The organism is Streptomyces geranii (genome assembly GCF_002954775.1).
Lineage (GTDB): Bacteria > Actinomycetota > Actinomycetes > Streptomycetales > Streptomycetaceae > Streptomyces > Streptomyces geranii.
The window spans coordinates 115,344-230,686 of record NZ_PJME01000009.1 but is presented as its reverse complement, the minus strand read 5'-3'; the positions used below and the strand labels follow the sequence as shown (position 1 = coordinate 230,686).

Annotated in this window: 93 protein-coding genes and 5 tRNA genes (1 of these 98 only partly in view); 37 read left to right on the top strand and 61 right to left on the bottom strand. The window is 70.2% G+C overall.

Going from position 1 to position 115,343, the window contains the following annotated elements:
• The first annotated feature begins 193 nt into the window (after positions 1-193).
• A complete protein-coding gene (gene cofC / locus CW359_RS16180) occupies positions 194-832 on the top strand; it encodes a 2-phospho-L-lactate guanylyltransferase (protein ID WP_105970628.1) in 639 nt (212 codons plus the stop codon).
• Positions 833-841: 9 nt separating this feature from the next.
• Positions 842-1,081, top strand: a complete 240-nt coding sequence (locus tag CW359_RS16175) for a hypothetical protein (protein ID WP_105970627.1) — start codon at positions 842-844, stop codon at positions 1,079-1,081.
• A gap of 112 nt (positions 1,082-1,193) precedes the next feature.
• Here CW359_RS16175 and CW359_RS16170 read toward each other — a convergent pair whose 3' ends face one another.
• The 4 genes from CW359_RS16170 to leuC form a co-directional block, all read right to left on the bottom strand.
• The gene (locus tag CW359_RS16170; RefSeq protein ID WP_105970626.1) at positions 1,194-1,841 is read right to left on the bottom strand and encodes an HU family DNA-binding protein; all 648 of its coding nucleotides are present in this window, start codon (positions 1,839-1,841) and stop codon (positions 1,194-1,196) included.
• Positions 1,842-1,979: 138 nt separating this feature from the next.
• Positions 1,980-2,210, bottom strand: coding sequence for an SCO5555 family protein (locus tag CW359_RS16165; protein WP_105970625.1), 231 nt, complete (start codon positions 2,208-2,210; stop codon positions 1,980-1,982).
• A gap of 289 nt (positions 2,211-2,499) precedes the next feature.
• A complete protein-coding gene (gene leuD / locus CW359_RS16160; protein WP_105970624.1) occupies positions 2,500-3,093 on the bottom strand; it encodes a 3-isopropylmalate dehydratase small subunit in 594 nt (197 codons plus the stop codon).
• A gap of 6 nt (positions 3,094-3,099) precedes the next feature.
• Positions 3,100-4,530, bottom strand: coding sequence for a 3-isopropylmalate dehydratase large subunit (leuC, locus tag CW359_RS16155; protein ID WP_105970623.1), 1,431 nt, complete (start codon positions 4,528-4,530; stop codon positions 3,100-3,102).
• 195 nt (positions 4,531-4,725) lie between these two features.
• Between leuC and ndgR the strand changes: the two genes are divergently transcribed.
• Positions 4,726-5,442 carry an IclR family transcriptional regulator NdgR gene (gene ndgR, locus CW359_RS16150; protein WP_055524291.1) on the top strand — a complete coding sequence of 239 codons (717 nt, stop codon included), beginning with the start codon at positions 4,726-4,728 and terminating at the stop codon, positions 5,440-5,442.
• A gap of 146 nt (positions 5,443-5,588) precedes the next feature.
• Here the strand turns inward: ndgR and CW359_RS16145 are convergent, their stop codons facing one another.
• On the bottom strand, positions 5,589-6,089 hold the full coding sequence (locus tag CW359_RS16145) for a DUF4188 domain-containing protein (RefSeq protein ID WP_105970622.1): 501 nt from the start codon (positions 6,087-6,089) through the stop codon (positions 5,589-5,591).
• A 79-nt stretch (positions 6,090-6,168) separates the two neighbouring features.
• Between CW359_RS16145 and CW359_RS16140 the strand changes: the two genes are divergently transcribed.
• Entirely contained in the window at positions 6,169-6,810 is a 642-nt protein-coding gene (locus CW359_RS16140) for a MerR family transcriptional regulator (RefSeq protein ID WP_105970621.1), read from the top strand.
• A gap of 55 nt (positions 6,811-6,865) precedes the next feature.
• On the opposite strand, the gene CW359_RS16135 is transcribed toward CW359_RS16140, so the two are convergent.
• The 10 genes from CW359_RS16135 to CW359_RS16090 form a co-directional block, all read right to left on the bottom strand.
• A tRNA-Glu gene (locus CW359_RS16135) sits at positions 6,866-6,938 on the bottom strand.
• Positions 6,939-6,981: 43 nt separating this feature from the next.
• Positions 6,982-7,053 (bottom strand) — tRNA-Gln (locus CW359_RS16130).
• A gap of 20 nt (positions 7,054-7,073) precedes the next feature.
• Positions 7,074-7,146 (bottom strand) — tRNA-Glu (locus tag CW359_RS16125).
• A gap of 62 nt (positions 7,147-7,208) precedes the next feature.
• Positions 7,209-7,281, bottom strand: a tRNA-Glu gene (locus CW359_RS16120).
• Positions 7,282-7,331: 50 nt separating this feature from the next.
• Positions 7,332-7,403: transfer RNA gene (locus CW359_RS16115), tRNA-Gln, on the bottom strand.
• A gap of 91 nt (positions 7,404-7,494) precedes the next feature.
• Positions 7,495-8,226, bottom strand: coding sequence for an HAD family hydrolase (locus CW359_RS16110; RefSeq protein ID WP_105970620.1), 732 nt, complete (start codon positions 8,224-8,226; stop codon positions 7,495-7,497).
• 80 nt (positions 8,227-8,306) lie between these two features.
• Positions 8,307-10,538 carry a FlgD immunoglobulin-like domain containing protein gene (locus CW359_RS16105; protein ID WP_105970619.1) on the bottom strand — a complete coding sequence of 744 codons (2,232 nt, stop codon included), beginning with the start codon at positions 10,536-10,538 and terminating at the stop codon, positions 8,307-8,309.
• A 111-nt stretch (positions 10,539-10,649) separates the two neighbouring features.
• A complete protein-coding gene (gltX, locus tag CW359_RS16100) occupies positions 10,650-12,125 on the bottom strand; it encodes a glutamate--tRNA ligase (protein ID WP_408647486.1) in 1,476 nt (491 codons plus the stop codon).
• Positions 12,118-12,894: a fumarylacetoacetate hydrolase family protein gene (locus CW359_RS16095; RefSeq protein WP_105970617.1), complete on the bottom strand. Its 777-nt coding sequence runs from the start codon at positions 12,892-12,894 to the stop codon at positions 12,118-12,120. The genes gltX and CW359_RS16095 overlap by 8 nt, the downstream gene beginning before the upstream one ends.
• Positions 12,895-13,046: 152 nt before the next feature.
• Positions 13,047-13,235, bottom strand: a complete 189-nt coding sequence (locus CW359_RS16090; RefSeq protein ID WP_198655239.1) for a hypothetical protein — start codon at positions 13,233-13,235, stop codon at positions 13,047-13,049.
• Between the two features lie 609 nt (positions 13,236-13,844).
• Here CW359_RS16090 and CW359_RS16085 point away from each other — a divergent pair.
• The 8 genes from CW359_RS16085 to CW359_RS16050 all read left to right on the top strand — a co-directional run bounded on the left by CW359_RS16085 (position 13,845) and on the right by CW359_RS16050 (position 24,594).
• On the top strand, positions 13,845-17,708 hold the full coding sequence (locus CW359_RS16085) for a sensor histidine kinase (protein ID WP_105970616.1): 3,864 nt from the start codon (positions 13,845-13,847) through the stop codon (positions 17,706-17,708).
• A 9-nt stretch (positions 17,709-17,717) separates the two neighbouring features.
• Positions 17,718-18,131 carry a roadblock/LC7 domain-containing protein gene (locus CW359_RS16080; protein WP_010984127.1) on the top strand — a complete coding sequence of 138 codons (414 nt, stop codon included), beginning with the start codon at positions 17,718-17,720 and terminating at the stop codon, positions 18,129-18,131.
• 109 nt (positions 18,132-18,240) lie between these two features.
• On the top strand, positions 18,241-18,639 hold the full coding sequence (locus CW359_RS16075) for a DUF742 domain-containing protein (RefSeq protein ID WP_105970615.1): 399 nt from the start codon (positions 18,241-18,243) through the stop codon (positions 18,637-18,639).
• A complete protein-coding gene (locus CW359_RS16070; protein WP_006375318.1) occupies positions 18,620-19,195 on the top strand; it encodes a GTP-binding protein in 576 nt (191 codons plus the stop codon). Before CW359_RS16075 ends, CW359_RS16070 begins: the two co-directional genes overlap by 20 nt.
• Before the next feature lie 378 nt (positions 19,196-19,573).
• Positions 19,574-22,918 (top strand): sensor histidine kinase, encoded by a 3,345-nt coding sequence (locus CW359_RS16065; RefSeq protein WP_198655236.1) that lies wholly within the window; start codon positions 19,574-19,576, stop codon positions 22,916-22,918.
• A 10-nt stretch (positions 22,919-22,928) separates the two neighbouring features.
• Positions 22,929-23,342: a roadblock/LC7 domain-containing protein gene (locus CW359_RS16060; RefSeq protein WP_005479603.1), complete on the top strand. Its 414-nt coding sequence runs from the start codon at positions 22,929-22,931 to the stop codon at positions 23,340-23,342.
• 96 nt (positions 23,343-23,438) lie between these two features.
• Positions 23,439-24,032 (top strand): DUF742 domain-containing protein, encoded by a 594-nt coding sequence (locus tag CW359_RS16055; RefSeq protein ID WP_105970613.1) that lies wholly within the window; start codon positions 23,439-23,441, stop codon positions 24,030-24,032.
• Entirely contained in the window at positions 24,013-24,594 is a 582-nt protein-coding gene (locus CW359_RS16050) for a GTP-binding protein (protein ID WP_006375305.1), read from the top strand. The genes CW359_RS16055 and CW359_RS16050 overlap by 20 nt, the downstream gene beginning before the upstream one ends.
• Before the next feature lie 206 nt (positions 24,595-24,800).
• Here CW359_RS16050 and CW359_RS16045 read toward each other — a convergent pair whose 3' ends face one another.
• A complete protein-coding gene (locus tag CW359_RS16045) occupies positions 24,801-24,989 on the bottom strand; it encodes an acyl-CoA carboxylase subunit epsilon (protein WP_105970612.1) in 189 nt (62 codons plus the stop codon).
• Positions 24,990-25,060: 71 nt separating this feature from the next.
• A complete protein-coding gene (locus CW359_RS16040) occupies positions 25,061-26,668 on the bottom strand; it encodes an acyl-CoA carboxylase subunit beta (protein ID WP_105970611.1) in 1,608 nt (535 codons plus the stop codon).
• 313 nt (positions 26,669-26,981) lie between these two features.
• On the opposite strand from CW359_RS16040, the gene CW359_RS16035 reads away from it, so the two are divergent.
• Positions 26,982-27,590 (top strand): YceI family protein, encoded by a 609-nt coding sequence (locus CW359_RS16035; RefSeq protein WP_105970610.1) that lies wholly within the window; start codon positions 26,982-26,984, stop codon positions 27,588-27,590.
• Positions 27,591-27,739: 149 nt separating this feature from the next.
• Here CW359_RS16035 and CW359_RS16030 read toward each other — a convergent pair whose 3' ends face one another.
• Positions 27,740-28,360 (bottom strand): YdeI/OmpD-associated family protein, encoded by a 621-nt coding sequence (locus tag CW359_RS16030; protein ID WP_105970609.1) that lies wholly within the window; start codon positions 28,358-28,360, stop codon positions 27,740-27,742.
• Positions 28,361-28,469: 109 nt separating this feature from the next.
• On the bottom strand, positions 28,470-28,877 hold the full coding sequence (locus tag CW359_RS16025) for an ATP-binding protein (protein ID WP_105970608.1): 408 nt from the start codon (positions 28,875-28,877) through the stop codon (positions 28,470-28,472).
• A gap of 112 nt (positions 28,878-28,989) precedes the next feature.
• Here CW359_RS16025 and CW359_RS16020 point away from each other — a divergent pair, with 112 nt between their 5' ends.
• The 4 genes from CW359_RS16020 to CW359_RS16000 all read left to right on the top strand — a co-directional run bounded on the left by CW359_RS16020 (position 28,990) and on the right by CW359_RS16000 (position 31,860).
• Positions 28,990-29,811, top strand: coding sequence for a helix-turn-helix domain-containing protein (locus CW359_RS16020; protein ID WP_105970607.1), 822 nt, complete (start codon positions 28,990-28,992; stop codon positions 29,809-29,811).
• Positions 29,808-30,068 carry a DUF397 domain-containing protein gene (locus tag CW359_RS16015; protein WP_105970606.1) on the top strand — a complete coding sequence of 87 codons (261 nt, stop codon included), beginning with the start codon at positions 29,808-29,810 and terminating at the stop codon, positions 30,066-30,068. The genes CW359_RS16020 and CW359_RS16015 overlap by 4 nt, the downstream gene beginning before the upstream one ends.
• A 311-nt stretch (positions 30,069-30,379) precedes the next feature.
• A complete protein-coding gene (locus tag CW359_RS16005; RefSeq protein ID WP_105970604.1) occupies positions 30,380-30,865 on the top strand; it encodes a GNAT family N-acetyltransferase in 486 nt (161 codons plus the stop codon).
• Positions 30,866-31,074: 209 nt separating this feature from the next.
• A complete protein-coding gene (locus tag CW359_RS16000) occupies positions 31,075-31,860 on the top strand; it encodes a S1 family peptidase (RefSeq protein ID WP_105970603.1) in 786 nt (261 codons plus the stop codon).
• Positions 31,861-32,116: 256 nt separating this feature from the next.
• Here CW359_RS16000 and CW359_RS15990 read toward each other — a convergent pair whose 3' ends face one another.
• The 5 genes from CW359_RS15990 to CW359_RS15970 all read right to left on the bottom strand — a co-directional run bounded on the left by CW359_RS15990 (position 32,117) and on the right by CW359_RS15970 (position 39,317).
• Positions 32,117-33,445 carry a hypothetical protein gene (locus CW359_RS15990; protein ID WP_105970601.1) on the bottom strand — a complete coding sequence of 443 codons (1,329 nt, stop codon included), beginning with the start codon at positions 33,443-33,445 and terminating at the stop codon, positions 32,117-32,119.
• Between the two features lie 77 nt (positions 33,446-33,522).
• A complete protein-coding gene (gene cimA / locus CW359_RS15985) occupies positions 33,523-35,145 on the bottom strand; it encodes a citramalate synthase (protein ID WP_105970651.1) in 1,623 nt (540 codons plus the stop codon).
• Between the two features lie 322 nt (positions 35,146-35,467).
• A complete protein-coding gene (locus CW359_RS15980) occupies positions 35,468-36,730 on the bottom strand; it encodes a TolB family protein (RefSeq protein ID WP_105970600.1) in 1,263 nt (420 codons plus the stop codon).
• Between the two features lie 181 nt (positions 36,731-36,911).
• Entirely contained in the window at positions 36,912-38,000 is a 1,089-nt protein-coding gene (locus CW359_RS15975; RefSeq protein WP_105970599.1) for a branched-chain amino acid aminotransferase, read from the bottom strand.
• Between the two features lie 276 nt (positions 38,001-38,276).
• On the bottom strand, positions 38,277-39,317 hold the full coding sequence (locus CW359_RS15970) for a 3-isopropylmalate dehydrogenase (protein ID WP_105970598.1): 1,041 nt from the start codon (positions 39,315-39,317) through the stop codon (positions 38,277-38,279).
• Between the two features lie 143 nt (positions 39,318-39,460).
• Here CW359_RS15970 and CW359_RS15965 point away from each other — a divergent pair, with 143 nt between their 5' ends.
• Complete coding sequence (locus tag CW359_RS15965) at positions 39,461-41,017, top strand: purple acid phosphatase family protein (RefSeq protein WP_105970597.1); 1,557 nt, start codon at positions 39,461-39,463, stop codon at positions 41,015-41,017.
• Between the two features lie 10 nt (positions 41,018-41,027).
• On the opposite strand, the gene CW359_RS47105 is transcribed toward CW359_RS15965, so the two are convergent.
• Both CW359_RS47105 and CW359_RS15955 read right to left on the bottom strand, forming a co-directional pair.
• Entirely contained in the window at positions 41,028-41,159 is a 132-nt protein-coding gene (locus CW359_RS47105; protein WP_006374903.1) for a hypothetical protein, read from the bottom strand.
• Positions 41,160-41,420: 261 nt separating this feature from the next.
• A complete protein-coding gene (locus CW359_RS15955; RefSeq protein WP_105970596.1) occupies positions 41,421-41,963 on the bottom strand; it encodes a GNAT family N-acetyltransferase in 543 nt (180 codons plus the stop codon).
• A 124-nt stretch (positions 41,964-42,087) separates the two neighbouring features.
• Here CW359_RS15955 and CW359_RS15950 point away from each other — a divergent pair, with 124 nt between their 5' ends.
• Positions 42,088-44,010 (top strand): glycoside hydrolase family 97 catalytic domain-containing protein, encoded by a 1,923-nt coding sequence (locus CW359_RS15950; RefSeq protein ID WP_232838417.1) that lies wholly within the window; start codon positions 42,088-42,090, stop codon positions 44,008-44,010.
• Position 44,011: 1 nt separating this feature from the next.
• Here the strand turns inward: CW359_RS15950 and CW359_RS15945 are convergent, their stop codons facing one another.
• The 3 genes from CW359_RS15945 to CW359_RS15935 form a co-directional block, all read right to left on the bottom strand.
• Positions 44,012-44,872, bottom strand: coding sequence for an alpha/beta fold hydrolase (locus CW359_RS15945; RefSeq protein WP_105970594.1), 861 nt, complete (start codon positions 44,870-44,872; stop codon positions 44,012-44,014).
• Between the two features lie 56 nt (positions 44,873-44,928).
• The gene (gene pruA / locus CW359_RS15940; RefSeq protein WP_105970593.1) at positions 44,929-46,560 is read right to left on the bottom strand and encodes an L-glutamate gamma-semialdehyde dehydrogenase; all 1,632 of its coding nucleotides are present in this window, start codon (positions 46,558-46,560) and stop codon (positions 44,929-44,931) included.
• A gap of 62 nt (positions 46,561-46,622) precedes the next feature.
• Positions 46,623-47,549, bottom strand: a complete 927-nt coding sequence (locus CW359_RS15935) for a proline dehydrogenase family protein (protein WP_105970592.1) — start codon at positions 47,547-47,549, stop codon at positions 46,623-46,625.
• 111 nt (positions 47,550-47,660) lie between these two features.
• Between CW359_RS15935 and CW359_RS15930 the strand changes: the two genes are divergently transcribed.
• Positions 47,661-48,884 (top strand): PucR family transcriptional regulator, encoded by a 1,224-nt coding sequence (locus CW359_RS15930; RefSeq protein ID WP_105970591.1) that lies wholly within the window; start codon positions 47,661-47,663, stop codon positions 48,882-48,884.
• Between the two features lie 42 nt (positions 48,885-48,926).
• On the opposite strand, the gene CW359_RS15925 is transcribed toward CW359_RS15930, so the two are convergent.
• The 3 genes from CW359_RS15925 to CW359_RS15915 all read right to left on the bottom strand — a co-directional run bounded on the left by CW359_RS15925 (position 48,927) and on the right by CW359_RS15915 (position 59,253).
• Positions 48,927-49,337 carry an ankyrin repeat domain-containing protein gene (locus CW359_RS15925; RefSeq protein ID WP_105970590.1) on the bottom strand — a complete coding sequence of 137 codons (411 nt, stop codon included), beginning with the start codon at positions 49,335-49,337 and terminating at the stop codon, positions 48,927-48,929.
• Entirely contained in the window at positions 49,324-58,413 is a 9,090-nt protein-coding gene (locus CW359_RS15920) for a GH-E family nuclease (RefSeq protein ID WP_105970589.1), read from the bottom strand. The genes CW359_RS15925 and CW359_RS15920 overlap by 14 nt, the downstream gene beginning before the upstream one ends.
• Positions 58,414-58,662: 249 nt before the next feature.
• Positions 58,663-59,253, bottom strand: a complete 591-nt coding sequence (locus tag CW359_RS15915; RefSeq protein ID WP_105970588.1) for a TetR/AcrR family transcriptional regulator — start codon at positions 59,251-59,253, stop codon at positions 58,663-58,665.
• Positions 59,254-59,329: 76 nt separating this feature from the next.
• Between CW359_RS15915 and CW359_RS15910 the strand changes: the two genes are divergently transcribed.
• The gene (locus CW359_RS15910) at positions 59,330-60,856 is read left to right on the top strand and encodes an MFS transporter (protein ID WP_105970587.1); all 1,527 of its coding nucleotides are present in this window, start codon (positions 59,330-59,332) and stop codon (positions 60,854-60,856) included.
• Between the two features lie 111 nt (positions 60,857-60,967).
• On the opposite strand, the gene serA is transcribed toward CW359_RS15910, so the two are convergent.
• The 6 genes from serA to CW359_RS15875 all read right to left on the bottom strand — a co-directional run bounded on the left by serA (position 60,968) and on the right by CW359_RS15875 (position 71,101).
• Entirely contained in the window at positions 60,968-62,557 is a 1,590-nt protein-coding gene (gene serA / locus CW359_RS15905) for a phosphoglycerate dehydrogenase (protein WP_105970586.1), read from the bottom strand.
• A gap of 415 nt (positions 62,558-62,972) precedes the next feature.
• Positions 62,973-63,971, bottom strand: a complete 999-nt coding sequence (gene ilvC, locus CW359_RS15895; protein WP_105970584.1) for a ketol-acid reductoisomerase — start codon at positions 63,969-63,971, stop codon at positions 62,973-62,975.
• Between the two features lie 143 nt (positions 63,972-64,114).
• Complete coding sequence (gene ilvN / locus CW359_RS15890) at positions 64,115-64,642, bottom strand: acetolactate synthase small subunit (protein WP_105970583.1); 528 nt, start codon at positions 64,640-64,642, stop codon at positions 64,115-64,117.
• 21 nt (positions 64,643-64,663) lie between these two features.
• On the bottom strand, positions 64,664-66,517 hold the full coding sequence (locus CW359_RS15885) for an acetolactate synthase large subunit (RefSeq protein WP_105970582.1): 1,854 nt from the start codon (positions 66,515-66,517) through the stop codon (positions 64,664-64,666).
• A gap of 249 nt (positions 66,518-66,766) precedes the next feature.
• Positions 66,767-69,742, bottom strand: a complete 2,976-nt coding sequence (locus CW359_RS15880; protein WP_198655235.1) for a putative bifunctional diguanylate cyclase/phosphodiesterase — start codon at positions 69,740-69,742, stop codon at positions 66,767-66,769.
• Between the two features lie 408 nt (positions 69,743-70,150).
• Positions 70,151-71,101 carry a 2-hydroxyacid dehydrogenase gene (locus tag CW359_RS15875; RefSeq protein WP_105970650.1) on the bottom strand — a complete coding sequence of 317 codons (951 nt, stop codon included), beginning with the start codon at positions 71,099-71,101 and terminating at the stop codon, positions 70,151-70,153.
• 99 nt (positions 71,102-71,200) lie between these two features.
• On the opposite strand from CW359_RS15875, the gene CW359_RS15870 reads away from it, so the two are divergent.
• The gene (locus CW359_RS15870) at positions 71,201-72,199 is read left to right on the top strand and encodes an aldo/keto reductase (RefSeq protein WP_105970580.1); all 999 of its coding nucleotides are present in this window, start codon (positions 71,201-71,203) and stop codon (positions 72,197-72,199) included.
• A 112-nt stretch (positions 72,200-72,311) separates the two neighbouring features.
• The gene (locus tag CW359_RS15865; RefSeq protein ID WP_232838416.1) at positions 72,312-73,484 is read left to right on the top strand and encodes a PQQ-dependent sugar dehydrogenase; all 1,173 of its coding nucleotides are present in this window, start codon (positions 72,312-72,314) and stop codon (positions 73,482-73,484) included.
• On the opposite strand, the gene CW359_RS15860 is transcribed toward CW359_RS15865, so the two are convergent.
• The 7 genes from CW359_RS15860 to CW359_RS15830 all read right to left on the bottom strand — a co-directional run bounded on the left by CW359_RS15860 (position 73,472) and on the right by CW359_RS15830 (position 81,351).
• Positions 73,472-73,729 carry a DUF6191 domain-containing protein gene (locus CW359_RS15860; protein ID WP_105970578.1) on the bottom strand — a complete coding sequence of 86 codons (258 nt, stop codon included), beginning with the start codon at positions 73,727-73,729 and terminating at the stop codon, positions 73,472-73,474. The two genes, CW359_RS15865 and CW359_RS15860, sit on opposite strands and share 13 nt — an antisense overlap.
• Positions 73,730-73,774: 45 nt before the next feature.
• On the bottom strand, positions 73,775-76,819 hold the full coding sequence (locus tag CW359_RS15855; protein ID WP_105970648.1) for a helix-turn-helix transcriptional regulator: 3,045 nt from the start codon (positions 76,817-76,819) through the stop codon (positions 73,775-73,777).
• A gap of 107 nt (positions 76,820-76,926) precedes the next feature.
• Positions 76,927-77,151, bottom strand: a complete 225-nt coding sequence (locus CW359_RS15850) for a hypothetical protein (protein WP_408647485.1) — start codon at positions 77,149-77,151, stop codon at positions 76,927-76,929.
• Between the two features lie 175 nt (positions 77,152-77,326).
• Positions 77,327-77,959, bottom strand: a complete 633-nt coding sequence (locus CW359_RS15845; protein ID WP_105970577.1) for a hypothetical protein — start codon at positions 77,957-77,959, stop codon at positions 77,327-77,329.
• Between the two features lie 35 nt (positions 77,960-77,994).
• Entirely contained in the window at positions 77,995-78,570 is a 576-nt protein-coding gene (locus CW359_RS15840) for a GNAT family N-acetyltransferase (RefSeq protein ID WP_105970576.1), read from the bottom strand.
• Positions 78,548-80,833, bottom strand: a complete 2,286-nt coding sequence (locus tag CW359_RS15835; RefSeq protein ID WP_105970575.1) for an MMPL family transporter — start codon at positions 80,831-80,833, stop codon at positions 78,548-78,550. The genes CW359_RS15840 and CW359_RS15835 overlap by 23 nt, the downstream gene beginning before the upstream one ends.
• Positions 80,834-81,054: 221 nt before the next feature.
• The gene (locus tag CW359_RS15830) at positions 81,055-81,351 is read right to left on the bottom strand and encodes a hypothetical protein (protein WP_105970574.1); all 297 of its coding nucleotides are present in this window, start codon (positions 81,349-81,351) and stop codon (positions 81,055-81,057) included.
• Positions 81,352-81,542: 191 nt separating this feature from the next.
• On the opposite strand from CW359_RS15830, the gene CW359_RS15825 reads away from it, so the two are divergent.
• A complete protein-coding gene (locus CW359_RS15825; protein WP_105970573.1) occupies positions 81,543-82,328 on the top strand; it encodes an SAM-dependent methyltransferase in 786 nt (261 codons plus the stop codon).
• Between the two features lie 104 nt (positions 82,329-82,432).
• On the opposite strand, the gene gatB is transcribed toward CW359_RS15825, so the two are convergent.
• The 9 genes from gatB to CW359_RS15780 all read right to left on the bottom strand — a co-directional run bounded on the left by gatB (position 82,433) and on the right by CW359_RS15780 (position 93,386).
• Complete coding sequence (gene gatB, locus CW359_RS15820; RefSeq protein ID WP_105970572.1) at positions 82,433-83,950, bottom strand: Asp-tRNA(Asn)/Glu-tRNA(Gln) amidotransferase subunit GatB; 1,518 nt, start codon at positions 83,948-83,950, stop codon at positions 82,433-82,435.
• A 16-nt stretch (positions 83,951-83,966) separates the two neighbouring features.
• A complete protein-coding gene (locus CW359_RS15815) occupies positions 83,967-84,209 on the bottom strand; it encodes a hypothetical protein (RefSeq protein ID WP_105970571.1) in 243 nt (80 codons plus the stop codon).
• Positions 84,206-85,708, bottom strand: coding sequence for an Asp-tRNA(Asn)/Glu-tRNA(Gln) amidotransferase subunit GatA (gatA, locus tag CW359_RS15810; protein ID WP_105970570.1), 1,503 nt, complete (start codon positions 85,706-85,708; stop codon positions 84,206-84,208). The genes CW359_RS15815 and gatA overlap by 4 nt, the downstream gene beginning before the upstream one ends.
• A gap of 5 nt (positions 85,709-85,713) precedes the next feature.
• Positions 85,714-86,010: an Asp-tRNA(Asn)/Glu-tRNA(Gln) amidotransferase subunit GatC gene (gatC, locus tag CW359_RS15805; protein WP_003966094.1), complete on the bottom strand. Its 297-nt coding sequence runs from the start codon at positions 86,008-86,010 to the stop codon at positions 85,714-85,716.
• A gap of 117 nt (positions 86,011-86,127) precedes the next feature.
• Entirely contained in the window at positions 86,128-88,482 is a 2,355-nt protein-coding gene (locus CW359_RS15800; RefSeq protein ID WP_105970569.1) for a putative bifunctional diguanylate cyclase/phosphodiesterase, read from the bottom strand.
• 218 nt (positions 88,483-88,700) lie between these two features.
• A complete protein-coding gene (gene ligA / locus CW359_RS15795; protein WP_105970568.1) occupies positions 88,701-90,914 on the bottom strand; it encodes an NAD-dependent DNA ligase LigA in 2,214 nt (737 codons plus the stop codon).
• A gap of 15 nt (positions 90,915-90,929) precedes the next feature.
• Positions 90,930-91,931: a methionine synthase gene (locus tag CW359_RS15790; RefSeq protein WP_105970567.1), complete on the bottom strand. Its 1,002-nt coding sequence runs from the start codon at positions 91,929-91,931 to the stop codon at positions 90,930-90,932.
• A 178-nt stretch (positions 91,932-92,109) separates the two neighbouring features.
• Entirely contained in the window at positions 92,110-92,808 is a 699-nt protein-coding gene (locus CW359_RS15785) for an SDR family oxidoreductase (protein WP_105970566.1), read from the bottom strand.
• 38 nt (positions 92,809-92,846) lie between these two features.
• A complete protein-coding gene (locus CW359_RS15780) occupies positions 92,847-93,386 on the bottom strand; it encodes an LOG family protein (RefSeq protein WP_105970565.1) in 540 nt (179 codons plus the stop codon).
• A gap of 50 nt (positions 93,387-93,436) precedes the next feature.
• Here CW359_RS15780 and CW359_RS15775 point away from each other — a divergent pair, with 50 nt between their 5' ends.
• Positions 93,437-93,769, top strand: coding sequence for a DUF427 domain-containing protein (locus CW359_RS15775; protein ID WP_105970564.1), 333 nt, complete (start codon positions 93,437-93,439; stop codon positions 93,767-93,769).
• Between the two features lie 39 nt (positions 93,770-93,808).
• On the opposite strand, the gene CW359_RS15770 is transcribed toward CW359_RS15775, so the two are convergent.
• From CW359_RS15770 to CW359_RS15745, 6 genes are all read right to left on the bottom strand, one after another.
• On the bottom strand, positions 93,809-95,089 hold the full coding sequence (locus tag CW359_RS15770) for an ATP-grasp domain-containing protein (RefSeq protein ID WP_105970563.1): 1,281 nt from the start codon (positions 95,087-95,089) through the stop codon (positions 93,809-93,811).
• Positions 95,090-95,159: 70 nt separating this feature from the next.
• Entirely contained in the window at positions 95,160-96,125 is a 966-nt protein-coding gene (locus CW359_RS15765; RefSeq protein ID WP_105970562.1) for a quinone oxidoreductase family protein, read from the bottom strand.
• 21 nt (positions 96,126-96,146) lie between these two features.
• Entirely contained in the window at positions 96,147-97,544 is a 1,398-nt protein-coding gene (locus CW359_RS15760) for a methylaspartate mutase (protein ID WP_105970561.1), read from the bottom strand.
• Positions 97,541-98,035, bottom strand: a complete 495-nt coding sequence (locus CW359_RS15755; RefSeq protein WP_105970560.1) for a cobalamin-dependent protein — start codon at positions 98,033-98,035, stop codon at positions 97,541-97,543. Before CW359_RS15755 ends, CW359_RS15760 begins: the two co-directional genes overlap by 4 nt.
• 43 nt (positions 98,036-98,078) lie before the next feature.
• A complete protein-coding gene (locus CW359_RS15750; protein WP_105970559.1) occupies positions 98,079-99,293 on the bottom strand; it encodes a fatty acid desaturase in 1,215 nt (404 codons plus the stop codon).
• A gap of 192 nt (positions 99,294-99,485) precedes the next feature.
• The gene (locus tag CW359_RS15745) at positions 99,486-100,766 is read right to left on the bottom strand and encodes an MFS transporter (protein WP_105970558.1); all 1,281 of its coding nucleotides are present in this window, start codon (positions 100,764-100,766) and stop codon (positions 99,486-99,488) included.
• Between the two features lie 751 nt (positions 100,767-101,517).
• On the opposite strand from CW359_RS15745, the gene CW359_RS15740 reads away from it, so the two are divergent.
• From CW359_RS15740 to CW359_RS15700, 9 genes are read left to right on the top strand one after another with little or no spacing between them, the layout of a single operon-like run.
• On the top strand, positions 101,518-102,264 hold the full coding sequence (locus CW359_RS15740) for an SDR family oxidoreductase (protein WP_105970557.1): 747 nt from the start codon (positions 101,518-101,520) through the stop codon (positions 102,262-102,264).
• 48 nt (positions 102,265-102,312) lie between these two features.
• On the top strand, positions 102,313-102,606 hold the full coding sequence (locus CW359_RS15735) for a YciI family protein (protein WP_105970556.1): 294 nt from the start codon (positions 102,313-102,315) through the stop codon (positions 102,604-102,606).
• Between the two features lies 1 nt (position 102,607).
• A complete protein-coding gene (locus CW359_RS15730; protein ID WP_105970555.1) occupies positions 102,608-103,924 on the top strand; it encodes an aminotransferase-like domain-containing protein in 1,317 nt (438 codons plus the stop codon).
• 14 nt (positions 103,925-103,938) lie between these two features.
• Positions 103,939-105,258, top strand: coding sequence for an ATP-grasp domain-containing protein (locus CW359_RS15725; protein WP_198655233.1), 1,320 nt, complete (start codon positions 103,939-103,941; stop codon positions 105,256-105,258).
• Positions 105,259-105,285: 27 nt separating this feature from the next.
• Positions 105,286-106,395, top strand: coding sequence for an LLM class flavin-dependent oxidoreductase (locus CW359_RS15720; RefSeq protein ID WP_105970554.1), 1,110 nt, complete (start codon positions 105,286-105,288; stop codon positions 106,393-106,395).
• Positions 106,396-106,445: 50 nt separating this feature from the next.
• Entirely contained in the window at positions 106,446-108,128 is a 1,683-nt protein-coding gene (locus CW359_RS15715; protein WP_105970553.1) for a GH3 family acyl-acid amido synthetase, read from the top strand.
• Positions 108,125-109,009: an alpha/beta hydrolase gene (locus tag CW359_RS15710; RefSeq protein ID WP_105970552.1), complete on the top strand. Its 885-nt coding sequence runs from the start codon at positions 108,125-108,127 to the stop codon at positions 109,007-109,009. Before CW359_RS15715 ends, CW359_RS15710 begins: the two co-directional genes overlap by 4 nt.
• Complete coding sequence (locus CW359_RS15705; protein ID WP_198655232.1) at positions 108,999-110,249, top strand: mandelate racemase/muconate lactonizing enzyme family protein; 1,251 nt, start codon at positions 108,999-109,001, stop codon at positions 110,247-110,249. Before CW359_RS15710 ends, CW359_RS15705 begins: the two co-directional genes overlap by 11 nt.
• A 49-nt stretch (positions 110,250-110,298) precedes the next feature.
• Positions 110,299-111,153, top strand: coding sequence for an FAH family protein (locus CW359_RS15700; protein ID WP_105970551.1), 855 nt, complete (start codon positions 110,299-110,301; stop codon positions 111,151-111,153).
• Between the two features lie 13 nt (positions 111,154-111,166).
• Here the strand turns inward: CW359_RS15700 and mnmA are convergent, their stop codons facing one another.
• Positions 111,167-112,291 carry a tRNA 2-thiouridine(34) synthase MnmA gene (mnmA, locus tag CW359_RS15695; protein ID WP_105970645.1) on the bottom strand — a complete coding sequence of 375 codons (1,125 nt, stop codon included), beginning with the start codon at positions 112,289-112,291 and terminating at the stop codon, positions 111,167-111,169.
• Between the two features lie 74 nt (positions 112,292-112,365).
• On the opposite strand from mnmA, the gene CW359_RS15690 reads away from it, so the two are divergent.
• The 3 genes from CW359_RS15690 to CW359_RS15680 form a co-directional block, all read left to right on the top strand.
• Positions 112,366-113,118: an N-acetylmuramoyl-L-alanine amidase gene (locus CW359_RS15690; RefSeq protein WP_105970550.1), complete on the top strand. Its 753-nt coding sequence runs from the start codon at positions 112,366-112,368 to the stop codon at positions 113,116-113,118.
• A 211-nt stretch (positions 113,119-113,329) separates the two neighbouring features.
• Positions 113,330-114,922, top strand: coding sequence for a multicopper oxidase family protein (locus tag CW359_RS15685; RefSeq protein ID WP_105970549.1), 1,593 nt, complete (start codon positions 113,330-113,332; stop codon positions 114,920-114,922).
• 242 nt (positions 114,923-115,164) lie between these two features.
• A protein-coding gene (locus CW359_RS15680; protein ID WP_105970548.1) for an alpha/beta hydrolase crosses the window boundary here: on the top strand, positions 115,165-115,343 show its start. 1,420 nt of this gene lie beyond the right edge of the window; the window shows 179 of its 1,599 coding nt (coding positions 1-179); it begins with the start codon at positions 115,165-115,167; its stop codon lies off the right edge, out of view.

The following is a 115,343-nucleotide window of genomic DNA, read 5'->3' as shown; positions in this document are numbered from 1 at the left end:
GCCTGAACCAGGACGTCGGCCGGTTGACCTGGGGGCCGCACAAGTGTCGCCCCAGGCGTCCGGTCTGTCGAGAACACCGTACGCCCCGGTACCGACACCGCCGGATGGGCTTTGATGACAGCCAGGTGACAATGGTCGCGACCGGGAGAGCGCCGGTGGGCAGCCGGGACGGCGAGGGAGGTACGGGACGCTCGTGCAGTGGACAGTGGTCATACCCCTCAAGCCTCTGGCGCGGGCCAAGAGCAGGCTGGCGGACACCGCCCACGACGGGCTGCGGCCCGGTCTGGCCCTGGCCTTCGCGCAGGACACGGTGGCCGCGGTGCTCGCCTGCACGGCGGTCCGCGATGTGGCGGTGGTCACGGACGACGCCCTGGCCGCCCGCGAGCTGGCCGCGCTGGGGGCAGCGATCGTCCCCGACGAGCCCCTGGGCGGCCTGAACGCCGCTCTGGCGCACGGAGCGGCCACCGTACGAACAATCCGCCCCGACAGCCCCGTAGCGGCCCTGAACGCCGATCTGCCGGCCCTGCGGCCCCTGGAGCTGGCCCTGGTCCTGGACGCCGCCGCCGAATTCCCGCGCGCTTTCCTCGCGGACGCGGCCACGGTGGGCACCACTCTGCTGACCGCCCGGCCCGGCCAGGAACTGCTGCCGCGTTTCGGCCCGCGTTCCCGGACCCGGCACCGCGACTCGGGCGCCGTGGAAATCGGCCTCACGACGGTGAATTCCGTACGCCAGGACGTGGACACCGGCGACGATCTGCGGGCCGCGCTCGCCCTGGGCGTCGGGGCGCGGACGGCGACCGCGGTCGAGGGCCTGCTGATCGCGGGCCAGTAGGCTGCCGCCATGCAGGCGACCGCGTACACGTACGACGCCGGAACACGCAGCGGCAGTGTGCTGCTCGACGACGGCACCCCCGTCCCCTTCGACGCGCCGGCGTTCGACGCGGGCGGCCTGAGGCTGCTGCGGCCCGGGCAGCGGGTGCGCATCGAGGTGGCGGCGCCCGACGAGACCGACGGGGCCGGAGCCGGGGCCGGGGCCGGGGAGACTCCCCGGATCACGCTCGTCACCCTGCAGACCTTCTAGCGGCCCCTGGGGGTTCGGGGCCGCGGCGGAAAACGACCCGCACCCTCCCCGAACACGCCGCGGGCCGGACTCCCTCGGGGAGTCCGGCCCGGCGCGTGAGTGCCCTGCGCCCCTACTTGCTGCGAGCGGTGGCCTTCTTGGCGGTGGTGGTGCGAGCCGCCGACTTGCGGGCCGGGGCCTTGGTGGCCGTCGCCTTCTTGGCCGCCGGGGCCTTCTTGGCGGCGGTCTTCTTCGCCGTGGCCGTGGTCTTCTTGGCCGCCGCGGTCTTCGCGGTGGTCTTCTTGGCCGTGGCCTTCTTGGCGGTCGCCGTCGTCTTCTTGGCCGGCGCGGCCTTCTTGGCGACGGTCTTCTTCGCCGCCGTCGCCCGCTTGGCGGTGGTGGCCTTCTTCGCCGCGGCCTTCTTGACCGTCGCGGTCGCACCGCCGCCGGTCAGGCTGCCCTTGGGCGCCTTCTTGACCGCGACCTCGCCACCGCGGGGGAGCTTCTTCGAGCCGCTCACCAGGTCCTTGAAGCCCTGACCCGCGCGGAAGCGGGGGACGGAGGTCTTCTTGACCCGAACCCGCTCACCCGTCTGCGGGTTGCGGGCGTAACGGGCCGGACGGTCGACCTTCTCGAAGGAACCGAAGCCGGTGACCGACACCCGGTCCCCACTGACCGTCGCGCGGACGATGGCGTCCAGGACCGCGTCGACCGCCTCGGCGGCCTGCTGACGGCCACCGACCTTGTCCGCAATGGCTTCTACGAGCTGCGCCTTGTTCACGTCTTCCCCTTCGGAGACATTGCCAGAACGAAAGTGTTCAAGCTTTTTCGCACGTTAGGCAGATATATACCGCAAATCAAACACGAAACGGGCTAATCACCCTTGTGCCGCAACGAACTCGGGCTGTCACGGAGTTCCTCAGCGGTCCTCGTCGGGGAATCGACCCTCGTCGAGGTCCGCCGCGAAGCGTTCCAGCCGCCTTGTCGCGTCGGCGAGATCGTGCTTGGCCGCGGCCGTAATGACCAGCAGCTTCCGGGTCAGCGCCATCCGTACGCCCTCCGGGACTTGCAGTGCGCGCACTCTTGTGTGCGCTTCCTTGAGTTGGGCCGCGACCGCCGTGTAGAGCTTGAGTTGGCCGTCGTGTTCCATGCACAGATTGTGCCATCTGGGGCGAGTTGTCGCCTGCTCAGGGGGCAACTGCCGCCTCGAACCGCCTTCCGTGTCCACTCGCCGGTCGCGGTGTCAAGGCCCGGGTACCCAATCAACACCCTTTCTAACATGGGGAGTTGATGGGTCGCGTGACGGCGCACAACGGGGTCCGGAGGCAGAAACAGCTGTACCCCCAATCGTGGCGATCGGGGGTACAGACGGGGTGTTGTGGTGGCCGAAACTCGACTCGCGAGCGGCCTTCGGACGACGACCGTCCGCGAAAACGGCCTCAGACTTTGAGCGTCCACGGCTTGTGCGAGGGCCGCTTCGCCTCGTACGCGGCGATCTGGTCCTCGTTCTGCAGGGTGATGGAGATGTCGTCCAGCCCGTTCAGCAGCCGCCAACGGGCGTTCTCGTCGAGGTCGAAGGAGGCGGTGATGCCCTCGGCGCGCACCTCGCGGTCCTCCAGGTCGACCGTGATCTCGGCCTCGGGGTCGTTCTCCGTCAGCACCTGGAGCGCGTCCACGATCTTCTGCTCCAGAACCACCGTGAGCAGGCCGTTCTTGAGCGAGTTGCCACGGAAGATGTCGGCGAAGCGGGACGAGATGACGGTCTTGAAGCCGTAGTTCTGCAGCGCCCAGACCGCGTGCTCGCGCGAGGAGCCCGTACCGAAGTCGGGACCGGCGACCAGGACCGTCGCGCCCTTGCGCTCGGGGCGGTTGAGGACGAAGTTCTCGTCCTTGCGCCAGGCCTCGAACAGCCCGTCCTCGAACCCGTCCCGCGTGACCTTCTTGAGCCAGTGAGCAGGGATGATCTGGTCGGTGTCGACGTTGCTGCGGCGCAGCGGGACGGCCCGGCCGGTGTGCGTGGTGAATGCTTCCATGGCTGATCAGACTCCAGCGGGCGTACGGGTGTCGGCGTCGGACAGGTCGGCCGGGGAGGCCAGGTGGCCCAGCACGGCCGTCGCGGCGGCGACCTGCGGCGACACCAGGTGCGTACGGCCGCCCTTGCCCTGCCTGCCCTCGAAGTTGCGGTTGGAGGTGGACGCGGAGCGCTCACCGGGGGCCAGCTGGTCGGGGTTCATGCCCAGACACATCGAGCAGCCCGCGTGCCGCCACTCGGCGCCGGCCTCCTTGAAGACCACGTCCAGGCCCTCGGAGACGGCCTGCAGACCGACCCGCACCGAGCCGGGGACGACCAGCATCCGTACGCCGTCGGCGACTTTGCGGCCCTCGACGATCTCGGCGGCGGCGCGCAGGTCCTCGATGCGGCCGTTGGTGCACGAACCTACGAAGACGGTGTCCACCTTGATGGAGCGCAGCGACTGCCCGGCCTCCAACCCCATGTATTCCAGGGCCTTTTCGGCGGCGAGGCGCTCCGAGGCGTCTTCGTACGAAGCCGGGTCGGGGACGTCCGCCGAAAGCGGTGCGCCCTGACCGGGGTTGGTGCCCCAGGTGACGAACGGGGAGAGCGCGGCGCCGTCGATGACGACCTCGGCGTCGAAGACGGCGTCGTCATCCGTCCTCAGCGTCTTCCAGTACTCCACCGCCGCGTCCCACTCGGCGCCCTCGGGCGCGTGCGGGCGGCCCTTGAGGTACTCGAAGGTGGTCTCGTCGGGGGCGATCATGCCCGCGCGGGCGCCGGCCTCGATCGACATGTTGCAGATGGTCATCCGGGCCTCCATCGAGAGCTTCTCGATGGCGGGGCCGCGGTACTCCAGGATGTAGCCCTGGCCGCCGCCGGTGCCGATCTTCGCGATGATCGCGAGGATCAGGTCCTTGGCGGTGACACCGTCGGGCAGTTCGCCGTCGACCGTGATCGCCATGGTCTGGGGCCGGGCCAGCGGCAGCGTCTGGGTGGCCAGCACATGCTCGACCTGCGAGGTGCCGATACCGAAGGCCAGCGCGCCGAAGGCGCCGTGCGTGGAGGTGTGGGAGTCGCCGCAGACGACGGTGGTGCCGGGCTGGGTCAGCCCCAGCTGCGGCCCGACCACGTGGACGACGCCCTGCTCGACGTCGCCCAGCGGGTGCAGCCGTACGCCGAAGTCGGCGCAGTTCTTGCGCAGCGTCTCCAGCTGGACCCGGGAGACCGGGTCGGCGATGGGCTTGTCGATGTCGAGGGTCGGGGTGTTGTGGTCCTCGGTCGCGATGGTGAGGTCGAGGCGACGCACCTTACGGCCGTTCTGGCGCAGACCGTCGAAGGCCTGCGGGCTGGTCACCTCGTGCAGCAGGTGCAGATCAATGAAAAGGAGGTCGGGCTCGCCCTCTGCGCGCCGGACGACATGGTCGTCCCAGACCTTCTCCGCGAGTGTCCTACCCATCGCTTTCCCTCCAGGCCGGTCCGTACGGGCGCCGGCCCAACTAGATAGAGATCTTGTGGAGGCGATCGCCCATACCCCTAGTCCGGACATCCGCCACCGGGCCCGTTGGTCGGCGGGCCACTGTGTCTTCCAGAGTGGCGCGTTCCACCGGAAAATGAACTTGCGTTTCACAGAGTGAGACGCGAGTATCGTTTCATGGACAACAGTAGCGGCGTCGGCGTTCTGGACAAGGCAGCCCTTGTCCTGAGCGCTCTGGAGTCCGGTCCGGCCACCCTCGCGGGTCTGGTCGCGGCGACCGGACTCGCACGACCCACGGCACATCGCCTCGCCGTGGCCTTGGAACACCACCGGATGGTGGCGCGCGACATGCAGGGCCGTTTCATTCTCGGCCCCCGCCTCGCGGAACTGGCGGCGGCAGCGGGCGAGGACCGCCTCCTGGCGACCGCCGGCCCGGTGCTCACCCATGTCCGCGATCTGACGGGCGAGAGCGCGCAGCTCTACCGCCGCCAGGGCGACATGCGCATCTGCGTCGCCGCGGCCGAGCGCCTCTCGGGCCTCAGGGACACGGTCCCGGTCGGCTCGACGCTCACGATGAAGGCGGGCTCGTCGGCCCAGATCCTGATGGCGTGGGAGGAGCCGGAGCGCCTGCACCGCGGCCTCCAGGGCGCCCGCTTCACAGCGACAGCGCTGTCGGGCGTACGCCGCCGGGGCTGGGCCCAGTCGATCGGCGAGCGCGAACCGGGCGTCGCCTCGGTCTCGGCCCCCGTCCGCGGCCCCTCGAACCGCGTGGTGGCAGCGGTCTCGGTCTCGGGCCCGATCGAACGCCTGACCCGCCACCCCGGCCGCATGCACGCCCAGGCGGTCATCGACGCGGCAGCCCGCTTGTCGGAGGCCCTGCGCCGCACGGGCTGAGCAAGGGTACGAACGTCAGCGAGGGTCGGCCTCAACGCCGCGGCAGACCTTCACTGAAAAACCCTCCCGAGGGGCAGCCAACCCAGGGGCGCGGGGAACTGCGCGACCAGCCACAGCGGCCCCGCACCCGCCCCACGACAGACCCCCTACGACGCCGACCGATGAGCGAACCGCTCCTTACCGGAACGCCCCCGCCGCTCCACCGGCAACACCCCATGCGCCGCAGCCAGCCCAAAGGCCGGCATATCCGCGTAGATCGACTCGTAGGACCCCTCAGGCACGACATACGTCTCGTGCCACAGCCCCACATGCTGCCGAACCTTCCCCTCCCGCTCCTTGCGGTTGAGCGCACCCCACGCCTTGTGATGGAACATGTCCGACGCCGAGGCGTAGTCGTACAGCTTCTCCTTGGACTCCCAGTACTGGACGACGTAGTACGTCCGGGGTGAAGCCGTCAGCAGCACATGCTTCAGCAGCCCCCGCGAGGGATCCTTCGCCAGCTCCCGAAGCATCCGCGGCATCGCCGACAGCACCGGGAACCAGTGGTGCACGGCCCAGAAGTGGTTGATACGCATCCCGATGAGCAGGACGACGACATCCCCCTCGGCCGCCGCAGTCGTCCGACCCGCGTTGGGCTTCGCAAACATCTCGCCTCCCGTTGGCTAGCGGCACTATCCGACCACAAGGTGCTTGGATCGTGCCGTTGTCCGAGGAAAGGCGCAAGGCATGCGGCTGGCGGAGTTGAGCGAGCGCAGCGGTGTGTCCACCGCGACCATCAAGTACTACCTGCGCGAAGGCCTGTTGGCGCCGGGACGGCAGATCAACACGACGACCGCGGAGTACGACGAGGGGCATCTGCGCCGGCTCCGGCTGGTGCGCGCGCTGATCCAGGTCGGGCGTATCCCCGTGGCCACGGCCCGTGAGGTGCTCGGCCATGTCGACGACGACTCCCTGGGCCGGACGATCCGGCTGGGCGCGGCCCTGTGGGCGCTGCCGCAGGGCGCCGAGCCGGACGAGGCGGACCCGGCCGTGGTGGCCGCCCGCCGGGAGGTGGACCGGCTGCTGGCGGGCCTCGGCTGGGAGACCGCACGCGAGCTGAGCCCCCTGTCCCCCGTGCACCGTTCGCTGGTGGTGGCGGTGGCCGCGCTGATCCGGCTGGGCTATCCCTGGGACGCCGAACTGATGGCGCCGTACGCGGAGTTGATGCACCAGGTGGCGAGAAGGGACCTGGACTATCTGGAGACGCACGCGTCGGACGCGGAGCGGGTGGAGACGGCGGTCGCGGCGACGGTGCTGTTCGAGCCGGTGCTCACGGCACTGCACCGGCTGGCCCAGGAAGAGGAGTCCGCGCGGCGGTACGGGCTGTAGTCGGGGAAATGCAGAGTGGCCCCCCGCCGAAGCGGGAGGCCACTGTGCACTGACGTACCCCCGACCGGATTCGAACCGGCGCTACTGCCGTGAGAGGGCAGCGTGCTAGGCCGCTACACAACGGGGGCATGGATCTTGCGAGCGTTCAAACCGCGTCGCCGCAGATCCGAGCTGGTCTACCTGGACTCGAACCAAGAATGACGGTACCAGAAACCGTAGTGTTGCCAATTACACCATAGACCAAGGCAATTCAAGGTAAAGCGTACCCCCGACCGGATTCGAACCGGCGCTACTGCCGTGAGAGGGCAGCGTGCTAGGCCGCTACACAACGGGGGCCCTAGCGATCCTGCATGAGAGTCAGTGGGTGCGACCCTGTCTGACCCTCCGGGAAGGATCTGTACCCCCGACCGGATTCGAACCGGCGCTACTGCCGTGAGAGGGCAGCGTGCTAGGCCGCTACACAACGGGGGCTTGTGTGGATTCTGGATCTCCACGAGTGCAGATTTGAAGCAATCTGCGAGCTGGCCTACCTGGACTCGAACCAAGACTAACGGAACCAGAAACCGTCGTGCTGCCAATTACACCATAGGCCACTGGAACGCGAGCCCTTGCGGAGCTCCTGTTCTAGCTTGCGCCTCCGGTGCCTGGCCTTCCGGCCCGCTCTCCGGCGGCGCAGGAAGAACATTACCCGAAGGTGGACGGCGCTCCAAAACGGGTATCGGCGCCGAGGAGCGCGGGGAGTTCGGCGAGGGAGGCGATCCGGTGGGGGCCCGCGGGGGCCCGCTCCACGTCGGCGAGGCCGGTGCGGTCGATCCACACCGACAGCATTCCGGCGTCCACGGCGCCCCGTCCGTCGATCTCCGGGTGGTCGCCGACGTACGCCACCTGCTCCGGCGGCAGGTCCAGGGCGGCGCAGGCGGCGTGGAAGGCCTGGGCGTCCGGCTTGTGGACGCCCAGCTCGGCCGCGCACAGGACGGACTCGAAGCGGTCGCGGACGCCGAGGACGCGCAGTTTGCGGTCCTGTACGCGGATGCTGGAGTTGGAGAGCACCCCGTGCCGGTGGCTGGCGGCGAGGAGGTCGAGGACGGGCAGGACGTCCGGGAAGAGCGCCCAGGCGGCCTCGTAGTGCCCGATGTAGCGGTCGAACCAGGAGTCGGCCTCGGCGTCGGTCAGCTCCTGTCCCAGGAACAGCCGTACCCGCTCCCGCCGCTGCCCCTGAAAGTCGATCTCCCCGGCCGCGAACCGCGCCCACTGCCGGTCGGTGGCCTGCCGCCAGCGTTCGAGGGCCTGCTCGACGCTCGCGTACGCGTCGAGCAGGCCCTCGGCCGTGAGCTGTTCCCGCATGCCGGCGCGGTCGGCCGTGCTGTAGTCGAAGATCGTGTCGTCGATGTCCCAGACCACGGCTCGGATCGTCATGGCTCGACGGTAGCGCGGCCGGGCGACGGCGGAGCCCGATGGCCCCGCCGTCGCCGTGGAGGACCGCCTTCGCGGCGGGCTCAGCCGACCGTGGTCGTCCCCGTGAGGTTCAGGACCGGACCCTGGGTGTCGTCGGGTTCGGCGGTCAGTTTCCAGGTGTAGGTGCCGGTGGCGTAGCGGCCGTCGGACCACAGGCCGTCCCAGGAAGCGCGTACCGCAGCCGCCTTGGTGCTGCCGGTGAGTGTGCGGACCGTCGTTCCGGCGCTGTTGGCCAGGGTCAGGGTCCAGGTCGCGGGCTTGTTGAGCTGCCAGACGGGCCGCCAGGGGGACAAGGTGCTGGGGCCGCCCGGCTGGGGGTCCGTCTGGGCCTCCGTCTGGGCCAGCGACGAGGTCGGGACCCCGCTGTCGACGAGCGCCACCTGACCGTATGCGGAGGTGAGGTAGGCGATGTCGCCGCCGAACCGGTCGACCGCCCAACGGCCGTTGCTGCCACCGGTGTTCTGGTCCGCCGTGGGCAGTACGGCCACCGTGCGGGTGACCGCCGTACCGGTGTGGAAGTCGGTGAGCAGCAGTTCGTGGGTGGTGCGGTTCTCGCGCACGAGGTAGCCGTCGGCGAGGCGGGCCGGTGCCTGGTCGGACGGGACCGGGATGGTGCGGTTGGCCGCCCGGTCGTAGACGCCGGCGGGTCCCGCCGTGCCGCAGGTCCAGTACAGCCAGGTGTTCACGGCCTGGATGTCGGTGGGGGTGCAGGGCGCTCCGGTCGCGATGGTGGCCACGGTCTGCTGGGTCTTGAGGTGGGTGCCGACTACCGAGCCCTGGGTGCTGCCTGTCGTCCACAGGACCTGGCCCCAGACGGCCGCGGGGGTACGGGTGCGGCTCAGCGCGACCGTGCCGGCGGTGGCGGCGCGCGGGAAGTCGACGACCTTCTGTACGCCGGCGCTGCCGCCGTTGTAGAGGACGTAACGGCCGGTGGCACTCGGGATACGACCGCCGGCGTCTCCGGTGCCCGCGCTGACGATCGTGGTGGCGTCGAGGCCGACGGTGATCACGGACTCCTGACCGTTCGCGTTGGTCCACAGGTGTGCGACCCGGCCGTCGCCGAGGGCCTCCAACTGGGGGCAGGCGGCGTCGCCGGCCAGGCAGGTCGACGGGCTCAGGGCCGGGCCGCGCGGGGTCTGTCCGCCAACGGGCCTGGCCGCGGCGTCGAGTTGGAAGCTGCTGTACCTGTGGCCACTGCCCCCCGCGGTTGCGCCGTACAGCATCAACTCGCCGCCGGCCAGGGCGAGTCCGTCCACCCGGGTCGAGTAGGCCGGGATGTTGACGACCTTCTCGGTGGCCGTGCGGCCGTCAGCTGTGGGGGTGACGCGGTGGACGTTCCAGTCGAGACTCGACGGTCCGGCGGTGGCGAGCGCGCCGCCGTCCGGGGTCGGGGTGAAGTCGCCGGACGACTCGGCCAGGACGGTGTACGTCGAGCCGGTGACGAGCGACAGGGCGGCCAGCGCGGGCTTGGCGCCGCCGGTGACGAACTCCGGGTTGCCGATGAGGAGTTGGTCGCCGACGACGGCTTCCAGCTCGGCGCCCCAGCGGGTGAGGGCGGTGGGTTCGGTGCCGGGCGTGGCGTCTACGCGTATCGACCTCCAGTCGGCCACCAGCCAGCGGTCGTTGAAGCGGACCGGAGGGTTGGTCGCCACACCGGTGACATAGGTGCGGAAGGTGCCGTCCGCGAGGTCGACGAGGCCCACGGACGTCACACCGTCGAGGGTGTGGACGACCGCGAGTCGGCGGACCGAGCCGCCCTTGACGTAGGTGACGGGCTCGGCGCCCGCGGGAAACCCGGTGACCGGTGTGTCGGTGGTGGTGCCGTCGGCGGCGGCGCGCAGGACGTGCAGGGTGCCGGTGGTGTCGCGGGTCAGCACGCTCCAGCCGGAGGCGGCCTTGTAGCTCTGGCCGGCCGGCACGGTCACGGTGGCGGTGACGCCCGTGGAGCGGTGCTTCTGGGTGACCGTGGCGCCGCTGACGGTGCTCAGGACGTCGGTGCCGCTGGCGAGGTCGTCCGGGCCCGCGTGGTCGGGCGGGACGGCGCCCGGATAGTCGGCCGACAGGGCGGGACCGGTGCCGGTGGACGTGTACTCGAAGCCGGACGAGCCGGCCCACCGGTAGGTGACGGTGGCCGGCGTCTCCGTGGCCAGCCGGACCGTGCCGGCGGGCGGGTCGACGGCGGGTGCCGCCTGCGCCGGGGTGGTCATCGTGGTGCAGGACAGCGCCACGGTTGTGCCGAGGACGATGTTGGCGAGTCTTCGTGAACGGCTCATTCTTCTCCCCCTGAAACCCTTCGGCACTCCTTCGCCGGAGTGCGCACACACATCATGCGGCAACACGGAGGGCGGCGCCCGGATCGGACGCCGCCCTCCCAAGTGCCTTGACTAAGCGGCCAGTTTGGCCAGTGCCGCGTCGATGCGGGTCAGGGTCTTCGCCTTGCCCAGGATCTCCAGGGACTCGAAGAGGGGCAGGCCGATCGTGCGGCCGGTGACGGCCACGCGGACGGGGGCCTGGGCCTTGCCGAGCTTGAGGCCGTGGGCCTCGCCGGCGGCCAGGACGGCCTCCTTCAGAGACTCGGCGGAGGACCAGTCGGCGGCCTCCAGCTTCTCCCTCGCGGTGATCAGGAGGGCGTCGCTGCCCTCCTTCATCGCCTTCGTCCAGGACGCCTCGTCCGACGCCGGCTCCGCCAGGAACAGGAAGTCGACGTTGTCCGTGATCTCCGAGAGGACCTTCAGCCGGGTCTGGGCGTGCGGGGCGATCGCCTGCCACTTCGCCTCGTCGAAGTCCTCCGGCGACCAGGGCGCGAAGGGCGCCTGGAGCCAGGGGGCGCAGCGCTCCGTGAAGTCCTTCACGTCCAGGAGGCGGATGTGGTCGGCGTTGATCGCCTCGCACTTCTTCAGGTCGAAGCGGGCCGGGTTGGGGTTCACGTCCGACACGTCGAAGGCCGCGACCATCTCGTCGACCGTGAAGATGTCCTGGTCGGCCGAGAGCGACCAGCCAAGGAGGGAGAGGTAGTTGAGCAGGCCCTCCGGGAGGAAGCCGCGCTCCCGGTAGAGGTTCAGCGACGACTCCGGGTCGCGCTTCGAGAGCTTCTTGTTGCCCTCGCCCATCACGTACGGCAGGTGCCCGAAGGAGGGGGTCTGCTTGGCGATGCCCAGTTCCGTCAGCGCCTTGTACAGGGCGATCTGGCGGGGGGTCGAGGAGAGCAGGTCCTCGCCGCGCAGGACGTGGGTGATCTCCATCAGCGCGTCGTCGACCGGGTTCACGAGCGTGTAGAGCGGGGCTCCGTTGGCTCGTACGATCCCGTAGTCCGGGACGTTCTCCGGGAGGTACGTGATCTCGCCGCGGACCAGGTCCGTGAAGGTGATCGTCTCGTCGGGCATCCGGAAGCGGACGATCGGTGTGCGGCCCTCGGCGGTGTACGCGGAGACCTGCTCGTCGGTCAGGGCGCGGCAGTGGCCGTCGTAGCCGGAGGGCTTGCCTGCCGCGCGGGCGGCGTCGCGGCGGGCGTCCAGCTCCGCCGTGGAGCAGTAGCAGTAGTACGCGTGGCCCGCTTCGAGGAGCTTCGCCGCCACGTCCTTGTACGTGTCCATGCGCTGCGACTGGCGGTACGGGGCGTGCGGGCCGCCGATCTCGGGGCCCTCGTCCCAGTCGAAGCCCAGCCAGCGCAGCGAGGAGAGCAGCTGCTCGTACGACTCCTCGGAGTCGCGGGCCGCGTCGGTGTCCTCGATGCGGAAGACGAAGGTGCCGCCGGTGTGGCGGGCGTAGGCCCAGTTGAACAGGGCCGTACGGACCAGGCCCACGTGCGGGTTACCGGTCGGCGAGGGGCAGAAACGGACGCGTACAGGTGCGCTAGCCACGCTTGACAACCTTGTTGGTGAGAGTGCCGATGCCTTCGATGGTGACGGCGACCTCGTCGCCGACGGTGAGCGGTCCGACGCCTGCCGGGGTGCCCGTGAGGATCACGTCGCCGGGGAGCAGCGTCATGGCCTCGGTGATGTTGACGATCAGGTCCTCGATCGAGTGGATCATCTCGCTGGTGCGGCCCAGTTGGCGTTGTTCGCCGTTGACCGTCAGCTGGATCGTCAGGTCGGACGGGTCGAGGTCCGTCTCGATCCAGGGGCCGAGGGGGCAGCTGGTGTCGAAGCCCTTCGCTCGCGCCCACTGCTTCTCGCGCTTCTGGACGTCCCGCGCGGTGATGTCGTTGGCGCAGGTGTAGCCGAGGATCACGTCCTTGACGCGCTCGCGCGGGACCTCGCGGCACATCCGGCCGATGACCACGGCGAGTTCGGCCTCGTGGTGCAGTTCCTCGGTGAAGGAGGGGTACTGGATCTCGTCGCCCGAGCCGATCACCGAGGTGGACGGCTTGAAGAAGGCGAACGGCACGTCCGGCACCTCGTTACCCAACTCCCGCGCGTGCTCGGCGTAGTTGCGGCCGTAGGCGACGACCTTGTTGGGGAGCACCGGCGGGAGCAGCCGGACCTTGTCGAGGGGGACCTTCGTGCCGGAGAGTTCGAAGTCGGCGAACGGGATGCCCTTGATGATGTCCAGGACTAGTTCGTCCGGCCTGTCGCCCTCGACCGCGCCGAAGGCGACGTTCCCGTCGATGGAGAATCTGGCGATGCGCACGGGATTCCTGCGCCCCTCTGCTGGTCCGGCTGGAGTCTGACGGTCCAGGCTAACGCGACAAGGGCGGGCGCCCCGCGCAATAAGGCGAGGCGCCCTTGACACACAGGCATTCACAGGCGTCGCCCTGAACAACCGGGCGGTACCCGTGCGTACTACTCCGCGACGGAGGCCGCGACCGGGGCGTCCATGAGAATGGTGCGGCGGGGGTTGGCGGTCTGGGTGGGGAGGTCCACGGAGTGTTCCGGCTGCTCGACGGGCGTCAGTTCGTCGGCGTCCGTGAGGTGCGCCAGCGTCGTGCGCCGCGGGTTTGCGATGTTGTGGAACATCGTCGTCGTCTTCACTGTTGTAGTCCTCGACCCTGTCTTGTCCGGGCGCTCGGCGGGGCTGAGAGCCGCTCTCCGCGCGCGGGTTGTCGGATTTGCCATCCCTGTAAAGCGTCAGGCTAAACATGCGATTCCCGGGGGAAGCCACGGAGACCCCCCGAACAGCATGTGAGTTTGCTCACGAATCCATGGGCAAACCGGTCAATTCCGGCCTTCAGTCCCCCTCTACGAAACGGACATTGCTCTACTGAAGCCCTCATTCCGCTCCTGATCATGGCGACCTGGACACCACGACTATCCATGCGACTCGTGGAAATCCGTCCGATATATACCGGTTCGCTCTGTACGCCTCGTGACACATCGGTCACGAGGTGTCATCGTCGTCACACCGTGACCCATTGGCCTTGTTGGAGATCCGGCACTGTGCTGGAATTCCACGGACCGCCGCGGGATACGAGCCGGCGCACAGGGGGCGCGAAGCAGCGCCGAGCGGCGGCACGTGAGAGGGGAACCAGCGCCGGGTTACTCACGACCACCATGGGGGGCGTTTTTCAGGGCGCCCCCTATACGCCGACACCGTCCGTCCGTTCACGCGGAAGGGCGCCTGGTCCAGAGGTTGCGACGCTAGTGCAGGGACGTTTCAAGAGGGATGGCAGCGCTTCGGCGGAGCCGGAGCCACACAACGGAGCCGGTAACGGTTCCTCCCCCCAGCACGCCCAGAACCCGGGCCAGGCAGCTCTGACCGGCGACAACGGCGAGCGGTCGACGCGCCTCGGCAGTGGTGCGCCCGGTGGGCCAGGCAGCAAGGGCGCCGCCGGCGGCGCTCCCGCGGCCGGCGCTCCGCCCGTGAAGCCCCCCAAGGGCCCGAGCGGACCCGGTACCCGAATAGCGCTGCGCAACTGGCGCATCTCGACCCGTCTGGTGTCGCTGCTCGCGCTCCCCGTGGTCGCGGCGACCTCGCTCGGTGCCCTGCGCATCAGCGACAACATGGACGACATCCAGCAGCTCGACAACATGCGGCTGCTGACCGACATCACCAAGCAGGCCACCGAACTGTCCGCCGCGCTCCAGGAGGAGCGCGACCAGTCGGCGGGTCCGCTCGCGCACGGCGCCTCGGCGAACGACTACAGCGTCAAGGGCGTCCGCGAGAAGACCGACCGGGCGATGACGAACTTCATCGACGGTGCCGAGGAGATCGACGCCGCCAGCAAGAGCGGCAACCTCGAAGGCGTCCGCGACAACCTGGTCGGGCTCGTCGGCGCGCTGAACGACATCAGCGACATCCGCCTCGGCGCCTACGAGGACCGGAACAACTCGACCCAGACGGTCGAGGCCTACCACCGGCTCGTCACCCAGCTGCTCGACCTCTCCCAGGACATGGCCGAGGCGACCAGCAACCCCGAGATGATCACCCGTACCCGCTCGCTGGCCGCCTTCTCCTCGGCCAAGGAGTACGCGTCCATCCAGCGCGCGGTCATCGCGGCGGCGCTGCCCGAGGACAACAAGACCATCGGCAAGCTCTCTGAGAACGACCGGCTGTACGCCGAGTCGGCCCTGAGCAGCCAGGACTCGGAGCTGAGGAGCTTCACCAGCATCTACGGCGACGGCGCCGAGGAACTCCTCGACCCGATCGAGAACGGCAGCCCGACGATCACGGCCGCCGACCTCTACGCCAAGCGCATCCTGCAGAGCAAGGACGGCATCCAGGGGCTGCAGAAGCGCTCCTACAAGGACTGGATCGACGACGACACGACGAAGATCCAGTCGATGAAGACCATCGAGTTGACGCTGCTCAACCAGATGGAACAGAAGGCCCGCGAGCTGCGCAACGACGCCGAGCAGGAAGCGATCATCTCCGGTGCGCTGATCCTGCTCGTCCTCGGTGTCTCGCTGGTCGGCGCCTTCGTCGTCGCCCGCTCCATGATCCGCTCGCTGCGCCGCCTCCAGGACACCGCGACCAAGGTCGCCCAGGACCGGCTGCCCGAGCTGGTCAAGCAGCTGTCGGAGTCGGACCCGCAGGACGTCGACACCTCCGTCGAGTCGGTCGGTGTGCACTCCCGGGACGAGATCGGCCAGGTGGCCGCGGCCTTCGACGACGTGCACCGCGAGGCCGTCCGCCTCGCCGCCGAGCAGGCCCTCCTGCGAGGCAACGTCAACGCGATGTTCACCAACCTCTCGCGCCGCTCCCAGGGCCTCATCCAGCGTCAGCTCTCGCTCATCTCCGAACTGGAGTCCCGCGAGGCCGACCCGGACCAGCTCTCCTCGCTCTTCAAGCTCGACCACCTCGCGACCCGTATGCGCCGGAACGGCGAGAACCTCCTCGTCCTCGCCGGTGAGGAGCCCGGCCGCCGCTGGACCCGTCCGGTCCCGCTGGTCGACGTGCTGCGCGCCGCCGCCTCCGAGGTGGAGCAGTACGAGCGCATCGAACTGTCGTCCGTGCCGACCACCGAGGTCGCCGGGCGCGTGGTCAACGACCTCGTGCACCTGCTCGCCGAGCTGCTGGAGAACGCCACGTCGTTCTCCTCCCCGCAGACCAAGGTCAAGGTCACCGGTCACGCGCTGCCCGACGGCCGCGTCCTGATCGAGATCCACGACACCGGCATCGGCCTCTCCCCCGAGGACCTCGCCGCGATCAACGAGCGGCTCGCCGCACCGCCCACCGTGGACGTGTCGGTCTCCCGCCGCATGGGTCTGTTCGTGGTCGGCCGCCTCTCGCAGCGCCACGGCATCCGGATCCAGCTGCGGCCCTCCGACTCCGGTGGTACGACCGCGCTGGTCATGCTCCCCGTCGACGTCGCCCAGGGCGGCAAGAAGCCCGCTCCGGGCAAGGCAGGACAGGGCGCTCCCGGCGGTCCCGCCGCCGCGCAGGCCGCAGCCGGTGTGGCCGCGGCCCGCCGAGGCGGCGGCCAGGGCGCTCCCGCCGGTGGCGGACTCCTCGGTGCCGGTGCCGCTCCGCGCGGTCAGGTCGGTTCCGGTGCCCCGGGTGCGCGTGCCGCGCTGCCGGGCCGGGACGCGGGCGGTCGCCCGGGCGGCCAGGGCGGAGCCCCGCGCGGACCCCAGGGTCCGGGCGCTCCCCAGCAGGGCGGCAGGCCGGCCCCGGCCGGTGCGGGCGCGGGCAGCATGAGCGGCTTCGGCGGCCAGGCGCCGGGTGCCCCCCAGGGCCTCCAGGCAGCCGGCGGCTTCGGTGAAGGACCGCGTCAGGGCCAGGACGCCTTCGGCAACACCGGCGGACGCCAGGACGGCTACGGCGGCTCACGCACCCCCGTACCCCCGCAGCGCGCGGAGGGGCAGGGCGGCGGGCGCCGTCCGCAGCTTCCGCCCCGCAACGGCGCGCGTCCGGAGCTGCCGGGCGGCAACGCGCCGTCGCGGCCGAGCTGGAGCGACGAGAACGCGCAGCCGCCGGTGCCGCGTGCCTCGCTGGACACCCCGCGCGGTCACGAGGAGCCGGACTCCACCTCGCGGATGCCGCGCGTCGACAGCCGGCAGGACCCGGCCGCGACCTCGGAGATGCCCGCGATGCCGCGGCTGGACCCGGCCGGCACCTCGGAGTTCCCCCGTCCCGACTTCAACGCCCCGCGTCCCGGCGGTCCTTCGGACACCGGTCAGTTCCCCGTCCCCGGCTTCGGCTCTCCCGCCGACACCGACGGACAGCAGAACACCGGCTCGTTCGTCCGCTCGGACGTCTTCGGCGCCCCGCCCGGCGGCCGGCCGACCCCGCCGAACCCGCAGGGCAACGGACAGTTCGCACCGCCGTCGTACGACAACGGCTCGACCGGCCAGTTCCCGGCGCCGCCCGGTGGCTTCGACAGCCGGGGTCCGGTGCCGCGCAGGCCGCAGGACGCGTCGTCCACCGGCCAGTTCGAGCGCCCGCAGCCGGGCGCCGGGCGTGGTCCCGCCGACTTCGGCGGCTCGCGTCCGCCGGTCCCGCCGCGTCCGCCGCAGCCGGAGGCCCTGCCCCCGGCGACCGGTCCCGGCGACGGCCGGACCCCGCTGTACGACACCCTGGAGACCAACTGGTTCCACGGGCAGGGTCAGCAGGGCCAGCCGCAGAACGGCCGGCCGGCCAACGGCAACGGCATCGCCAACGGCGTCAGCAACGGCCTCGGCAACAGCAACGGTTCGGCGGCTCCTTCGCAGCCGTCCGCCGCGCCCGCTCCCCCGCGTCCGGCGACCGCACCCGCGGCCACCACCGGCTCCTGGCGGACCTCGCCCAACGACGAGCTGGTCCGGCAGGCCGAGCGGGTCCGCCAGCCGGCCGCCGGTGGCGTCACTACTTCCGGCCTTCCGCGCCGGGTCCCGCGTGCGAACCTCGTACCGGGTACGGCTCAGCAGCAACAGCACCAAAGCGGTCCTGCGGTCTCACGTGCGCCCGATGACGTGCGCGGCCGGCTGACCAATCTCCGTAGGGGCATCGCCCAGGGTCGGCAGGCCGGTACCGGCTCCGACCAGACGGGCAGCTTCCCCAGCCCCACTCACCAGCAGGAGCGTTAGTTGAGCCAGATGAGCCAGGCGGCACAAAACCTCAACTGGTTGATAACCAACTTCGTGGACAACACCCCGGGTGTGTCCCACACCGTCGTCGTGTCCGCCGACGGTCTCCTTCTGGCGATGTCGGAAGGCTTCCCACGGGACCGCGCCGACCAGCTCGCCGCCGTCGCCTCCGGGCTCACCTCGCTCACCGCGGGTGCCTCGCGCATCTTCGAGGGCGGCACGGTGGCCCAGACGGTCGTCGAGATGGAGCGGGGCTTCCTCTTCCTCATGTCCGTCTCGGACGGATCGTCGCTGGCGGTCCTCTCCCACCCCGAGTGCGACATCGGCCTTGTCGGCTACGAGATGGCGCTGCTGGTCGACCGGGCGGGCGCGGTACTCACCCCCGATCTGCGCGCCGAACTACAGGGCAGTCTGCTCCACTGACCGCTTTCGGATCCACCCGTCTCACCAAAACACCGTCCGGCCGACACAAACCCCCCACCGGCCATGTCAGACGGCACGACTGACCGACGCTGTCCCGCCCGGAGGATTCATGACCCCGCCCACCGCCTCTCATGATCCGTACGCTCATACGTACGAGGAAGAGGGCGACCAGCCGCTGGTAAGGCCCTACGCCATGACCGGCGGCCGGACCCGGCCGCGCTACCAGCTCGCCATCGAGGCCCTGATCAGCACCACGGCCGACCCCGCGGCGCTGATGGGACTGCTGCCCGAGCACCAGCGCATCTGCCACCTCTGCCGTGAGGTCAAGTCGGTGGCCGAGGTGTCGGCGCTGCTCGCCATGCCGCTCGGTGTGGCCCGCATCCTGGTCGCGGACCTCGCCGAGGCCGGACTGGTAGCCATCCACCAGCCGGGCGGCGACGAGAACAACGGCGGTGCACCAGCGGTGACACTGCTCGAAAGGGTGCTCAGTGGACTTCGCAAGCTCTGACGGGGGCCGGGCGACCACCTCCGCGAAGATCGTGGTGGCGGGCGGCTTCGGCGTGGGCAAGACCACGTTCGTGGGCGCCGTCTCGGAGATCAACCCGCTGCGTACCGAGGCCGTGATGACGTCCGCGTCCGCGGGCATCGACGACCTCACCCACACCGGGGACAAGACCACCACCACGGTGGCCATGGACTTCGGCCGTATCACCCTCGACCAGGACCTGATCCTGTACCTCTTCGGTACGCCCGGCCAGGACCGTTTCTGGTTCATGTGGGACGACCTGGTGCGCGGCGCGATCGGCGCCGTGGTGCTGGTCGACACCCGCCGGCTCGCGGACTGTTTTCCTGCGGTCGACTACTTCGAGAACAGCGGTCTGCCGTTCGTCATCGCCCTCAACGGCTTCGACGGACACCAGCCGTACAACCCCGAAGAGGTGCGCGAGGCGCTCCAGATCGGCCCGGACGCCCCGATCATCACGACGGACGCCCGGCACCGCTCGGATGCGAAGAGCGCCCTGATCACGCTGGTGGAGCACGCGCTCATGGCGCGTCTTCGGTAGCCAAGTCAACGATGCCGTACGGCAGTTGTCGTAGATACACCGGAGCCGACTGTGGCCTTTGACACGGTCGGCCCCGGTGTTCATAACGTTTCGACAGAGATATCTGGTGGTACGGCCACGCGTCGCGGTCACCTGGTCTCGCTGCGCTCACATCGGCCCCGCCTTTTGGCGGGGCTCGTTCTTTATGACCGTTTTATCTGCGGCTTACATCACCATGGATCTTCGCATTCCACTGTTTGGAAGAGCGAAGCCTGACGTGCTGGAATGCCTGAACTGCCTAATAGTCAAAGACGTACTCATGTAGAGGGTCTTTGACTTACCGGCTCTGAGAGACTGCGGCACAACGTTGGTGCCTTCCGCCGAGAGGTTGTTGGTCGAGTGAGGCGAAGCAAGAACGGTCCCGAGCCGTCGGCCCGGGGCAACTTCACCCCGCCCCCGCGCGGAGCGGCGCCCGCCCCTGTGCCCGGCTCCGAGCCGATGGCGCCACCCGCCCCGAGCGGCAGCCGTTTCTCCCCGCGCAACTGGCGCGTGCCGACCAGGCTGAACGCGATCCTGCTCATCCCCGTGGTCGTCGGCCTCATCATGGGCGGCTTCCAGGTGAAGAGCTCGATCGACACCTGGCAGGAGGCCGAGGACGCGGAGAAGACCGCGCGCCTCGTGCAGGCCGCCCTGGTCTACGGCGACGCCCTCTTCCAGGAGCGCGACGTCACCGCGGCCCCCCTGCTCCAGGGCAAGGGCGAGGACGACGAGACGGTCGTCAAGGCCCGCGCCGCGACCGACAAGGCCGCGGACGCCTTCGACGTCGCCGCCCAGAACATCCCCGACAAGCCGGGTGTCCAGCGCCGCCTCAAGCTGTTCCGCGAGGTCGAGCCCCAGCTGGAGACGATCCGCGCGGCGGCGTACACCTCGAAGCTCACCGGTGTGCAGTCCGAGGAGAGCTACACCGCGGTCACGCACACGCTCATGGAGTTCTCCAACGAGCTGGGCCTGGGCACGGGCAACATCACCGCCTACGGCCGTACCGTCTACGCGCTCTCGCTCACCAAGGCCGCGCTGTCGCTTGAGCGTTCCATCGGCATGCACATCCTGCTCAAGCCGGGCCCGAGCACGAGCAGCTTCCAGAGCCAGCGCATCGCCCTCACCTCGTACGCGTACCTCGAGCGGATCGCCATCGAGGAGTACATCGCGGGCGGTACCGAGCAGGACGCCAAGAAGCTGGAGGACCTGACCGTCCAGGTCACGGCCCAGGGCAAGGAGATGGCCGAGCAGGCCGCCCAGCAGGCCCAGGCCAAGGGCGAGACGTACGTCCCGCCGCCGTCGGACCCGACGCAGATGATCTCGGCCATCGCCTCGCTCTCCACGACCGACGCCAGTGCCCGCGCCACCATCGCGGCGAGCGGTGTCACGCCGCAGAACTGGTGGGCGGTCAACACGCTGAAGTACAACGCGTACGTCAAGCTGGAGTCGGACCTCACCAAGAAGGCGGTCGACGAGGCCGCCAGCATCTCCGACGACGCCAAGCGTGACGCGTTCATCGTGGGCGCGGCCGTCGTGGTCGCCCTGCTCCTCGCCTTCATCCTGGCCGGCGCGGTGGCCCGCCAGATGAGCCGCTCGATGCGCCAGCTGCGCAACGCCGCCTTCGGCATCGCCGAACAGCGGCTGCCGATGCTGGTCGACCAGCTCTCGCGCACCGACCCCGGCCGCGTCGACACCCGCGTCGCCGCGATCCCCATCAACACCACGGACGAGATCGGCGAGGTCGCCCGCGCCTTCGACCAGGTCCACCGCGAGGCGGTCCGACTGGCCGCCGAGCAGGCCCTCCTCCGGGGCAACATCAACGCGATCTTCACCAACCTGTCGCGCCGCAACCAGTCGTTGATCGAGGGCCAGCTGACCCTCATCACCGACCTGGAGAACAACGAGGCCGACCCGGACCAGCTGGAGAACCTCTTCCGCCTGGACCACCTCGCGACCCGTATGCGCCGCAACGGCGAGAACCTCCTGGTCCTCGCCGGCGAGGAGCCCGGCCGCCGCTGGGACCAGCCGGTCCCGCTGGTCGACGTGCTGCGCGCCGCCTCCTCCGAGGTGGAGCAGTACGAGCGCATCGAGCTGTCGGGCGTACCGGAGGCCGAGATCCACGGCCGCGCGGTCACCGACCTCGTGCACCTGCTCGCCGAGCTGCTGGAGAACGCCACGACGTTCTCCTCCCCGCAGACGAAGGTCCGCGTCACGGCGACCCGGCTCCCGGACGGCCGCGTCATGGTCGAGATCCACGACAAGGGCATCGGCCTCACCGCCGAGGACTTCGCGGACATCAACCACAAGCTGGCCAACCCGCCGACCGTGGACGCCGCGATCTCCCAGCGCATGGGCCTGTTCGTGGTCGGCCGGCTGTCCGACCGGCACGGCATCCGCGTCCAGCTCCGCCCCTCGGGCGAGCAGGCCGGTACGACCTCGCTGGTCATGCTCCCCGACGCCATCACCCACGGTGGCGGTGGCGAACAGCAGATGCAGCGCGACGAGTTCACCGTCTCGCAGATCATCCCGGAACAGCAGCAGCAGTACGTCGGCGAGAACTTCCAGGCCGCCCAGGTGCAGCCGATGCGTACGGCGGCCGAACTCGGCTTCGACGACAGCCGCTACTCCGAGGTCGTCCCGGACGACATACGCGAGCTGGACCCCGTCGGCCGCTCCCTGATGCGCGAGGAGCGCCGGGCGCAGCTGGAGGCCCAGACGCACCCCGAGCAGGGCCAGCAGGACGGTACCGAGGCTCCCGCGTACGGCGACGACTTCAGCGCCCCGCAGAACGGCCAGAGCCCGGCCCTGGAGGACTCCTTCACGGGCTACGACCAGCAGACCGCGTACGAGGACCGGCAGCAGCCGTCGTACGAGGAGCCGTACTTCAACGGGAGCAACAACGGCTTCCCGCAGACGGACGACTTCAGCTCGGCGGGCAGCGACTACCCGTCGACGAACGGCGGTTACCCGTCCTCGAACGGCAACGGCGGCTACCCGGAGCCCGCGTACGCGGAGCCCGCCCAGGACGAGCCCGCGCCGGCGCACGCCGCCGCCCCGGAGGCCTTCTCGGCCTTCGAGGAGCGGCGCTACCAGGATGACTGGCCGCAGCCGGACGGTTACCAGAACGGGCACCGCTCCGAGTACGCTCCGGAAACGGAGTCCGTGCAGGCCGCTGACGTGAGTGAGCGGAATCACGTAGGCTTCGAGCGTCCGGGACCGGCGCCGTCCGCCGCCCACACGATGACCGATGCCGGACTCCCCCGCCGCGGATCCACCGCGAACGGCACCGGCAACGGCACCTCCCGGCAGCACGTGGGCCAGGAGACACCGGCGCAGGCCCCCGCGGAGCAGAACGGCAGCAGCAACGGCCACGGCAACGCCAATGGAACCGGTCCCGATGACTGGCGCTCGGCGAACGACGAGCGCTGGCAGCAGGCCGCACAGCTCCGCAAGCCCAAGGCGGGCGGGGTGACCTCCTCCGGTCTGCCGCGCCGGGTACCGAAGGCCAATCTGATCGAGGGGGCCGCGGAAGCGACTCTCCAGGGCGGCCCGTCGGTATCCCGCGCCCCCGAGGACATCCGGGGCAGGTTGAGCAACCTGCGCCAGGGCGTCCAGCGGGGTCGCACCGCAGGTAGTGACACGAACGGCCAGGCCACCAGGAATCACCACGGTGGGCCTGACAGCACCTACAACCAGGAGCGTTAGTGTGAGCCCGATGAGCCAGGCGGCGCAGAACCTGAACTGGTTGATCACCAATTTCGTGGACAACACCCCCGGGGTGTCGCACACGGTGGTGGTCTCCGCCGACGGACTCCTTCTGGCGATGTCCGAAGGCTTTCCGCGAGACCGTGCGGACCAGCTCGCCGCTGTCGCCTCCGGTCTGACCTCCCTCACCGCTGGTGCCTCGCGCATCTTCGAGGGTGGCAGCGTGAACCAGACAGTCGTGGAGATGGAGCGGGGATTCCTCTTCATCATGTCCGTCTCCGACGGTTCGTCGCTCGCGGTCCTCGCACATCCGGAGGCCGATATCGGTCTCATCGGGTACGAGATGGCGCTTCTGGTCGACCGTGCCGGTACGGTCCTGACACCCGATCTGCGTGCGGAGCTCCAGGGGAGCCTTCTCAACTAGCAGTCAGACGGTGCGTTTTGGCGTCCCGGGACGATAGGTTTCGGACGCGGCTCCACAGTGATGCGGTGCCCGGCACAGTCGGAGGAGGAGAAGAAAGTGGCAACACCCCCAGGCGGTTCGTCCTCGGGCAACTGGTCGTACGGCCCTGGCCAAGGTCAGGGCCAGGGTCAGGGTGACCAGAACCGGTACAACTTCCCCTCCGCACCGAGTCACCGTCGGCAGCAGCCGTACGCACCCCAGAACCCGCAGGGTCCCGGGCCGTCGCCGTACGACCAGCCGGCGGCGCCGCGCATCCAGCCCGTGCAGCCGCAGCGGCGTTCTCCCGAACCGGGGCCCGCGGGGGGTGCCAGCAACCCGCTGGTGCGCCCCTACGCGATGACCGGCGGCCGTACCCGGCCGCGATACCAGCTCGCCATCGAGGCGCTGGTGCACACCACTGCGCAGCCGCACCAGATGCAGGGCCAGTTGCCCGAGCATCAGCGGATCTGCAACCTCTGCCGAGAGATCAAGTCGGTGGCCGAGATCTCGGCGTTGCTGACCATCCCTCTCGGTGTGGCCAGGATCCTCGTCGCCGACTTGGCGGAGGCAGGCCTGGTCGCGATTCATCAGCCCGGCGGCGACGAGAGCGCCGGTGGCCAGCCAGACGTGACTTTGCTCGAAAGGGTGCTCAGTGGACTTCGCAAGCTCTAGCGGAGGGCCTTCCCGCTCCACCACGTCCGCGAAAATCGTGGTGGCGGGCGGCTTCGGCGTGGGCAAGACCACGTTCGTCGGGGCCGTCTCGGAGATCAATCCGCTGCGTACCGAGGCCGTGATGACGTCCGCGTCCGCGGGTATCGACGACCTCACGCACACGGGGGACAAGACCACCACGACGGTGGCGATGGACTTCGGCCGTATCACCCTGGACCAGGACCTGATCCTGTACCTGTTCGGTACGCCCGGCCAGGACCGCTTCTGGTTCATGTGGGACGACCTGGTGCGCGGCGCGATCGGCGCGATCGTCCTCGTCGACACGAGGCGCCTCGCGGACTGCTTCCCCGCGGTGGACTACTTCGAGAACAGCGGTCTGCCGTTCGTCATCGCCCTGAACGGCTTCGACGGCAGCCAGCCGTACAACCCGGACGAGGTCCGGGAGGCGCTCCAGATCGGCCCGGACACTCCGATCATCACGACGGACGCGCGGCACCGGGCCGATGCGAAGTCGGCGCTCATCACCCTGGTGGAGCACGCGCTGATGGCTCGCCTGCGGTAGGTACGTGGTTTTTTGCGGCCACTGGGCTGCCACGGACGGTTGTACGCCGTCCGCGGCAGCCCTTCGGTTTACCGAAGACAGGGGCGCAGCCCCGTCTTCAGGGGCGCGGGGAACTGCGCGAGAAGCCCCACCGGCCCGCAGCCGAAGCACACACGAGAGGGCCCCCTTCCCACATCTCGGGAAGGGGGCCCTCTCAAAGCTCAGGCTCAGTGCCAGCTGTGCGGGGCACGGAAGCCGCCCTCGCGCTCCAACCGGCGCCAGCCGGCCTTCGGGCGTCGGTGGGTCACAGGGGCCGCCGGGGCCGACGCCGCGCGGGCCAGGAGGATCGCCGTGATGGCGGCGACTTCCTCGGGCTCGGCATGGCCCTTCTCGACGCGAATGTCAGAGGTGTTCATAGGTCACAGTCTCCGTGAGAGAGGTTTCCGCGGATGGACCGCGAAGGATCCGCTGGGTTACCGAGCGGGGATCACTGCGGGGGATTGCCGTGCTTTCGCGAGGGCAGGTCCGCGTGCTTGGTCTGCAGCATCGCGAGCGACCTGATGAGCACCGAACGGGTCTCGGCCGGGTCGATGACGTCGTCGACGAGGCCGCGCTCGGCGGCGTAGTAGGGGTGCATCAGCTCGGACTTGTACTCCTTGACCATCCGAGCCCTCATCGCCTCGGAGTCCTCGGCGTCCGCGATCTGACGGCGGAAGATGACGTTGGCGGCACCTTCGGCGCCCATCACGGCGATCTCGTTCGTCGGCCAGGCGTAGGTGAGGTCGGCGCCGATGGACTGGCTGTCCATGACGATGTACGCGCCTCCGTACGCCTTGCGCAGGATCAGCGAGATCCTCGGAACGGTCGCGTTGCAGTAGGCGTAGAGGAGCTTCGCGCCGTGCCGGATGATTCCGCCGTGCTCCTGGTCGACGCCCGGGAGGAAGCCGGGGACATCCAGCAGCGTGACGATCGGGATGTTAAAAGCGTCACACATCTGGACAAAACGTGCAGCTTTTTCCGACGCCTCGATGTCCAGGACGCCCGCGATGCTCATCGGCTGGTTGGCGACGATGCCGACGACCTGGCCGCCGAGCCGGCCGAGCGCGCAGATGATGTTGCGGGCCCAGCGCTCGTGGATCTCCAGGTAGTCGCCGTCGTCGACGATCTCCTCGATGACCTTGGTCATGTCGTACGGGCGGTTGCCGTCGGCCGGGACGAGGTCCAGCAGGATCTCGCCGCGCCGGTCGGCCGGGTCCTCGGACTCGACGCGCGGCGGGTTCTCGCGGTTGTTCTGCGGGAGCATCGCGAGGAGGTACCGCACCTCGGCGATGCAGGTCTCCTCGTCGTCGTACGCGAAGTGCGCGACGCCGCTGGTCTCGGCGTGCACGTCGGCGCCGCCGAGGCCGTTCTGGGTGATCTCCTCGCCGGTGACCGCCTTGACGACGTCCGGTCCGGTGATGAACATCTGCGAGGTCTCGCGGACCATGAAGACGAAGTCGGTGAGGGCGGGCGAGTAGGCCGCGCCGCCGGCACACGGGCCGAGCATCACGGAGATCTGCGGGATGACCCCGGAGGCCTTGGTGTTGCGCTGGAAGATGCCGCCGTACCCGGCGAGGGCGGAGACGCCCTCCTGGATACGGGCACCGGCGCCGTCGTTGAGCGAGACGAGCGGGGCCCCGGCCGCGATGGCCATGTCCATGATCTTGTGGATCTTGGTGGCGTGGGCCTCGCCCAGCGCGCCGCCGAAGATGCGGAAATCATGGGCATAGACGAAGACCGTACGGCCCTCCACCGTGCCCCAGCCGGTGATGACACCGTCGGTGAACGGCTTCTTGGCCTCCAGGCCGAAGCCGGTCGCGCGGTGCCGGCGCAGCTGCTCGACCTCGTTGAAGGAGTCCGGGTCGAGGAGCAGGTCGATGCGCTCCCGGGCGGTCAGCTTGCCCTTGGCGTGCTGCGCCTCGGTGGCCTTCTCGCTGGGCCCGGCCAGGGCCTGCGCACGGATCTCGTGCAGCTCGGCCACGCGCCCGCGTGCGTCCGTCGGCTCCTCCGTCGGCTCGCCCGCGGACCCGCCCTGCGCCTCGTCGATAAAGGTCATGTAGTGACCTTACGAAGCCGGGCAAGAAAACCGGGCCGTCGACTCCGTACAGTCTCCGGCGCGTTTTCCTGGTACCCCTGAACAGAACAACGTCGGCATGCAGCCGACCCGACTGCTCAGGGGGCATCCACGTTGTAGGGGTCATACAAAGCGGCCATGACGACACCCTTGTCATACCGGGCGGGACTGCGCCACTCGGAGTAACGTCGTGGACACTCAACGCACACTGTTGAACATTGAACGGAATAGGACTACGGTTCCTCCCGTTGAACTGATTCAAGCTTCAACAACACGTCCCCCAAGGAGCATCATCATGGGCATCTTCGGCCGCAAGAGCAGCGACGACGACGCAGCCACGGCGACCTCGGTCGCCACTCCCGAGCTGGCCGCGCTGACCGGCGACTACACGATCGACGCGTCCCACACGACCATCGGCTTCGTCGCCCGGCACGCCATGGTGACGAACGTCAAGGGCAGCTTCCAGGAGTTCGAGGGCACCCTGCACCTCGACGGCAGCAACCCCGCCGCGTCGACCGCGTCCCTCGACATCAAGATGGAGAGCATCGAGACGGGCTCCGCCGACCGCGACGGCCACCTGAAGAGCGCGGACTTCTTCCGTACGGACGAGTTCCCGACGATGACGTTCCGCTCGACCAAGGCGGAGTCCCTGGGCGGCGAGGACTACCGGATCACCGGCGACCTGGAGATCCTGGGCACCACCAGGGAGATCTCCATCGACCTGGAGTTCAACGGCGCGGCGAAGGACCCGTTCGGCAACGAGCGCGTGGGCTTCGAGGGCAAGGCGGAGATCCTGCGCTCGGAGTGGGGCCTCACCTGGAACGCGGCGCTGGAGACGGGTGGCGTCCTGGTCTCGGACAAGATCAAGCTGAACTTCGACATCTCGGCGATCAGGAACGCGTGACGTACCGGGTGCCCAGCCGCAGGCGCCCCCGAGGTGAACACGAACCGCCCGCCCGGTCGGCATACGACCAGGCGGGCGGACCTGTCGGTACCGCCGGTTCGCACACCCACTCCGGGCTCCCACTCCACACGCCCACTCCGGGCTCCCGCTCATGACCGGGAACGCGGCGCCCCTTCCGCCAGCCTCGCAACGGCCGCCGCGAGCCGCGCGGCCCGGGTGTCCGGCGTACGGGCCGTGAGCAGCGGCAGCAGGACCGTCTGGTACCGCACCGACCTGCCGAGCGCCTCGAAGGCCGCCTCGGCGCGGGGCTCGCGCTCCAGCGCGGCGACGAGGTCGTCCGGGACGGAGGCGTCGCGCTGGGACGCGTACGCCGCCTCCCACCGCCCGTCGGCCTTGGCGGCCTCGACCTCGGCGAGCCCACCGGCCCGCATGAGCCCGGCCTCGACCAGCTCGGGCACCCGCCGCACATTGACCATCGACCACACACTGCCCCGCCGACGCGGAGTGATCTTCTGCAGACAGTACGAGGCGTCGAGGCTCTTGCGCTGACCGGTGATCCACCCATGACAGAGGGCCACGTCATTGACCTCGGCGAAGCCGACGGACGGCAGGCCCGAGCCCTTCTTCGCGACCTTCACCCAGAGGGCGGCGGGGCGAGGGGCGGGGTGGGCGGTGAGCCAGGCGTCGAGGTCGGGGGCGTCGGCGAAAGGCTCGACGGGGATGCCGTCGAGGGTGCTGAGGGTGTCAAGGGTGCCGGGGGTGGTGGTCATGGGAAGACGGTAGGAGGTCAGTAGGACAGAAACTGTCCTACTGCGAGTCAGGGCTCATTCGCCACCGGTGAAACCCGCCCCGCGGTAGCAGGCGAGCCGTACGGCCGACTCACCGCCGCATCCCGAACTCGCACCACACCGACTTGCCCGGGTTCCGCTCCCCCACCCCCCACTTGTCCGCGAGCACGCCGACAAGAAGCAGGCCCCGGCCGTTCTCGACCTCCGGGTCGATGTCCGGCGTACGGATCTCGCCCGTACCGCTGTCGTGGACCTCGACGCGCAGTACGCCGTCGGTGGCCAGGGCCAGTTGGAGGAGGAAGCCTCGGCCCGGGGGTACGCCGTGGAGGAGGGCGTTCGTGGTCAGTTCGCTCACGCAGAGCAGCACGTCGTCGGTGCGCTCGGGGGTGCCCCAGTCGGTGAGGGCCTCGCGGGTGAAGTCCCGGGCCAGGCGTACCGACCTGCGGTCGCGGCGGTAGAACGCCTCGCGGGTGTGGAGGAGTTGGGGTTGTGCGTTCATGGGGCCACTGTCACAGGGAGTCACTATCGTGGAGCAGTACGTGAAGTCGTAGTTCCGATTGCTACGACTTCACTACGAGGGGTTCGGGTGGCGGCGGGGGAAGGGGACGGGCATGCATTCGGCGAAGAGGCCCCGGCGGGGCAGTTCATGGCAGGCCATCGGGGCGGCGGTCGCCCACTTCAGGAAGCGGGCGCGGCTGACGCAGGAGCAGTTGGCGGAGCGCGCGAACATCCACGTCGACACCGTCGGCTCCATCGAGCAGGGGCGGCTTGCGCTGCAACTCGACCGGGCGGAGCAGTTCGACGAACTGCTCGACACCGGTGGGGTGTTGGCCGTGATGGTGGTCAAGGTGCCCGTCCGGGAGCGAGTCGTCCAGTTCGCGCAGGGGCTGGTCGAGCATGAGCAGGAGGCGCTCAGCTTCCTGTCGTACGAGGCCCAAGCGGTACCGGGGTTGCTCCAGACTCCGGAGTACTGCCGCGCCCTCTTCGACTGCCGGTATCCGGCGATCGGGAACGAGACGGCCGAGCAGTGGGTGAACGCCCGTATGGAACGCCAGTTGATGTGGCAGCGGGAGCAGCCGCCGGTGGGGCACTTCGTCCTGGAGGAGAGCATCTTCCAGCGGGACGTCGGCGGTCCGGAGGTGATGCGTGAGCAGATCCGCAAGATCCTCGAAGCCTGCGAACCGGTCCACATGAGCGTGCAGATCATGCCTATGAACCGCACGCCCCACGCCTGCCTCGGCGGACCCATGGTGCTGCTCGAAACCCCGGACCACGAACGGCTGGTGTACCTGGAGGTGCAGCGTGCCAGCTTCCTCGTGGACGACCCCGACGAGGTCAGCTTGTATCACCTGAAATATGGAATGCTGCGGTCACAGGCACTCTCTCCCGAGGAGAGCGCGCGCCTCCTGGACGGACTGCTTGGAGAGTCATGAACACCGCAGCGCGACAGCACCTCCCCACGGACGACCTGGCGTGGTTCAAGTCCAGCTACAGCGGGAGCGAGGGCGGCAACTGCCTTGAAGTCGCCTGCACCTGGCGCAAGTCCAGCTACAGCAGCGACGAGGGTGGCAACTGCCTCGAAGTCGCCGCCCACACCTCCGCCATCCACATCCGGGACTCCAAGAACCCCTCCGGGCCCGTCCTCACCGTTGGCCCCGGTTCCTGGGCCGCTTTTCTCGACCAGGCCTGACTGCGGGACCTGCGCATTGACGGCATCGACGGCGACACCGACTGGGTTGTCGTCAGATGCCGGAGGAGGTTCGGTACGACCTCTCGTGCGGGCCCGGGGGCGACGGGCACTGGCGTGGGTGGTTCACCGTGTACGTCGCGGCGGGCGCTCTGCGCGGGCTCGGGCTTCATCCGGGGCAGTTGTTCGCGTGCCCCAACTCCGTCTCCCCGCCCGCCTGGTGGCATGCCGAGGGTGAGCGGTACGGGCGTCGGTGGCCCGCTCCGCCGGATTAATTCCGTGCGGGGTGCCTGCCCCGGCGTTAGCCTCCGGGCATGACCTGGCTCCCCCGCGACTTCGTCCATCCGCTGCGCGTCGACGTACCCGGCGGGTATCACCTGCGGCCCATTCGCGGGACCGATGCCGCCCTCGACTATCCGACCGTCATGGGGTCGCGCGAGCGGTTGTGGGGGATCTTCGGGGAGGCGTGGGGGTGGCCGGCCGCCTCCATCACCTACGAGGCCAATCTCGCCGACCTGGAACGGCATGCCGCCGAGGCCGACGCTCACCAGTCGTTCAACTACGTGCTGCTCAATGACGACGAGAGCGTCGAACTCGGGTGCGTCTACATCGATCCGCCCGAGAAGGACGGCGCCGACGCCGAGATCTCCTGGTGGGTCGTCGACAGTGCCGTGGGGGGCGCTGTCGAGCAGGCGCTCGACGAGCTGGTGCCTCGGTGGATCGGTGACGACTGGCCCTTCGAGCGGCCTCGGTTCATCGGGCGGGATCTGTCCTGGGCGGAGTGGCTCCGGCTCGCCTGACCCCCACACTGCTCACCCGACTCGGCATCGCTCGCCTGACTCAATACCCGTGGCCTGATTTCACCCCTTGTGGGCGCGCTCACAGCGTTCCCATAATCCTTCAACAGATTTTGACCAGCTCATGCCATCCAGCGCACGAGTTCTTTCTGTTTCCTTGGCATGAGCCTGACATTTCTGCGTATGTCCAACCCCCCACGGAAGGCATCACGTTGAAGAAGCTCATCACCGCGTTCAAGAGAACCGTCGCCGCCGGCGCCGCCGCTCTCGCGATCATCAGCCTTCAGCCCCTCTCCTCCGCCCAGGCCGCCCCCGCGCCCGTCGTCGGTGGAACCCGTGCCGCGCAGGGCGAGTTCCCCTTCATGGTCCGGCTCTCCATGGGCTGTGGAGGCTCGCTCCTCACCCAGCAGATCGTGCTGACCGCCGCGCACTGTGTGAGCGGCACCGGCGCCAACACCAGCATCACGGCCACCGCCGGTGTCGTGGACCTCCAGTCGACCACCGGCCGGGTGCAGGTTCGGTCCACGTACGTGTACCGGGCCCCCGGCTACAACGGCAACGGCAAGGACTGGGCGCTCATCAAGCTCGCCTCGCCCATCACCACCCAGGCGACCCTGAAGATCGCCACCACCACGCAGTACAACACCGGGACCTTCACCATCGCCGGGTGGGGTTCGGCCTCCGAGGGTGGTGCGCAGCAGCGGTACATGCTCAAGGCGACCGTGCCGTTCGTGAGTGACGCGACCTGCCGGTCGTACAGCGGGTACAGCGGGCTTGTGGCCGCCGACGAGATCTGCGCGGGGTACGCCTCCGGCGGGGTCGACACGTGCCAGGGTGACTCCGGTGGTCCGATGTTCCGTCGGGACAGCGCGAACGCGTGGATTCAGGTCGGCATCGTGAGCTGGGGTATCGGGTGCGCTCGGGCCAACGCGCCTGGTGTGTACTCCGAGGTCTCGACCTTCGCCTCTGCGATCACTGCGGCGGCGGCGACTCTCTGATCTGTGCGGTGTGGCGTCGTATTCGTACGGCGTCCGCGGGTCCGGTGCCTTTTGGGGCGCCGGGCCCGTTTTTTCGCCCCCGCCGCCCCTACCCGTTCCCATCCCTGGGGGCTGCCGCCCCCAGACCCCCGCCAGTCGCGCTGAACGCGCTCGTCCTCAAACGCCGGACGGGCTGAAGTGCCCGGGCCTTGACTGGATGGACGCAGTAAACGGGTGGGTGGGCGGGAAAAACGTCCTCGAACGCCGCCCCTGGCGTTCAGAACCCCCCGCCGAAGTCCCCTCCCCCGCCACCAAAATCCCCCGCGTCGAAGTCCGCGCCCGACATGTCGCCGCCCTCGTAGCCGCCGGGGTCCCTTGAGTCGCCGTAGTCGGCCGCGTAGGTCGGGGTGGTCATCATGGTGCCGAGCATTGTGCCTACCAGGAGGCCGGGGAGGATGCCGCCGCCGAAGTAGCCGCCTGCCCAGGGGCCGTACGCAGGGCCCGCGTCCCAGTAGGGGCGGGGACCTGACGCCGTTTGCACCTCGCGGATCGCCGGGTCCTGGCCGTCGGCCAGGCGGGTGCGGTCCGCCGCGCAGACCGGGACCTCTCGGGGGGCGCCGCCCGCCGGGGTCCAGGTCGCGTCCGCTACCGACGGGCCGTGGCGGGGGTCGAAGAAGCACGGGCCTCGGCGTTCCGGCAGGGGGCGGCCCTCTCTGCGTGCCGACAGTTGGGCGAGGGAGAAGCGGCCGTCCTCCAGGGTTTGCGTTACCGCCCTTACTTCCTCCGGGCGTCGCGTCGCCGCCATCAGCGACTTCGCCTTGTCGTAGGAGTCCAGCGCCCGTTCGTAGTCCGCTCGCATCGCGTCGTCCGCGCCCGCCTCCGCCGGGTGGAAGTCGAGGCGGTCCAACTCCTCGCCGAACGCCGTGATGTCCTCGTCGACCACCACCGTCAGCTGCGCCAGGGCTGCTCTCTGGTTCTCCTCCTGGCGGCGCCGGTTGCGTCTGATCAGGGCGTACGCCCCTGCTCCGCCCGCTGCCAGTACCGCCCCTACCGCGATCAGCGCGCCCGTTTCCACCCCGCCGCCCGACTCGCCCCCGCTCCATGTCGCCGGTGCCGAACCGCCGACGTTGCCGCGCAGCGCCGCGTCCACGAAGTCGTTCAGCTGGGCCTTCGGGTCGCCTGCCGTCCGTACCGCCGTCACCAGGTTGCCGACCGCCGCCCTGCTCAGTACCCCGCTGTCCGCCCGCGCGTCGAAGCGGTCGCCCAGGCGGATCGCGTACAGGCCCGTGATGCCCGTCTCCGTGCGGAGGTTCGTGAAGAGGTTCTCCGTCGGGTAGCCGGCCGGGAGGACCGCCACGAACACCGGCTTGTCCGCTTGCCTGATCTTCGCCGTCAGGGCCTGCGCGTCGGCGGCGGAGAGCAGGTCCGAGGCCGCCGGGTCCACGTACACCGGGTCCGCGCGCAGTGCCTCGGCGACCTTCGAGAGGTCGGTGGCCGCCCGCGCGCCGGGCGCGGCGGCCGTCAGCAGCGCGAGTACCGCGAGTGTCGCGACGAAGGGCACCAGCAGTAGGCGTACGAGAGGACGGGCGACCAGTACGGCCTTCATACCTTCGAAGCTACCTGAAGTCGGGTGGAAACGGACGTCCGGACTGGTGGGGGGTGAAGGCCCCCCACCACCCTCCGCTACTTCGCCGGCTCCACTCCCGCCCGCAGCAGGCCGTACGTGTACGCGTCCGACAGGGCCTCCCACGACGCGGCGATCACGTTGTCCGCGACGCCCACCGTCGACCACTCGCCCTTGCCGTCCGTCGTCGAGATGAGGACGCGGGTCGTGGACTGGGTGCCGTGCTTGCCCTCCAGGATGCGGACCTTGTAGTCGACCAGCTCGAGCTTGGCGAGCGGCGGGTAGATCTTCTCCAGGGCGACCTTCAGGGCGCGGTCGAGGGCGTTCACCGGGCCGTTGCCCTCCGCCGTCGCGACGATGCGCTCGCCCTTGGCGAAGAGCTTGACCGTGGCCTCGTTGGCGTGGCTGCCGTCGGGGCGGTCCTCGACGATCGCACGCCAGGACTCGACCTCGAAGTACGTACGGGTCCTGCCCTCCGCCTCCGCGCGCAGGAGCAGTTCGAAGGACGCGTCCGCCGCCTCGTACGTGTAGCCCTGCAGCTCACGCTCCTTCACGCGCGCGACGACCCGGGCGACCAGCTCGCGGTCGTCCCCCAGGTCCACGCCCAGTTCCTTGCCCTTCAGCTCGATCGACGCGCGGCCCGCCATGTCGGAGACCAGCATCCGCATGGTGTTGCCGACCTGCTCGGGGTCGATGTGCTGGTAGAGGTCGGGGTCGACCTTGATCGCCGAGGCGTGCAGGCCCGCCTTGTGGGCGAAGGCCGAGACTCCCACGTACGGCTGATGGGTCGACGGCGTCAGGTTGACCACCTCGGCGATGGCGTGGGAGATGCGGGTCATCTCGCGCAGCGCGCCCTCGGGGAGCACCTTCTTGCCGTACTTCAGCTCCAGGGCCGCCACCACCGGGAACAGGTTGGCGTTGCCTACGCGCTCGCCGTAGCCGTTCGCCGTGCACTGGACGTGGGTCGCGCCCGCGTCGACGGCGGCGAGGGTGTTGGCGACCGCGCAGCCCGTGTCGTCCTGGGTGTGGATGCCGAGGCGGGCCCCGGTGTCGGCGAGGACCGTGGCGACGACCGCCTGGATCTGCGCCGGGAGCATCCCGCCGTTGGTGTCGCAGAGGATGACGACGTCGGCGCCCGCCTCGGACGCGGCCCGCACGACCGCCTTCGCGTACTCGGGGTTGGCGCGGTAGCCGTCGAAGAAGTGCTCGCAGTCGACGAAGACCCGGCGGCCCTGGGCGCGGATGTGGGCGACGGTGTCGCGGACCATTTCCACGTTCTCGTCGAGCGTGGTGCGCAGCGCCAGCTCGACGTGCCGGTCGTGGGACTTCGCCACCAGGGTGATGACGGGTGCGCCCGAGTCGAGGAGTGCCTTGACCTGCGGGTCCTCGCTCGCCTTGCCGCCCGCCCTGCGGGTGGCGCCGAAGGCCACCAGCTGGGCGTGCTTGAAGTCGATCTCCTGCTGGGCGCGGGCGAAGAACTCGGTGTCGCGCGGGTTGGCGCCCGGCCAGCCGCCCTCGATGAAGCCGACGCCGAAGTCGTCCAGGTGCCGTGCGATGGCCAGCTTGTCGGCGACGGTGAGGTTGATGCCCTCGCGCTGGGCGCCGTCGCGCAGGGTGGTGTCGAAGACGTGGAACGAGTCGTCGAGCCGACTGGTTCCGCTGGATTCGCTGGATTCCGTCATGATCTCAAGGCTCCTGGGGATGTCGATCTCGGTCTGTACCGGAATGACCGGCTCCACCGTCCTCCGATGATCCCTCACGCTTCTTCTCCGGCTGAAGGTGGGCCAGAAAAGCGAAAAACCCCTCGCGGGTGCGAGAGGTCTGCGCGCGGGTCGAAGACGACGGTGGCCGCCCGTACCTGGTCGTACGAGGCGGTCACTGCGGACCGGCGCGCCTGCTGCCAATAATCGTGGCGAACGAGAGCACGGGGGCAGTCTGGCACAGCTCTGCCCCCGTGCTCCCCGGTGTCTCAGTATGCGAACCCGCGGAGGTATCCCCGGAACGTCAGCGCAGGCGGCGTACGAAGCCGTCCGTCTCGCCGTTGGTGTCGCCCCTGACCAGCTGTGCGGACGCGCTGCCGAGGCCCAGGAGACGGCCTCCGCCGCCGAACCCGGTGATGTAGACCGAGTCGTCCGTGACCGGGCCGCCGGTGGTGGCGGGGCTCGCGAGCTGGGACTTTCCGGTGCGCAGATCCCGTACGTACGCGTTGTCCTTGCCCTGCGGGGTCGCGAACACATAGCCGACGTACCGGCCGTCGCGGCTCAGTGTGGGGCCGAAGATCGCCGAGCCGCCCGCTCCGGCGTGGGTCACGCCCCGGGTTCTGTCGGTGCGCAGGTCGCGTACATAGGTGTGGGTGTTGACCGCGCCGCCGGGCACCAGGTCGTCGGCGTGGGAGTCGAAGGAGATGGTCCGGCCGTCGGCCGAGAGCGACGGGGCGAGGGCGTAGGCGGCGGACAGGGTGCCGTCCGGCCTGACGTTGACCAGTTCCTCGGTGCGGGTGCGGCGGTCGTGCACCCACAGTCGGCCCCCGCCGCCGCGCGGCTCGATCTGCGAGTACGCCACATAGCGGCCGTCCGCGCTCAGGTCGAGGTGGTAGGCGGCCAGCGTCGGGTGGCCTCGGTTGGTGATCCGTTCGATCTTCCCGGTGCGGCGGTCGGCGACGTAGACCGCCGGGTAGATGGGCTGGTCGGGGCTCTCCAGCTGGCTGGGGCGGGCGTTGAAGGCGACGTAACGGCCGTCGTCGGAGATGCGCGCGACTCCGTGGGCGTAGGCGGACGCGCCCGTCGGGGTCTTGCTGACGCGGTCCGTGCGGCCGGTGCGGCGGTCGTGGACGTAGACGTCCTGGGCCCATTCGGGCTGTGGCCCGGGCCACTTGGCGAGGTTCGTCGCGGTCGAGACGAACACCACGAACCGGCCGTTCGGACTGATCGCCGCCACGTCGCTGCCCCGGTCGGCCTGCTTGCCGTTCGTCGCGACGCTGACCCTGGTCACCTTGCCGGTGCGCAGGTCCCGTACGAAGGTGTCCTCCACGCCGTTCGTGTCGCCCCGCACCAGGTTCTTGGCGTTCGACCCGAAGGCGGCGTAGCGGCCGTCGTCGCTGACGTACGGCCCGGACGAGTAGCTGTCACCCTGCTCGCCCGTGCCCGACACCGTGACCCGCTCGGTCGTGCGCGACGGCGCGGGGGCCGGCGCCGCCGAGGTCACCGACAGCACCACCGCCCCCGCGGTGAGTGCGGCGACGGTCGTCGCACGCGAGATCCCGAACATACGTTTTACCCCGTTTTCCCCCGGTGGAAATGAGTGAATACCCACCGGGGGAGCAAGCTATGCCGGGTGCGAGCCCGCGCCCCGAAGGGGCGCGGGGCTGTGTCGATTTGCGGCTCCGCCGCGGGGCGCGACCAGCCCGCACCGACCGGCAGCAAACGAACCCACCTACCCCGCCGAGCCCTCAGCCGAGAACATGCATCCAACCGTGCGTGTCCTCCGCCGTCCCCCGCTGGATGTCGAGCAGCGCCTCACGCAGCCGCAGCGTGACCTCGCCCGGCTCGCCGCCGCTCTGCTGCCACTCGGTGCCGGTGCGCTTAACCGTGCCGACGGGGGTGATGACCGCCGCCGTACCGCAGGCGAAGACCTCGGTCAGGGTGCCGTTCTCGGCGTCGCGCTGCCAGTCGTCGATGGAGATGCGGCCCTCCTCGGCGGTGTAGCCGAGGTCGCGGGCGACGGTGAGGAGGGAGTCGCGGGTGACGCCCTCCAGGATGGAGCCGGTGAGCGAGGGGGTGACGATGCGGTCCCCGTACACGAAGTACAGGTTCATGCCGCCGAGTTCCTCGATCCACTTGTGCTCGACGGCGTCGAGGTAGCAGACCTGGGCGCAGCCCTGTTCGGCGGCCTCGGCCTGGGCGAGCAGGGAGGCCGCGTAGTTGCCGCCGGTCTTGGCGTCGCCCATGCCGCCGGGGACGGCGCGGACGCGGTCCTCGGAGAGCCAGATGGAGACGGGCTTGACGCCACCGGGGAAGTAGGCGCCCGCGGGGGACGCGATCACCAGGAACAGGTACTCGTTGGCCGGCTTGACGCCGAGCCCGACCTCGGTGGCGATCATGAAGGGGCGCAGGTAGAGGGACTCCTCGCCGCCGTGCGCGGGCACCCAGTCCTGGTCCTGGCGGACCAGGGCGTCGATGGCCTCGATGAACGTCTCGACGGGCAGTTCGGGCATCGCGAGCCGGTGCGCGGACCGCTGGAAGCGCTCGGCGTTCTTCTCCGGACGGAAGACGGCGACGGAGCCGTCGGGCCGGCGGTAGGCCTTGAGGCCCTCGAAGATCTCCTGCGCGTAGTGCAGGGTCATGTTCGCGGGGTCGATGGAGAGCGGGCCGTACGGGACGAGCTGGCCGTCGTGCCAGCCGCGGCCCTCGGTCCACTTGATCGTCACCATGTGGTCGGTGAAGTGGCGGCCGAAGCCGGGGCTGGCCAGGATCGCCTCGCGCTCCGCGCCGGTAAGTGGCGAGGCCGAGGGCTTCAGCTCGATCGTGGGCGTCGTCATGAGTGGGTGTCCTTCACCGGTTGTGTGTGACGGGCCGCGCTCACGCCTGCTACTGCCAGTGGCCAGTGTTAGGACGTCCGAGCATTCCCTCGGTCCGCGGCTCCGCGTTCGATTATCGCGTGGGCGGGGCCATGGACGAAAAGGGCGTGAATGCGACCCAGGGGATGATGGTGACACCCGGCGGGGACATAAGAAAAGCCGCCGGGTGCGTATGCGACCCGGCGGCTTCGAAAGATCTTCGGGAGATCTTCGGGGTATCGAGTGAGCGCCGCGGGGTCAGCCCGCTACTCGTACGGCGAGGGCGTCGCCGATCTCGTCGGTCGTACGGGTCGTCGTACCGCGCTCCGCGAGGTCGGCGGTGACGGCGTCCTCGATGCGGACGGCCTCCGCCTCGTAGCCGAGGTGGCGCAGCAGCAGGGCGACGGACAGGACGGTGGCGCTGGGGTCGGCCTTGCCCTGACCGGCGATGTCCGGGGCCGAGCCGTGCACGGGCTCGAACATCGAGGGGTACTCGCCGGACGGGTTGATGTTCCCGCTCGCGGCGACGCCGATGCCGCCGGAGACGGCCGCGGCGAGGTCGGTGATGATGTCGCCGAAGAGGTTGTCGGTGACGATCACGTCGAAGCGGGCGGGGTCGGTGACGAGGTAGATCGTCGCCGCGTCGACGTGGATGTAGTCCGTGGTGACGTCGGGGAACTCCTCGGCCACCTTGTTGAAGATGTTCGTCCACAGGTGCCCCGCGAAGGTCAGCACGTTGTTCTTGTGGACCAGCGTCAGCTTCTTGCGGGGGCGGGCCTGGGCGCGGGCGAAGGCGTCACGGACGACGCGCTCGACACCGAAGGCCGTGTTCACGGAGACCTCGGTGGCGACCTCGTGCGGGGTGCCCTTGCGGATCGTGCCGCCGTTGCCCGTGTACGGGCCCTCGGTGCCCTCGCGGACGACGACGAAGTCGATCGCGGGCTGTCCGGCGAGCGGGGTGGCCACACCGGGGAGGAGCTTCGACGGACGCAGGTTGACGTGGTGGTCGAAGGCGAAGCGGAGCTTCAGCAGGAAGCCGCGCTCCAGGACACCGGACGGCACGCTCGGGTCACCGATCGCGCCGAGCAGGATGGCGTCGTGCTTCTTGAGCGCGTCCAGGTCGGCCTCGGTGAGGGTCTCACCGGTGGCGTGGTAGCGCCGGGCACCGAAGTCGAACTCCTTGGTCTCCAGCTTCACATCCTGCGGAAGGACGGCGGAGAGGATCTTGAGCCCCTGGGCCACGACCTCCTGGCCGATGCCGTCACCGGGAATCACTGCGAGATTGATGCTGCGAGACATACCGGCACCGTACTCCTGGTCCCATGGGATGACACACGTTGTCCGCGATACGGACACGAGAGTGTCCTGCGGCGACCGCTCTTCGACTGCAGTTCACCCGTATGTGTGGCGGGCGTTGGGGTTTGCTGGGAAGTTCGCATCCTATGGACACCCCGAACGTCGGCATCCCGCCGCAGCTCGCAGGACGGCTGAGCATGGCGGAGCAGTACGAGTACCTGCGCACGCGTCTCACCCGGCGCCGTGCGCTGGTGACGGCGGGCGCGCTGGCCGGTGCCGGGCTGGTCGGCGGCTGCTCGTCGAGCACGGGCCCGGCGGACCCGGCGACCGGCAAGGTGCCCGGCTCGGCCGTCACGCCCTTCGGCCGCCATCTCGCCTTCGGCGCCGACCCGAAGACGCAGATGCGGATCTCCTGGCAGGTGCCGTTCGCGGTCAGGAAGCCGTACGTGCGGGTCGGGCCGACGCCGGGCGACCTGAGCCGCCGCATCGACGCCGAGGTCCGCGCGCTGCACACGCCGGGCCTGACGGGCATCCGCCTCGACCTGGACCAGTACTACGTCCACGCGGCCCTCGACGGACTGCGCCCCGGGACGACGTATTACTACGGCGTCGGCCACGAGGGCTTCGACCCGGCGTCGAGCGCGCACCGGTCCGCCCTCGGCACGTTCCGTACGGCGCCCGCGACCGCGCCCGCGAGCTTCGTGTTCACGGCCTTCGGCGACCAGGGCGTGACCCCCGAGGCGCTCGCCAACGACAAGCTGATCCTCGGCCGGGACCCCGCCTTCCACCTCCACGCCGGGGACATCTGCTACGCGGACGTCACCGGCCACGGCGAGAAGTCGGACACCTACGACCCGACCGCCTGGGACCTGTTCCTGAAGCAGACGGAGACGGTCGCGAAGTCGGTGCCGTGGATGGTGACGACCGGCAACCACGACATGGAGGCGTGGTACTCGCCCAACGGCTACGGCGGCCAGTCGGCCCGCTGGTCGCTCCCGGAGAACGGCTTCGACCCCCGGAACACCCCGGGCGCCTACTCCTTCACGTACGGCAACGTCGGCGTCGTGGCGCTGGACGCGAACGACGTGTCGTACGAGATCCCGGCGAACCTGGGGCACACGGACGGCCGCCAGACGGCGTGGCTGGACCGGCGGCTGGCGGAGCTGCGGGCGTCGGACGGGATCGACTTCGTCGTCGTCTTCTTCCACCACTGCACCTACTCGACGTCCACCCATGCCTCGGACGGCGGGGTACGGGACGCCTGGCTGCCGCTCTTCGACAAGTACCGGGTCGATCTGGTGATCAACGGCCACAACCATGTGTACGAGCGGACGGACGCTCTCAGGGGCGGCCGGGTGGGCCGGAAGGTGCCCGTCGGAGCGACCACCGATCCGACGCGGGACGGGACCGTGTACGTCACGGCGGGCGGTGCGGGGCGGAGCCTGTACAGCTTCCCCGTCGGGGTGAAGGACAGCTTCGAGGGGAAGGTCGTCGACCGGGAGTCGGTGGAGAGCTACTACTGGACGAAGTCGCAGGAGCGGCACGAGGACACCGTGGAGTGGTCCCGGGTGCGCTACACCGGCTACTCGTTCCTCTCGGTGGAGGCGCAGACCGGTGCTCCGGGCGCGGCTCCCCGGCTCAAGGTGTCGGCTCTGGCGGAGAACGGGGAGCGGATCGACCACTTCGAGGTGCGGCGGGCGTGACCGGCCGCGTTCAGTGGCCGGTCTGGCCGCCGTTGTCCCGGCGGTCGAGGGCGCGCTGGAGTGCTGCGGCGGCGTTCTTGCGGTCGGACTCGCTCGTCGGGGAGACGTGGCGGACGCGGCGGCGGACGGTCGTCTCGGCCATGGGGAATCGACTCCTAGGGAGGAGGGCGGGGGGAATACGAGACGCCGGGTGGGACGGGGAGCGACGGTGCCGCAGGGGTTGCCTGCACGGGCTCCGGCTCACGACCGTCATTCGCTTGGTCTAGCGAGACGTTCGGCTTCTACAAAGCTAGGTGAGGACAGGGCATCTGTCTCCACAATTACTCGGACTTCCTACTATCTGAGACGGCCGATTGGGCCACCCCCTGCCGACCTGCCCTTTTGTGCCGCCTCATGCGCCAGGTCACAGCACGTCGCCGTCCCGCCAGTCGAAGACCAGACCGTCGGACGGGTCGAGCGAGCCGACGGCCGCCGGGCGTACGAAGACGTCGCCCTCCTCGTCCGGGAGGTGGACGACGCCCTGCGGACCGAGGGCGCCGATCCGGCCCGGCCAGCGCTGCCAGCCCCGGGCGAGATAGAGGGAGGCGCCGTCGGCGCTCGCGGACAGCGCGCCGAGGTCGTAGCCGCCGTCGACGATCCGCTCCAGCGCGCCCAGCACCTGTCCGCCGAGGCCGTGGCGGCGGGCGTCGGCACGGACCCCGACCGCTTCGACGTAGCCGACGCGCAGCCAGCGGCCCCGGTGCAGCGCGCGACGCATGACGACCGAGCCATGGGCGAGCAGGCGGCCCGTCTCGTCGTGGACAAGGGCATGGATGCCGCCGAGCGCGTGCTCCCAGTCCTCGTCGGCGAAGCCGCCGTCGAAGGAGGCGCCCATGAGGTCACGGGCGGCGGCGAGTTCGGCGGAGGTGAGGTCGGCCGTGTGCGCGGTGCGCGGGGTGGGGGCCATGGGTCCAGTATCCCGGGGCATGTCCGGATACTGCGCGGTTAATTGATCGGATCTCCAACACACAGAAAGCGCTGCCTGACACCTTGACAGGCCCATTGTCACCCAGCAGCCTCACAGTCATCGGATGACTGAACGACTGAAGGGGTACTTCATGTCGATCGCGCTGACTCTGTGTTCCGCGTTACTCGCCGCGGCGGTGACCGCCGTCCCGGCGGGTGCGCATACCGGCGGACCGGCGGCGGCCTGGGAGGTGAAGGCCCCGCCCGGCTCCTCCCCCACGGCCGTCGTCGCGCTGGACCCGGCCGACGGGCAGCCGACTATCACGGTGAGACGGGCCGGCGAGCAGATCCTCGCCCCCTCCCCCCTGGGCCTGGTCACCGAACAGGCCGACTTCTCCAAGGGGTTGGAGCTGACCGGCCGCACCACCCGGACGGTCACCGAGCGCTATGCGTCCACAACGGGCAAGTCCCGTGCGCGGGTTGCCCGGATGACCGAGTCCCGCTTCCGCTTCCGTACGGCGGAGGGTGCCCGGCTCGATCTGCTGGTCCGGGTCGCCGGGGACGGTGTCGCCTACCGCTACGTCCTGCCGCGCTCCACCGGGAACGTCCTGCGCGAGACGTCCGCCTTCACGCTCCCCACGGGCAGCCAGGCCGTCATCAACGCCTACCGCGCCGACAACGAACTCCCCTTCAAACGCTACGAGTCGGCGGCTGCCGCCCCGGCGGGCTCCTACTCGATGCAGGCCCTGTTCAACACCCCCGGCGGCTACGCGCTGATCGCCGAGTCCGACCTCAACGGCACCTATTCGGGCGCCCACTTGACCCACGAGGCGAACTCGCCGACGTACAGGGTGAGCCTCTGGAACGACGAACCCGTCGCTGTCGAGGGCTCGTTGAGGACACCCTGGCGCACGATCGTCACGGGCGATCTGGCCACCGTGACCGAGTCGACCCTCGTCGACGACCTGGCCCCGCCCTCCAAGGTCCGGGACACCTCCTGGATCAAGCCGGGCCCGGCCCTGTGGACCTGGCTCGCGGGCGGCAAGGAGGCCGGGCAGAGCCTGGCCGCGCAGAAGAGGTATGTCGACTACGCGGCCGAGCGGAAGTGGCCGTACGAGGTCGTGGACGCGGGCTGGTACTACAAGCCCGGCGAGTGGGACGTCATCGACCCCGACTGGCAGACGAACAGCTGGATGCCGGAGCTGGTGCGGTACGCGGCGGCCAAGGGCGTCGGGGTCCAGGTGTGGCTGCACTACACGCTGCTCACCGACCCGGTCGAGCGGGAGAAGTGGCTCGGCACGCTGGCGAGTTGGGGCGTCAAGGGCGTGAAGATCGACTTCATGGACTCGGAGTCGCAGGCGCGGATGCGCTGGTACGACGAGGCCTTGGAAGCGACGGCCCGGCACCACCTCCTCGTCAACTTCCATGGCTCCACGATCCCGAAGGGCATGCAGCGCACCTGGCCGCAGGTCATGACCATGGAGGGCGTGGGCGGGGAGGAGAAGCGCAACAACACCGCCGAGCAGCTGGCCTCGCTTCCCTTCACCCGGAACGTGATCGGCTCGATGGACTTCACCCCGGGCGCCTTCCACCGCCCGTTCCGCCCCAACGTGGCTTCCGACGCGGGTGAGTTGGGGCTGACGGTGCTGTACGAGTCGGGCATCCAGAACCTCGCCGGCACTCCGGAGTCGTACGAGGCGCGTCCCGAGGCTCGCGCCTATCTGGAGCAGTTGCCGGCGCGCTGGGAGGAGACGCGGCTGCTGACCGGTGACCCGGGCAGGGCCGCCGTGCTCGCCCGACGGGCGGCGGACGGACGGTGGTTCATCGGCGGTACGTTCGCGGGCGCGGCGCACACGGCGGACGTGCCGCTGCGGCTGGGCGCCGGGCGCTGGCTGGTGGAGACGGTGACGGACGGTCCGGCGGGGCTGGTGCGCGGGACGCGGGTCGCGAAGGGGGGTGCCACCATCGCCGTACCGGTGATCACGGACGGCGGCTTCGCCGCGCTGGCCTGCCGGTGGCACCCGGGCCGGACGACCTGCGAGAACTGATTCAGACTACCGACCTGACCGCCTGCCGGAAGCCGGTCGGATCCTCGACCCAGGGGAGATGACCGGCCTCCGGCAGGACCACCCGCCGTACGCGCGGCAGGGCCCGCTGCAGGGAGTCGACCGCCGTACGGGGGCGGAGGTCGGCAGGACCGTCGACGATGACCACGGGGACGTCGAGCGCCCGGCAGCGCTCGTACAGGTCGGGGGTGCCCCAGGTCTGCCTCCGCTCGGCGTTGAAGGCCTGGTTGCAGGCGAGGTTGACGCCGAACCAGGGCTCGGCCATGCGGTGGGCATGCGCCAACGCCCGCTCCCGGTCCGGGAATTCGGCCGACCACTGGAGTACGGCGCTCTCCCGCGCCTCGGACTCGGACAGCTCCGGCCGACGGTCCGTCAACTCGCTCCAGCGGGCGAGGAGTTCGGGTGACTCGGCGAGCCGGGCACGGAAGTTGTGCCGGTAGGCGTCGTGCCAGTCGGCGTCCGGGCCGATTCCCGTGCCGCTCACATAGACGAGGGCGCGGACCCGCTCGGGACGGGCCAGCGCGTAGGACAGGGCCAGCTGCGCGCCCCAGGAGTGCCCGAGCAGGGTCATCCGCTCCAGGCCGAAGTGGGCCCGTACGGCGTCGAGATCGGCAACCGCCCGCTCGGTCGTCCAGGGGCCCTCGGACGGGGCCGAGCGGCCACAGCCGCGCTGGTCCCAGCGGATCACCGAGGCGGCGTCGCCGAGGAGTTCGGCGACGTCCTCGAACATGTCCCACAGGCCGGGTCCGCCGTGGCAGAGCACAAGTGGCTCCGCGCCGTGCCCGGTTCGGTGGGCCCACAGCGCGGTCCCGTCATCGGTCAGCACACGCTCCGTCCGGGTCATGGGCCGAAGTCTGCCCGGCCCACAACCCGTTGCGCGAGGGAGATCGTGAGGGAGATTCAGCCCATGTGCGGGTACGTGTAGTCGGTCGGGGCGACCAGCGTCTCCTTGATGGCCCGGGTCAGCGTCCAGCGCATCAGGTTCTGCGGGGCGCCCGCCTTGTCGTTGGTGCCGGAGGCCCGGCCGCCACCGAAGGGCTGCTGGCCGACGACCGCGCCCGTCGACTTGTCGTTGATGTAGAAGTTGCCGGCCGCGTAGCGCAGCTTCTCCATCGTGTACGCGGCTGCCGCGCGGTCCGCCGAGATCACCGAGCCCGTGAGCGCGTAGTCCGAGACCGACTCCATCTGGGCCAGCATCGTGTCGTACTGCTCGTCCTCGTAGACGTACACCGCGAGGAAGGGGCCGAAGTACTCCGTGGTGAAGACCTGGTTGGCCGGGTCCGTGCACTCCACGACCGTCGGGCGGACGAAGTAGCCGACCGAGTCGTCGTACGCGCCGCCCGCCACGATCGTGCAGGTCGGGTCGGTCTTCGCGCGGTCGATCGCGGCCTTGTTCTTGGCGAAGGCCCGCTCGTCGATCACCGCGCCGATGAAGTGGGTGAGGTCGGTGACGTCACCCATCGTCAACTGGTCGACCTCGGCGGCGAATTCCTCGCGGAAACCGTCGTTCCAGATCGACGCGGGGATGTAGGCGCGGGAGGTCGCGCTGCACTTCTGGCCCTGGTACTCGAAGGCACCGCGCGTGAGCGCCGTCTTCAGGACCGCCCGGTCCGCGCTCGGGTGGGCGACGACGAAGTCCTTGCCGCCGGTCTCGCCGACCAGACGCGGGTAGGAGCGGTACTTCTCGATGTTCGCGCCGATCGTCTTCCACAGGTACTGGAAGGTCTTCGTCGAGCCCGTGAAGTGGATGCCCGCCAAGTCCCGGTGTTCCAGGGCCACTTCGGAGACGTCGATGCCGTCACCGGTGACGAGGTTGATGACGCCCTTGGGCAGGCCCGCCTCCTCCAGCAACCGCATCAGGAGGACGGCCGAGTGGGTCTGGGTCGGGGACGGCTTCCAGACGACGACATTGCCCATGAGGGCGGGGGCGGTGGGCAGGTTGCCCGCGATCGCCGTGAAGTTGAAGGGGGTGATCGCGTAGACGAAGCCTTCGAGGGGGCGGTGGTCCAGGCGGTTCCAGACGCCCGGGGAGTTGGCGGGCGGCTGCTCGGCGAGCAGGTCTCGGGCGTACTTGACGTTGAAGCGCCAGAAGTCGATCAGCTCGCAGGAGGAGTCGATCTCGGCCTGCTGGGCGGTCTTCGACTGGCCGAGCATGGTGGACGCGGCGAGGGTCTCGCGCCAGGGTCCTGCGAGGAGTTCGGCGGCGCGCAGGATGATCGCGGCGCGGTCGTCGAACGCCATCGCGCGCCAGGCGGGCGCGGCGGCGAGGGCCGCGTCGATCGCGTCCTGGGCGTCCTGCTGGGTGGCGTTGGCGTAAGTGCCCAGGCGGGCCTTGTGGTTGTGCGGCTGTACGACGTCGACGCGGTCGCCGCCGCCCATGCGCCGTGCGCCGCCGATGGTCATCGTCAGGTCGACCGGGTTCTCGGCCAGCTCCTTCAACTTGGCTTCGAGCCGGGCGCGTTCGGGCGAACCGGGGGCGTAGCCGCGCACCGGCTCGTTGACGGGGGTGGGGACCTGGGTGACGGCGTCCATGGGTTCCGTGACTCCTTGAGGGGCGAGCGAGCGGGTGTTGTCGGGGGCCAATTCCCTTGGTCTCAGCCCTTGGTGAGAATCGAGCGACCGAAGAAGAGGAGGTTGGCGGGCCGTTCGGCCAGCCTCCGCATGAAGTAGCCGTACCAGTCCGTGCCGTAGGCCGTGTAGACGCGCATCCGGTGGCCTTCCGCCGCCAGGCGCAGGTGCTCCTCGCTCCTGATGCCGTACAGCATCTGGAACTCGTACTCGTCGAGCTTGCGGCTCGCGCGGCGGGCCAGTTCCTGGGCGATGGAGATCAGGCGGGGGTCGTGGGAGCCGATCATCGGGTAGCCCTCGCCCTCCATCAGGGTCCTCAGGACGCGGACGTACGCCTTGTCGGTCTCGGACTTCTGCTGGTAGGCGACCTCGGCGGGCTCCTTGTACGCGCCCTTCACCAGGCGTACGCGGCTACCGCTGTCGGCGAGGCGGCGGGCGTCGGACTCGGTGCGGTAGAGGTAGGCCTGGATGACGCAGCCGGTCTGCGGGAAGTCCTTGCGGAGTTCGTCGTGGATGGCGAACATCGAGTCCAGGGTGGTGTGGTCCTCCGCGTCCAGCGTGACCGACGTACCGATCGCCGCCGCCGCCTCGACGACGGGCCGGATGTTGGCGAGGGCCAGCTCGTGGCCGCCGGGCAGCGCCTGGCCGAAGAGCGACAGCTTCACGGACATCTCGGCCCTGGTACCCAGTTCCAGGTCCCCCAGGCGCTCGACCAGCTCCAGGTAGGCGTCCCTGGCGGCGGTGGCCTGTTCGGGAGTCGTGATGTCCTCGCCGACCACGTCCAGGGTGACTTCGAGGCCGTGGTCGGTGAGGTCCTGGACGATCGGGACGACGTCGTCGACCGTCTCGCCGGGGATGAAGCGGTCGACGACCGGCCTGGTCACCGGGGCGGCCGAGATCGCTCGGCGCAGCCGGTCGCTGCGCGAGGCGGCGAGAATCACGGGACCCAGCACGGGGCACCTCCACAAAGGCCGGTAAACGGAGAACCACCGTGAAACCTAGGGACTGCTCCGATCGTCTGCCATCGACAGCTGTCACGCATCCGTGCCACAGATCTCAGACAGATGTATGAAGGGGAGCGGGGAAAAGGGGAGAATGGGCGGGTGACCGCCGATGCCGCCTCCTCCCCCTCCCCCCACCACGCCGGTGACTACCAGGACCTGGTCGACGAGATCTCCGAGCTGCTCGGCGCCCCGGCGACCCTGGAGAACCGGGATTTCGAGCTGATCGCGTTCGGTACGTACGACAGCGAGGGCGAGCTGGACGAGTCGGCGCTGGACCCGGTGCGTACGCGCTCGATCCTGACCCGGCGTTCGACGACGGTGGTCCGGGAGTGGTTCGAGGGGTTCGGGATCACCCGGGCGACCGGGCCGGTCCGTATTCCGCCCACCCCGGAGGCGGGGGTCTACCGGGGACGGATCTGTCTCCCCGTACGCCATCGGGGTGTCGTCCTCGGCTATGTCTGGCTCCTGGACGACGATCCGGGGCCGTCGGAGGCGCAGCTGGCGACCGCCATGGAGGTGACGGCGCGGATCGGCGCGCTGCTGGCCGACGAGGCGCAGCACGGCGCCGATCTGACCCGGGAGCTGCGGGCCGTCCTCACCGCCGAGCGCGACTGGCAGCGGGACACGGCTGTCGCGGAACTCCGCTCGGCGCTCGGCACCCGGGCCGACGCCCCGCACACGCTGATCTGCGTGGCCCCCTGGCCGTCGCCCGACGCCCCCTCCGTCCGTACGGTGCAGGGCGCGACCGCCCTGTGCACGCTGCCGTGGGGCACCTCGGCCCAGTGTCTGGCGGTGCTGCTGCGGCTGCGCGCACCGGACTCCCCGGCGCCGGCGACGAACGCGGCCGGGCGGCTCCTGGAGCGGGCGGGTGAGCGGGGCGGGGCCGGTGTCGCGGCGGCCCGGGTCGGGCTGGCCGAGCTGGGGGCGGCCTGGCGGGAGGCGTCGGCCGCGGCGCGGGCGGTGGGCGCGGAGCCCAGGCTCGGGCCCGTCGCGCAGTGGCGGTCGATCGGCCCGTACCGCCTGCTGACGGCACTCCCGCCGGACGCGACCCACGACCCGGCGGTCACGCCCCTCCTCGTCCCCGCCCACCAGGAGCTGGCCCGCACGGCGGAGACGTATCTCGACTGCGCGGGCCAGGCGACGCGCACGGCGACGGAGCTGGGCATCCACCGCCAGACCCTCTACTACCGCCTGTCCCGCGTGGAGCGGCTGACGGGCCTGGACCTGGACGACGGCGAGGACCGGCTGCTGCTGCACATGGCGCTGAAGGGGGCGCGGCTCTGACGGTTCCGTCAGGAGTCGGCTTCCGTCAGGAGTCGGGATCCGTCAGGGGTCCAGGTCCGCGAAATGCTGGGCCACGTCGAAGTTGGCGATCAGGCGGGCCAGCCCCAGCGGGGTCTGTCCGCTCGTGTTCTCCGCCCTCGGGTCGGCGCCGCGCTCCCGGAGCAGGTGGATGAGGTCTCCCCTGCCCCGGGAGTTGAACACCGCGACGAACAGCGGGGTGTTCCCGTACCGGTTTCGCGCGTCGGTCTCCGCACCGGCGTCCAGCAGCAGCCGTACCGCCTCGGCGTGGCCCTCCTGTGCCGCCAGGTGCAACGGGGTGAAGCCGTCGCGGTCGGCGGCACCGGGGTCGGCGCCCGCGGCGATCAGCCGCTCGGCCTCGGCGAGGTCTCCGCGCGAGGCCGCGGTGTGGAGCGGGGTTCTGCCCTGACGGTCACGCGGATCACGGTTGCTCATACTTGTGACTCATATTGTTGGCGGGAAGTTCGATCTGGTAGTGGCTCGCCTTGTTCTCGAACTCGACGAACTGTTCGCGGGTCCAGCCCTGTTGCTGTGCCATGTCCCGGTTCTTCCAGTACTCGAGGCCCGGCTTGTGGCCGTAGTGGAAGGGTCCCTCGGCCGGAATGACCTGGCCGGTGTTCGGGTCGATGAAGTTGCCGTCGGCGTCCCGCACCGCCGCGTTCTGGATGTCCTGCTTGGTCGTCGAGCGGAGCTTGACGCGATCATACGTCGCGTCCGTGTCCGTGCGGTTGGGATCCGGCTGGAAGCGTCCGTCCGGGCCACGGGTGACGTTGCACGGTCCGGTGTTGTGGACGAGGACCGGGACGTCGCCGGCCAGCACGTAGTACGTGTGCAGCTCACCGACGGTGAGGTTGTGCACCCGCTCGTGCCGTGCCGTCCACGCCTGGACCGCCGTGACCTGGACATAGGTGCCCGCGCTCGTGCGCAGCAGCATCCCCGGCCGCAGGTCCTCGGCGTTCAGCCAGCGGCCGAGTGCCTCGACCCAGAAGGGGTGTTCGTCGGTGGCGGTGACGGGGGCCGTGCGGTCGCCCTTGTCGCCGTCCACGTCGACCGTGATCCTGACCAGGTTCTTCTCGCCCTCGCCCGCGATCAGGCGGGTGACCGGCTGGGCCTCGGTGCGGCCGGTCTCCGGGTCGGTGGCCAGGACCAGATCGCCCGCCCGTACGTCCTCGATGGGTTTCGCGGAACCGTCGGCCATGACGACCCCGCTGCCGGGCACGAAGCTGTTGCAGTCCCCCGGCTTGGTCTTCGCCAGGGAGCCGGCGGCGGTGTCGAGGGCGCCGTCCTGCTTGGCGACCCGGCGGTAGGCGTCGCCCGCCTTGTCGGCGAGGTAGGTGCCGACCCGGCCGACGGCCTTGACCTTGCCGAGCGCCACGTCGGCGGCCTTCTCGGCGAGGACCGGCGCCGCGTCCAGGGCCGCGTCGCCGAGGGTCTTGCGGCCGGCCGCGACATCCTGCGCGGTGTTGTAGACGGTCTGGCCCGCCTGGTAGGCGCTGTAGGCGGTCATGCCCCAACCGACCAGCTTGGCACCGGCGATGAGGACGGGGATGAAGACGATGTTGCCGTCCGGGTCGAGACTCCCGACCGGGTTTCCGTAGGCGTAGCCGTAGGAGTTGAGGTTGGCCGACCGGTAGACGCCCCCGTTTCCCTCGCCGTTGAGGTAGTCGCCCATGACCGGGTCGGGCGACTGCCACAGGCCGATCCGGGAGTCGTAGTAGCGGGCCCCGTGGTAGGTGTAGCCGGTCTCCTTGTCCAGTTCCTTGCCGGTGAACTGGTACGGGTTGTCGGCCCCCTTGTTCTCGTCGACCCAGACCTCGCCCGACGGGAAGTAGTCGAGGTGTTCGGAGATCCGGCCCTTCTCGTCCGTGCCGTACGACGTCGAGCCCAGGTGGTCGGCGTGGTAGTAGAACTGGTCCTTCTCGTAGAAGACGGCGGGCTTCACGGTCTTCGTGGCGATGCGGGTCGTGCCGATGAAGACGTGCTTGAACTCCTGGAGTCCGCGCGCCGAGTAGTTCTGGTTCGGGTAGAGGGTGGTCTGCGCGCCGTCCTTGACCACGCGCTCGCCGTCCGCGTCGTACAGGAAGCGGACGTTGGGCGACTTGCCGGGCTTGTCGCAGGACGACGGGTCCTGGTCGACCGTCTCGTACTTCCAGAAGTCGTGGACGCAGGCCAGCCGGTTCGCCTCGTCCCAGACCTGCTGGCGGCGCGGGTGCCCGAAGGTGTCGGAGTCGCTGTCGATCAGGTTGCCGTTGGCGTCGTACTTCAGGGACTCCTCGCCCACCCGTGAGGGCGCGTGCGGGCTCGGGCCCTTGTAGGCATAGCCGTTGGTGTAGGTCGTCGCCTTCTGGACGTGTTCGAAGTCGCCGTCCCCGTACACGATGGCGTGCCGTTGCGCCTTGCCGGTGATGTTGTGGATCGTGTCGTACGTCGTCGACACCGAGTAGGTGTCGGACTTCTTCTTCGCGAAGTCGTACGCGCCGGTCGCCTTCGTCAGCCGGTACAGGTTGTCGTACTCGTACGTCTGGACGGTCGGACCACTCGCCTCCGAACCGCTCGTGACGGGCTCGGTCGCGTTCTCCTGGCGGGTGAGGTTGCCGACCGCGTCGTAGGCGTAGGCCAGGTTCTGGAACGAATCGCCCTTCGGCAGCGTCGAGTTGAGCGCCGCGAGACGCCGGTCCTCCGCGTCGTAGGTGTAGTTCGTCGCCGTGCCGTTGCCCAGCTCGACGCGGGTCCGCTGGCCGAACTTGTCGTAGTCAAGCGAGGTCAGGTAGTCGTAACTGTGGTGCTTCTTGGTGCCGGTGGCCGCGGTGACCTGGCCGCCGCTGTCGTAGGTGTACGCCAGCCGCTCGCCGTCCGGGTAGGTCAGCGACAGGACCCGGCCGAAGCTGTCGTAGCGGTAGCCGGTGGTGAAGACGCTGGTCGTGTGGAGGGGGCCCGGCAGGGTGCGGGTCTCCTCGACGACCTCGCCGAGGGGGCCGTACTCCCGCTTCACCACGCCCGCCGCGTCCTCGATCTTCGTCAGCCGGCCGGCGGCGTTGTGCTTGGCGCCCGGATCGCCGTACGTGTAGCGGACGTTGTTGTCCTTGAAGACCGGGTACCTGACCTCCTCCAGCCGGTTGAAGTCGTACTTGTACTCGATCGCCTTGTGCTTCTTGGCGAGGTTCGCGGTGATCGTGCGGACGACGTTGCCCGCCGGGTCGTAGACCGTCGTGGTGCGGCCCGTGTCCGGGGTGTCGACGGCCGTGCGGCGGCCGAAGTCGTCGTACTCGCTCCTCGTCGTGTTGTTCCTGTTGTCCCTGACCTTCGTCAACTGGCCCAGGGCGTCGTACTCGTAGGACGTCCAGATCGGCGCGTCGTCCTTCTTCGCGCCCGGTTCGCGTACGGCGGTCTTCTGCTGCCGTACGTCCGTGTAGGCGCTGGTCCGGTTCTCCTTGGCGTCGGTCGCGACCGTCTCGAACCGGGTCTCGCCCGACCGGTCGGTGCCGAAGCCGTACCGCTGGGTGGAGACGGTGCCGTCCGGCAGCTCCGTGCGCAGCGGGCGGTCCAGGATGTCGTAGGCGACCGTGGTCGGGCGGACGGTGTCGACGGCCGGGTTGTACGCGGTGTCGGCGTCGCCCTTCGGTTCGGTGACCGGGTAGTACTGCCGGACCGCGCGGCCCAGGGCGTCGTAGACGGTGCGGCCGGAGACCGTCATGACGTCCTTGCCGGCGACCTCCGCGTCCTTCTTCGTCTGGACGACGCGGCCGAGGCCGTCGGTGAAGGTGACGGTGTCGATCGTGTCGCCCTTGACCTTGCCGTCCGAGTCGCGGTCGAGGTGGCGGGTGACCGCGTACGGGACCTCCGCGTCGGGCCGGTAGGCGAAGGCGATCGTCGGGCGGTCCGCCTTGTGGTCGTGCGGTCCTGTCACCGAGGTGACCCGGCCGACCTGGTCGTAAGTCGTGCCGACCCGCTGCTCGTTGATGTCCACGGACTCGGTCTGGACGCCGAACCTGAGGTCGTACGAGCCTGTCGAGCGGTAGCCGAAGCTGTCCTTCGTCGAGGTGACGTAGGTGCCCGTCGGCTCGTCGTACCCGTAGCTCAGCCGGTAGCGGTCGCCCCGGTGATTCTCCGGCTCCTGGACCGACTTCAGGGTGCCGGTGTCGTGGTACTCGAGATCGGTCACCGCCTCGGTGCCGTCGGCCAGTCGGGCGGTGTGGCGGGTGATGTCGCCCGTCGCGCAGTCCACCTCGGACTCGCGCGAACGCCTCCGCTCACCGCCGCCGAAGACCTCCACGGCCCGGGCGACGCCGACGATGTGGGTGTCGGCGCACTCGGTGTACCGGGTCCGCGTCACCAGGTCGTCGGCGGCGCCCGCCTCGCCGTGGTCGATGGTGCGGACGACGTTGCCGAGTTCGTCGTACGACAGCTCGACGGAGGTGCTCTGGCCGGGTTCCGCCTCGCCCTCGTACCAGCGGGACTCCGTCCTCACCAGCTGCGGGAAGAGCGTGGCGCCGGTGGAGCCGCCGTCGGCGGGCTCGCCGGTGGCGACATCGCGCAGGGCGTAGGTGTTGCGGGTCTCGGTGAACAGGGCGCCCGAACTGTCCGCCACCGTCTGGCTCTTGACCAGGCCGCGCGTGTAGTGGCTGCCGGTCTCGTACCGCGTGGTGGAGGCGCGCAGCTCGTCCTGGGTGGTGGTGACGGTGCCGTAGCCGCGGAACTCGCGCTCCAGCCGGTCGTAGGCGCCGTCCTGGTAGGTGAAGGCCAGCGACTGGGTGTCGGGGCCGTCCCCTGCCAGGTTGTCGTGGACCTTCGCGCCGCTGAGCAGCCAGCGGGTGCCGGGCTGGTCGTAGGTGTTGCCGTCGCGCGAGTAGTCGAGGTCGATGCGCGAACCCAGCGGCCGGGCAACGGACTTGAGGAGGTTGGTACGGCCGGTGCGGTTGGCGGCGACCGTCAACTGGCTGTCGTTCGTGGAGGCGAGGTGGTCGGCGAGGCCGTCGCCGTCGATGTCGCGCAGCATCTGCTCGGCGCGCGAGGCGCCGGTGGAGACGTTGGCGCCCGGGTTGACGATGATGCAGCCGGTGATGAACAGCGGGCAGAAGGGCACGGTGAAGTAGGCGCCGCCGCCCAGACGGGCGTTGGAGTCCTCGTTGATGCCGTTGAGGCTGCCGTTGAAGGGCACCGGCTCGGCGAACCCGGACCCGGTGTTGAGGGCGACCCGGATCGGGTTGCCGGTGAGGACGCGGTCGGCGCGGCCGTCGCCGTTGACGTCGACCAGGGAGTTCTTGGTGGACGACGTGGTCTGGTCGAAGGAGGCGCCGCCGCCGAAGGCGTAGAAGTCGGTGCTGAAGCCGATGTTGAGGCCCGAGCTTGAGCTGGTGCCCTCGTTGAGCTTGCCGCCGGGCCAGGGTTCGGCGGCGGCGAAGCGGTAGCCGAGGTTGAGGGCGGCACGGCCGTCCTCGTACACGCGGTCGGGCAGTCCGTCGCCGTTGATGTCGAGCAGGTCGAAGCGGCCGTCGGACTTGCCGGTGCCGAGGTTGCCGCCGACCCCCAGCGGGGGCATGTCGTTGCCCGAGGTCGAGGTGTTGGCGGTGCCGCCCGCGGGCGGGGCGGCATGGCCCCGGCCGGTGGTGATGGTGCGGGCCGCGCTGCCCGCGCTGGCGTTGCCGGTGACGTTCTCCGACTCGCGCACGGAACCGCCGGGCACGCTGCCCCTGGTGGCGCCGAGGACACCGGTCGGGTCGGTGTACTGCACGCCGCCCGCGCCGACGACGTCGGGATAGCCGTCGCCGTTCATGTCAAGGTAGTCGAGGACGCCCTGGGAGGTGCCCCGGGCGACACTGCCGCCGACGCTGCCCACGGGCCCGCCGAGCGACCCGGTCAGCGATATCTGCTTCGACTCGGAGATGCGGGGCACGGCCTGCACGGAGGCCAGCGCGGCTGCAGTGGGCAGGCCGATGGTCTGGCCGCCGTAGCGCGAACTGGCGACCTTCCCGCCGGCCACCCACACGTCACCCGAGGACCAACGCCCGCGCGCCGGCTCCGGGGTGAACGGCACGACGTCCGGCGGGGTGACCCTCGGGTCCTGCTCGAACTCCTCGCGGTCCCGCTCCGGGTCCACGTCCTCGGGCAGCCGCGAGGGGATGGTCTCGCCGGTCAAGTCGGCCTGGCGGACGGGCTGTTCGGCGCGGTCGCCGTTGCCGTTGTAGCCGACGGCGGACCAGCCCCGGTACGGGCGGGCGAAGACGCCCTCGGTGATCCGGGTGTGCACGGTCGCGGCGACCGGGTTGTCCGTGTCGCCGTTGACGGTGACCTGCGCCGAGGTGACACCGGTGCCGGTGACGTCGAAGTACAGGTCGTCGCCCGGTTCGGCGGCCACCTGGAACGACGGTTCCTCGGTGCCCGGTCGGACGGTCCGCTTCGCGAGCAGCGCGCCGTGCTTCTTGACGGTGAGGACCACGGTGTCGGCGTCGCCCTCGATACGCGGGGTGACGGTGAGCGGGCCGCCGGGGGCGGTGTAGGCGCGCTGGACGGCGCCGCCGGTGGCGTAGGTGTCGATGTCGTACGGCGGGCTGAAGCTCTGCTCGCCCTCGACGCCCTCGGTGTACTCGGCCAGGGGCGCCCACTCCACCTTGCCGACGTCGACCGGCGAGTCCGCCTTGATCCGCCAGGACAGCTTCTGCCCCTTGGTGACGGTGACCGAGGTGTCGACGGGGAAGGTGCCGGTGTCGGCGGCGTCGATGGTCCGCTCGACCACCGGGTCGTCGTCGCGGGTGATCAGGACGGTGATGTCGTCGGTGAGGGCCGCCGTCTTCGTCACGTCACCGGTCAGCCGCAGGGTGCCCGCGACGGGCGCCTCGATACTGCCCGCGCGCCCGGCGAGGGTGAAGTCGCCGGAAGCCCGGTAGGCGTGCAGGGCAAGGCCGTTGGCGTCGGTCGCCGCGAAGCCGGTGTAGGTGATCGCCGGGTCCCACGCGACCTGGTCGGCGGCGCCGTCGAACACGGACCCGACCCGGAAGTACAGCTGGTCGCCCCGCTTCACCTCGATGGCGTCGATGCCCTCGGGGACGCGCTCGGTGCGGTCGTTCTCCGCGATCCGGGCCGACCACAGCTCCCGGTCCTCGTGCTGCACGGCGACCCGCACACCGTCCGGATCGGCGAACTCGGGCAGCGCGGCGGCGACTTCCTCCAGGGCCACCCCACCGGTGACGGCCACGGTCCCGTCGTACGGCGCCGTCCATCTGCGCACCGAGTCGACCAGCGGGAAGGAGGCGATACGACGCTCCCGCTCGGCGGCGAGGTCGGGCAGGGCGCCCGCCACGTCGACCGTGCCGGTGCCGATCGGGGCGGGGGTGTCGGCGGCCGACCCGTAGGTCACCTCGCCGTCGGTGCCGACCCGGCCGAACAGCACCGAGGAGCCGTTGACGAGGTCGACCACGCCGTCGGCGTTGACGTCGGCGAAGTAGCGCCGGGTGGTGGAGACGGTGCTGACGTAGTCGAGCTGCTGGGCGCCCGCGAGATAGCTCTCGATGCCGGCGGTACGGCTGCTGGCGGACTCCCGGAACAGGCCGGGCAGGTTGTGCAGCGCGGTCACGGACTCGGCGAACCTGGGCCGGCCGCCGGGACGGGACAGGTTCTTGCGGAAGACGTAGCCGGAGCCGCGCTCGAAGACCTTGTCGGGCAGGTTGTCGCCGTCCACGTCCAGCAGGGCCAGCAGCCCCTCGTCGGTGGACCGGCTGTAGCCCGCCTTGACCCCGACGGACCCGCTCTTCGAGGGCCGCGCGCCGAAGCCGACGTACAGATGCCCGCCCGCGCCGGTGGAGGTGTTGCCGTTGAGGGCTCCGGCCTCCCCGGCGCCCGAACGCACGCCGTTCACCCGGCTGTTGCGCACATTGTCGTCCGGCGAGGACCAGTCGACCCGCGCGAACGCGTCGTAGGCGCCGTCGGCGTCCCGGATGTCGTCGTAGTACGAGAACTCGTGCTCGGTGAAGACCCGCCCCTCGGCGTCGAGTTGGCCGATCGACTTGAGCAGCGTCTTGTGGAACGCGCCTTCCTGGTACGTGAGTTCGTAGCCGCGCACCAGCTCGTCCCGGAACCGCACCTCGACCCGGCGCAGCAGATCGGCGGTGACCCGCTTGAAGCCGCCGCGCGCGTCGATGGACACGTCCGGGCGGCGCTCCTCGGCCAGTTCACGGTCCCGGACGAAGGTCACGGTGTACGGGCCGTCGGTGTCGCCGTGCCCGGTGTACGCGATCTTCTTGACGTACAGCTCGCGGCCCGCGACCGTCCCGCCGGCCACGCCCGCGTCCTCGACCGTGGCGTAGTCGTAGCGCACGGTGTTGGCGTGCGGGTCGCGGACCTCGCGCAGCGCCCAGGAGAAGATCCGGCCCTCGTCGTCGGTGAGGACGGCGCCCTCGCCGCCGTAGACATAGCGGACCCCGGACTTGTCGGTGACCTCCCAGCCGTACGTCTTGGGCGAGTCACCGGTGCGGACGATGCGGGCGAAGCCACCCTCCACCCGGGTGTGGAAGACCTTGTCGCCCTCGCTTCGCGGCTGCGGCTCGGACCGGTGCGCGACCGGGGTGAGCTGCTCGCCGCCGAGGACGTACGTCTCGGTCTCGCGGGCGGCGTCGTAGCGCGGGACGCCCCAGCGGGTGTCGACGGAGACGGACGGCGCGGCCAGTTCCCACCCGCTGCCCAGCCAACTGCCGGTACCTGCCGAGGAGTAGCCGATGGAGAGGGAGGGCGCGAGCCCTGCCCGGCCGCCCGGCAGCTCCAGCGGATAGGCGAGCCGGGCGTCGCCCTGGTTGTTGGGGGCCGGGGCGGAGATCTGGTTGACACCGGTGGCCGGGTCGGCGGCCTGGATGCCCTTGAGCTGGTTCGGGTCGTTGCTGATCTGCTCGGGGCCCTCGGGCGCGGTGACGGTCGCGTTCACCATGTCGGTGAAGTGGTTCGTCCGCGAGACGACGACCTGCTTCTCCTCGTCGACCGCGATCCGCTCCAGCGGCTGCCAGCAGTCGGCCGCCTCGTCGAAGTAGAAGGTCCGCACGTCGTTCGGGGTGAGCCCGGCCGTCTTCACCGCGTCCGGGTCGTACGGCAGGGTCACCGTGAGGTCGGTCTCGAAGGTGTGCGGGGTCGGGGTGAACCGGTAACCGCGTGGCCCCGCCGTCATGTTGTCCATGCCGGAGCCGAGGCTCGGCAGGCTGCTCTCGGTCAGCGGCTGGACGCCGATCTCGGTCGGCCGGTCCACCGCCTCCGGCGCCAGCGCCGCCTCGGCGCCGTCCCGCGCGACGACCTTGGTGACGCCGGTGCCCGGGACCACCCACTCCGTCGTCACCGGCGCGGACTCGGCGGCGATCGGCCCCTTCTCCGTCGCCTCCGAGCCGGGAACACAGCCGCCCAGCGGCTGCGCGTCGGCCACGGGCACGGGGTCGTCGACGGCCCGCCAACCGCTGCCGGAGAGCAGCGAGACCAGCAGGGCGATGCCCAGCAGCAGCGGAATAAAGCGTCTGTGTCCCCACACCCGACCGGCCATGACCAGCCCCGACCCTTCGCAGCAACAGCGAACTCGGAAGTTGTCCGTGCACACAACCCACACACAGGCCACACCTAACGCACACGAATCCTGCTGGGTGGCATGCACGCGCCACTAGTAAAGAACCCGTCAACTCTGCTCGACGGAGAACGGTGGCGGCCCGGGCGGGCAACGCGGAAGAACGGGAGGTCACTTGAAAATGGAAGGTTCAGCGGACGTCCGCCGGACGTGGCGCGAAACGCACGCGGGTCACTTACGACTGTCGGCGGCGGCCCCGATCACCCGCCGCAGCCCCTCGGTGAGCTGGTCGGCGGTCGGCGCGGTGGCGGGATCGAAGACGTACTGGCAGATGAGCCCGGTCATCAGGGTGTTGTAGAACTGCCCGACGGAGTCCACGTCCTCCTCCCGGACGTCCTCCTCGACCCCGCCGAGGAACAGCGGAATGATCCCGCGCCCGGCCTCGCGCTGGGCCTGCGCCAAGTGGTCGCGAACGGTGGGCAGTTGGTCCCCCATGGCGACGATCTCCACACTCAGCCGCCACAGCGAACCGGGCCCCCGCATGGTGCGGATGATGTTCGCCCAGACCTCCTGGAACCGGTCGAGCGAACCGGCCTCGGTCTCGCCGGCCGTCCCCACGGCGGGCGTGAAGTCGTCGGAGAGCTGCTCCACCAGGGCGACGTAGGCCTCGGCGAGGAGCTTGTCCTTCGAGCCGTAGTGATAGCCGATCGACGCCAGGTTGGTCCCCGACTCCCTGACGATGTCGCGCGCGGTCGTGCGCACGAAGCCCTTCTCCAGCAGGCAGCGCTTGGCGCCTTCGAGCAGATCCTCACGGTGTCCCATGCGCACACCCTATCTAGACAAGCGATTTATACGACCGTCATAGACAGTTGTTTTATACGCTTGTACAGTCACCGCCATGACGAACACGCCGAACGTGACGAACACCGAGAACACGACGAACGCGCCGCCGGAAACCCGTGCGGGCCGCCGCGAATGGACGGCCCTCGGCGTCCTGATGCTCCCGCTGCTGCTGGTCTCGATGGACGTCTCCGTCCTCTACTTCGCGGTCCCCGCGATCAGCGCGGACCTGGAGCCGACCGGCACCCAGCAGCTCTGGATCTTCGACATCTACGCCTTCGTCCTGGCGGGCCTGCTGATGACGATGGGCTCGCTGGGCGACCGCATAGGCCGCCGCAGGCTCCTCCTGACGGGCGCCGCGGCTTTCGGCGCGGGCTCGCTCCTGGCCGCCTACGCGGACAGCGCCGGGACCCTGATCGCGGCCCGCGCGGTCCTCGGCATAGGCGGCGCGACCCTGATGCCGTCGACGATGGCCCTGATCCGCACGATGTTCCGCGACCCCGGCCAGCGCGCGAAGGCGATCAGCCTGTGGTCCGGGGTGATGACCGGCGGGGTCGCCCTCGGCTCGGTGCTGAGCGGGCTGCTGGTCGAGTACTTCTGGTGGGGTTCGGTCTTCCTGGTCAACCTGCCCGCGATGGCGCTGCTTCTGGTCCTGGGCCCGACCCTGCTCCCCGAGTCGAGGTCCGAGAACCCCGGCCGCTTCGACCTCCTGAGCGTGCCCCTGTCGATGGCGGCGGTCCTCCCCGTGATCTACGGGCTGAAGGAGATCCCGTCGGAGGGCTGGCACGCGGAGTACGTCGTCTCGGTCACCGTCGGCCTGTTCTTCGCGTACCTCTTCGTCCAGCGGCAGCGCACTGCGGCCTCACCGCTGATCTCCCCCGCACTGTTCCGGGGCCGGGGCTTCGCCCCCGCGGTCGCCCTGAACCTGGTCTCGGCGTTCGGGATGATGGGCTCGGCGTACTTCACCACGCAGTATCTGCAGTCGGTGCTGGGCAAGAGTTCGCTGGAGGCCGCGTTGTGGGGGCTGCTGCCGACGGTGCTCGTCGGGGTGGCCGCACCGGTCTCCGCCGCCCTGGTCCGGCGGGGCGTGCCGCGCGCCCACGTGGTCGCGGGCGGCTTCGTGATCGCGGCCTGCGGATACGGCCTGCTGGCGTTGGTCGGCACGGACTCGCTGTGGCTGGTCCTGGCGGGCGCGGGCGTCCTCGCGGCCGGCATCGTCACCGTGATGTCGCAGCTGATGGACCTGGGGCTGAGCAGCGCGCCGGTGGAGCGGGCGGGCGCGGCGTCGTCCCTGCTGGAGACGGGCGCGGAGTTCGGTGGTGCGCTGGGGATGGCCGTACTGGGCTCGATCGGTACGGCGGTCTACCGCCACGGGATGCCTGCCTCGGCGCCCGCGCAGGCCCTGGAGACGCTGGGTGGGGCGTTGGCGGTGGCGCGGGGGCTTCCGGTGCGGGTGGGGGACGCGCTGGTGGTCGCGGCGCGGGAGGCGTACGTGGACGGGATGCGGGGGGCTGCTGTCGCGGGGGTGGTGGTGTTGCTGGGGGCGGCGGTGGTGGCGGTTCGTCTGAAGTCGCCGGAGGGGTGAGGGGGCTTGGCGGGTCTGTACCCATCCCTTCCTGGGGGGTGCCGGACGGACCAAGGGGTTTCGGCCTGGCTGGGGGTCTGGGGGCGGCAGCCCCCAGACCGACAGTCACCCTCAGACCAGGTTCACCGAGCGCGCGGACGTCGCGCCGATCTCCTCCGCGACCTCCGCCAGAACACCCGGCTCGACCGTGTCGTCCACGGTCAGGACAGCCAGCGCCTCGCCGCCCGCCACCGAGCGGGACACCTGCATCCCGGCGATGTTGATGCCCGCCTCGCCGAAGACTCGTCCCACCGTGCCGACGACGCCGGGGCGGTCGACGTACCGGAGGACGACCATGTGGTCGGCGAGGGCGAGGTCGACGTCGTACTCGCCGACCGCGACGATCTTCTGGTGGTTCTTCGGACCGGCGAGCGTGCCGGAGACCGACACCTCCTCACCGGTACCGAGCGTGCCGCGCACGGTCACGACGTTGCGGTGGTCGGCCGACTCCGAGCTGGTCGTGAGCCGAACCTCCACGCCGCGCTCCTGGGCGAACAGCGGGGCGTTGACGTACGACACCGTCTCGTCGACGACGTCCTCGAACACGCCCTTGAGCGCGGAGAGTTCGAGCACCTTGACGTCGTGCTGGGTGATCTCGCCGTACACCTCGACGTCGAGGCGGACCGCGACCTCGCCCGCGAGCGCGGTGAAGATGCGGCCGAGCTTCTCGGCGAGCGGCAGACCCGGCTTGACGTCCTCGGCGATGACACCGCCCTGGACGTTGACCGCGTCCGGGACCAGCTCACCGGCGAGGGCCAGACGCACGGAACGGGCGACGGCGATGCCCGCCTTCTCCTGCGCCTCGTCCGTCGAAGCACCGAGGTGCGGGGTGCAGACGACCTGGTCCAGCTCGAACAGCGGGGAGTCCGTGCAGGGCTCCTTCGCGTACACGTCGAGACCGGCGCCCGCGACCCGGCCCTCCTTGAGCGCCGAGTACAGCGCCTCCTCGTCGACGATCCCGCCACGCGCGGCGTTCACGATCCGGACGTTCGGCTTGACCTTGTGCAGCGCCTCGTCACCGATGAGACCGAGGGTCTCGGGGGTCTTCGGCAGGTGGACGGTGATGAAGTCGGAGACTTCGAGCAGCTCGTCCAGCGACAGGACCTTCACACCCATCTGCGCGGCTCGCGCGGGCTGGATGTAGGGGTCGTACGCGACGACCTTCATCCCGAACGCCGACATGCGCTGCGCGACGAGCGCGCCGATCCGGCCGAGACCGACGACACCGAGGGTCTTCTCGGCCAGCTCGACGCCGGTGTACTTGTTGCGCTTCCACTCGCCGTTCTTGAGCGCGGTGTTGGCCTGCGGGATGTGGCGCGCGGTGGCCAGCAGCAGACCGCAGGCCAGCTCGGCGGCGGTGACGATGTTGGAGGTGGGGGCGTTGACGACCATCACGCCGGCCTTGGTGGCGGCGGAGACGTCCACGTTGTCGAGGCCGACGCCGGCTCGTGCGACGACCTTCAACTTCCGGGCGGCGGCGACCGCTTCCGCGTCGACCTTGGTGGCCGAGCGGATCAGGATCGCGTCGACGTCGGCGATGGCGGGGAGCAGTTCGGCTCGGTCCGCTCCGTTGCAGTGCCGGATCTCGAAGTCCGGGCCGAGCGCGTCGACGGTCGCGGGCGACAGCTCTTCAGCGATGAGTACGACAGGTTTCGAGCTCACGTGAGTCCTCACTCAGTCCTTTGCGGACGGCCGTCCCGACGGCCGCAGGCGGTGTGGAGGGGGAAGTGGCGCCGGGGAATTTCAGGTGTGCTCCCGCGTTGGTCGGTGCGTGCTCTCGGCGCGCCGGGTGGAGGTCCTCGTAGCGGAGCTACCAGGGCCTTCGGTCGGTGCGGCGAGAGTGCGTGCCGGGCGGCGTGGGGGCGTGCCTGAAATTCCCCGGTGTCGCTTAGCCGCGTGGAAGACGCACGACGCTGTGGGCCTGACGCGAATGTAGTACGGCAGTGTAGTGGCGCGGCGAGGCCGTTCTCCCGCCTGCGCGGAAGGATCACTCATCCGTGGTGGACACCGCGAACGAGGCCTTGCCCGGGTTCGGCAATGGGGCCGCAGCATGCGCCACGGCCCCATCCCTCAAGGCTTACGCCTCGTCGTTGACCCAGGACATGAGCTTGCGCAGCTCCTTGCCCGTGGTCTCCAGGAGGCTCTGCTCGTCCTGCTGCTTGTACTCGTTGTACTTCTTCAGACCGCCGTGGTACTCGGCCATCCACTCACGCGCGAAGGTGCCGTCCTGGATCTCGGCGAGGACCTTCTTCATCTCGGCCTTGGTGGCGTCCGTGATGATGCGGGGACCGGTGACGTAGTCGCCCCACTCGGCGGTCTCGGAGACGCTCCAGCGCATCTTCTCCAGGCCGCCCTCGTACATCAGGTCGACGATCAGCTTCAGCTCGTGCAGGCACTCGAAGTACGCGATCTCCGGCTGGTAGCCGGCCTCGGTCAGCGTCTCGAAACCGGCCTTGACCAGCGCGGCCGTACCACCGCAGAGCACGGCCTGCTCACCGAACAGGTCGGTCTCGGTCTCCTCGGTGAACGTCGTCTTGATGACGCCGGCGCGGGTGCCGCCGATGCCCTTGGCGTACGACAGGGCCAGCGCGAAGGCGTTGCCGGTGGAGTCCTGCTCGACGGCCGCGATACACGGAACGCCGCGGCCCTCCTCGTACTGGCGGCGGACGAGGTGGCCCGGGCCCTTGGGGGCGACCATGCAGACGTCGATGCCGGCCGGGGGCTTGATGAAGTCGAAGCGGATGTTCAGGCCGTGGCCGAAGAACAGCGCGTCGCCCTGGTTGAGGTTGTCCTTGATGGACTCCTCGTAGACCTGGGCCTGGATCGGGTCCGGGACGAGGATCATGATGACGTCGGCCTCGGCGGCGGCCTCGGCGGGGGTCACCACGCGCAGGCCCTGCTCCTCGGCCTTCGCCTTGGACTTGGAGCCCTCGTGCAGACCGACACGGACGTCGACACCAGAGTCACGGAGCGACAGCGCGTGGGCGTGGCCCTGGCTGCCGTAACCGATGACCGCGACCTTGCGGCCCTGGATGATGGACAGGTCGGCGTCGGCGTCGTAGAACAGCTCGGCCACTTTGGGTTCTCTCCTTGAGTGCAGGTGTTGCGTCCCACCGTATGACGGCGGGGGGAAGCGAAGTTTCGGGGTCTCGGTATACGGGCGGCCGGTGTCACCCGACCGCCCGGTTCAGCCGGTCTTGAAGCCGGACCGGAAGCTGGTCAGGCCGACCGGTCGAGGGCCCGCAGCGAGCGGTCGGTGATCGAGCGCGCGCCGCGTCCGATCGCGATCGTGCCGGACTGCACCAGTTCCTTGATGCCGTACGGCTCCAGCATCTTGAGCATCGCCGACAGCTTGTCGCTGCTGCCGGTGGCCTCGATGGTGACGGCCTCCGGGGAGACGTCTACCGTCTTGGCGCGGAAGAGCTGGACGATCTCGACGATCTGGGAGCGCGTCTCGTTGTCCGCGCGCACCTTCACCAGAACGAGTTCGCGCTGCACCGCCGAGCCGGATTCCAGCTCGACGATCTTCAGCACGTTGACGAGCTTGTTGAGCTGCTTGGTCACCTGTTCGAGGGGGAGTTCCTCGATCACGTTGACGACGATGGTGATGCGGGAGATCTCGGGGTGCTCGGTCACGCCGACGGCGAGCGAGTCGATGTTGAAACCGCGCCGGGAGAACAGGGCCGTGATCCGGGCGAGGACACCGGGCTTGTTCTCGACGAGGACGGAGAGGGTGTGCTTGGACATGTCTCTTTACGTCTCTCTCGCTCAGTCGTCTTCGTTGTCGCCGAAGTCGGGGCGGACGTCCCGGGCGGCCAGGATCTCGTCGTTGGAGGTGCCGGCGGCGACCATCGGCCACACCATGGCGTCCTCGTGGACGATGAAGTCGATCACGACAGGGCGGTCGTTGATCGAGTTCGCCTCCTCGATGACCTTGTCGAGGTCGTCGGGGGACTCGCAGCGGATCGCGTAGCAGCCCATCGCCTCCGACAGCTTCACGAAGTCGGGGACGCGGGTGCCCTTGGCGTTCGGATTGACGTCACCCGGACCCGAGTGCAGCACGGTGTTGCTGTACCGCTGGTTGTAGAACAGGGTCTGCCACTGGCGGACCATCCCGAGGGCGCCGTTGTTGATGATGGCGACCTTGATCGGGATGTTGTTGAGTGCGCAGGTGGTGAGTTCCTGGTTGGTCATCTGGAAGCAGCCGTCGCCGTCGATCGCCCAGACCGTACGGTCCGGGGCACCGGCCTTGGCGCCCATCGCGGCCGGGACCGCGTACCCCATCGTCCCGGCGCCACCGGAGTTCAGCCAGGTCGCGGGCTTCTCGTACTGGATGTAGTGCGCGGCCCACATCTGGTGCTGGCCGACGCCCGCCGCGAAGATCGTGCCCTCGGGGGCGAGCTGTCCGATGCGCTCGATGACCTGCTGCGGGGAGAGCGAGCCGTTGTCGGGCTGCTCGTAGCCGAGCGGGTACGTCTCGCGCCAGCGATTGAGGTCCTTCCACCAGGCGGTGTAGTCACCGGTCTGGCCCTCGCTGTGCTCCTTCTGCACGGCCTGGACCAGGTCGGCGATGACCTCGCGGGCGTCCCCGACGATCGGGACGTCGGCGGCGCGGTTCTTGCCGATCTCCGCCGGGTCGATGTCGGCGTGGACGATCTTGGCGTGCGGGGCGAAGCTGGAGAGCTTGCCGGTGACGCGGTCGTCGAAGCGGGCTCCGAGGGCGACGATCAGGTCGGCCTTCTGCAGCGCGGTGACGGCGGTGACCGCACCGTGCATGCCCGGCATTCCCACGTGCAGCGGGTGGCTGTCGGGGAATGCGCCGAGCGCCATCAGGGTGGTGGTGACGGGCGCTCCGGTGAGTTCTGCGAGGACCTTCAGCTCGGCGGTGGCCTGGGCCTTGATGACCCCGCCGCCGACGTAGAGGACCGGCCGCTTGGCGGCGGTGATCAGCTTGGCGGCCTCGCGGATCTGCTTGGCGTGCGGCTTGGTCACCGGACGGTAGCCGGGCAGGTCGGCGGCCGGCGGCCACTGGAAGACCGTCTGGGCCTGGAGGGCGTCCTTGGCGATGTCGACCAGGACCGGCCCGGGACGGCCCGTGGAGGCGATGTGGAATGCCTCCGCGATCGTCTTCGGGATGTCCTCGGCCTTGGTGACCAGGAAGTTGTGCTTGGTGATCGGCATCGTGATGCCGACGATGTCCGCCTCCTGGAAGGCGTCCGTGCCGATGGCCTTCGACGCGACCTGCCCGGTGATCGCCACGAGCGGCACCGAGTCCATGTGCGCGTCGGCGATCGGGGTCACCAGGTTGGTGGCGCCGGGTCCGCTGGTCGCCATGCAGACGCCGACCTTGCCGGTGGCCTGCGCGTAACCGGTGGCCGCGTGTCCCGCGCCCTGCTCGTGCCGCACGAGCACGTGCCGCACCCGCGTGGAGTCCATCAGCGGGTCGTAGGCGGGAAGGATCGCACCGCCGGGAATGCCGAATACCGTCTCGGCCCCGACCTCCTCAAGCGAGCGGATGAGGGACTTCGCACCCGTGACGTGCTCGGGGGCGGACTGCTGTCCTCCGGAACGGGGCCGCGGCTGCGGGTGATGGGCCCCGGTGGCCTGCTCGGTCATCGGCATTCTCTTCTCGATGCTGAGGGTTTTTGCGTGTTCTGTGCGGTGTGCGTTGCTTTTTTGTCGCGGTCCGACTGGTGTCGGTGCAACAAAAAACCCCTCGTGCCGTGAGGCAAGCGAGGGGAGCGCGCCGGGTGCGGTCGCTGGGAGTTCCGGGTCCGTCCGAAACGTTCACCAGCGTCAGCCGACGCGCTTTCCAAGTACGAGAATTCGGGTGCGCATGGGGTCGACCCTCCCCCCGGCACGCACCGACTGTCAAGTGGGTGGGACGGGAGTCTCATTATGTGAGCGGAGGGCGGTTCCACCCCCGAGAACGGCGGGCACACCTGTACTTGTGTACACCCCGGAGCCCCCACCCGCGAACGCGGGCTCGGCCGGACCGTTGGGCACGGGATAGCGGCCGGTGGACAGGGCCCGGCGCAGCCGGTACTCGTCCAGCGGCCCGGAGAAGGCCATCCCCTGGCCGTGTGTGCAGCCCATCGCGCGCAGGGCGGTGACCTGCTCGGGCAGGTCCACGCCGTCGGCCACGGACTGCAGCCCGAGGTCGCAGGCGATCCTGAGCAGCCCGCTGGTGATCTTGTGCAGCCGCGTGGACTCGACGACGCCCTCGACCAGTCCGCGGTCGAGTTTCAGTACGTCGACGGGGAGCCTGCGCAGTGCCGTGATCGCCGCGTAGCCGCTGCCGAAGCCGTCCAGGGCGATCTGTACGCCGAGCCGCCGGAAGGCGTTCAGCCGGCGCTCCAGCTCGTCCAGGGAGACCCGGGGGTCGGTGTCCGCCAGCTCGATCACCAGGGCGCCGGTGGGCAGCCCGTGCCGGGTCAGCAGCGTCTCGATCGACCCGAGGGGCAGGGAGCGGTCCAGGAGCCGCTGGGCGCTCATCCGGACGGAGACGGGTACGGCGAGCCCGGTCGCCGCGCGTTCGGCGGCCTGTCCTACGGCCTCCTCCAGCATCCAGCGGTCCAGCTCGGCGGTCTTGTCGCTGTCCTCGGCGACGCGCAGGAACTCGGCGGGCGTGAACAGCACGCCCTGGGAGGAGCGCCAGCGCGCCTGGGCGGCGACCGAGGTGATCCGGCCGGTCTCCAGGGCCACCACCGGCTGGTGCAGCAGCACGAACTCGCCGTCGTGCAGGGCGGCGCGCAGCCTGGTGGCCAGCTCCGCCTTGCGGACGACGTCCTGCTGCATCTGCGGCGCGTACAACTCGACGCGGCCCTTGCCGGAGGCCTTGACGCGGTACATCGCCAGGTCGGCGTTGCGCAGCAGCTCGCCCGCGCCGAGGCCGGGTTCGGCGAAGGCGACGCCGATGGAGGCGTTGACCCGGACGTCGTTGCCGTCGATGTCGTACGGCTGCGAGAGGGTGAGCCGCAGCCGGTCGGCCAGTTCCACTATGTGGCGTTCGCGGGCGGTACGGTCCCGGGTGCCGTCGCCGACGATCAGTGCGGCGAACTCGTCGCCGCCGAGCCGGGAGGCGGTGTCGCCGTACCGGACCGCGTCCTGGAGTCTGCGGGCGGCCTGGACGAGGAGTTCGTCCCCGGCCTGGTGGCCGATGGTGTCGTTGACGGCCTTGAAGCCGTCGAGGTCGATGAAGAGGACGGCCGTGCCGCGGTCGGTGGAGCGGCGGCCGGACAGGGCCTGCTGCACGCGCTGGGTGAACAGAGCGCGGTTGGGCAGGTCGGTGAGCGGGTCGTGCTCGGCGTTGTGCTGCAACTGGGCCTGCAGCCGCACCCGTTCGGTGACGTCCCGGCTGTTGAAGATGAGGCCGCCGTGGTGCCGGTTGACCGTCGACTCCACGTTCAGCCAGCCGCCGTCGCCGGACTTGAAGCGGCACTCGATGCGGGTCGTGGGTTCGTCGCCCGGGCTGGCGGCGAGGAAGCGGCGCACCTCGTGCACCACGCAGCCCAGGTCCTCCGGGTGGATGAGATGGGCCAGTTCGGTGCCGACGAGTTCCTCAGCGGACCGGCCGTAGACCCCGGCGGCGGCCGGACTGACGTACCGCAGCATGCCGTTCGGAGCGGCGATCATGATGACGTCGCTGGAGCCCTGGACCAGGGAGCGGAAGTGGTTCTCCTTCTGGGCCAGTTCCTGGGTGAGGGTGATGTTGTCGAGCAGCATGATGCCCTGGCGCACGACCAGCGCGAGGACGACGGCGCCCGCGGTGATGAGGACGACGCGGTCGGGGCTGCGGCCGTTGAGGACGTTGTAGAGGATGCCCAGCGTGCAGACCGCGGCGGCGAGATACGGCGTGAGCGCGGCGAGCGAGCCGGTGATGGGGCGGGTGGCCGGATACCGGCCGTGATCACCGCCCGGCGCGGGCGGGTGGCCCTGGCGGGACGCGGGCGGGGTGTGCTGGTGGCCGCCGGGACGGCCGCCCGGGCGCTGCTGTCCGGGGAGGTGCTCGTGCACCACGCGCGTGTGCCCGCCTGACTCACCGGGCCCCTCGTGCCCGGCGCCCACCCAGGGCGCGTACGCAAGCAGCAGCGAGCCGGCGAACCAGCCCGCGTCGAGCAGCTGGCCCGAGTGGTAGTTGTTGTGCAGCAGGGGCGAGGTGAACAGGGCGTCGCAGCCCACGGTCAGGGCGAGGGCGCCGATCGCGGTGTTCACGGCGGAGCGGTTCACGGTGGAGCGCCTGAAGTGCAGCGCGAGCACCATGCTGACCAGGGCGATGTCCAGCAGCGGGTACGCCAGGGAGAGCGCGGTGTGCGCGACGCTCGGCCCGTCGAACTTCGCCGTCTGGGCCAGGGCGAGGCTCCAGGACAGGGTGAGCAGCGAGCCGCCGATCAGCCAGGCGTCCAGGACCATGCAGACCCAGCCGGCCTTGGTCACCGGCCGTTTGGCAAGGACCAGGAGTCCGATGATGGCGGGCGGGGCGAAGCAGAGGAAGAACAGGTCGGCGAGGTTCGGGCTGGGCACGGGCACGGCGAGGACGACCTCGTACCAGCCCCAGATGAGGTTCCCGAGGGAGGCCATGGCCGAGGACAGTGCGAACAGCAGCCAGGCGGGTCGAAAGCGGATCCGGCTACGGGCGTAGAGGAAACAGGACACGGCGGCGGTGCCCGCCGCCGCGCTCAGCCCGAAGTCGCCCATGATCAGGGCGAGTCGGGGGGAACCCCAGCCGAGCGCGGAACCGACGGCGTATCCCGCGCAGACCAGGGCCAGCACCAGCTGGGAGACCAGGTTCGAGCCCCCGCCGGAGACCGGCCGGCGGCGGGTCAGGAGCGCCCCGGGGGAACTCACCGGACCCTCCGGACCCGCGCCGCTCCCGCGTCCCGCGTGCTCCGGTGGGCCCGCGCCGGGTGCGCGGCGGGGGCCGGGTGCGCGGTGTGCGGATGCCGCCGGCGACCGCTGTGCCGGCGGTGGTGGTGATGGCCGCTGTGGCCGCGTCTGCGCGCGGCCGTGCGCCAGGGTCGCCGTCGGCGGCCCCGCCGCGTCGGATCGTTCGCCCATAGACCGTGCATCGCCCGTCGCCCCCCTCACAAGTCTGAAATTCCAACCCCGGCGCCGATCGGTACGCGGCGCAGCCCCTGTCGGGACGATACACCAGTCTCGTCACTCAGGGACATAGTTCCTCTACGCTCTGTGACGATCAGCGGCAACACGGACACACCTCGCATCCGGGGGAATGCGGAGGGTGCCCGAAACGGATTATGCGTCGATCGTCCCTGTCGTAAGGATCACGTTCCGCAACGGCTCCTGGTTCATGAAACGACTCAATTGGTCCGCCAGCAACCGCTCGGCCCGTGGCCGGAACGCGGAGGTCGGTCCGCCGACGTGCGGGCTGATGAGCACGCCGGGCGCCTGCCACAAGGGGTGCCCCGGGGGCAGCGGTTCCGGATCGGTGACGTCGAGGGCGGCGGTGAGGCGTCCGGACTCCAGCTCGGCCAGGAGCGCCTTGGTGTCGACGACGGGCCCGCGGGCCACGTTCACGAGGAGCGCGCCGTCCTTCATGCGCGCGAGGAACTCGCTGTCCACCAGTCCTCTCGTCTGCTCGGTGAGGGGCGTGGCGAGGATCACGACGTCCGCAGCGGGCAGCAGGGCGGGCAGTTCGGTGAGCGGATGCACCGGTCCGCGCGCCGTGGTGCGCTCAGAGCGCGCGACGCGCGCCACCCGCGCGAGCTCGAAGGGCGCGAGCCGGTCCTCGATGGCGGCGCCGATGGACCCGTATCCGACGATGAGGACGCTCTTGTCGGCGAGCGCGGGCCGGAAGCCGCCCAGCCACTCCCCCTTGTCCTGCGCCCGCACGAAGTCGGGGATGCCGCGCAGCGAGGCCAGGATCAGGGCGAGGGTCAGCTCACCGGTGCTCGCCTCGTGCACCCCGCGGGCGTTGCACAGCCGTACCCCCGCGTGCAGCCGCGCGAGCCCCGGCTGGATGTTGTCGACGCCCGCGGAGAGGGTCTGCAGCACCTGGACGCCGGTCATGTCCGGCAGGGGACGTACACACACCTCGACGGGCCTCATGTACGGCACGACATAGAAGGCGCAGTCGGCCGGGTCTCCCGGGTAGTCCTGATCGCCGTTCCAGAAGAGGTAGTTCGGCCCTTCGGGGAGGCCCTCGATCTCCTCCGGGGGGATGGGGAGCCATACGTCAGCAGTCATGGTCACGAGGCTAAGCGAACCTCTCCGCCGAGCGCTTTGCGAACGGGTGTGCGTACAGAGGTTAGGTTTGGGGTGCAGGAGAGAGAGGTTCACGACCAGGTGGAGCGCAGGACGATCGGCGCGGCGGCGCTCGAAGTGGGGGCCGTGGGCCTCGGGTGCATGCCGATGAGCTGGGCGTACAGCGCTTCCCGGCAGCGTGGTGAGGAGTCGGTACGGGCCGTGCACCGGGCCCTCGACGAGGGCTCGACGCTCCTGGACACCGCCGACATGTACGGCCCGTTCACCAACGAACTGCTGGTGGGGCGGGTGTTGCGGGAGCGGCGCGGGGAGGCCTTCGTGTCGACGAAGGCCGGGCTGCTGGTGGGCGATCAGCACATCGTGGCCAACGGCCGCCCCGGGTATGTGAAACGGGCCTGCGACGCCTCGCTGCGGCGCCTCCAGACGGACGTCATCGACCTCTACCAGCTGCACCGCGCGGACCCCGAGGTGCCCGTCGAGGAGACCTGGGGCGCGCTCGCGGAACTCGTCCAGGCCGGGAAGGTACGGTCGTTGGGGCTGTCCGCGATGGGCGCGCGGGCCGGGCGCCGGCCGGGGGCTCGGCTGCACGACGGGACGATCCGGCAGCTGGAGCGGGTGCAGCAGGTGTTTCCGGTCAGCGCGGTGCAGGCCGAGCTGTCGGTGTGGTCGAGGGAGGCGCTGGAGTCGCTGCTGCCGTGGTGCTCCGCGCGCGGGATCGGTTTTCTGGCGGCGATGCCCCTGGGGAACGGTTTCCTCACCGGGACGCTGACCCCGGGCGGGGGTTTCGAGCCGGAGGATATCCGGGCCCGGCATCCCCGTTTCACCGCCGAGATGATGGCCGCGAACCAGCCGATCGTGGCGGGCCTGCGCCGGGTGGCGGCCCGGCTCGGTCCGGAGGTCACCCCAGGTCAGGTGGCACTGGCGTGGGTGCTGGCCCAGGGCCGGCAGGTGGTGCCCGTACCGGGCGCGAAGCGGGAGCGGTGGGTGGCGGAGAACGCGTGCGCGGCGGGGCTGCGGCTGTCGGCGGCGGACCTCGCGGAGGTGGCGGGACTGCCCAGGGCGCGCGGATCATGGGACTGAGCGGGACCGGGACCGGCCGCCGGAGACAGCGGGCTTCGGAGATCGGGAACTCGTGGGGCGCGAGCGGTGTATGACAAGGAGAACCCGCTTCGTCGAAGGGACCCTGAGGACCATGATCGTGCGACATCGAGCTGTGACGGCCGTACTGGCCGCGGCCACGCTCCTGCTCACGGCCGGCTGCTCCTCCGACGAGGGAGGAGGAGAGGACGACACCGCGACACCGAGCGGTACGGCCTCACGGCCGACGTCGTCGCCCACCGGGCGGGCGACCACGCAGGCCGTCCCGCCCGCCAAGGGCACGGTGAAGGTGCTGCGCACGGTGACGGAGGACCTGAAGTCCCCCTGGGGCCTGGCCGCGCTCCCGGACGGCGATCTGCTGGTCTCCTCCCGTGACGAGGGCACGATCACCAGGGTCGACACGGAGACGGGCGAAAAGACGGAGCTGGGCGAGGTGTCCGGGGTCTCCCCGGCGGGCGAGGGCGGCCTGATGGGCCTGGCCCTCTCCCCCACCTTCGCGTCGGACCACCTGGTCTACGCCTACTTCACGACGGAGTCGGACAACCGCATAGCCCGCATGCTCTACGAGGAGGAGAAGCCGGCGGGCGAGCAGTTGGGCGCCCCGAACACGGTCTTCCGGGGTATCCCGAAGGGATACATCCACAACGGCGGCCGGATCGCCTTCGGCCCCGACAAGATGCTGTACGCGGGCACCGGCGAGAGCGGTGACACGGGCCTGTCCCAGGACAAGGACTCCCTGGGCGGCAAGATCCTGCGGATGACCCCGGAGGGCGAACCGGCCCCGGGCAACCCCTTCCCCGACTCCGCGGTGTACTCGTACGGCCACCGCAACGTCCAGGGCCTCGCCTGGGACTCGGCGCAGCGCCTCTTCGCCTCGGAGTTCGGCCAGGACACCTGGGACGAGCTGAACCAGATCGCGCCGGGCGACAACTACGGCTGGCCGGAGGCGGAGGGCGACAGCGACGACGACGCCTTCCACAACCCGCTCGCCCAGTGGCGCACGGACGACGCCTCCCCCAGCGGCATCGCGTACGCGGAGGGCTCGATCTGGATGGCGGGCCTGAAGGGCCAGCGCCTGTGGCGAGTCCCCCTGAACGGCACGGAGGCCGCGGCCGACCCGCAGGCCTTCCTGGAGGGCGAGTACGGCAGGCTCCGTACGGTGGTCTCGGCGGGCGGCGACAAACTGTGGCTGGTGACGAGCGCGACGGACGGCCGGGGCGACCCGAAGGACGGGGACGACCGGATTCTGGAGCTTCAGGTGACGTGAGGCGGCGGCTGATCGGACCGGGCCGGCTCCTCCGGCCCCTCCGACTGCTGCTCGGCTTGCTCCGGGTGCTCCGGGTGCTCCGGGTGCTCCGACCGGCGTACGACGACCTTTCCCGACGCGAGGTCTATCGGGCCGCGTCCCGGGTCGGCGTCGCCGACGTCCTCGCGGGTCAGTTCCAGGCGGTTCTGTTCGTCGCGCTGGTGTTTGCGTCCCGGTGCGAAGAGTTCCTCGAACATGTTGAACACGGGGCCTCCCGTGGGCCTGGGTCTCTTGCAGCGTAACCCTCGCGCTCAGCCGGCCGTCCGGGCCGGGACCGCGGCCCCCGGCGGGAACAGGCCCAGGCGGTGTGCCACGGCCGCCGCCTCGCCGCGCCCGGCGACGCCCAGCTTGCCCAGGATGTTGGAGACGTGGACGCTCGCCGTCTTCGGGGAGATGAAGAGTTCCTCGGCGATCTGGCGGTTGGTGCGGCCCGCGGAGACCAGCCGCAGGACGTCCCGCTCGCGGCCGGTGAGACCCAGGGTGTCGGCCGGGTCCGGCGCGGGACCGGTCGGCGTGCCGGTCAGGGTCAGGCGGGCGCGCTGGGCGAGGAGGGTGACGGCGTCGGCGAGGGGGCGGGCACCCAGGTGGTCGGCGACCGCGGCGGACAGGCGGAGGAGGTCGGTGGCCCGGTGGCGGTCGTCCGGGTCGGCGCCGTCCGTCAGCAGGGCCTCGGCGAGGCGGTGGCGGACCCGGGCGAGGTCGTACGGGCGGTCCAGGGCCTCGAAGGCGGTGACTATCGGCGACCAGGTGGCGGGGTCGGCCGTGCCCTCGGCGCGGCGGAGTTCGGCGCGGACCCACTGCTCGTGGGCGTGCCAGACGGGGGCGCCGGTGGTGAGCTTCTTGACGGTGTCCAGGATGCGTTCGCAGGTCTCCCGGCGGCCCTCCTCGGCGGCGGGCAGGTCGCGGGCGTCGGCCTCGGCGGTGGCGGCGGCGAGGAGCAGGGGCCAGCCGTAGGGCTGGGTGCCGGTGGCGAAGCCGGTGTCCAGGACCTCGCCCAGCCGGGTGCGGGCGTCGACGAGGCGGCCCTCGCCCGTGGCGACGCCGATGGTGACCAGGGCGAGCATCAGGTCGTGCTGGGGCATGGGGTCGTGGGTGCCGAAGTAGTCGTGGGCGGTGGCCAGTTGGCGTGCCGCCTCGGGCAGGTCGCCGCGGCCCAGGGCGAGCCGGGCCAGGCAGATGGCGCTCGCGCCCTGCGGTTTGGCGCTCAGACCGCGCCGCAGCGCGTTGGTCGCGGCCTCCGCCGCCTCCCGCCAGCGGCCCAGCGAGTACAGCGAGTCGGAGAGGTTGCCCCACACCCAGGCCTCGGAGTCCAGCAGCCCGAACCTGCGGGTGTAGGCGATGCCTTCTTCCAAGACGGGGACGGCCTCCCGGGACCGGCCGACCGCTTCGAGCCCGGAAGGGAGGTTGATGTAGGCGCGTCCGGCGACGAAGAAGATGTCCTCCGCGACCGCCCGCTCCTTCACCGCCTCCATCTCCGCGAACCCGGTCTCCGTGGCACCGGCGTCGATCAGCAGGCCGCCGTGGGTGAGCCGGGCGTGCAGCTCGGTCTCGTGCGCGCCCACCATCCGCGCGTACTCCACGGCCTGTTCGGCGGCGGCGAGGGCGTCGGGGCCCGGGCAGTGCAGCATCGACCAGACGGCGGCGCTGGCCAGGACCTCGGCGTGGACCTCCGAGGGCGGCAGGCCCCGTACGAGGTTCTGGGCGGTGTCCAGTTCCTGCCAGCCGTCGCCGCGGGAGAGGGACTGGACCAGGCGTGAGCGCTGGCACCAGAACCAGGCGGCGCGCAGGGGGTCGCCGTCGTCCTCCAGGAGGTGCAGGGCGCGCTTGATGATCTTCAGGGCGCGTTCGCGCTCGCCGCACAGCCGGCCCGCGACGGCGGCCTCGGCCATCAGGTCGAGGTAGCGCAGGGGGGTGGTGGCCGGGTGGCAGCCGCAGGGCGGGTAGACCTCGGTGTAGTCGACCGGGCGGAGGGTGGCGCGTACGGCGTCGGGGGTGACGTCCCACAGCTCCATCGCCCTTTCCAGGAGCCGGAGTTGCTCGGAGTAGGCGTACCTGCGGCGGGCGGTGACCGAGGCGTCCAGGACGGCGGGGAGGGCCTTGGCGGGGTCGTGGGCGTGGTACCAGTAGCTGGCCAGGCGCATCGCGCGTTCGTCGGCGGGGACGAGGGTCGGGTCGGCGTCCAGGGCCTCGGCGAAGCGGCGGTTGAGGCGGGAGCGCTCGCCGGGGAGCAGGTCGTCGCCGACTGCCTCGCGGACCAGGGAGTGGCGGAAGCGGTAGCCGTCGCCGGCCGGGGTGGCGAGCAGGATGCTGGCGCCGACGGCCGCGCGCAGCGCCTCGATCAGGTCGTCCTCGGCGAGGCCCGCGACGGCGGCGAGCAGCCGGTACTCGACGGTGGAGCCGCCCTCGGCGACGATCCGGGCGACCCGCTGGGCGCTCTCGGGCAGGCTCTCGACGCGGACGAGGAGGAGGTCCCGGAGGGTGTCGGTGAGCCGGGTGCGGCAGCCCTCGTGGGCGGCGACGGCGAGTTCCTCGACGAAGAAGGCGTTGCCGTCGGAGCGGTCGAAGATCTCGTCGACCTGGGCCGGTTCGGGTTCGGCGGCGAGGATGCCGGCGATCTGCCGGGACACCTCGGCGCGGTTGAAGCGGCTCAGCTCGATCCGGCGGACCGTGCGCAGGCGGTCGAGTTCGGCGAGGAGGGGGCGCAGGGGGTGGCGGCGGTGGACGTCGTCGGCGCGGTAGGTGGCGAGGACGACGAGGCGGCCGGTGCGCAGGGTGCGGAAGAGGTAGGCGAGGAGGTGGCGGGTGGAGGCGTCGGCCCAGTGCAGGTCTTCGAGGGCGACGACGACCGTACGGTCCGCGGCGACCCGTTCCAGCAGGCGCGCGGTGAGTTCGAAGAGGCGGGCCATGCCCTCCTCGTCGTGCCGTCCGGTGTCGGTCTCGCCCAACTCGGGGAGCAGCCGGGCCAGTTCCTGTTCCTGTCCGGCAGCGGCGGCGGCCAGTTCGTCGGGCAGGGCCCGCCGCAGGGCGCGCAGGGCGGTGGAGAAGGGCGCGAAGGGCAGTCCGTCGGCGCCGATCTCGACGCAGCCGCCGAGCACGACGACCGCGCCCCGGCCGTCGGCGACCTCGGCGAACTCCTCGACCAGCCGGGTCTTGCCGACCCCGGCCTCCCCGCCGAGCAGCAGCGCCTGCGGCTCACCGGCGGCGGCACGGTCGAGCGCGTCGCGCAGCACCCCCAACTCATCGGCACGACCGACGAACACCGGACAGACGGACCTGGTCTCCACGGGCCAGAGCATCGCACAGGGCTCTGACATCGCGGGACCGGTTATCGGGCCGACGAGCGGGGCGACGGACCGGCCGACGGCCCGGATGGCGGTCGGCCCGGCCGCCCGGCCCCGGGCGCTCACGCGGCCCGGGTGAACCAGTGCCGGCGCCGGTGGTCGGGATGCACCTCGCCCTCGGCGGCCCGGCCGACCGCCTCGCGGCGGGCGGCACGGGCGCGGCGGGTGGCCTCCCGGGCGAGGCGCTCGTTGGCGGCCTCGCGGCGCAGCTCGGCGGAACGCAGCTGCTGAAGCTCGTACTCGAACATGTCGTACCCCTCGGGTCCCTGGTGACTCCGGTCGTTCATCGCTTCTTGCGATGTCTCAACCTTCGTCTCCGAGGGGGGTCCGCCACATCGGGAGAGTTCCGCATCTTCCGAGGGGGTGGGGGCCTTAGAAACGGGTGAGGGGCCCCGGGCGGGCCGTAAGGTGCTTACGACCGGCCTAAGGCCCCTCTTGACCTGCGGTGATTCCGCCTCCGGGTCAGCTCGCCGGGGGCAGGCTGAGCAGGACGTCGGTGTACTTCAGGACCGCGATGAGCAGCCCGAGGACGGCGATGGAGACGCCCGCCCAGGCGACCGACTTGATCCATACGGCCTGCGGCTTGCCCGGGGTGCCGAACGCGGGCCGGGCGAGGGCGGCGACGCCGACCAGCAGCGCGGCCAGCGCGAAGATGCCGCCCCACAGCGCGGTGGTCTGCCAGGCGTCGCCGTAGACCTCCTTGATCTGGGTGGCCACGCTCGCCGACGACGAGGTCTCCAGCTGCCCGACGAGCGTCTCGCGCGCACCGGCGACCGTGCCCAGCCAGCTGCCGGTGAGCGAGATGAAGCCGAGCACGGCGGACACGACGGCGGCGGCACCCTGGCCCACGCCGGAGGGCCCCTCCTTCTCGGGCGCGAACTCCGCCTCGTCGAGGTCGTCGCCCTCGTACTCGTCCGCGTCACCCAGCACCTCGACCTCGGCCTGGGCCTCGGTGTCGGCCGTGGCCCCGGCCGCGGTCTCCGTCGGCTGCTCGTCCTTGGTGATGTCCACCGTCTCGTTACCGCTCTTCACATCGTCGCTCTTGGCCTCGGTACCGGTCTCGGCGCCGGTCTCGTCTGCTGTCTTGGTTCCCATGCCTCGCACCGTACGGACGTCGTCTGAGAAGTTCCTTAAAGGTCCTTGTGAGCGGCACGCGCGCGTGCGGCACGCCACTCGGGCGCGAGTACCGACCAGATCTCGGTGTCCGCGCGGACCCCCCGGTGCGGATAGTTCTCCCGCAACAGGGCCTCACGGCTCATGCCCAGCCGTCGCGCCACGTTGATGCTCGCTTCGTTGACGGACGACGCGTGCCACTCCACACGGTGCATGCCGCGTTCGTCAATCGCCCAGTCGATCAGGACGCGCATCGCGCGCGTGATCAGGCCGCGTCCGGTGCCTGCCGGTTCCAGCCAGCAGCCGACCTCGCAGTTGCCGTGCTCCGCGCTGAAGTTGAGGAAGAGGACCCCGCCGACGAGCTTCCCGTCCAGCCAGATCCCGTGCAGGGAGCCGGTGTCGGCGGCGCGCTGGTCGGCGTACCGCTGGAGCTGTTCGCGCGCGGAGTCGACGTCCGTGGACTTCATGCCGAAGGGGATGTGGTGGGTGATGAAGTCCCGCCCACGGTCGAGGTGGGCGAGGAACTCCTCGGCGTGCCAGGGGTCCAGGGGGCGCAGTTCGGCGCCGTCGTCACCCAGGGATATCGCGTACATCCTGCGGTCGCTCCTTCACCAGTACGTCTGTCCGTGCGCCGTCCGTGGCGCGCGGCCCCGGAATGCTCGCACGGGCGGCCTCGTCGAAGCCCGGCATTTGCGCGGCGGCGGCGCGGCACTCGGGCGGCTCGATGCTGATGCGCGGGAGGCGGCGGTCGAGCCAGCGGGGCAGCCACCAGTTGGCGCCGCCGAGCAGGTGCATCAGCGCGGGCACCAGGAGCGTACGCAGGACGAAGGCGTCGAGGGCGACGGCGGCGGCCAGGGCGATGCCGAACATGGCGATCACTCGGTCGCCGCTCAACACGAAGGCGAGGAAGACCGAGATCATGATGACCGCCGCCGAGTTGATCACGCGGCTGGTCTCGGCGAGGCCGACCCGTACGGCCCGCCGGTTGTCGCCGGTCTCCAGCCACTCCTCGTACATCCGGCTGACCAGGAAGACCTGGTAGTCCATGGAGAGGCCGAAGAGGACCGAGACCATGATCACGGGGAGGAAGGGTTCTATCGGTCCCGCGCTGCCCAGGCCGAGCAGTTCGCTTCCCCAGCCCCATTGGAAGATCGCGACCACTACACCGAACGCCGAGGCGACGGCGGCGACGTTCATCGCGGCTGCCTTGAGCGGGATGCCTATCGAGCGGAACGCCAGGAGCAGGAGGAGGCAGCCCAGGCCGATCACCACACCCACGAACAGTGGCAGCTTGCCTACGATCACATCCGCGAAGTCGTCGTAGCTCGCCGTGACCCCGCCGACCTGGAGGTCGAGCGAAGTGCCGGTCTCCGCGCGCGGGAGGACCGTTTCGCGCAGCCGCTCCACCAGGTCGCTGGTCCTCGCGGACTGCGGGGAGGACTCCGGTACGACGGTGAGGTAGCCGGTGGTGCCGTCCGCGCTGTAGGTCACCGGGGAGGCCGAGGCGACGCCCTCGGTGGTCCGGATGGTGGCCGCCAGGTTGTCGAGGACGAGCTTGTCCTCGGCGTCGGCGACGGGGGTGACGAGGGTGAGCGGGCCGTTGACGCCGGGGCCGAAGCCGTCGGCGAGCAGGTCGTAGGCCTGGCGGGTGGTCGTCGTGCTCGGGTTGTTGCCCTGGTCGGAGGTGCCGAGGTGGAGCGAGAGGGTGGGCAGGGCGAGCAGCGCCATGACGACCAAGGCGGCGGCGCCGAGCACCTTGGGATGCCGCTCGACGAACGCGGACCAGCGCGCGGCGAACCCGGTGGGCAGCTCCGGTTCGGGGCCGTGCTCGGCCAGCCTGCGCCGTTCGCGGCGGCTGAGGGCACGCGGCCCGATGAACGACAGCAGGGCGGGGAGGAGGGTCACGGAGGCGGCGACGGTCAGGATCACCGTGAGGGAGGCCGCTATCGCGACGCCGTTGAGGAAGCCCAGGCGCAGGATCAGCATCCCGAGCAGGGCTATGCAAACGGTCGCACCCGCGAAGACGACGGCCCGTCCGGTGGTCGTGACGGCGTTGACGGCGGCCTCGGCGACGGACAGGCCGCGTTTGAGGCCGCGCCGGTGCCTGGTGACGATGAACAGGGCGTAGTCGATCCCGACGCCGAGCCCGATCAGCATGCCGAGCATGGGCGCGAAGTCGGCGACGGTCATCGCGTGGCCGAGGAGCACGATCCCGGCGTAGGCCGTGCCGACGCTCACCAGGGCGGTGGCGATGGGCAGCAGGGAGGCGGCGAGCGAGCCGAAGGCGAGGAACAGCACGACGGCCGCGACGACCACCCCGACGGCCTCGGCGACATGCCCGCCGGAGGACTCGGTGAGCGCGATGGCACTGCCGCCCAGCTCCACCTGGAGCCCGTCGGCCCGCGCCGCCTCGGCCGCGTCGACGACGGCCCGCGCCTGGCCCTTGTCGATGTCCTCGGCGGACTTGTCGAAGGTGACGGTGGCGTACGCCGTACGTCCGTCGGCGCTGATCTGGCTGCCGCCGCGCCCCTCGTACGGGCTGACGACCGAGGCGACACCGGGCAGGTCGGCGATCCGGTCCAGGGTGTCGCCCATGGCCTGCTCGACGTCGGCGGCGCGGACCGTGCCGGAGTCGGTGGTGTGCCAGACGACGGTGTCGGTGTCGCCGCCGAGGCCGGGGAAGCCGTCCTCAAGGAGCTGGGTGGCGCGGCCCGACTCGGTGCCGGGGACCTCGTAGTCGTTCGAGTAGGCCGAGCCCGCGACGGCCGCCGCGGCGGTGACACCGGCGAAGGCGGCGAGCCAGATCAGTACGACGACGAGGCGGTGCCTGACACACCAGCGTGCGAGGGCTGCCACAGACGTGCTCCCGGGATGACATGTGGTTCTTTGACCGGGAACAGTCGTGAATGAACAGAACGGCCCGCAAAGAAACGAAAAACGGCAAGGTCGATGCCGAACCACTGTCGCAGGCGGTGATGATCGTTTGAGACGTTCGTGCCCTTACTCACAAGACTGCGAGTCACATCACAAGACAATCAGATGAACTCTGTCGTCCCAGTAAGAACGGCATAAGCGTCTCAGTCGAACTGGTCCCCGAGTGCCATCACCATCACGCCGGCGATCAGCAGCCACAGCGCCCGCCGGGTCCGCCCCCGTGCCCCCAGCACCGACGCGAGCCCGCAGACGCCCGCGCCGAAGGCGTACGCGCCGGGTACGAGCACGGGCGCCGAGCCCGTGAAGCGGAGCGTCGAGGCGGCGAGCCCGACGAGGGCCAGCAGGGCCCCGGTCCCGGTCGCCGTCCAGCGGGCCCGCCGGGCGTCCAGGCCGTCGTCCTCGTACTCCTCCTCGTCGTCCACATCCATGTCCGCGTCCATGGCGCGGGAGCGTAGCGCGCCCGCCTGAGAATTCGGATGCGGGTCGCGGAGGCCCACTGTTAGCGTCCGGCTGTCGACTGTCCGTATCCGGCTTCGCCGGCGACCCGAGCGGGTGCGTTTTTTGAAGGTCCGACCGAGTTCCGAAGCGTCCCTTCCTTCGCCTTCACAGAACTCGAGGAGCCCGTTCACCGATGTCCGACATCACCTCCAGGACAGACCGGCTTGACCACCCGCACTACCCGCGCAGCAGCCGCTACGACGCCCGCTGGACCATCGACAACCAGATGGGCCCGCACGCCCTCTGGCTGCTGGAGTGGCTGGCCCCCGCGCTCGGCCTCGACACCCTGCCGCCGGGCGCCCGGGTGCTCGACCTGGGCTGCGGCAAGGCCATGACGTCGGTCTTCCTCGCCAAGGAGTACGACGTCCAGGTCACCGCCGCCGACCTGTGGATCGAACCCGCGAAGAACGCCCGCCGGATCGCCGAGGCGGGCGTCGCCGACCGGGTGCTGCCGGTGTACGCCGAGGCGCATCAACTGCCGTTCGGCGACGAGTCGTTCGACGCGATCGTGAGCATCGACGCCTATCAGTACTTCGGCACGAACGACCTGTATCTGCCCACCCTCACCCGGCTGTTGAAGCCCGGCGGCCGGATCGGTGTCGTCGTACCGGCCCTGCGCGAGGAGTTGGCGGGCGCCGAGCCGCCGGAGCACCTGAAGCGGTTCTGGGACCCGGGGTTCTGGGCGTTCCACTCCGCCGACTGGTGGCGCCGCCAGTGGACCCGGAGCGGCGCCGTGACGGTGGAGGCCGCAGACTGGCTGACGGACGGCTGGCGGGACTGGCTGCTGTGGAGCGAGGTCTGCGCCGAGGAGAGCAGCGAGGAGTTCATGGCGAACATGGCCCGTGAGTCGGTGGAGTTGGTGCGCGCCGACCAGGGCCGGTCCCTGGGCTTCGTACGGGTCGTGGGCCGCCGTACCTGATCAGCTGCCGTATGTGATCAGCCTTCGTACGTGATCGAGCAGGTCTACGGCTGAGGGGCGCATCGGAATCCCGATGCGCCCCTCAGTCACTGTCACCGCTCGGCTCAGCCCTCGCTGACGCCCAGCTGCTCCAGGATCAGTTCCTTGACGCGGGCCGCGTCGGCCTGGCCTCGGGTCGCCTTCATGACCGCGCCGACCAGGGCGCCCACTGCGGCCACCTTGCCGCCGCGGATCTTGTCGGCGATGCCCGGGTTGCCGGTGATGGCCTCCTGGACGGCCGTGTTGAGCGCGCCGTCGTCGGAGACGACCTTCAGGCCGCGCTTCTCGACGACCTCGTCCGGGGTGCCCTCGCCCGCGAGGACGCCCTCGATGACCTGACGGGCCAGCTTGTCGTTCAGGTCTCCGGCCGTGACCAGCGCGGTGACCCGGGCGACCTGCTCGGGCGTGATGGCCAGTTCGTCGAGCGAGGTGCCCGACTCGTTGGCGCTGCGCGCGAGTTCGCCCATCCACCACTTGCGGGCGGAGGCCGCGTCGGCTCCGGCGTCGATCGTGGCGACGATCAGGTCGATCGCACCGGCGTTGAGGATCGACTGCATGTCGGTGGCGCTGATGCCCCACTCCTCGCGCAGCCGGTTACGGCGGACCAGCGGCAGCTCGGGCAGCCCGCCACGGATCTCCTCGACCCACTCACGGGAGGGCGCGACCGGCACCAGGTCCGGCTCGGGGAAGTACCGGTAGTCCTCGGCCTCCTCCTTCACGCGGCCCGAGGTCGTCGACCCGGTGTCCTCGTGGAAGTGCCGGGTCTCCTGGATGATCGTCCCGCCGGCATTGAGCACCGCGGCATGGCGCTGGATCTCGAACCGGGCCGCGCGCTCCACGGAACGCAGCGAGTTGACGTTCTTCGTCTCGCTCCGGGTGCCGAACTTCTCGCGGCCGTGCGGGCGCAGCGACAGGTTGACGTCGCAGCGCATCTGGCCCTGCTCCATGCGGGCTTCGGAGACGCCGAGCGCCTTGATCAGCTCGCGCAGCTCGGCGACGTACGCCTTGGCGACCTCGGGAGCGCGCTCACCGGCGCCCTCGATCGGCTTGGTGACGATCTCGATGAGGGGGATGCCGGCGCGGTTGTAGTCGAGCAGCGAGTGCGAGGCGCCGTGGATACGGCCCGTCGCGCCGCCGACGTGCAGCGACTTGCCGGTGTCCTCCTCCATGTGGGCGCGCTCGATCTCCACACGGAAGGTCTCGCCGTCCTCCAGCTGGACGTCGAGGTAGCCGTTGAAGGCGATCGGCTCGTCGTACTGGGAGGTCTGGAAGTTCTTCGGCATGTCCGGATAGAAGTAGTTCTTCCGGGCGAAGCGGCACCACTCGGCGATGTCGCAGTGCAGCGCGAGGCCGATCTTGATGGCGGACTCGATGCCGATCGCGTTGACGACCGGGAGCGCGCCGGGCAGGCCGAGGCAGGTGGGGCAGGTCTGCGAGTTGGGGTCGGCGCCCAGTTCGGTGGAACAGCCGCAGAACATCTTGGTCTTGGTGCCGAGTTCGACGTGGACTTCGAGGCCCATGACGGGGTCGTAGGTCGCCAGGGCGTCCTCGTACGACACCAACTCGTCGGTCGTGGTGGTCACGGTGAAAACTTCCCTCTCAGCCCAGCAGGACGTCGTCGTCGCCCAGCCGCTTCAGCTCGCGGTAGAGGATGGCGAGGCCGGTGACGATGGCGGCGGCGGACACGGCCGCGTCGATGAGGCGCAGCGTGTCGTTCTCCGAGCGGGCCTTCTTGGCCTGCTTGGCGACGCTGAGGGCACCGAACGCGGTGGTCGCGATGGACAGGTACGTGCCGGACTTGGACTTCTTGAAGCCCTTGGCCTTCGAAAGAGCATTGCTCACAGCGACGGAGCCTCCTCTAGCAGCGGGTGCCCCCACTTTTCCACGAAGGCGGCCTCGACAGCAGCACCCACCTTGTAAAGACGGTCGTCCTTGAGGGCCGGGGCGATGATCTGGAGCCCGACCGGCAGTCCGTCCTCGGGTGCGAGACCGCAGGGCAGGGACATGGCCGAGTTGCCGGCCAGGTTGGTCGGGATGGTGCAGAGGTCCGCGAGGTACATCGCCATCGGGTCGTCGGCGCGCTCGCCGATCGGGAAGGCGGTGGTCGGCGTCGTGGGCGACACGATCACATCCACCGACTCGAACGCCTTCTCGAAGTCGCGCGTGATGAGCGTACGGACCTTCTGGGCGCTGCCGTAGTACGCGTCGTAGTAGCCGGAGCTGAGCGCGTACGTGCCGAGCATGATGCGGCGCTTGACCTCGGGGCCGAAGCCCTCCGCGCGGGTCAGCGAGGTGACCTCCTCGGCGGAGTGCGTGCCGTCGTCGCCCGTACGGACGCCGTAGCGCAGGCCGTCGAAGCGGGCGAGGTTCGACGAGCACTCGCTCGGCGCGATCAGGTAATAGGCGGAAAGGGCGAGGTCGAAGGACGGGCAGTCCAGCTCGACGATCTCGGCGCCGAGGTCCTTCAGCAGGGCCACGGACTCGTCGAAGCGCTGGATGACGCCGGCCTGGTAGCCCTCGCCGCGGAACTGCTTGACGACGCCGACGCGCATGCCCTCGACGCTGCCGTTGCGGGCGGCCTCGACGACCGGCGGGACCGGGGCGTCGATCGAGGTCGAGTCGAGCGGGTCGTGCCCGGCGATCACCTCGTGGAGGAGCGCGGCGTCCAGGACCGTACGGGCGCAGGGCCCGCCCTGGTCGAGGGAGGACGAGAAGGCGACCATGCCGTACCGCGAGACGGCGCCGTACGTCGGCTTGACGCCGACCGTGCCGGTGACGGCGGCGGGCTGGCGGATGGAACCGCCGGTGTCCGTGCCGATCGCGAGGGGCGCCTGGAAGGAGGCGAGGGCGGCGGACGAACCGCCACCGGAGCCGCCGGGGATGCGGGTCAGGTCCCAGGGGTTGCCGGTCGGGCCGTACGCGCTGTTCTCGGTGCTCGACCCCATGGCGAACTCGTCCATGTTGGTCTTGCCGAGGATGACGACGTCGGCGGCCTTCAGCTTCCGGGTGACGGTCGCGTCGTACGGCGGGATCCAGCCTTCGAGGATCTTGGAGCCGACGGTGGTCGGGATCCCCTCGGTGGTGAAGATGTCCTTCAGCGCGAGAGGTACGCCGGCCAGCGGGCCGAGCTGCTCGCCGCGCTCGCGCTTGGCGTCGACGGCGCGGGCCTGGGCGAGGGCGCCCTCACGGTCGACGTGCAGGAAGGCGTGCACCTTCGCGTCGACCTCCTCGATCCGGGCGAGGTGGGCCTCGGTGACCTCGACGGCCGTGAGGACGCCGGAGGCGATGTTCGCGGCGGTCTCGGCGGCGGTGAGCCGGATGATGCTGCTGTGGTCCGTCATGGTGATTAGTCCTCCCCCAGGATCTGCGGCACCTTGAAACGCTGCTGCTCCTGGGCCGGGGCGCCGGAGAGCGCCTGCGCGGGGGTGAGCGACGGACGGACCTCGTCCGCGCGCATGACGTTCGTCAGCGGCAGCGGGTGCGAGGTCGGCGGTACGTCTTGGTCGGCGACCTCGCTGACGCGGGCGACCGCGCCGATGATGTCGTCGAGCTGGCCTGCGAAGTGGTCGAGCTCTTCGCCCTTCAGCTCCAGACGCGCCAGCCGTGCGAGGTGGGCGACCTCCTCGCGCGTGATGCCAGGCATGCAGCGATCCTCTGGGGTGAGTTGCGGTGTGGTTTTGGCCCCAATCCTAGGGGGCGGACGAACCACCCCGCGCACGGGTTTGCCACGGGTGGGGTGCGCGGGCGGGAGATCCCGCTGTTATTCGGCGGCGGGCAGGGCCGCCCGGGGCCGCTGCCAGCCCCGCGTCCCCCGCGCCAGCAACCACGCCGTCGCCTCCTCCGGAGGCATTGCCGCGGCGACCAGCCACCCCTGCACCGCGTCACACCCGAGATCCCGCAACCGCTCCCACGTCTCGTCGTCCTCCACGCCCTCCGCGACGACGAGCAGCCCGAGCGAGTGCGCGAGATCGACCGTGCACCGCACGATCTCCGCGTCCTCGGTGTCCACCGCGAGCCGGGCCACGAACGACCGGTCGATCTTCAGTTCGCTCACCGGCAGCCGCCGCAGATGCACCAGCGACGAGTACCCGGTCCCGAAGTCGTCAAGCGACATCTTCACGCCGTGCCCGGTGAGCGCGGCCAGGGTGTCCGCCGCCTTCTGCGGGTCCTCCAGGAGCACGTGTTCCGTTATCTCCAGCTGGAGCGACCCCGCCGGTACGCCGTGCCTGGCAAGGCGCGCGGCTACGGAACCGGCGAAGCCGGGGGTGTGGACGTCACGCGGGGAGACATTGACGGCGACCGGGACGAACAGCTTCTGCGCCCGCCACTTGGCGACCTGCGCCAGCGCCGTCTCCAGCACGTACTCCGTGAGGTGGGGCATCAGCCCGGACGACTCGGCGATCGCTATGAACTCGTCCGGCGGCACCTTCCCGCGCTCCGGGTGCACCCAGCGCACCAGCGCCTCAAGGCCCGCGACCTGTCCGTCGAAGCGCACCTTGGGCTGGTAGTGCAGCTCGACCTCGTGCGCGTCCAGCGCGCGCCGCAGGTCGCCCAGCAGGCCGAGGCGGTCCGGGGTGTTGGAGTCCCGCTTGGACTCGTACACCTCTACGCCCGTACGGTCCCGCTTCGCCTGGTACATGGCGACGTCGGCGCGGCGCAGCAGACCCTCGGCGTCAAGGGCGTGCTCCGGGAAGACGGCGAGCCCCGCGCTGGCCTCCAGGACGAGGGTGAGTCCGTCGAGGTCGAGCGGGGAGCCGAGGACCGTGACCAGGTTGCGGGCGACGCGGGTGGCGGAGGTCGTGGAGTCGACGACCGGCAGTAACACGGCGAACTCGTCACCGCCGAGCCGTGCGGCCTCCGCTCCGCGCGGCAGGGCCAGGCGCAGGCGGTCGGCTATCTGGAGGAGGAGGCGGTCCCCGGCGAGATGGCCGAGGGTGTCGTTCACGGAGCGGAAGCGGTCGAGGTCTATGAGCATCAACGCGGCCCTTGCGTCGATGCGTTCGGCATCGTCGAGGGCCGTCCAGGTGCGCTCCAGGAGCCACTGTCTGTTGGGCAGTCCGGTCAGCGGGTCGCGCAGTTGTTCCTCGGCCCGGGCCCTGGCTATCCACAGGGTGGAGTCGAGGGCGATGAGGGGGATGGCGAACAGCGGCAGCAGGACCGGCAGGGCGACGGCGACGACGCAGATCAGGGGTGCGATGGCGAGGAGCGCGACCGCGACCAGGCCCTGTCTGACGAGGGCCGAGCGGGCGACGGTGGGCAGTCCGCCGCGCGGGGTGTGCAGATACCAGAGGAGGGTGCGGGTGACCGCGAGGTAGGTGACCGCGACCAGGATCACCTCGGGCGCGGTGTAGACGCTCCAGGTCTGCGGGTTCCACGGGGTCTCGACGGACGGGACCCGGCCGAACACGGCGAGTACGAGCGCCCCGGCGCCGATGCCGAGGATGTCCACCGCGCCGTGCAGGATGCCCTGCCGCCAGCGGTGGCGCCTGGCTATGCCGACCAGGACGACGACGGTGAGGCTGACCATGCCGGCCGGGACCCAGCCGTACAGCAGGAGTACGGCGAGGGTGAGGGCGGCGCCCGATCCGGTGCCGCCCCACCAGCGGGCCCGGCCGAGGGCGACGAGGTGGCCGACGATGACGCCGGTGAGGACGGCGAGGGCCCAGCCCGCGGTGCCGGAGGGGAAGAGCGCGTTGTGCCCGGTGAAGCCGCGGTAGAGGCCGGCGCCGAGGACGAACCCGCCCGCCGCGACGACGGCCGCGGGCAGCGCGGGCCAGGACAGCTGGCGTTCGGGGTCCTGGGCGTGGAGCCGGGCCGCGCGTTCCTCGGCGGAGAGGTGGGCCGTCAGCTGGGGGGCCATCTGGGCGGAGACGCGGCTGTCGGCGACGATGCGCCGACCGGTGCCGCTCCGGCCGCTCCCGCCGACCGGTCCGGTGCTCCGGCCGCCGACGCCCGCCCGCTCCAGGAACCGTGCAGTGCGACCGGCCGGACTCGGTTCGCAGCCGGGTTCGGGTTCGGGGCGGCGGGTGAGAAGGGCGGAACCCCGGCGCCAGGCGCCGGATATCCGGCCTCCGCGCAGCCTTGAACGAGGGGCGGCGCTATCGGTCGGTTCCATTCCCGTCCCTCTCACAGCCGGCTGTGCCCACGCCACGCGGTCCGATGTCCGCCGAAGTCCGACGGGACCGCGTCCGAACCACATCCGGGCACGGCAGGCGCATACGTCAACAGTAGGCCGCAGAAGGCTTCCACGGGCAGCGGTCGTCGACGGTTGCCCGAATGCGACCCGGCCACCCGTATGCATCTGGTATGCGCCGATCGGGTGGTCTTCAACCGCTACTCCTCTGCCGGAAGTGTCTCTTCGGTCGGAAGTGCCGCTTCGGCAGCGGCCTCTGGTCCTTGTTCGAGCAGGACGGCGAACCCGGCCTCGTCCAGGACGGGCACCTTCAACTGCATGGCCTTGTCGAACTTCGAACCAGGATTGTCACCCACAACCACGAATGACGTCTTCTTCGAAACAGAACCGGTCACTTTTGCTCCACGGCTCTGCAGCGCCTCCTTCGCGCCGTCCCGCGTGTGGTGTTCGAGGGTGCCGGTGACGACGACGGTGAGCCCTTCGAGCGGGCGCGGCCCCTCGTCCTCGCCGGAGCTCTCCTCCACCATCCGGACCCCGGCGGCCCGCCACTTGCGCAGGATCTCCTGGTGCCAGTCGACCGCGAACCACTCCTTGAGCGAGGCCGCGATGATCGGCCCGACCCCGTCCGTGGTCGCCAACTCCTCCTCGGAGGCCTGCTCGATCCGCTCGATCGAGCGGAATTCCCGGGCCAGTGCCTCGGCGGCGACCGGCCCGACATGCCGGATCGACAGCCCGGTGAGGACCCGGGCGAGCGGCCGGTCCTTGGCGGCAGCGATGTTGGCGAGCATCGAGACCGCGTTCTTCCGGGGCTCGCCCTCCTGGTTGGCGAAGACGGTGGCGATCTTCTCCTCGCCGGTCTTCGGGTCCCGCTTGGGCAGCCCGCTGTCCTGGTCCAGGACGTACGCCTTGATGGGCAGCAGCCGCTCGATGGTGAGGTCGAAGAGGTCGCCCTCGTCGAGCAGCGGCGGCTCGGACGGCTCCAGCGGCTTGGTGAGCGCGGCGGCGGCCACATAGCCGAAGTTCTCGATGTCGAGACTCTTGCGCCCGGCGAGATAGAACAGCCGCTCTCTCAACTGGGCCGGGCAGGTGCGGGCGTTGGGGCAGCGGAGGTCGATGTCGCCCTCCTTCATGGCCCGCAGCGGCGTACCGCACTCGGGGCACTCGGCGGGCATCACGAAGGGCTTCTCCGTGCCGTCGCGCAGGTCGGCGACCGGGCCGAGGATCTCCGGGATGACATCGCCGGCCTTGCGCAGCACCACGGTGTCACCGATGAGTACGCCCTTGGCCTTGACGACCTCCTGGTTGTGCAGGGTGGCGAACTCGACCTCGGAGCCGGCGACGGTGACCGGTTCGACCTGGGCGTACGGCGTGACGCGGCCCGTACGCCCCACGCCCACGCGGATGTTGATGAGCTTGGTGTTGACCTCCTCGGGCGCGTACTTCCAGGCGATGGCCCAGCGCGGGGCACGCGAGGTGGACCCGAGCCGCCCCTGCAGCGGGATCTCGTCGAGCTTGACGACGACGCCGTCGATCTCGTGCTCCACGGAGTGCCGGTTCTCGCCGTAGTACGCGATGAACTCCCGTACGCCGTCGAGGTCGTCGACCACCTTCCCGTACCGCGTGGTCGGCAGCCCCCACTCGTGCAGCAGGGTGTAGGCGGCGGAGAGGCGGGTCAGCGGGTCGAAGCCCTCCAGGGCGCCGATGCCGTGGACGACCATGTGCAGCGGGCGGGTGGCGGTGACGCGCGGGTCCTTCTGGCGGAGCGAACCGGCCGCCGCGTTACGGGGGTTGGCGAAGGGCTTGTCGCCGTTCTCGACGAGCCGGGCGTTCAGCTCGGCGAACTTGTCCATCGGGAAGTAGACCTCGCCGCGGATCTCCACCAGGTCCGGGACGCGGTCGCCGGTCAGCCGGTCGGGGATCTCGGCGATCGTACGGACGTTGGGCGTGATGTCCTCGCCGGTGCGGCCGTCACCGCGGGTCGCCGCGCGGGTGAGACGGCCGTGCTCGTACGTCAGGTTGACGGCGAGGCCGTCGACCTTCAGCTCGCACAGGAAGTGGTGCTCGGAGGCGCCGACGTCCTTGTGGACGCGCTCGGCCCAGGCAGCCAACTCCAGGTCGTCGAAGGCGTTGTCGAGGGAGAGCATGCGGGAGCGGTGCACGACGGAGGCGAAGTCCGTCTCGTACGCGCCCGCGACCTTCTGGGTCGGGGACTCGGGGGTGCGCAGCTCCGGATGCTCCTCCTCCAGCGCCTCCAGTGAGCGCAGAAGCCTGTCGAACTCCGCGTCGCTGACGACCGGAGCGTCGTTCACGTAGTACCGGAAGCGGTGTTCCTCGATCTGCTCGGCGAGCTGGGCGTGCCTGTCGCGCGCCTCGGCGGGCACCGATGTGGACTGTGCGTGCTGTTCGCCGGCCACCGTGTTTTCCTCCCGTTACTCTGGGTTGTCCGCGAGTGATCTCGCCGCCTGGGCGCAGTGGGCGAGTGCCTTGTGTGCGTACTGCGGGGAAGCGCCCGCGAGTCCGCACGCCGGGGTGACCGTGACCGCCTCCGCGAGCAGCCCCGGACGCAGCCCCAACCTGCGCCACAGCGACCTGACACCACTGACGCTACCGGCAGGGTCTGACAATGCGGTGTCCGTCCCCGGCACGACACCGACGAAGAGCCGCGTACCGCTCTCGACGGCCTCGCCGATCACGTCGTCGTCACGCTCGGTGAGAAGCGAGAAGTCGAAGGAGACGGCGGCGGCGCCGGCCCGGCGGAGGAGGGCGAAGGGGACGTCGGGGGCACAGGAGTGGACGACGGTCGGCCCGTCGGAGTGCACGCCGAGAACGTCCCGGAGGGTCGCCTCGACGACCTGCCGGTCGGCGGAGCGGTGGGTGCGGTAGCCGCTGGCGGTCTTCACCTGCCCCCGGAGTACGGCGATGAGGGAGGGTTCGTCGAGTTGCAGGACGAGTTGGGCGCCGGGGATGCGGCGGTGCAGCTCGTCGAGGTGGAGGCGGAGCCCTTCGGCGAGGGAGCCGGCGAGGTCGCGGCAGGCGCCGGGGTCGGAGAGGGCGAGTTCGCCGTTCCTGAGTTCGATGGCGGCGGCGAGGGTCCAGGGCCCGACGGCCTGGACCTTGAGCCGGCCCTCGTACCCCTGGGTGAACTCCTCCAGCGCGTCGAGGTCCTCGCCGAGCCAGGAGCGGGCGCGCTTGGTGTCCCGCCCCGGGCGGTCCCCCAGCCGCCAGCCGCTGGGCTCCACGCGCGCGTACATCTCGACGAGCATGCCGGCGGTACGGCCGATCATGTCGGCGCCGGGGCCGCGGGCGGGCAGTTCGGGGAGGAAGGGGAAGTCCTCGAAGGACCCGGTGGCCGCCTTGACGGCTTCCCGGGCATCACCGCCGGGGAGGGAACCGATGCCGGTGGCGGGGCCGAAGGTGGGGTTTGGGTTCACGTGGGGAAGCGTACGGAGTCGGGGGGCGTGGTTTTCTCGCCCCCGCCGCCCCGACCCGTCCCATCCCGTTCCTGGGGGCTGCGTATTCAGCCCCTCCGGCGTTTGAGGAGCGGGGGTTCGGGGGCGGAGCCCCCGCGGACGGGAACGGGTAGGGGCGGCGGGGGCGAAAAAGACCTGGTCAGCTGCCCGGGCGTACCGTCACGTCGTTGATCTCCGCGTCCCGAGGGAGGTCCAGCGCCAGCAGGATCGTCGTTGCCACCGACTCCGGGTCGATCCACTTCGACGCGTCGTACTCCTTGCCCTCCTGCTGGTGCACCTTCGCCTGCATCGGGCTCGCCGTGCGGCCGGGGTACACCGTCGTCACCCGTACCCCCGCGCCCCGTTCCTCCTGCCGGAGCGAGTCCGCCAGCGCCTTCAAGCCGTGTTTCGACGCCGCGTACGCCGACCAGTTCGCCCCCGCGCTCAGGCCCGCGCCCGAGTTGACGAAGATCACCTGGCCCTGGGAGAGGCGGAGTTGGGGCAGCAGGTGCCGGGTCAGTTCGGCGGGGGCGATCAGGTTGACGTTGAGTTGGTGGCGCCAGGATTTGGGGGTCAGGTCGCCCACCGGGCCCAGGTCCACCACGCCCGCGATGTGCAGCAGGGAGTCCACCCGGTCCGGCAGCGTCTGGTGCGAGAACGCCCAGGACAGGCGGTCGGGGTCCGACAGGTCGCCGACCAGGGTCCGAGCCCCGGGGAACTCCGCCGCCAGTTCCTTCGCCCGCCCCGCGTCACGCGCGTGCAGCACGAGTTCGTCCCCGCGCGCGTGCAGCCGCCGCGCGACCGCCGCACCGATACCCGAACCCGCCCCGGTGATCACATGAGTAGCCATGCCCGCCATGCTCGCATCACCCGCTCACCCGCTCACCCGCCCGGCGCTCAGGCCACGCCCTGGCTCTCCTCCAGGTACGCCAGCGCCCCCACCGCCTCCTCCGCGAAGAACACCAGGTCGGTCAGCGGGCGGGGCAGGAAGCCCTCCGCGTCCATCCTGCGGAGCTGTTCCTTCAGGCCGTCGTAGAAGCCCGCGGTGTTCAGCAGCACCACCGGCTTGTCCGACTTGCCGTGCTTCTTCAGTTCCAGGATCTCCGTGGCCTCGTCGAGCGTTCCGGTGCCGCCGACCATGATGACGACCGCGTCCGCCTTCTCCAGGAGCAGGCGCTTGCGTTCCGCGAGGTCCTTCGCGATCACCATCTCGTCCGCGACCGGCCGCGTCCTCGCCGCCAGGAACTCCACCGAGACGCCCACCAGCCGGCCGCCCGCCTCCTGGACGCCGTCCGCGACCACCTTCATCAGACCGACGTCCGAGCCGCCCCAGACCAGGGTGTGCCCGCCCTTGCCCAGCAGTTTCGCGAACTCGCGCGCAGGGCGGGTGTAGCGGTCGTCCAGGTCGGCGGCGGAGAGGAAGACACAGATGTTCATGCGGTCACCGTACGCGGGAACATCCCGGGCCCTCCAAACGCTTTTCGGGTATGGCTGACAGGGCTCAAGGACACACGATCACCATCGAGCAGACCTCCGACCGCGTCCGCGCCGTCCACGGCGACGAGGTGCTCGCCGAGAGCGAGCGGGCCCTCGTCCTGCGGGAGACCGGCTGCCCTCCGCGGTACTACTTCCCCGCGGAGGACGTCCGCCTCGACCTGCTGACGCCCTCCGAGACCCACACGTACTGCCCCTTCAAGGGCACGGCGTCCTACTGGTCCCTCCCGGACGCCGCCGACCTCGTCTGGGCGTACCCCGAGCCGAAGCCCGAGGTCGCGTCGATCAAGGACCACCTCTGCTTCTACGAGGTGCAGACCGCCTAGTCCCCTACCGTTTCTCCTACTTCTGCTTCCTGCTACTTCCTACTTCTCCTCCACCGGCTCCGTCACGAACCGCACCCCGGCCTCCAGCTTCCGCGCCAGTGCCTGCGCCTCCTCCGGGGTGTCCGCGCCGACCGCGATGTGGCCGACCCGGTTCCCGACCGAGCGGTGCGGCTCGACGACGGTGCCGGGGGTGATCGCCAGTTCCGCGTGCAGCACCGCCGGGTGGGCCAGCACCTCGTCCCAGCCCTCGATCGCCAGCAGGCGTCCCGGCGGCGGGGTCAGGAAACGGATCGCCGAGCCTCGTACGGGCTTCAGGGCCGCCTTGTCGACCGGGTTGCCCAGGACGTCGTCGTAGACCAGGCCGAACCACTCCAGGCCCGGGATGACGTGCGGCAGCATGCGGTGGATCCAGCCGCCCGCATTGCGCACATGGACCTCGCCCAGGACGACGCCGTGCTCGGTCCACCACAGCTCGACATGGAACTGGCCGAAGCGCAGGCCGAGGGCCGTCAGCGCCGCCTCGACCTGGCGTTCGATCTCGGTGGCCGTCGGCTCGGGCAGGATCGCCGGGATGACGTACTCGATCTCGAAGAAGTTGGGCGGTGGAAGCAGTTCCTTCGAGGTCAGGGCGAGGATGTGCGGGGCGCCGCCGAGGAAGACGCCCTCCGCGCTGTACTCGGTGCCCTCCACGAACTCCTCGACGATGAAGGAGACTTCGCCGCCGGAGCCGTCGTCGCCGCCGTGTCCGGCCGGCAGGAAGTCCAGTGCCGCCGCCAGTTCCGCCGGGCCGTCGATCCGCGTCACGCCCTCGCTGCCCATGGCGTCGCGCGGCTTCACCACCCAGGGGCCGGTCGAGCCGGCCAGGAACCCGCGGGCCTCCGGCTCCGTCGCGCAGACCCGGAAGCGGGGCTGGCGGAATCCGGCGGCGGCCAGATGGGCGCGTGCCTCGTCCTTCGTACGGACCCGGTGCACCGCCTCCGGCGCGTTGCCCGGCAGACCGAGCGCGTCGGCGACCTCGGCGACCGCCTCCTGTGCCATCTCCCGTACGCCGAAGACGACTTCGTAGCGGTCGCCCGCCGAGGTGCGTTCGCGGACCCATTCGGCGCTGGCGCCGCGTACCGAGAAGTCGACCGCCGAGACCGTGTCCGCGAGGGCGTTGACCGTGGGGGTGGCGGGCAGGGTCGCTTCCTGGTTGGTGAGGTGGATGGTCAGGCCGCGTGCGCGGGCCTGCCGCAGCGCGTTCTCGACGACGTCCACGGCGAGGGTGGCGTCTCCTGCGCCGCCGACGAAGAGGAGGTGAGGGCTGCTCGCCTCGGCCATGTCTGCTCCCGGGTGGTGAAGTTGCTTGCGGTGGTGGGGTTTTGGGGCCTGTGCGCAGGCGTGTCCGCGCTCAGGACGTGGTCAGCAGGAGCTTGCCCGTCGTGGCGCGGCTCTCCAGCAGGCGGTGTGCCTCGGCCGCGTCGGCGAGCGGGAGTTCCGCGTGGATCAGCGGCCTCAGCACCCCGGCGGCCAGGTACTCGAAGACGGCGCCGCCTGCCGCGCGGAGGGTCCGGGCGTCGTACACGTAGTCCTTCATCGTGGGGCGGGTCAGGAACAACGAGCCGCCGCCCCGTAGGAGTTCGATGTCCAGCGGTGGCACGGGACCGCTGGACAGCCCGCACAGGGCGAGCGTGCCCCGGCGGCCGAGGCTGCGCAGGCTGGTGAGGTGGGTCGTGGCGCCGACCGAGTCGTAGACGACCTGCGCGCCCTGACCGTCCGTCACATTCCTTACCGCGACGTCGAATTCGTCGTAGCCGAAAGTGTGGTGGGCGCCCGCCTCGCGGGCCACCGCCTGCTTCTCGGGGGTCGAGGCGACCGCCACGACCGTCGCCCCGCGCGCCGCCGCCAGCTGGACCAGGAGCCGGCCGAGACCGCCCGCCGCCGCGAGGACGACCACGGTGTCGCCCTTGGCGACCGGGTGCGTCTCGTGGGTGAGGTAGTACGCGGCGAGGCCCTGGAGGGTCACCGCGGCGGCCTCGGTGAGGTCGACGCCGTCCGGCACCGGGATCAGCTTGGCCTCGGGGACCACCGTGTACTCGGCGTAGGCGCCCAGTTGGGAGGCGTACGCGACCCGCGCACCCGGCGCGAACCCGCTCACGCCCTCGCCGACCGCCTCGACCACACCGGCGGCCTCCTGGCCCGGGGTGAACGGGAGTTCGGCGGGATAGGTGCCGTCGCGGTAGTAGACGTCGATGTAGTTGACGCCTGCGGCGGTGTTGCGGACCAGTGCCTGACCGGGGCCGGGGACCGGCGACTCGGTCTGCTCCAGGCGGAGTTCGGACGGGCCGCCGGGCCGGGTGACGCGGATGGACTGCATGGTTCTCTTCCCACTCCTGGGTCAGGTGCTCGTGCTTGTACTGGTACTTGTGCTGGTACTGGTGCTCGCGCTGGTGCTTTCGCCGAAGACGCCGAGGAAATAGTTGATGTCGGACGTCAGCCCCTTCACCATGTCCCCCAGCCGGGACCCTCCGCCCACGGCGAGCGTCTGCTCGTTGCGCCTGCGCGTGCGGTCGGAGAAGGGCAGGGAACCCGAGGCCAAGTAGCGTATGGCACCGTCGCCCGCCCGGCGCGGAATGACCGCCGAGCGTGCCGAACGGCTCGCGCTGAACGGGATGTCGAGCCGTCCCTCCGCGAACGCGGCCGGAATCTCCTTGTGCAGATCGCTCGTCGAGAGGATCGGTTCGACGATCTCGGCCACCTCCCGCAGGATCCACTCCAGTTCGGTGCCGATGCGGTCCTCGTCGAGCTTGATGAAGTCCAGGAGGGGGGAGTTGGCGCGCGAGGCGAGCAGCAGTCCGTCGATGTTGGCGCGGGTGTCGGGGATGCCGTGCGCCTCCTGGTAGGTCTTGCTGATCAGCTTGCTCGCGCCGCCGAGCCGGGCGACGAGGGCGCCGTAGAGGATGAGGTCCTCGGCGTGGGGCCGCAGTTTCGGGAAGACGCCCATGAACTCGTGGAGCACGGCGTGCACTTCGACGTCGTCGGGCAGATAGCGGGCCGCGAGGCGCGGGATGGCGCGCAGGGCGGCCACGTCCTGCTCGAAGTGGCCACCCTGCGGATAGGCGACGGAGATGCAGCGCACGCCCTCGCGCGCCGCCGCCACCGCCTCAAGGACGCTGATCGCGAGGGAGATGGACGGCGGCACGAGTACGGCGGTCAGGGTGCCGAAGGTCTCGCGGTCCACCACCAGTCCGTGCCGGGCCAGTTCACCGCACCGGGCGTCCACGTCCCGCCAGGCGGCGAGCGACTCGGCGAGCGGGACGTCCTTGCAGTAGGGCAGGTTGTACGAGATCCCGCCGCCCTCGAAGGAGGTGATGCCGGACGCCACCGTCACCTCGAACAGCAGCCGTGCGTCGGGCGTCCCGTGCCGGATCTCCAGCGGCGCGGCCACCGCCTCGTTGAGCTGACGCCCCTTCACCCAGCCGTGGGTGACCAGCGGATACCCGTTCAGGTCGGCCGGGTTGCGCTCCAGAACCCGGCGGGCGCTGTCGAACTGCTTCAGCCGGGTGTACGAGTCGATGGTGAGCGTGAGGATGTCGGGCCTGGCGTGTCGCTCCAGGTCCTGGAGCAGGGTCGTCATCTGGGCGTGCGAGCCGACCCCGCACCTGGGTTGCAGCGCGAGCCGCCCCGCCGCCCGCGCGGCCCCGAGCACCTCAGCGACGGTGGGTTTCCCCAACTGCCGTACGTAGGCGACGGATTCGGCGAGTTCGGGGAGCGGCTCGGGAGTGTCGCCGCTCATGAGGCGGCGACCGGGGCCGCCGTCGTGCGGCGGGCCCGCAACTCGTCGAGGACCAGGGAGAGTTCGTCGAGGTCGGACAGGACGACGTCGACGCCGAGCGCGTAGAGCCGCTCGTGGTCGGCGGCGCCCTTGTAGCTGCCGACGGAGAGGTTGCCGCCGAGGATCACCGGGCAGCCGAGCCGGCCTGCGGCGCGGGCGGTGGGCAGGTCCTGGAGGTCGGCGTGGGCGTGGCCGTTGAGGCTGCCGATGATGACGGCCTCGGCGTCCGGGTGGTCGGCGTGTGCTTCGGCGAATTCGGCGACCGAGGTGCAGGCGCCGAGATTGACGACCTGGAATCCTTCGGCGCGCAGCGCGTGGGCGATGAGGTGATTGGCCACGACGTGACTGTCACTGGCCGCCACCCCGAGAATTACCGTACGAACCTCTGCTTCTTTTCCCGCTTTTCCTTTTCCCGCTGTTTCTTTTCCTGCTTTTTCTTCGTTCTGCCGCATGGTGAGCCCCCGGGATCTTCGGACGGAATCGTGGGAATGGTGTTCAGTCGTCGAACGCGGCGAACAGTTCCCGTTTGCTGACCTCGCGAAGGCGCGCGACATTGAATTCCTCCGGGTCGGCCGCGGAGAGCGAGTCGAAGACCAGATTGATCGCGGGTACGAGGCCCCAGGCATGGGTGTAGGGCGGCCAGCCGGGGCTGCCCTTCTCCAGGTCCGCCTGGCGTTCGAAAATGTAGTTCGGCCATTGCGGTGTCGCCGGATACCGGTGATGGAAGTCGTGGACGACGGTGTCGCCGGTGAGGACGAGATAGCGCGCCGGTGCGTGCACGAACAGCATCCGCAGGGACCACACCCCCCAGGCCGCGGCCCTCCGCAGCGGCGGCAGTTCGGGGGTGGGGGCCGCCTCGCCGATGAAGATGGCGTTGGTGAGGCCGCCGAAGTACTCCTTGCCGCGCCTGATCGCGAGGTCCCGGCTCGGGAAGGTGTGCTTGACGCACAGCCGCAGGGTGTTGCTGACCTGGAAGAGCGGGATCAGCGGGACGAACCAGACGATCAGCAGGGCGGGCCAGGTGCCGGTGGCGACGGTGGCCGTGACCGCGGTGGTGTAGAGGACCAGGAAGGACGCCTTCTCGGTGCGCGCCGAGCCGTGCCAGAACGAACGGGCGCGGGCCACCAGGAAGTTCAGATGGAACCAGGGCGACACCAGCTTGCCGAGGACCCGCAGCCACATCTGCCGGCGGGTCATCCCGGGGTGCAGGTTCAGGCTGACCAGGAAGGCCTGGACGGTGGGGTCGCGCAGGGTCATGTGGTGGGCGGCGTGGTGGTCGCTGACGTGTTCGCGGCTGTAGCGGACGAAGTTCTGGATGACCAGGACGCTGGAGGTGAGCCGGCCGATCGCGGTGTCCAGGCGTCGTCTGCGGTACATGTTCCGGTGCGAGCACTGGTGGTAGACCATCATGCGCAGGTTGCGCATGCCGTGCAGGGTGACGGCCCAGCCGACCGGCACCAGCAGCAGCCAGGCGCCGCCCAGCGCGAGTCCGGTGCAGCCGGCGGCGACGCCGAGAGCCATGGAGAGATAGGCCGTCAGTAAGTGAAAGCCGGGCGTCCACCAGGATATGGAACCCTGTCCGGGCAGCGCCTTTCCGGTGAATATGGTGAGTGGGTACTGGGTGAACCGGGGCAGGGCGCGCATGGTTTCGCGGGGGTCCGAATAATCGGCGATGCCTTCGGTCCGGTAGCCACTGTCGATGGCTGCCATCGCACTCCTCTAGGTCAGGGATCTGAGGCGCCTGATATGCGGTGGCCCGGTCGGGTCCGGATATCGGCGCACGAAAGGTCTGTGACTGGGTGCGTGGTTGATCCTGACAGGCGGTCGCCCACAGGGTCAACCTTTTGTTGGAGAAATGAGAGAACAACGGTCGGGAAGAATGTGTTTAATGCGCGCGCGAATTCACGCGGGCGAAGTGGGTGCGTCCTGGGCACGGGCCGGCTCGGGCACGGGGTCGGGCAGGACCCTGCGAGCCCGGACCGGTGAGAGGAAGACCGGCAGGAAGGCCGTCGAGACGAACACCCCGCCCACCCACAACGTGGCCTGGACGCCGACGAGTTCGCCGAGCACACCGGAGATCGCGGCACCGACCGCCAGGGCGCCCGTCAGCAGGAACCGGAACGTCGCGTTCATCCGGCCGAGCAGCGAGCCTGGGGTCATCCGCTGCCGCAGGCTGACTCCGAGCACGTTGTCCATGCCCACCTTGAACATGGCCAAACACCAGCCCACGCCCGCCAGATAGAGCCATGCACCCCGGTCGACCAGCGGCACGAGCAGGCCGGCCGGGGCCAGACAGAGCCCGGCGAGACCGAGCGTACGGCCGAAGCCGAGCCGGGCCGCGATGGGCCGTGCGCTGCGGGCGCCGATCAGCAGACCGATCCCGCCGGCTCCCCAGAACAGGCCCAACGCGGCGCCGGGCAGGTCGAGTTCGCGGACGAACCAGATCGGCAGCATGGTGTTGATGACGGACGAGCCGAGGTTGGCGAGGGCCGCGGTGAGCACCAGTGCCCGTAGCTCCCGGTTGCCGAAGACATGGCGTACGCCCTCGGCGATCTGCGTACGAAGCCGGTTGCCCGCCCCGCTTTTCGCGTTCCCGGCCGGTGGAGTGCGGCGGATCGCGATGAGTCCGAGGCCGGAGGCGAGATAGGTACAGGCCGAGACCAGCACGGCCGCCGGTGCGCTGAGCAGCGAGACGAGCCCGCCGCCCGCGCTGCGGCCCAGGACGTTGCCCGCGGCGATCAGCGTGTTGATGTCGGCATTGGCCTGAACCAGTGCCTCCTTGCCGACCAGTTGGGGCAGCACGCTCTGTGAACCCACGTCGAAGAACACGGTCGCGCAGCCGCTGAGCAGGACGACCGCGTAGAGCTGGCCGAGCGTGAGCGCGTCCAGCCACCAGGCGAGCGGCACGGAGGCGTAGAGCGCGGCGCGGCACAGGTCGGCGGCGATCAGCACCCTGCGGTGACTGAGCCGGTCCACCCAGGCACCGGCCGGCAGGCCGATGACCAGGAAGGCGATCGTGCTCAGGGTGGCAAGGGCGCCGACCTGGCCCGGTCCGGCGTCCAGTGCGGCCACGGCGACCAGGGGTACGGCGACGTAACTGACGTTGCTGCCCAGCTGGCTGAGCGCGGATGCGGTGAACAGCGTGCGGAAGTCGGCTGTCCGCCATGGGGAGTCGGGTCGCATGATCCGTTCGTCCGGTGGGGTCGGTGAAGGCGGCGAGAGCAGAGGGAAAGGGGTGCGCGTGGGCGGGGCGGGAGCGGGTGGGGGGCTCCCGGAGACCTACCCGTGCGCTGGATCCGGCCATGGCGCGGGCCGTCGTTGGGCCTGGCCGGCCGGTGGGTCCGGTGTGCTCCGGCAGAAAGGCGCAATTCCGCGCCCTCTTGGCCGGAAAACACCCGCCGGTTGATTGTTCACTCAAGCCCCCGTTCCGCTTCTTCCTCTTCGGAGTGGCCGAAGACGACCCCTAGAGGATGGCGCCGGAACCTGATCGCCTCCCAGGTTCTTGACGCCATTTCATCGACTGTTCACAGTACTTGGCCGAGCGGTGCAGCATACTTTCGAGGTGCTCGGACGACCGATGGACACTACCCGGTCGGTGCGGTCCGAGTGCAAGGGTCTCCGGTATCTGCGTGTCGCGGCAAGCGGGCAACTGAATTTCCGAAAATCGTTGACAACGACCGAAGACAGATGTGATCGTCGGGGAGGTGCCGAGGGGGCGGCCACCCTTCTGTGCCAGTTTGTTGCGTGCGTCGGAGCGACACCGCGAACCGTACTTGCGACACAGCACACTTCGAATGCGAATCAGCACACACCATCGCCGCCGCAGCCCGATCACCATTCGGGCCGATTGGCGTGGCGTTCTACCGAGCTTCCCTCACCAGGGCCCTGCTCGTTCAGGGTCGCCGACTTCAGTAAAGTTTGGGTGAAAAGCAAAGTGACTGCTCGTACCGCGCTCTTGATCGGTGCCGCCGGGGGCATTCTCTCCGAGGTGGCCAGAGGCCTGGCGAAGGACGGGACCTCACTGGTCCTCTTCGACCGGAACGAGGAGACGGTCACCCGTCTCGCCGACGAACTCGCCGGGGTGACGAAGACCGAGGCCGTGGTCGGTGACATCACCGACATCCCGGCCGCCGAGCGGCAGTTGACGGAGATCGTGGCCAGGCACGCGCCGTCGGTCCTGGTGAACGGCGTCGGCGGCGACACCCGCGTCATCGGCTACGCGGACCTCGACCGGAGCCATTTCGAACAGACCCATCTGGAGAACGTGATCAGCACCTGGATCGCGGTCAAGGTCTGCGCACCCCGGATGGCCGAGGCCGGCTACGGCAGGATCGTCAACTTCGCCTCGGCGGGCGGGCGTACGTACAGCCACTTCAACAACGCGGCGTACGTGGGCGCGAAGGCCGCCGTGATCGGCATGACCAAGCAGCTGGCGTACGAACTGGCCGGCACGGGAGTGGTCGCGAACGTGGTCGCGCACGGACCGATCGCCACCGACCGGGTCGCCGGCGCCTTCGAACGGCGTACCGAGGAGTCGAAGAAGGACGTCCTCGGGCGGCTGCCGATGGGGCGCTACGGCACGGTCGCCGAGGCCGTCGGCAGTGTGCTGCACCTGTGTTCCGAGAGCGCCGGCTACTCCACCGGAGCCGTGATCGACATCAACGGCGGCCTCTACATGTGAGTCCGCGCTACGCGCGTCAGTCCTGATTCTCATCGCAAGGAGCTGGGTGTGGCGAAGTTTGTCGTCGAATTCGAGTACAACGTCGACCGGGCCGGCCGCCAGGGCCTGCATCCGGCGCATGCCGAGAACCTCTACCGGCTGGCCGACAACGGTGTCCTGCTGCTCGGCGGACCGCTCGTCGGCGAGAACTCCGGACTTCTGGTGTACGAAGTCGAATCCCGTGCCGAACTTGATCTGATTCTCGCCGAGGAACCCTATGTCAAGGGTGGTGTGGTGGCCCGGACCCGAATTAAGGAATGGGCGCCGGGCAAGGGGAGCTGGATCACCGAGGGAGCGCACTGATATGACGCAGGTCTCTTTCACCCTCGATTCGCTGCACGCCGGAATTGCCGATCCGGGCATGGACTCCATGCGCATCCTCAGCGAGACGGCACTGCGTTTCCCGGACGCGCTCTCATTCTCCTCGGGAGCGCCCTACGACGGAAACCACGATCTGGCCAATCTCACCTTCTACACCGAGCGCTATATCAAGCACCTGCGCGACAAGGGCCTCCCCGAACAGCGGATCACCCGGCTGCTGTTCCAGTACGGACCCGTCAACGGCCTGATCCAGGACGAGGTCGCCCTGATGCTCAGGCAGGACGAGGGCATCGACGTCCCGCCCGAGGCGATCATGATCACACACGGCTTCCAGGAGGCCGCCCTGGTCGCCCTGCGCGGCCTGTTCGCCTCCCCCGACGACGTGCTGCTGTCGGTCTCCCCCGCGTACGTCGGCATCCTAGGCGCGGCCCGGATGCTGGACATCCCCGTACGGGGCGTCCTGGAGGGCCCCGAGGGGCTCGACCCGGAGGCGGTGCGCGCCGCCGCCCGTGCCGTGCGCGCCGAGGGCAGGCGTCCTGCCGCCCTCTACCTGGTGCCGGACTTCTCCAACCCCTCGGGGACGGTGCTGCCGCTCGCGGCCAGGGAGCGGCTGCTGGCGGTCGCCGCCGAGGAGGACTTCCTGATCCTGGAGGACAACCCCTACGGGCTGTTCGCGCGGGACGGCGAGTCGATGCCCACCCTGAAGTCCCTGGACACCCAAGGGCGGGTGGTCTACCTCGGCTCGTTCGCCAAGTCGGCCTTCCCCGGCGCCCGGCTCGGCTATCTGGTCGCCGACCAGGAGGTCACCGAGGCGACCGGCGCGGGCGGCACCACGCGCACGCTGGCGCAGACCCTGTCCAAGGCGAAGGCGATGTACAGCGTCGGCTCGTCCACCCTCTCGCAGGCCGTGATCGGCGGGTTCCTGGTCGAGCAGGGCTACGATCTGCGGTCCGCGACCCGGGAGTTGGCGGCCGTCTATCTGGAGCGGCTCGACGCGGTGCTGGCCGCGCTGGCGGCGGAGTTCCCGGCCGGCGGCGGCCACGGTGTCAGCTGGAACACCCCGCGCGGCGGCTTCTTCCTGGTGCTGAAGGTGCCGTTCACCGCCGACCTGGCGGCCATGGAGCGCTCCGCCCGTGATTTCGGGGTGAGTTGGGCGCCGATGAGCATGTTCTACCTCGAAGGCGGCGGCGACCGCGAGATCCGGCTCGGCTTCAGCAACCTCGCTCCCGACGCGATCCGGGAGGGCATCGCCAGGCTGGCACGCTTTGTCGCGGACACTCCCCGCGAGATACCCGAATAACCCGAAGGACAGGCATGAGCGCTTCCCAGACCCCCGCTTCCCCTACCGCGACTCCCGCGCCCGCAGCGGCTGTTGACGGCACCGGCAGCGCCGCGACCGTCGCCGTGGTCGTCGACGGCTACTCCGCCGGCAACTTCTATCCGGCGGCGTTCGCCGCGCTCGGCGCCCGTGTGCTGCACGCGCAGACCACGGCGGAGCTGATCCCGACGATGCTCGCGCCCGACCTGACGGCGTACGAGCGGAACCTGGTGAACACCGACGAGGCCGCGCTGGCCGAGCAGTTGCGCGCCCACGCCCCGGCCGCGGTGGTGCCGGGCCAGGAGTCCGCCGTACGGGCCGCCGACCGGCTCAGCGAGGCGCTCGGGGTGAAGTCCAACGGGACCGCGCTGTCGGCGGCCCGCCGGGACAAGTACGAGATGATCGAGGCGCTGCGCCGGGCGGGGGTGCGCTGTGCCGACCAGTTCAAGAGCGACGACGCCTCGCTGATCGTCAAGTGGGCCGAGGACCAGGGGCGTTGGCCGGTGGTCGTGAAGCCGCTGGACTCGGCCGGGTCCGACGCGGTGTTCGTCTGCCAGGACTCCGGGGAGACTCGGACGGCCGCCGAGAGCGTGCTGGCGGGGAAGACCATCTTCGGCAACGCCAACGCGGAGGCGCTGGTCCAGTCGTACCTCAGGGGCACCGAGTACATCGTCGACACGGTCAGCGCCGACGGGCACCAGTACGTGTGCGGGGTCTGGGAGTACGAGAAGACGCTGCTGCCGACCGGCCGGAACATCTACAACCGGGACATCCTGGTCGCCCCGGACGCCGACCCGGTGCCGGCCCTGATCGCCTATGTCACCGAGGTCCTCGCGGCGCTCGACGTGCGCTGGGGGCCGACGCACGCGGAGGTCATCGTCACGGACGAGGGCCCAGTGCTCGTGGAGATCGCCACCCGGCTCAACGGCAACCTCAACCCGGCCTTCCAGGACCGGTGTCTGGGCCACAACCAGGCGGGGCTGGCCGCGCTGGCGTACATCCGCCCGGCCGAGTTCGTCGAGCGGTACGGCGACGGCGTGTACCGCAAGCTGCAGTCCGCGTACACCTACAACGCGCCCACCGTCCTGGACGGTGTCGTATCCGCCGTGGACCAGGAGACGGTGGCGGCGATCGACGCGCTGCCGAGCACGGTCGTCACCGCGGTCAAGTACAAGCCGGGTTCCCGGATCCGGCCGACGAACGACCTGATGACGGCCGCCGTGCGGATCTATCTGACCTCGCCCGACGACACCCTGCTCGACGCCGACTACGAGCGGGCACGCGCCCTCAAGGACGCGGTCTACCGCGTGAACTGACTTCCGAGCCCTCTCTGGAGGAACACCGTGCACAGCCGAATCGGCCTCTTCCTGTCGCCCGTTCACGAGACGGGCCAGGACCCTCATCTGGCGCTCCACCGCAGTCTGGACCTGGTCGAACTGGCCGATCGGCTGAACTTCGACGAGGCCTGGTTCGGCGAACACCACACGCTCGGCTGGGGGTTGGTCGGCGCCCCGGAGACCCTGATCGCCGCCGCGAGCCAGCGCACCCGGCAGATCAGGCTGGCCCATGGGGTGGTGCCGCTCTCCGGGCACCACCCCTTCCATGTGGCGAGCCGGGCCGTCCATCTGCACCACCTCACCCGGGGCCGCTACATCCTGGGCGTCGGCCCCGGAGTCCCCTTCGACGCGACGATGTTCGGCCTCGACGGCAAGGAGCAGCGCAAGCGGCTCGACGAGGCGCTGCCGACCCTGCTGGAACTCGTCAACGGCGAGGAACGGGTCACGCAGAAGACCGACTGGTACGAACTGGTCGACGCCAAGCTGCAGTTGCCGCGCTTCGGCCCCGGTCCGATCGAGGTCGCGCTGGCCACCTCGGGCACCTCGGTGACCAGCCCCCGGCTGATCGGCCGCTACGGCCTGAGCATGACCTCCTTCGCGCTGCCGTTCGCGCTGCTGACGCCGGGCGCCCCGGAGCACATGGGGCTGGCCCAGCAGTGGAAGCACGCGCAGGAGGCGGCCGACGAGCACGGGCGGACGCTGCGCCGCGAGGACTGGCGGGTCGCCCTCCCCGTACATGTCGCCGAGACCCGTGAGCAGGCCTTCGCCGAGGTCCGCGAGGGCTACGACCGCTGGCTCTTCGAGTACTTCGCCAAGGCCGCCGGCCGTGACGTCCTCGCGCCGGGCGCCTCCCGCGCGACGGCCCTGGAGGCGCGGGTGGAGGCGGGCGGCGCGCTGGTCGGCTCGGTCGACGACGTCGTGGACGGCGTACGCCGGATCCAGGAGGCGACCGGCGGCTTCGGCACGCTGCTCGTCTACGTCGCCGACTGGACCTCGTACGAGAACACCAACCGCAGTCTGGAGCTGCTGGCCCGGCAGGTGGCCCCGCGGCTCACCGGTGCCGCCGACCGGCCGCGGGAGGCCGTCGAGTGGGCGATCGCCCGCCGGAGCAAGTAGCGGCACCACAGGTCGGAACTAGCCAACAAGCTGAGGGAGATGCTGAAGCCGTGGGCGGTTCGCAGCACTGGCAAGAGCACTGGAACAGCCGTCGGGTCCCCTTCCAGGAGGAGTGCCGGCGGGCCCGGGCGGCGCTGCTGGCCGACCTCGGGGACCCGGGGGCGGCCCAGCGGCGGGTCCTCGCGGACATCGTGGACGTGTGCCGGGACTCCCTGCACTGGAAGGAGCGCGGCTACGACACCGTCGGCGCCGACGCGAAGAGCTTCCGTGAGGTCCTCCCGGTCAGGCGCTACGACGACTTCGTGCCCGAGATCGACCGCGAGACCCGGACCAAGGGCGGCGTCCTGTCGTGCAGCCCGGTGCTGCGCTGGCTGAAGACGAGCGGGACGACGGGGGCGCCCAAGCGGGTGCCGTACACGCTGCACTGGCTGTTGACCTACCGGATTCCGGCCATGCAGGCGATGTGGGGCACCTATCTGGACCTGCACCCCGCGATCCTCGACCATCCGTACGCCACCCTGGACACCCAGACCGTGCACGAGAGCGTGGACGACTTCCTGTACGGGGTGCAGTACCAGGCGATCAGCAACCGGCATCCGCGTATCAACAGCCGGGACTGGAACCCGCCTTGGGCGACCGCTCCCTGGTTCGGCCTGGAGGCGCCGTCCGCGCACGCGGGCCGGATGTACCACCGGATCCGCCATCTCGTGGGCCGGCGCCTGGAGTTCGTGTCGGCGATCAACCCGAGCACGCTGATCTCGCTGCGCGACCTGATCGCCGAGCACGGTCCCGAACTCGTCCGCGACCTGGCCGCAGGCACGCTGGCCGGCCGGCCGTACGGGGAGCCCGATCCCTCGGCGGCCCGGCATCTCCAATCGGTGCTGGACCAGGGCGAGTTCACCCTCACCGACGTCTGGCCCTCGCTCGGCGCGTACAGCTGCTGGCTGTCCTCCTCCGCCGGGCTGTACCGGTCGAAGCTGGACGGGGTGCTGCCCGGGGCGCGGGCGATGCCGTTCATGAGCTGCGGTACGGAGGGGGTCACCACGGTCCCCGTCGACCGCTCCCTGGACAGTCAACCGCTGGCGGTCGGGCAGGCGTTCTTCGAGTTCGTGCCGGCCGAGGTGGAGCTGGGCAGGCTGCTGGACGCGGGCGAGCGGGTCGACACGCTGCTGTTCGACGAGGTCGAGGCGGGCCGCGACTACCACCTGATCATGACGCAGGGCAACGGCCTCTACCGGCTGTGGAGCGGCGACATCTACCGCGTCGACGCGGTCAGGAACGGCGTCCCGTGGGTCCACTTCGTGCACCGCGACGGTGTCTTCCACTCCTTCACCGGCGAGAAGATCACCGAGGCCCAGGTCACCGAGGCGATCGAGCAGGCGCTGGCCGCGTACGGCCTGGCGGGCGGCCTCTATCTCTGCGGGCCCCGCTGGGCAGAGCCCCCGCACTACGTCGTGGTCGGTGAAGTCCCGCGCCCGGGCGCAGAGTTGGACCACCGGCTCTCCGACGCCGTGGACCGCGCGCTCGCCGCCATCAACATCGAGTACGCGAGCAAGCGCACCAGCGGCCGGCTCGGCGCCCTGGAGTTCCGCACGGTCGGCCGCGACACCATCGCCGCCTACACCGAGTCCCGGCGGCAGCTCGGCAACGCCACCCAGTACAAGTACAGCCCCTTCCAGAAGGACACCGATTTCGTCGCCGACCTGGTCGGCGGGGCGGGAGTACCCCGGTGATCGAGACGAAGAGGCCGCCGCAGAACGTGCGCCGGGAGATCATCACGCTCTCCGTGGACGGCATCGACCTCGCGCTGCACCTGTGGCGACCGCGCGGGGAGACCAAGGGCGCCGTCTTCTACTTCCACGGACTGCAGTCCCACGCGGGCTGGTTGTGGGAGGTGGGGCCGCAGTTCGCCGACAACGACATCGCCTTCTTCGTGCTCGACCGGCGCGGCAGCGGGATCAGCGGCGGTGAGCGCCAGGACGTCCCGGACGTCGACACGATCGTCGCGGACTACGTCACCGCGATCGGCCACACCCGTGAACTGATCGGCGACGACGTCCCGTTGACCCTGTTCGGGCACTGCCTGGGCGGCTCCTTCCTGGCCGCCCTGCTGCACCGCCCCGACTTCACCGTCCGCTACGACGCCACCGTCTTCTGCTCGACCTGGCTGGGCCGGCTGCACGCGGTGCTCGGCGAGGAGGAGCGGGCCGCTCTCGCCGCCGAGACGAGCACGGAGCCGTGGGACGCGGGGCTGAGGTCGGCGGACTTCACGGACGACGCCCGCTACCGGGACTTCATCGACAACGACGACCTGGCCGCCCGTACCCTCACCCGCCGCTCACGGGCGGTCCTGCTGGCCCTGGAATCCCTCTACTTGGACCCGTCCCGCCCCCGACTCCCGGACGTCCCGGCCGCGTTCGTGTCGGGCCTGACGGACCCGATCATCGACCTGGACGCGACCCGCGAGGTCTTCCAGGGCCTGTTCGCGGACGGCGGTCTGGCCGTCCAGTTCCCCACCGACCGGCACTACCTCTTCTACACGGACGTCAGCCGCAGCCTGGTCGACTGGACGTCCACGCACACCCTGCTGCAGGGGCTCGACCGTGGCGTCTGAGGCGCGGCTGTACCGGGTGGCGCTGCCGATGCGCGTCGGCTTCGACCACCCGGCGGCCCGCCGCCGCACCAGCGACAGCCTGGTCCTGCGTCTGACCGTGGACGACGTGTCCGGCATCGGGGAGTGCGCCCCCCGCTCGTACGTCACCGGCGAGACGACCGACAGCGTGACCGAGGCCCTCCAACGCGTCCCGCTGCACGCGCTGTTCGACCGCCTGCACACCACTCCTCCGACGGAGCTGGCCGCCCAACTCCGCGCCGAGGGCTTCGAGTCGACGTTCCCGGAACTCTTCACCCACACCCTGGGGACACCGCCCGGCACCAATCTGGTGTGCCTGCTGGAGACGGCCGTACTGGACCTGTTGTGCCGTCAGTTGTTGCTCCCGGTGGGCGAGTTGCTGTTCCCGGGGGCCGCTGTGCTCGACTCGGTCCCCGTCTCCCAGGTGCTGGATCTGAGCATCGGCGTCGAGGAGTTCCTGGACACGCGCGGGCCCTTCCACTTCGTCAAGGTGAAGGCGTCCGACGACATCGAGCGGGACGTCCGCACGGTGGCCGCGATCAGACGGCGGCTCGGCGCGGACGTGCCGGTGATGGTCGACGCCAACATGAGCTGGACGCCGAGGACGGCAGCGCCGTACGCGCGCCGGCTGCGCGAGGCGGGCATGGACCTCGTCGAGGAGCCCCTCCCCCGCCGCTCGTGGGCCGCGCTGCGCGCCCTGCGCCAGGAGACGGGCGTCCGTGTCCTGCTCGACGAGTCGGTGTGCACGGCGGCGGACGCGCGGGCGGCGGTGGCGGCCGGGGCGTGCGACGCGGTGAACGTCCGGGTGTCGAAGAACGGCGGGCCGGTCGCCTCGGCCCGCCTGATCGAGTACGCCCGCACCGAGGGGTTGGGCTTCCAGATCGGCGTGCAGGTCGCCGAGACGGGACCGCTGATCAACGCGAGCAGGGCGCTGGCGCTGCGCTCTCCGGGTGCCCTGACCGTCGAGGGCGGACAGTCCGACCGCTTCTTCGCGGAAGCGGACGCGATTGTGGCTCCTTGGCCGGTGGTGGACCGGCGTACGAACACGATCGGGCCCGTCGAGGGGGTCGGTTTCGGTCTGCGGCTGACTGATCAGGCTGTGCGGTGGACGGCTCTGAGCTGGGCGGACGGTAGGTCGTGGCTGCGGGTTGCCTCCGGCGGTGGGAAGCGTTTCGACCGCGGGCCGGTGGGGGTTGATCGCGCAGTTCCCCGCGCCCCTTGAGGGGCGCGTCCCTCCCCCCTGTCATCAGTTCCACCGAGAGGAGCACCCCATGACTGCCCTGTTCGAATGCACGTACAAAGGTGAGCGGTATGTGGGCCACGGCGCCCCGGAGGACGACGTCCTCACCCTCTTTCCCCTCGGCGGCGCCGATCCGCGTGCCGCCGTGCTGGCCGCCGACGGCGATGCTCCGGCGCTGCTCGCCGCGCTGACCGAGGGCCGCGAGCCGGTGAGCGCGGCCGTGGCGGACGTGCGGTTCCGGCCACCGCTGCTGCCCGACTCCGTCGGGGACGCGTTGGTGAGTGGCTTCATGGCCACCCACAACGTGAAGGCGGACTCGGGGGCGCCCACGCAGCCCAACTGGTTCTTCAAGGGGCTCGGCGAGGTGCTGAAGGTCTCCGGTGAGCCGCTGCGGGTGCCGCGGGGCGCGATCGCGGTGACCGAGGAGGCGGAGGTCGTCCTCGTGTACGTCGGGGACGCGGACGGCACCCCGAAGTACGCCGGGTACACCTTCGGCAACGACCTCACCGACATCGGCCGTTTCAAGCGGCACGCGGGGCATCTGTCGTACGCGAAGCTGTGCGACGCGGGCGTGGCGCCGTATCTCTTCCTGGGCACCCCGCCGCAGCAGGTCACCGGGCAGGTGACGGTCGAGCGGGACGAGGAGGCCGCCTGGCAGGGGCCGTTCACCACCGGGGTGAAGGCCCTGCACTACGGGCTGCGGGACATGACGGCCGGCCTCTTCGCCAACGCGTCGCTGCTGCACCCCGGCCGGGTGCACTACGTCTACCTCGGCGCGGACCGCAGCAGCTTCCACCACGGCTTCACGATCACCGACCGCGACCGCGTGACGATCGACTTCGCCACGCACGGGGTCACGCTGTCCCATCCCCTGCACTGGGGCTGACGGGACGGCTGTTTCAGGACACGCCCGCGGTGGCCCGCACCGTAGTCGCGATAGTCGCCGACCCCACAACCCGCGTGCCGTCGTACAGGACGATCGCCTGGCCCGGCGCCACCCCGCGCACGGGCTCGGTGAACGTGACCTCCAGAGTGCCGTCGACCAGTGCGGCGGTCACCTCGGTCTCGCCGCCGTGGGCGCGGAGTTGGGCGGTGTAGGTGCCGGGGCCGGTGGGGGCCGCTCCGCACCAGCGGGGGCGGATCGCGGTGAGGGCGTCGACGTCCAGGGCCGTCGCCGGGCCTACCGTGACCGTGTTGTCGACCGGGGAGATGTCCAGGACGTAGCGCGGCTTGCCGTCGGCGGCCGGGGTGCCGATGCGCAGGCCCTTGCGCTGGCCGATGGTGAAGCCGTACGCGCCCTCGTGCGTGCCGACGACCGCGCCGGACTCGTCGACGATGTCGCCCTCGGCCTTGCCCAGGCGGTGTGCGAGGAAGCCCTGGGTGTCGCCGTCGGCGATGAAGCAGATGTCGTGCGAGTCGGGCTTCTTGGCGACCGCGAGGCCGCGCCGCTCGGCCTCCGCGCGGATCTCGTCCTTGGTGGTGAGGGTGTCGCCGAGGGGGAACATCGCGTGCGCGAGCTGGCGGTCGTCGAGGACACCGAGGACGTACGACTGGTCCTTGGCCATGTCCGAGGCGCGGTGCAGTTCGCGGGTGCCGTCCTCGTGCGTGATCACCTGCGCGTAGTGGCCCGTGCAGACCGCGTCGAAGCCCAGGGCGAGGGCCTTGTCGAGGAGGGCGGCGAACTTGATCTTCTCGTTGCAGCGCAGGCACGGGTTCGGGGTCCGCCCGGCCTCGTACTCGGCGACGAAGTCGTCCACCACGTCCTCGCGGAAGCGCTCGGCGAGGTCCCAGACGTAGAACGGGATGCCGATGACGTCGGCCGCGCGGCGGGCGTCGCGGGAGTCCTCGATGGTGCAACAGCCACGCGCGCCCGTGCGGAACGATTGGGGGTTCGCGGACAGGGCGAGATGGACGCCGGTGACGTCATGGCCGGCTTCCGCCGCCCGGGCGGCGGCTACGGCGGAGTCCACGCCGCCGGACATGGCGGCCAGTACGCGGAGGGGCTGCTGCGCGGTGTGGGTCATCGAGGTGTGAGTCATAACCCTTCCAGGGTACGGGGCGCCGGGAACCGGGGCGCGCGAGTATCCGTTGCGATCACATGGAGGAAACACAGGCTCGCCGGGAGACCGGTCGCGGCCTTCCGCAGGACGTGCCCCGGCAGCTGCGCAGCGAGGGCCACCGGAGAGCCGCGCCGAAGGACGGCGACCGGCGGATCGGGCGGCGCGCGCTGCTGATCGGCGGCGCGGTGGCCGCCGTCGCCACGGGTGTGCTCGCGCGGGACGAGCTGGCGCGGATGTGGTGGCGGGTGCCCGGGGTGGCGAAGCCGCGCAAGGAGGGCGAGGTCGACTACGCGGGGGCGCGCTGGGTGGCGGCCTCCTCTGCGAACTGGCGGATGGCGGACCGGCCCGACGACTACGGCGTGGACCGGGTGATCATCCACGTCACACAGGGCAGCTTCAACAGCGCGGTGAAGGTCTTCCAGAACCCGGCGCACGGCGCGGCGGCGCACTACATCGTGCGCAAGGACGGGCACGTCACGCAGATGATCCGCGAGCTGGACGTGGCCTTCCACGCGGGCAACCGGGAGTTCAACGAGCGGAGCGTCGGCATCGAGCACGAGGGCTTCGTGGAGAAGCCCGAGGACTTCACGGACGCGATGTACGAGGCCTCGGCGCGGCTGACGGCGCGGGTCTGCGCGAGGTACGGCATACCCGTCGACCGGGAGCACATCATCGGGCATGTGGAGGTTCCGGGCACGGACCACACCGACCCGGGCAAGGGCTGGGACTGGGCGAAGTACATGCGGCTCGTGACGCGGGCGAGCGCCGCCTCCACACAGGAACAGAAGTGACGCACATCACGGCGATTGGATCATGAACGTTTGATGAGTGCGGGCCGCCCGAAGTGTCCCGCGCGCTGATCCTGACCTGCGGGACGCCAACTCGCCTTCGCTCTCATGGAGTTGCCAAGTCAAAGGGTGGCTTCAGGTTGCACAGGTTCTTGCCTGGCTTCCTAGGTTCGCCTCAGTCTTTACACAGTCCTTAGCTCAAAGCTCCGCAGCCATGACCTACTCACACGAACCCGCAGGCCCGGCGGAGCAGCAGAACCCGGCCGGACAGCAGAGCAAGGGCACCCACGCCAAGCGCGACCGGGGCGAGAAGGGCGAGCACACCCAGCAGAGCAGGAGCCGGTCCGGCAAGGGCCTGCACCGGCGGACGTTCCTCGGCGGCATGGCCGGGGCGGCGGGGCTGGCGGCCGTCGGCGCGGCGGGGGCGACCTTCGCCCTGCTGTCCAACGGCAGCGGCTTCAAGGCATCGGCGGCCGACGCCACCCTGAACATCCCGGACCTGCTGGAGGGCACCACCGCCGACGGCACCACGACGTTCACCCTGACCGCGAAGACCGGTACGTCGGAGGTGATCAGCGGCGTCACCAGCACCACGGCCGGCTACAACGGTTCGTACCTCGGCCCCACCATGAAGTGGACCAAGGGCGACACCGTCCTGCTGAACATCACCAACAGCCTGGGCGACGACACCACCGTCCACTTCCACGGCGCCCACATCCCGCCCAAGATGGACGGCGGCCCGCAGAACTCCTTCGCCGACGGCGTCACCTGGTCGCCCACCTTCGAGGTCCTCGACGAGGCGAAGACCCTCTGGTACCACCCGCACGCCCTGGGCACCACCGCCGAGCAGGTCGTCCACGGCCTGGCCGGTCTGATCATCGTCGAGGACGACTCGGAGGTCTCGGCCGCGCTGCCGAGCGAGTACGGCGTCGACGACATCCCGCTCATCCTGCAGTGCCTGGCGGTGGACACCGCCGGCGACATCAAGTACGACGCCGCCGGTTACCGACTCGCCACCACCACCTTCCCGGTGCTGGTCAACGGCACCAACGTCGACGCGACCACCCTCGGCTTCACCGCCACCAAGAAGCGCACCCGCTTCCGGGTCCTGAACGCCTCCCCCGCCGACATCATGACCGTCCAGCGCAGCGACGGCGGCACGCTCACCCAGATCGCCAGCGACCAGGGCTATCTCGCCGAGCCCACCGAGGTGACCACGATCCGGCTGGTGGCCGGAGGCCGCGCCGAGTTCGTCCTCGACCTGGCGGACGCCGTCACGCTGCAGGCCGTCGTCACCACCGGCTGGATCCGCGGCGGCAGCGGCACGTACGACTTCCTGACCGTGACCCCGGACGCCACCGACACGCCGGCCGACCTGCCGAGCACGCTCAACACCATCACCCGCTACGACACCAGCGCCTTCACCGCGCGGACGATCACCCTCGGCCAGAACGGGGCGACCATGCTGATCAACGGATCGGCGGGCACCACCATGGCCGGGATGGCGATGATCAGCACCACGCTGGACGCCGAGGAGATCTGGACGATCACGAACAACACGCAGCTGGAGCACTCGTTCCATCTGCACGACGTGCCCTACCAGGTGATGGAGATCAACGGCGCGGCACCGACCGGCGTCAATCTCGGCTGGTACGACACCTTCGAGGTGGTCGGCGGTGGCTCCATCAAGATCGCGATGAAGTTCACGGACTTCACCGACGACACGTACATGTACATGCTCCACTGCCATCTGCTGCAGCACGAGGACGAGGGCATGATGGCCGCCCTCATGGTGCTGGACAGCTAGCACGGGTTCACCGCCTCCCCGGGACGGTTGCCGCCGGCAGTGGAAGTGCCGGCGGCAACCTGCTGGGAAGGTAGACCAACAGTGCGTCACTGTCGACAGTTGACGCAGATGTTGAGCAGGATCACTTTAATTCAGTCCGAGTGTCGACACTCGTCCGAATGACCTGACGAAGTCATCCGCGAGTTATTGACGGTCCATCAGTTTCCTTTGCCGGTCGGGCAGTTGGGGTCATGCTGTGATCCATGTCGACCTCCTCCCCCACCCCCGGCCGCACGATCGCGGCCGTCGCCGTGGCGGCCTCCGCGCTCCTCGGCCAGTTACTGACCGGCGCCCCCACCGCCGCCGCGGCCACCCCCACCCCGGCCGGCTCCATAGCCTGGCAGCCCTGTGAATCCCCGTACGGGGAAGGCGAGTTCGAGTG

Coding starts and splice junctions, on each gene's coding strand:
- CW359_RS16175 (WP_105970627.1), top strand. CDS start 842: ATGCAGGCGACCGCGTACACGTACGACGCCGGAACACGCAGCGGCAGT.
- CW359_RS16165 (WP_105970625.1), bottom strand. CDS start 2,210: ATGGAACACGACGGCCAACTCAAGCTCTACACGGCGGTCGCGGCCCAA.
- leuD (WP_105970624.1), bottom strand. CDS start 3,093: ATGGAAGCATTCACCACGCACACCGGCCGGGCCGTCCCGCTGCGCCGC.
- leuC (WP_105970623.1), bottom strand. CDS start 4,530: ATGGGTAGGACACTCGCGGAGAAGGTCTGGGACGACCATGTCGTCCGG.
- ndgR (WP_055524291.1), top strand. CDS start 4,726: ATGGACAACAGTAGCGGCGTCGGCGTTCTGGACAAGGCAGCCCTTGTC.
- CW359_RS16145 (WP_105970622.1), bottom strand. CDS start 6,089: ATGTTTGCGAAGCCCAACGCGGGTCGGACGACTGCGGCGGCCGAGGGG.
- CW359_RS16140 (WP_105970621.1), top strand. CDS start 6,169: ATGCGGCTGGCGGAGTTGAGCGAGCGCAGCGGTGTGTCCACCGCGACC.
- CW359_RS16110 (WP_105970620.1), bottom strand. CDS start 8,226: ATGACGATCCGAGCCGTGGTCTGGGACATCGACGACACGATCTTCGAC.
- CW359_RS16105 (WP_105970619.1), bottom strand. CDS start 10,538: ATGAGCCGTTCACGAAGACTCGCCAACATCGTCCTCGGCACAACCGTG.
- CW359_RS16080 (WP_010984127.1), top strand. CDS start 17,718: ATGAGCCAGGCGGCACAAAACCTCAACTGGTTGATAACCAACTTCGTG.
- CW359_RS16075 (WP_105970615.1), top strand. CDS start 18,241: ATGACCCCGCCCACCGCCTCTCATGATCCGTACGCTCATACGTACGAG.
- CW359_RS16060 (WP_005479603.1), top strand. CDS start 22,929: ATGAGCCAGGCGGCGCAGAACCTGAACTGGTTGATCACCAATTTCGTG.
- CW359_RS16045 (WP_105970612.1), bottom strand. CDS start 24,989: ATGAACACCTCTGACATTCGCGTCGAGAAGGGCCATGCCGAGCCCGAG.
- CW359_RS16040 (WP_105970611.1), bottom strand. CDS start 26,668: ATGACCTTTATCGACGAGGCGCAGGGCGGGTCCGCGGGCGAGCCGACG.
- CW359_RS16035 (WP_105970610.1), top strand. CDS start 26,982: ATGGGCATCTTCGGCCGCAAGAGCAGCGACGACGACGCAGCCACGGCG.
- CW359_RS16030 (WP_105970609.1), bottom strand. CDS start 28,360: ATGACCACCACCCCCGGCACCCTTGACACCCTCAGCACCCTCGACGGC.
- CW359_RS16025 (WP_105970608.1), bottom strand. CDS start 28,877: ATGAACGCACAACCCCAACTCCTCCACACCCGCGAGGCGTTCTACCGC.
- CW359_RS16020 (WP_105970607.1), top strand. CDS start 28,990: ATGCATTCGGCGAAGAGGCCCCGGCGGGGCAGTTCATGGCAGGCCATC.
- CW359_RS16015 (WP_105970606.1), top strand. CDS start 29,808: ATGAACACCGCAGCGCGACAGCACCTCCCCACGGACGACCTGGCGTGG.
- CW359_RS16005 (WP_105970604.1), top strand. CDS start 30,380: ATGACCTGGCTCCCCCGCGACTTCGTCCATCCGCTGCGCGTCGACGTA.
- CW359_RS15990 (WP_105970601.1), bottom strand. CDS start 33,445: ATGAAGGCCGTACTGGTCGCCCGTCCTCTCGTACGCCTACTGCTGGTG.
- cimA (WP_105970651.1), bottom strand. CDS start 35,145: ATGACGGAATCCAGCGAATCCAGCGGAACCAGTCGGCTCGACGACTCG.
- CW359_RS15980 (WP_105970600.1), bottom strand. CDS start 36,730: ATGTTCGGGATCTCGCGTGCGACGACCGTCGCCGCACTCACCGCGGGG.
- CW359_RS15975 (WP_105970599.1), bottom strand. CDS start 38,000: ATGACGACGCCCACGATCGAGCTGAAGCCCTCGGCCTCGCCACTTACC.
- CW359_RS15970 (WP_105970598.1), bottom strand. CDS start 39,317: ATGTCTCGCAGCATCAATCTCGCAGTGATTCCCGGTGACGGCATCGGC.
- CW359_RS15965 (WP_105970597.1), top strand. CDS start 39,461: ATGGACACCCCGAACGTCGGCATCCCGCCGCAGCTCGCAGGACGGCTG.
- CW359_RS47105 (WP_006374903.1), bottom strand. CDS start 41,159: ATGGCCGAGACGACCGTCCGCCGCCGCGTCCGCCACGTCTCCCCGACG.
- CW359_RS15955 (WP_105970596.1), bottom strand. CDS start 41,963: ATGGCCCCCACCCCGCGCACCGCGCACACGGCCGACCTCACCTCCGCC.
- CW359_RS15950 (WP_232838417.1), top strand. CDS start 42,088: ATGACTGAACGACTGAAGGGGTACTTCATGTCGATCGCGCTGACTCTG.
- CW359_RS15945 (WP_105970594.1), bottom strand. CDS start 44,872: ATGACCCGGACGGAGCGTGTGCTGACCGATGACGGGACCGCGCTGTGG.
- pruA (WP_105970593.1), bottom strand. CDS start 46,560: ATGGACGCCGTCACCCAGGTCCCCACCCCCGTCAACGAGCCGGTGCGC.
- CW359_RS15930 (WP_105970591.1), top strand. CDS start 47,661: ATGTATGAAGGGGAGCGGGGAAAAGGGGAGAATGGGCGGGTGACCGCC.
- CW359_RS15925 (WP_105970590.1), bottom strand. CDS start 49,337: ATGAGCAACCGTGATCCGCGTGACCGTCAGGGCAGAACCCCGCTCCAC.
- CW359_RS15920 (WP_105970589.1), bottom strand. CDS start 58,413: ATGGCCGGTCGGGTGTGGGGACACAGACGCTTTATTCCGCTGCTGCTG.
- CW359_RS15915 (WP_105970588.1), bottom strand. CDS start 59,253: ATGGGACACCGTGAGGATCTGCTCGAAGGCGCCAAGCGCTGCCTGCTG.
- CW359_RS15910 (WP_105970587.1), top strand. CDS start 59,330: ATGACGAACACGCCGAACGTGACGAACACCGAGAACACGACGAACGCG.
- ilvN (WP_105970583.1), bottom strand. CDS start 64,642: ATGTCCAAGCACACCCTCTCCGTCCTCGTCGAGAACAAGCCCGGTGTC.
- CW359_RS15885 (WP_105970582.1), bottom strand. CDS start 66,517: ATGCCGATGACCGAGCAGGCCACCGGGGCCCATCACCCGCAGCCGCGG.
- CW359_RS15875 (WP_105970650.1), bottom strand. CDS start 71,101: ATGACTGCTGACGTATGGCTCCCCATCCCCCCGGAGGAGATCGAGGGC.
- CW359_RS15865 (WP_232838416.1), top strand. CDS start 72,312: ATGATCGTGCGACATCGAGCTGTGACGGCCGTACTGGCCGCGGCCACG.
- CW359_RS15855 (WP_105970648.1), bottom strand. CDS start 76,819: ATGCTCTGGCCCGTGGAGACCAGGTCCGTCTGTCCGGTGTTCGTCGGT.
- CW359_RS15850 (WP_408647485.1), bottom strand. CDS start 77,151: ATGAACGACCGGAGTCACCAGGGACCCGAGGGGTACGACATGTTCGAG.
- CW359_RS15845 (WP_105970577.1), bottom strand. CDS start 77,959: ATGGGAACCAAGACAGCAGACGAGACCGGCGCCGAGACCGGTACCGAG.
- CW359_RS15840 (WP_105970576.1), bottom strand. CDS start 78,570: ATGTACGCGATATCCCTGGGTGACGACGGCGCCGAACTGCGCCCCCTG.
- CW359_RS15830 (WP_105970574.1), bottom strand. CDS start 81,351: ATGGACGCGGACATGGATGTGGACGACGAGGAGGAGTACGAGGACGAC.
- CW359_RS15825 (WP_105970573.1), top strand. CDS start 81,543: ATGTCCGACATCACCTCCAGGACAGACCGGCTTGACCACCCGCACTAC.
- gatA (WP_105970570.1), bottom strand. CDS start 85,708: ATGACGGACCACAGCAGCATCATCCGGCTCACCGCCGCCGAGACCGCC.
- gatC (WP_003966094.1), bottom strand. CDS start 86,010: ATGCCTGGCATCACGCGCGAGGAGGTCGCCCACCTCGCACGGCTGGCG.
- CW359_RS15800 (WP_105970569.1), bottom strand. CDS start 88,482: ATGGAACCGACCGATAGCGCCGCCCCTCGTTCAAGGCTGCGCGGAGGC.
- CW359_RS15785 (WP_105970566.1), bottom strand. CDS start 92,808: ATGGCGGGCATGGCTACTCATGTGATCACCGGGGCGGGTTCGGGTATC.
- CW359_RS15780 (WP_105970565.1), bottom strand. CDS start 93,386: ATGAACATCTGTGTCTTCCTCTCCGCCGCCGACCTGGACGACCGCTAC.
- CW359_RS15775 (WP_105970564.1), top strand. CDS start 93,437: ATGGCTGACAGGGCTCAAGGACACACGATCACCATCGAGCAGACCTCC.
- CW359_RS15770 (WP_105970563.1), bottom strand. CDS start 95,089: ATGGCCGAGGCGAGCAGCCCTCACCTCCTCTTCGTCGGCGGCGCAGGA.
- CW359_RS15765 (WP_105970562.1), bottom strand. CDS start 96,125: ATGCAGTCCATCCGCGTCACCCGGCCCGGCGGCCCGTCCGAACTCCGC.
- CW359_RS15760 (WP_105970561.1), bottom strand. CDS start 97,544: ATGAGCGGCGACACTCCCGAGCCGCTCCCCGAACTCGCCGAATCCGTC.
- CW359_RS15755 (WP_105970560.1), bottom strand. CDS start 98,035: ATGCGGCAGAACGAAGAAAAAGCAGGAAAAGAAACAGCGGGAAAAGGA.
- CW359_RS15750 (WP_105970559.1), bottom strand. CDS start 99,293: ATGGCAGCCATCGACAGTGGCTACCGGACCGAAGGCATCGCCGATTAT.
- CW359_RS15745 (WP_105970558.1), bottom strand. CDS start 100,766: ATGCGACCCGACTCCCCATGGCGGACAGCCGACTTCCGCACGCTGTTC.
- CW359_RS15730 (WP_105970555.1), top strand. CDS start 102,608: ATGACGCAGGTCTCTTTCACCCTCGATTCGCTGCACGCCGGAATTGCC.
- CW359_RS15725 (WP_198655233.1), top strand. CDS start 103,939: ATGAGCGCTTCCCAGACCCCCGCTTCCCCTACCGCGACTCCCGCGCCC.
- CW359_RS15700 (WP_105970551.1), top strand. CDS start 110,299: ATGACTGCCCTGTTCGAATGCACGTACAAAGGTGAGCGGTATGTGGGC.
- mnmA (WP_105970645.1), bottom strand. CDS start 112,291: ATGACCCACACCGCGCAGCAGCCCCTCCGCGTACTGGCCGCCATGTCC.
- CW359_RS15690 (WP_105970550.1), top strand. CDS start 112,366: ATGGAGGAAACACAGGCTCGCCGGGAGACCGGTCGCGGCCTTCCGCAG.
- CW359_RS15685 (WP_105970549.1), top strand. CDS start 113,330: ATGACCTACTCACACGAACCCGCAGGCCCGGCGGAGCAGCAGAACCCG.